This window comes from Bacillus cereus group sp. Bce019 (genome assembly GCF_051781745.1).
In the GTDB taxonomy this organism is placed as follows: Bacteria; Bacillota; Bacilli; order Bacillales; family Bacillaceae_G; genus Bacillus_A; species Bacillus_A cereus.
Map to the genome: position 1 here is coordinate 1 of NZ_JBPWJX010000002.1, position 115343 is coordinate 115343.

A 115343-nucleotide genomic window follows, 5' to 3' on the forward strand; every position below is an offset into this window, starting at 1 on the left:
ATCCATTCGAAATGACACACCCAGGGATTGCAGGAGCAACTCTTTTAAAGAAAAATTAAAAGAAGAGGGGGGACAAGCCCCTCTTTTTTGTTTACAATATAGAAATGCTATATATGAATAGAGGTAGGGATGTTATGAGCAAGTTTACAGTAGCTTCTAATGGTGCATTAGAAACAACATTAAGAGGAGCAGAAGTATTATCAACACCACTTTTAAATAAAGGGGTAGCTTTCACACAAAATGAAAGAGAAGAGTTAGGTTTAAAAGGGTTATTACCGCCAGCGGTTTTAACGTTAGAAGAACAGGCACGCCGAGCATACGAACAATTTAGTTCTCAGCCGGATGATTTATTAAAGAATGTATACTTAACTGCGTTACATGATCGAAATGAAGTATTATTTTATCGTATATTGACAGATCATTTACGTGAAATGTTACCGATTGTATATACACCAACTGTCGGTGTAGCAATTCAAAGATATAGTCATGAATATCGTAAACCACGTGGTGTTTATTTATCAATTAACGATCCATCAGGTATCGAAGAAGCATTTACCAATATCGGTGCAACAGCTGAGAACATTGATTTAGTCGTTGTAACAGATGGAGAAGGCATATTAGGAATTGGTGACTGGGGCGTTGGTGGTATTAACATCGCAATCGGAAAATTAGCTGTTTACACTGCTGCAGTTGGAATCGATCCTAGTCGTGTATTACCGGTAATTTTAGATGTAGGTACAAACCGTGAGGAGCTATTAAACAATCCATTTTATATTGGAAATCGTCACCCTCGTATAACAGGTGAAGCTTACGATGAATTTATTGATACGTTTGTACAAGCGGTAAACAAACAATTCCCGAAAGCACTTTTACATTGGGAAGACTTTAGCTCTCGTAACGCACGAAAAATTTTAGATAAATATCGTCATGATGTTTGTACGTTTAATGATGATATTCAAGGTACAGGTGCAGTTTCACTTGCGGCAGTATTATCGGCAGTGAAAGCTTCTGGTGTACCGCTAAGTGAACACCGCGTTGTAGTATTTGGTGCTGGTACGGCTGGAATCGGTATCGCAGATCAAGTTAGAGATGCGATGGTCCGTGTAGGCGTATCTGAAGAAGAATCATATAAGCGTTTCTGGTGTATTGATCGTAACGGGTTAGTTACAGATAATATGGAAGATCTTCTTGATTTCCAAATTCCGTACGCAAGAAAAGAAGCAGAAGTAAGTGAGTGGAAGCAAAATGATGTGATCGGACTTGCTGAAGTTGTGAAACATGTAAAACCGACAATTTTAATTGGTACATCTACTGTTGCAGGTGCATTTAAAGAAGAGATTATTAAAGAAATGGCTTCTCACGTAGAAAGACCAATCATTTTACCAATGTCGAATCCAACGCCACTTGCTGAAGCAAAACCAGCAGATTTAATCGAGTGGACAGAAGGAAGAGCGTTAGTTGCAACAGGAAGTCCATTTGAACCAGTTACATATAACGGTGTAACGTATGTGATTGGACAATCAAATAATGCACTTATTTTCCCAGGGCTTGGTCTTGGAACAATTGTAGTACGAGCAAGCGTCATGACGGATGGAATGTTCGCAGCGGCTGCTGAAGCAGTTGCGAGTATGGTAGATACAAGTCAGCCAGGAGCACCTATTTTACCAGAGGTCGAAGAATTACGTAATATCTCAGAAATGGTTGCAATTGAAGTAGCGAAAGTTGCAGTTGCAGAAGGTGTTGCAAGAGTGAACTTAAGTGATAACGATATCAAGATGGCAGTGAAAGAAGCAATGTGGAAGCCAGAGTATCGCCAAATAAAAGCGGTAGAAAAGGTTAGAATATAGAAAAAAAGCCCGTTTATAACAATAAGCGGGCTTTCGCTTTTACTACTGAAAAAAAGTATAGGAAGTGTCACCTTTGAATTGGAATCAATTATGGAAGAAAGATATGTCCCTTTTAATTATATTAATGGTCGTTGTTCCGATTGCTGGGGAGCTGAACTTTCATCCCTTTAATGATACGTTTCGAGTTAGCTTCGGTACACCGCTATTCTTCTTTTTATTATTATTTTTAAGAAGAATACCAGCAGGAGTTGCAGGTATTCTTGTTGGTATATCTGTAGTCTTATTCCGAGTGTGTCTTGACTGGATCATGCAAGGTTCATTTCATATGACAGAATCATTTTATTTGCGTTACCCTGTGTTCTTCTATTATTTTATTTATGGCAGTTTTTTTTCGCTTTGCAGAGTAAATAAGTTCCATCAGAAACCAATCATTATTGGATGCCTTGGAATTTCAATTGAAATTGTTGCAAGTATGTCAGAACTTGCGTTTTATCACATGTTAGTACTAGGTACAACAATAACGATTTCTGAAGTAAATAAACTTATTATTATTGCTATTTTTCGTAGTTTCTTTGCACTTGGTTTTTTAAATATGATGAATTTATATGAAACGAAATTAAAAGAATCGCAAGTTCGAAAAGAAAATGAAAATATGTTAATGCATCTTTCTAATTTATATGTGGAATCTGTTCATTTGAAAAAGACGTTACAAAATGCGGAGTTAATTACACAAGAAGCATATCAACTATATCGAAATTTACAAGTAAGCGCTGATTCAAGTAGTAAAACAGCATTGAAAATAGCGGGGGAAGTGCATGAAATAAAAAAGGATAATCAAAGGATATTTGCAGGATTATCTAAACTGTTATTAGATAAAAATGTGGCTGAATATGTAGAAGGACATGAGTTAGCAGAGATGATTGTTAGAATAAACGAGAAGTATGCTGAAATGCTAGAAAAGGATATACGTTTTTCTAAACATATAGAAGGTGAGCATGCTGCATACCACGTGTATACAGTGCTATCAATTTTTAATAACTTAGTTGCAAATGCAGTTGAAGCAATTGAAGATAAAGGTTTCGTTATTATTAAGCTATATAAAAGAAATCAGCATATATTTTTTGAAGTAATTGACGATGGGCCTGGTATTACACAAAAGTATAAGAAATTAGTATTTAAGCCAGGATTTACTTCCAAGTATGATCAAACGGGAACACCGTCAACTGGTATTGGGCTTTCTTACATAAATGAAATGGTAACAGAGCTAGGCGGAGAAGTGAAATTAGAAGACCGAGAAAATAAAAGAGGATGTAAGTTTATCGTTTGTTTACCAGAGGATAGTTTAAAGCAGGAAGGGGAATAGATTTGTTTTATTATATCGTAGACGATGATGAAGTTTTCCGTTCGATGCTTTCGCAAATTATTGAAGATGGAGATCTTGGAGAAGTAATTGGTGAGGCGGATGACGGAGCTTTTATTGAAGCGGATCAACTAAATTTTAAAAAAGTAGATATTTTATTTATTGATTTGTTGATGCCGATGAGGGACGGAATTGAAACAGTTCGTCACATTGCGTCAACTTTCACGGGGAAAATCATTATGATTTCTCAAGTGGAATCGAAGCAGCTTATAGGTGAGGCATATACACTTGGTGTAGAATATTATATTACAAAACCATTAAACAAAATCGAAGTTGTATCTGTTGTACGCAAAGTGATGGAGCGTATTAGATTGGAGCGTTCTATACATGATATTCAAAAATCATTGAATAACGTGTTTCAGTGGGAAAAGCCGCAATTGCGTACTGAACCAGTGCAAGAAGGAAAAAAGATAGGGGATTTAGGACGCTTTTTACTATCAGAACTCGGTATTGCGGGAGAGAATGGAAGTAAAGATTTACTTAGTATGCTGGAATATTTATATGGTCAAGAAAAGGCACAGACATTTGAGTTTGGCTTTCCTGCGTTAAAAGAAATTTTTCATCATATTACGATAAGGAAATTAGGGGATCTAGCTTTAGAGGCGGATATTGATAAAGAGAAAAAAGCGTCTGAACAAAGAGTACGTCGAGCTATTTATCAGTCGTTAAATCATTTGGCTTCTTTAGGATTAACAGACTTTTCAAATCCAAAATTTGAAAGCTATGCTCCAAAATTTTTCGATTTTACCGTAGTTAGAAAACGGATGACAGAAATGACGAAAGATGAACTCGCATCTTCTGGTCATACGCGAATTAATACGAAGAAGTTTATTCAAGTGTTGTATTTTGAGGCGAAGAGGTTGATGGAGATAGAGTGAAGAAGATGCTTATAAATAAGCATCTTCTTTTGTTAAATCAACATTTTATATTTTCTCGTGGAGCATGTAAAATGTTAAGTAAGAGAAAATGGTTTTATATTAAGGAAGTGTCAAAGCGATGAGTTTCACATTGAATAAATCGATTATTAAAGAAGTGTGCGGAGAGACCTCATATAAAAGAGGTGAAGCCTATTATAAATCAAATAAAGTGATAATAGATCATTACGATGAAAATAAAGAAATTTGTGAGGCGACAGTAAAAGGGAACGAGGATTTCCATGTTACAGTAGCAAAAGCCAAAAAGGGTGATGTTGTTGCAAAATGTAGTTGTCCTTCATTAGCGTCTTTTCAAACGTACTGTCAACATGTTGCAGCAGTATTAATACAAATAAACTATAATCAACAAACAGGTGGAATGAGCTCCACTAGTAGCAGAAATGATCAATTGACAAGTGGTATGTTTCAGCTGTTTGCAGACAAACCACTGAGGCCAAAAAGTAAACAACACCGTTTTGATACACGTGAAATATTAGATATTGAGTTTATATGTACACCAGTTGCTACGAGAAGTGGTGGGACTCTTCTTGGAATTCAATTGAAACTTGCCAAAGTGTATTTCATAAATCATATTAGAGAATTTCTTTCTAAGGTGGAGAAAAGAGAGTCTTTTCATTGTTCAAATGAATTTACATATACACCAGATGTACATAGTTTTAAACAAGAAACGGATGCAATTATTCAGCAGCTCATTAAAATGTATCATAACGAAAAAATGTATGAAGATACGCTAGAAGTACATGCGAAACAAGATGAAAGTATGATATTTATACCACCAGCTTCATGGAAAGATATGCTCTTTTCACTTTCTAAAGCTGAATATGTACAGCTGAAACAAAATGAACAACTGTTTCAGGGATTACAAGTTTCAAAAGGGTTGTTGCCGTTACACTTTGAATTTACGAAGGGAAATAATGGCGGATTTACACTTCATATAGAGGGTTTAAATCGTGTACAAGTTATGGATATGTATAACAATGCACTTTACGATGGGAAATTATATCACTTACACATTGAAGATTGTATGCGACTTATTGAATTACAAAAGATGATGAGTCGCTCAAATAGTAATCAGTTTTATATTCCAGAAAGTAAGATGGAACATTTCGTCGCGAAAGTTGTACCAGGATTAATGAAGCTCGGAACTGTACACATTGATGAAGTAATATCGGATCGTGTTGAAACACCTTCGCTAAAAGCGAAATTGTATTTAGACCGCGTGAAAAATCGCTTATTAGCAGGTCTTGAATTTCACTATGGGAACGTCATGATTAATCCGCTAGAAGAGGATGGACAGCCGTCTGTTTTTAATCGTGATGAGAAAAAGGAAAAAGAGATTTTAGACATTATGAGTGAAAGTGCTTTTGCAAAAACAGAAGGCGGTTACTTTATGCATAATGAAGAAGCTGAGTATAACTTTTTATATCACGTCGTGCCAACATTAAAAGGTTTAGTTGATATTTATGCGACGACAGCAATCAAATTGCGAATTAGTAAAGGGGATGCAGTTCCTCTTATTAGAGTGAGAAGAAAAGAAAGAATTGATTGGTTGTCATTTCGTTTTGATATAAAAGGAATACCAGAAGCAGAAATTAAAGGTGTATTAGCGGCCCTTGAAGAGAAACGTAAATATTATCGATTGGCGAATGGTTCGTTTTTATCGCTAGAGAGTAAAGAGTTTAATGAAATTAATCAGTTTATAAAAGAATCAGGTATTCGGAAAGAATTTTTACATGGAGAAGAGGTAAATGTTCCGCTTATTCGAAGTGTAAAATGGATGAACGGACTTCATGAAGGCAATGTTTTAAGTTTGGATGATTCTGTTCAAGAGTTAGTAGAAAACATTCAAAACCCGAAAAAATTAAAGTTTGCTGTGCCAAATACTTTAAATGCAGAAATGAGAAAGTATCAAGTATATGGGTTCGAATGGATGAAAACACTTGCTCATTACCGTTTTGGCGGTATTTTAGCAGATGATATGGGACTTGGAAAAACGTTGCAAAGCATTGCTTTTATAGATTCTGTTTTGCCTGAGATTCGAGAAAAGAAACTGCCAATATTAGTCGTTTCACCATCATCTCTTGTTTATAATTGGTTTAGTGAATTGAAAAAATTCGCCCCGCATATTAGAGCAGTTATTGCAGATGGAATTCAAGCAGAGCGCCGGAAAATTTTGAAAGATATAACGGAATTTGATGTTGTAATTACGTCATATCCATTACTGAGAAGAGATATAAGATTGTATGCAAGACCATTTCATACACTATTCCTTGATGAAGCGCAGGCGTTTAAAAACCCTACAACGCAAACGGCAAGAGCTGTGAAAACAATTCAAGCTGAATACCGTTTTGGGCTAACGGGTACACCTGTAGAAAATTCATTAGAAGAGCTATGGTCTATCTTCCATGTCGTCTTCCCAGAATTATTACCAGGAAGAAAAGAGTTCGGTGATTTAAGGCGTGAAGATATAGCGAAGCGAGTGAAACCATTCGTATTAAGACGATTAAAAGGGGACGTATTAAATGAGTTGCCAGAGAAAATAGAGCACTTACAATCATCGGAGTTATTACCCGATCAAAAGAGTCTTTATGCTGCTTATTTAGCGAAGTTAAGGGAAGAAACGTTAAAGCATTTAGACAAAGATACGTTACGTAAAAATAAAATTAGAATTTTAGCTGGTTTAACGAGATTGCGACAAATTTGTTGCCATCCTGCTTTATTTGTTGATGATTACAAAGGAAGTTCAGCTAAATTTGAACAACTGTTAGAGATTTTAGAGGAATGTAGAAGTACAGGAAAGAGAATATTAATTTTTTCTCAATTTACGAAGATGCTTTCCATTATTGGTCGTGAGTTAAATCGTCAAGCAATTCCATACTTTTATTTAGACGGGAGTACACCAGCGCAGGAACGTGTAAAGCTGTGCGATCGGTTTAACGAAGGAGAAGGGGATCTATTTCTTATTTCTTTAAAAGCTGGTGGTACCGGACTTAATTTAACTGGTGCAGATACAGTAATATTATACGATTTATGGTGGAATCCAGCTGTTGAACAACAAGCGGCCGATAGAGCGTATCGAATGGGGCAAAAAAATACAGTGCAAGTTATAAAGCTAGTAGCCCACGGAACAATCGAGGAGAAAATGCATGAACTGCAAGAAAGTAAGAAAAATTTAATTGCTGAAGTGATTGAGCCAGGAGAAGAAAAATTAGCATCCATTACGGAGGAAGAAATACGAGATATTTTAATGATTTAATATGAAAAAGCTATGCTTTCACATGTGAAAGCATAGCTTTTTGTTGTAATAATTATATTTTGTTTTGTGCAAAGTAAAGAAATCAAATGTTATTTAAATTACTTCTTTGTACCTTTACTTTTGTATGGCTTTGCAGCTTTCTTTTTCTTTGCACTTGATTGCCAACGGTTCCAACCTTTACTTCCTGTACCTTGTCCTACACCTTTTTTTGGTTTCGCTTTCGTTTTACTCATGTGATCACTCCGTTATATAAAAAATCTTATTTAATAATAGCCAATGTTTTAGAAAAATACTCTGGATAAATGACTATGTTTGTTTTAAGTAAAAACAAACTGCTTGAATGCTATAGTATATCATGAAATTGCAAGTAAACTGAAAGGAATTATAAAGAAAATGAAAATAATAAGAAATACTGCGGATTCTATATTCCGAACGATCACATTAATTGTTGTGTATACGTTAGTTTCGGTCAGTGAAACATTTTTTGGATTGACGAGGCAGAAAAAGTAAAGATGTTAAATTAAAAACAATCAATAAAGCCGTAAAATAAAGAATTGAAAAATATTTTAAAACTTTTTGTTGACTTTCTTTATTTTTTGTATAGAATAATCATTAATAAAATGTTTCAGAGATGTGACAACAAAACGACTATGAAAGGACGAGTAGTAGTAGGACGTAGTTTAAGCGAGTCAGGGGTGGTGTGAGCCTGATACGAAGCCTATTATGAAGAACCTCCTGGAGTTGCTAACCGAAATCCTTTATAGGAAAGTAGACTTAGCCGGGAACTTCGCCGTTACAAGAAGAACAGTATCGAGATATTTCATCTCCGTATTGTATAAGTGAGCAACCTCTGTTGCTAATTTGGGTGGTACCGCGGAACCAAAGCCTTTCGTCCCAGTTTTTTGGGAAAGAAGGGCTTTTTTTGTTGGCTTCTTTTCACAACATCCAAACATTTTAGGAGGAAACCACCATGTATCAATCATTAATGACAGTAAGAGAGACTCAAATCGCAATTAAGGAAGTTAAAACATTTTTCGAGGACCAATTAGCAAAACGCCTTGAACTATTCCGCGTATCTGCACCATTATTCGTAACGAAAAAATCAGGATTAAACGATCACCTAAACGGTGTAGAACGTCCAATTGAATTTGATATGTTACATTCAGGAGAAGAATTAGAAATTGTTCATTCACTAGCGAAATGGAAACGATTTGCATTACATGAATACGGATATGAAGCTGGTGAAGGTTTATATACAAACATGAACGCGATTCGTCGTGATGAAGAACTTGATGCAACGCATTCCATTTATGTTGACCAATGGGATTGGGAAAAAATCGTTCAAAAAGAATGGCGTACTGTTGAATACTTACAAAAAACAGTACAAACAATTTATGGAATATTCAAAGATTTAGAAGATCACTTATTTGAAAAATATCCGTTCCTTGGAAAGTATTTACCGGAAGAAATTGTTTTCGTTACTTCTCAGGAATTAGAAGATAAATATCCAGAATTAACACCGAAAGATCGTGAACATGCAATTGCAAAAGAACACGGTGCAGTCTTCATTATCGGAATTGGTGATGCACTTCGTTCAGGTGAAAAGCATGACGGACGCGCAGCTGATTATGACGATTGGAAATTAAACGGTGACATTTTATTCTGGCACCCAGTACTACAATCTTCATTTGAGTTATCATCAATGGGAATTCGTGTTGATAGTAAATCACTTGATGAGCAGTTAACGAAAACTGGTGAAGACTTCAAACGTGAGTATGATTTCCATAAAGGTATACTAGAAGACGTACTACCATTAACAATCGGCGGTGGCATTGGACAATCAAGAATGTGCATGTACTTCTTACGTAAAGCACATATCGGTGAAGTTCAATCTTCTGTATGGCCTGACGATTTACGTGAAGCTTGCAAGAAAGAAAACATTCATCTGTTTTAATAGAAGTAAGGGAATAGCTTAAATATAGAGCTATTCCCTCTTTTTTATAAAACATTACTTATTTATTACCGAGTTCTTCTGCTAAACCGATTAAAATTCCTTCGACTCCACGAATGTAGCAGAGACGATACGAGTTCTCGTACTGAACTACTTCGCCAACGAGCTCTGCACCATGCTTAGTGAGTCTCGATACCATTTCGTCAATATCCTCGACAGTGAACATGACGCGTAGATAACCGAGGGCGTTTACAGGAGCTGTTCGGTGATCTGCTATAGTAGGAGGGGTGAGAAATCGCGAAAGTTCAATTCGGCTGTGGCCATCTGGAGTGACCATCATAGCAATCTCTACGCACTGAGAACCGAGTCCAGTTACGCGACCAGCCCATTCACCTTCGACATTTGCTCGATCTTCGAGATTCAAGCCAATCTCCTCAAAGAAAGAGATTGCGTTATCAAGGGATTCTACAACGATGCTGACATTGTCCATTCGTAGTAATTTGTTTTTTGCCATAGTCTTATCTCCTTATGTATAAAAGTTTATTATTTAATTATCCTCATAATTATACTACTAAGTAGTTACAAATTCCTTTCAGTCAAAAACACCTTGTCACAGTATAGGAAAATGTGACAAGGTGTTTTTTAATATATCATATAGCATCTTGTTAACGAATAGCTTTTTATTTAATAGGAAGGAAGTAGATTAATATGTTTTTTTTATAAGCGTTACTAAACATATCAAATTAGCTCATTTGCACGAAAGGCTCAATTTTCGCCATAAATGATTGATGCAGCGCCTCAACGCCTGTTACTAAATGAAGGCGGTCAATAACGACAGACACTTTAATTTCTGATGTACTTACCATTTTAATATGAATATCTTCTTCTTTTAAAGTAGTGAACATATTTGCAGCGACACCTGGGTTAGATACCATGCCAGATCCTACGATTGATACTTTTGCTAAGTGATTTTCATGTTCTACAGATTCATAGTGAAGAGTTTCTTGATTTTGTTCCAAAACTTCTAAAGTTTCTCTTAAATCATTCGAATGAATGGAGAAGGAGAGATGTACAGTTCCTTCATTTGTAATACTTTGAATGATGATATCTACATTAATGTGTGCTGCTGCTAATGTAGAGAAAACTGTTGAAAGCGAGCCTTGTTCTAGTCCTTTAATTGTGACACGTGTAATATTATCCTCAAATGCAATACCTTTAACGATTGATTGTTGTTCCATGTTACATTCTCCTTTTACAATTGTTCCGTTTTCTTGTTCCATACTTGAGCGAACTTCTAAAACTACGTTATGATTTTTAGCAAACTCAACGGCGCGCGGGTGTAATACACCAGCACCGAGGTTTGCAAGTTCTAACATTTCGTCATAAGAAATTTCATCTAATTTATAAGCATCTTTTACAACTCGTGGATCCGTCGTATATACGCCGGTCACATCTGTGTAAATATCACATTTTTTTGCGTTTAGTGCAGCAGCTAATGCGACAGCAGTTGTATCAGAACCGCCTCGTCCAAGCGTTGTAATTTCAAAATCTTCACTGACTCCTTGGAAACCAGCTACAATAACAATCGTGCCTTTAGTAAGATAAGACTGAATTCGATCTGTATTAATTTCAGTAATCCGTGCACTACTATGTACAGATTCTGTCGTAATACCAGCTTGCCATCCTGTTAATGAAATCGCGTTATACCCTTTTGCTTGTAGTGCCATCGTTAATAATGAAATAGTTACTTGCTCTCCTGTCGATAGAAGCATATCCATTTCGCGTTTACTTGGATTTTCTGTAATTGCGTTAGCGAGTGCGACAAGTTCATCCGTGCTTTTTCCCATTGCTGAAACGACAGAGACAACGCTATGACCTCGTTCATATTCTTCAATAATTAAATTTGCTACATGTTGAATGCGTTCGACGCTTCCGACAGAAGTGCCACCGAATTTTTGAACAATTGTTTCCATTACAAATTCCTTCTTTCGTCTATTTTTAAGAATAGATTAGGAAATATATAAATCCCAATACTCCTGTAGTTACCAGAAAGACAAACAAAAAACACCATCTCAAATAAGTGAGGATGGTGCTGTTACAGGAAAAGGGAAACAGAAAACGGAGCTAATAAAAAAACCGCCAAAAAAGGAATATCATAAAAAATGATATCTCTTTTTTGTAGATAGCTCTTCATACGTACACGTCTGTACATATGACAGTTCTGTTTCTATTCGAAAACAGCCCCAATTGATAAATGCAGAGAAATTTATCAATTTCGGCAATACTTCCTTTCATCTAAGTTCATAGACATCTCTGTGTCTCCATTAGAATACTCATAAGTATCGCAACCTCTATCTCACGTTTTAGGCGAGAGTGTTTGATTTATGAAGTTGTTGGTAACATTTGTTTTATAATAATTTAAATTTTTCGGGGAATCAAGTGTTTTATATATATTTTAAAAATTCTTTCTTTTTTCTGAGGGAGTTTGTGAAAAATGTAGCAAAATAAATTCATTGCATGTACATTAAACTTATAGTGCATAGGAGGTGGGGAGAATGAAAAGGAAACAGCCTATTTATGTTGCGACAAAAATGAACACGACGATGGAAAAATTATGGGAATATACGCAAGAACCAGATATACATACAGAGTGGGATGCTCGCTTTACTGAAATTTCGTATTTAGAGAAAAAAGAAGGAGAACCACAGAAGTTTTTGTATAAAACAAAGATTGGATTTGGGCTTGAAATAGCTGGAGAAGGGGAATCAATAGGTGAAATAAGAAAAGAGACTGGTGAAAGAATTTCCTCTTTAAAATTTTGGACGGATAATACATTATCTCTTATTCAAATAGGACGTGGTTATTGGAAGTATACGCCCAATAAAGAATATATTCATTTTGAGACACAATATGATTATGAGACAAGATTTGGTCGTATAGGAAATGTAATAGATTCCTATATTTTTCGTCCGTTATTAGGTTGGGCGACCGCTTGGAGTTTTGATGCCTTAAAATTATGGTTAGAAAAGGGGCTTCATCCTAGATTACTAATTAGAAGAACAATGACGTATTGGCTCGTATGTTTTTTATTTGCTTTTGTATGGATATATCAAGGGATAGTGCCAAAACTACTGTTTACTCATTTAGAAGAAGTAAAGATGCTTTCTGTATTAATTGGTTCAAATGAAAGTAGTGTATGTATACTTAAAATAATTGGGGTGTTAGAAATAATTTTCGGTGTCGTATGGCTGTTGCCACTAACAAAAAGAAAATTATTTATACTGCATATTATTGTATTACTAGTTTTAACGTTAGCGGCAGGATTTACGAATATCGCAAGCTTTACAGGACCGTTTAATCCGATTACATTAAATGTTCTTCTAATGGGGTTATCAATTGTCGGTTATATAAATAGTTTCGATTTACCAAGCGCGAAAAATTGTAAGAGGGCGAGAAAGGGATAAGTGTATGGCTAATATGTATGAACGATTATTAGGGGATACCTATAAAAATCTTCATCCTGAATTGCAGAAGCGTTATGCGATTACAGAAGAGAATAGTTTTACAGGGGAAGGAAAGATGGATGAAATTTACGGTGGCTCTTTTTTCGTGAAATTTATATTGAAAATTGCATCGAAGTTTCGAATGTTTTTCTCGGAACGAGGAGAGGGAATTCCATTTACGATACAAAACATAGCTGAGCGAGATGAATATGGACAAGAATTAGTAAGGTGGAACCGTACTTTTTATTTCCATAATAAGAAAAGATATTTTAATGCAGTTATGCAGTTTGATGAAAACAAAAATGAAATTGTAGATTATTTTGGCGAACCACATTTACTCGTTTCTACACTGCATTTTCATATCGATGAGTTAGGGGCAATGCATATTTCTTCAAAGAAACAATGGTTTTATATGTTTGGAAGAAAAATGCCGTTACCAAAATTTTTGTATGGTGAAGCAAAAATTGTTGAAAGTTATGATGCAACACTACAGTGTTTTAGAATTCATGTACAAGTACGAAACCCGTTAATTGGCTCGCTTTTTTCATATAAGGGAACATTTGTGGAAAGGAAATAAACGATATGAAAAATATAATATTTGGGCTTGCTTGTTATGTTGTTTTTCTAATATATGAGTGGTCGAATATAAATCCTGTTGAAGCAATTATATTATTATCTGTTTTATTATTTATACCAATGTCACTTTGTATTATTGATAAAAGAAAAAGAGATGGATCGTATTTATTATTTTATAAATTCGTATCGTTTTTATATCCAATCGCAGCAATTTGTGCAATGCTAGCTTTCGTCACAAATTACAATGTATTTGCGCTAGTTTGGTTTGTATATACAGGAATTGTTGCGTTATTTGGTGTACGTAGATTGCTAGAAAGAGGATGGAAGCCGTTAGAAGAAATCGCCATAGATAGTGCGTTTATTTATTTGTTTTTAGGTGGTTTTTGGTTTTTTGCTTCAGTAGCAAAACTTTCAATTATGCATTTTAGCTCTGACATTGTTTTACTCACAGCTGCACATTTTCATTATTCGGCGTTTCTATTGCCATTATCAGCTGGTTTAATAGGGAGAAAAAGAGAAAAGAGAAGTAAAGTGTATGATGCTATTATGTTTATCATCATGATTTCACCTATGACAGTTGCAATAGGAATTACATACTCAAGAATATTTGAATTTTTTGCAGTGTTCCTATATTTATGTGCAATTTATGGGTATGGATTTTACGTTTGGAGAGCAAAATTTAATGTTATCAGTGCAAAGATTCTTCTAATCGTTTCGTCTAGTACACTCATGGTTACAATTATGTTCTCACTTATATATTCATACGGAAATTTGAAGCATGTAATGACGATTACAATTGCTCAAATGGTTTGGATTCATGGTGTTGTCAATGGAATTGGAGTAGCTTTACCGGTATTTATCGGCTGGGTGATTGAAAAGAGTGTTCCGAATTATAAATACTATGGGAAACCAATGAGTAAGTTAAGAGGAAATGTGGTAATTGGTGAGGCTTATTTATATAGCAGCAATTTAGTAGACAGTAAGGAATACAACGGTTTAGTTGATAAAGTAAATGACTTTCATAGTGAGGCATTTGATGTGACGAAGGTTCCTTTAAGTATGATTCATTTTTATGAAAATACAGCAGAGTATGAATTGCAATCGAATATTAAATGGGCTCGTTGGTTCCGTCCGTTCGCACTTTGCTATGAGAAAATGAGTAAGCGTGTGGAACAAATACATTTAGGGATGGGCGGCAATTGGGAAACGATGCATGGCTCTATCATTAGTGTAATAGATGAGAAAGATGGAAGAGAGAATGTAAGGGCTTGGATAAGGAAAAATGAAGCAGGTGAATCTATTTTTGTAGCTCTTTATTCAAAGCATACAAATAAGAATGAGACATATATGAATATCGCCTTACCTTTACCTTATTCGAATATGACTGGTATTTTGAAACTATATAATGATAGTCATGATTTAATCATTACTAGTAAGTTAAGAGAAAATGGTCAGGGAGATGAGGGGATTTATTTACATACTCGGTTCTTAACAATCCGTTTACCATTAGCAGAGACTTTTATTATAAAAGAGCGCACGGATCACATACTAGAAGCTAATCATAGAATGTGGATATTTGGAGTTAAGTTTTTAGAAATTGATTATAAGATTCAGAAAGTAGAGGAGAAGTAAGAAAAGCTTGGAGAGATTCCAAGCTTTTTTACGTATGTGTAATTTTTATAGCAACTTGTTTATCTAGCTCATTATCCCAAACACGTTGAATTTCAAAAGTGCCTGTTTCAAAAAATAATGGGAATCTTTCTTTAAACCAAGTTTGCATAGGTAGCTTTAGTGCTGTATCGATTGGTATCCATAATAATTCACCCTCAGGAGGGTTCAAAAGAAGTTCACCTTCAAATGAGTCTGTCCAATAGTTAAATACCATATATCGAACATTCCCTTTCGGATTTACATATTCATCTAATCCCTTAAAAATTAAATCCGAAACAAGTAATCCGGTTTCTTCTTTTACTTCTCTTATAGCGGCTTGAACGATACTTTCGGGGAAATCTACTTTGCCGCCAGGAGCGATGTAGCCAGGGAAACCTCGATGGTTGGGGCGTTTTATGAGTAAAACTTCATTGTTACGTTGGATCATACACATTGTATAGATCTGATGTTCGATGTTATGTGAATTTGGAGGCATAATGATGTATTCTCCTTTATATTTTTTTGATAATTTTACCATAACATAATTGTTTCTTATATAATTAGAAATATAATATTATAAATTTTCAGTCATATATTATGTATTCTATAGTCATTTGAAAAGAGGGGAGAGACATGCAAGGGGAAATACAAAAGGAGAAAAGTTTAGGTTATATTGGAAAATTATTATTACCAGTTAAAGTATCAACGCACTTTAAGTTTTTATGGATTGGACAATTACTCTCGGCCTTAGGTAGTTCGATAACTATGGTCATACTTCCAGTTGCTGTGTATTCATTAACTGGTTCAACAGTTGTAATGGGGATGACGATGGCAATGTACATGCTACCTAATATTCTTGCTTTACCATTTGCGGGTTTAATTGTAGACCGAATTGATCGGGTTAGGTTAATGTTATTTACGGATATAATCCGCTGTATATTAATGCTATTACTTGCATCGCTTATATTTATGGATTTATTAACAATTACGATTTTATATATTCTCGTTGCCATATACGGACTTATGGAAGGGATATTCCAACCAGCATATTCTGCTGTAAGGGCGAAAGTATTCGTCCCTGAAATTCGTAATGCAGCTAACGCACTCACTCAAATGAGTAATCAAGGTATACGATTAATTGGGCCAGCACTTGGTGGGTTAATCGTATCGGTTGCATCTGCAGGGATAGGTTTCGGACTAGATGCAGCAACGTACTTATTATCATTTTTATGTTTATTATTTTTAAAAGAAATTAAGTTTAAAAAAGTAAAACCCATTGAAAAGAGTAAGCTTAATTACAAACAAGAGTTTATGGAAGGTGTTTTAGTTTTAAAAAGTCATCCGTGGCTGTGGATTACAATTTTAGTTTTTTCTTTTATAAATATTTGTTATGCCGGTATTATCGTCGTATTAATTCCATGGTTATTTAATGTTCATCATCATTTTGAAGCTTACGTGTATGGACTTGGCATGGCCTTTTCTGGTGGTGGGGCTGTAATTGCCGCATTAATATTTGGTGGGAAAGAGCTGTGGCATAAGAGAGGATTACTGGCTTATGGAGGTGTTTTAATGAGTGGCATTGCTTTATTAATTATGCCATTCATTTCTTGGGCACCCGCTTTAATATTCTTAATGGCAATTGAAGGATTTGGCATGATGATATTTGGACTCATTTGGGAAACGAGTTTACAGGAGCTTGTACCAGAAGAAGCATTCGGAAGAGTGGCAAGCCTTGATATGTTGGGTTCTTTTGCTTTATTGCCATTAGGATACGTAGTTGTAGGCTGGTTAGCTACTGTCATAGGTGGCGAGATAACTATTATAACACTAGCTAGTTTAGTAATTTTAACAATTGGAATAGCATTGTCTGTACCGAGTATTCGTCGATTTAATTGATTATATGGGAAAAGAGGGCTAGACCTATATAGAAAATAACTTAGCATATAATCAACTAGTATTAATAAAACATCTTTGTAATGAAAAGCCTTCCATACACATTTGGCACAAAAAAATTAGTATGGAAGCAACAAAAATAGAAATCACAAAAGAAGTGACGGAAGCGATACAAGTAGGTTTCAAAAAAGAAGAATAAGCCCTAAAGAAATTAGGACTTATTCTTCATTAAATACAAATGTTTGTTTCATTTTTTTACCTTCATTTACCGGATGGCCGTTATAAGAGAAATTCTTTTCTTCCCAAGTGATTACAACTTTAAAATTATGACTATTAAAGTCTAATGGGAATACCATGTAGTCAAAGCTTGTATGACTTTTAGAAATGTTTTCATTAGGTGTAGAAGGTTTAAAGGTAGCTTTAGAGGTAGGATTGTTATCAAGTATTTCCACAGATACATTTGATACATCATGACCGATGTTTTTTACGAGTAAACTATACGTATCAAATACACCTTGTTTCGGCTGGATTGCTTGCTTGTTTGAGTTATGAGATTTATCAATTTCGACATACCATTGTTTAGACTTTGACGCAATCGGTAGTGACTGAAATGTGTAAGCACTAGCTTGCATTGGTAGTGCTAAACATATAAGCGTAAAGAGAGTTAATATTTTTCGTTTCATTTTTTAAGAGCTCCCATTCTTTAATGGATTTACTTGTTATTATCTTCTTTTTACGAGTAAATATACCATATAATGTAAAGTGGGTATTGTGAGTAGTGAATTAATATATTATTCACTACTCTTATAGCTGGCATAATTACGTATGTAGTAAGAAAGAATAAATTTGTTTTTTCTATACTTAGATTGCTACCCTTTTTAAAAGGGCTATTTTTATGTTTTAATAAAAAGAATATACTAAGAGTTCCGTATAAATTATTTATTTTAATGTAGTTAAATGTGCTTGTATATGTGAAATTAGAGAGGGAAGCTGTGTAGAGATGTTTCTACACAGCTTTTTAGGATATGAAAAAATTGCCAAAAATATGTTAAAATAACATTGTCATACAACAAGGGGGATTTGTTTTATGGAAAATGGACATCTTGCTAAAGTAGACTTAACGAAAAAAATTGAATCAAAATCTAAGTACAATAAGAAACTCGAAAAATATCAAAGGCGCTTATTAGCATTACAACAAATTTTGAAAGAAGAAAAAATCGCGGTTATACTTGTTATGGAAGGATGGGATGCGGCTGGTAAAGGTGGGGCAATTAAGCGGGTGACGGAACATCTTGACCCACGTGGGTTCCAAGTAGATCCAATTGGAGCGCCTGCACCTCATGAAAAACGTTACCATTATTTGCAACGTTTCTGGCGCAAAATTCCACAGTACGGGCAAATTACTATTTTTGATCGCTCATGGTACGGTCGTGTGTTAGTTGAGCGTGTTGAAGGTTTTGCTACAAAGGAAGAGTGGATGAGAGCATATGATGAGATTAATGATTTTGAAAAACTACTAACAGATGACCATTACATAATGGGGAAGTTCTTCTACCATATAAGTAAAGAGGAACAGTTAAAGAGATTTAAAGATAGAGAGAAAAATCCTTTGAAAAGATGGAAAATTACAGATGAAGATTGGCGTAATCGTGAAAAATGGGATGAATATGTTGAAGCGATGGAAGACATGTTTGAAAAAACAAGTAAGCCAAATGCGAAGTGGCATATTATTGAAAGTAACGATAAATTGTATGCTCGTGTGAAAACGTTAAAAATTATTATTTCATTCATTGAGGATTATTTCTTAGAACATGGTATAGAATTGCCTTCTTATTATTATGAAATGAAAGAGGATATTGAAGTTTGCAAGATGTAGGTGTGAAAGAGTAAAAAAGAAAATGGCCCTGTGAATTGGTGAAACCAAATTATGGGGCTTTTTTATTTAGAAACATTTTACAATTAACAGAATAAGGTATATAATCAATAATCATATTAACATTGTTAATATGATTATTGATTATATAATGTGTGGGGGTTTTACTTTGAAGGGAAGAGATGTTGTTTTAGGTTTATTAATGGAAAAGGAATTGTCTGGGTACGATATTAAAATTGTGTTTGAAGACGTATTTACTCATTTTTTTGATGGAAGTTTTGGAATGATTTATCCAACGTTACGACAATTGGAGAATGAAGGGAAAATAAAAAAAGAGGTTGTCATGCAAGAGGGGAAACCGAATAAGAAAATGTACTTTATTACAGATGAAGGACGTGAAGAGTTTTATCAATACATGCAGACGCCTGTAGAGAAGGATGTTTTACGTTCGGATTTTTTAATGAGAATGTATTTTGGTAACTATAGTGATGATGTAACAATAAAAAAATGGATTAAAGATGAAATTGAAAGAAAAGAAGCGTACATTGCAGATCTTCGATTGAAATATGAAAAGTGGAGAGTAGGTATTACTTTCGTCGAAGAAATTTCACTAGATGTAGGTATTGCATCGTATAGTGCACAAGTGGAGACTTTGAAGAAAAAATTAAAAGAGTTAGAGGCGAAAGAAAACAATAAAACAGAAGAATGAAAAACGCGTTCACAATAAATAAAGGGGTATATAAAGATGGAGCAATCAAAGGGTATTAAGATTGTCTTTTTAATGTGTCTAGGTATCTTTCTTTGTATGATTGATACGACAATTATGAATATAGCTTTACCGGCAATACAATCGAGTGTAAATACTTCGTTAGAAAAGATGTCTTGGGTATTAAATGTTTATACAATGACGATTGCAGTACTTGCCATTCCGTTAGGGCGGATAGCTGATATCTTTGGAAAAGCAAAGATGTATATTCTGGGTCTGGTGATTTTTGGTGGTGGATCGGTACTTTGCGCTTTTGCTAATACAGGTGATTTTCTTATTTTTTCTCGTTTTATACAAAGTATTGGGGCAGCGATTTTATTTCCAACAAGTATGGTAATTGGTGTATCAGCTATGCCATTAGCTAAGAGGCATGTTGCGCTTGCAATTTTAGGAGTAACACAAGGATTGTCAGCTGCTATGGGACCAGTAATAGGTGGAATTATTACGCAAAATTTAGGATGGAGATGGGTGTTCTTCGTTAATGTTCCGGTTTGTATAATAGGAATCGTGTTATGTTGCATCATGCTACAAATAAAAAATGAAGAACGTATTATCTCAAAAATAGATTGGATAGGACTACTATTAAGTAGCACAGCAATTTTTTCATTTACTCTCATATTAGTAAAAGGTAATACATGGGGATGGCAAAGTAATATTGCTTTGTCTTGTTATGCAATTAGCACTATTTCTCTTATTCTATTTATTTTAGTAGAACGAAAGATTCATAACCCAATGGTGAATTTAAAGTTATTTCAAGATCGAATGTTTGTCGGAGCGTCGATCGTTGTTATATTGAGTAATTTATTTTTAATTGGAGTTACTGTATTGCTTCCAACGTTCTTGACGAAACTACAGGGTCGAACGGAAATTGAAGCGGCTTTTTTAGTGACACCTATTTCAGCAATGATATTTTTTGTCTCACCAGTTGCAGCAACTTTAATTGAAAAACTCGGAAAAGTAACTATTATTTTGTCAGGATTTCTTGTTATGGGGCTTTCCTACTATTGGTTGCAAATGATTGATGTTCATTCAACAAATATAGAAATTATTATTCCATGTATGATATTAGGTGTTGGATATGGTTTAGTAGTGGGGCCAATTACAGTTTTAAGTGCGTCTTCGTTTGAAGGAGAATTGTTAACTGCTTCTCAAAGTGTTGTATCAATGTTACGACAAGTTGGAATTGTATTGGCAGTCGCAATATTTGTCTCTAACTTAACTCACAATTTAACTGTAAATAAAGAAAAAGTATATCGTTATGCAGAAGAAAAGGTGCGTACTATTCATGTGAATAGTACTGAGCAAACTGAAATTTTACAAATGACTAAAGAGAAAATAGAGAATCAAAGTTTAGAGTCGAATATAAATAAGAAACAAAATGCAATGACAATGGGATTAAGTAAAGAGAAAAAGGAAGAATTGATTCGCGACAAGACGGATGAAATATTAAGAAAAGTTCCAGTAGAATATAGAGATGTAAAAAGAGAAGAAGTTATGAGGAAAGTGACAAAAGAAGTTGAAAAACAAGGGGAAAGTATAAAGAAAGAGGTACTCACATTTTCAAATGATGTGAATCATTATGCCAAGAATCAGATGGCTATGAGTTTTACAGATTTATATAAAGCAAGTGTGCCAATTATTTTAATTTGTGCTTTCGTAAGTTTGTTGTTTTGGGAAGGGAAAGCTTTGAGTAAAAAGAGAAAGGGAAGGATAGTAGAAGAAGCGTAAAGGAAAACAGGCTGCTATTAGCCTGTTTTCCTTACGTTAGTATGAAAAATCTGGATTTAATTCTTTAAATTTATGACTATAATGCCTTTTATTATTAAAACCAACAAAATCAATTCCGACGCAAGATTCTAAATTTCCGTCTACAATCGTAGAATCCACGAAGCTTAAATGTTTTAATTTTTGTAGTTCTTTAATGAATTGTAGATTTCGTATGTTACCACAACTTGATAAGATGAGAGTTTCTAATTCCGTTAAATAGCGCAAATATTCGTGGTTTTTAAGCTTACTGCAATGGTCGAATTCGATGTGTTTTAAAGTTGAAGCATTGTTTTCAATTTCATCAATATGCTCTAAATTTCTTAAATAATTGAGTTCTAAATGCTTTAATTTAGGTAATGACCTACATCCTTTTAATGAATTAATGTTCCCTTGTGTAATGCTTAGTTTTTCAATTTTTTGTAAAGACATTAATTCTTCAAGGTTCTTTTGTTTCGGTTTGTATTTCCAAATGTATAGTTCTTTTAAGTTAGGACAAGATTCGAAGCCTTTAATGTTTTTATTACACTTTATGTGAAGTTCCTCTAAATTTGTAAAGCTTTCTAACTCTGTTAAGTTTAGTGGAACTTGCGGTTCTTCTAGTGATAAAGATTTTAAGTTTTTTAATTTATATAGGGCTGAATAATCAGTAATATATATACTACTAATGTGTAAGCTTTCAATTTGCGGGCAGTGTTCAAGAAAATTAATATGGTGCAAACTATACCTAAGATCATTAATGTAAACATCAGTAAAGTTGTTTGTATTAATGAAGTCTACGTATTCATCCAGTCTGTTTTCATGGATTTGTACTGTGCCATCCATAACTAAAAAGTTTTGTGGTTTCTTTTTGATAGATATTTGTAAAGGATTCATGTATTGAAATATTTCTGTCTTGTTTTCTAAAATAGTTTCAACACTTCTTTTGACAGTTGGAACATTGTCTCTTTGTTTGTAAGCTATTAAGGTTGACTTTATTTCTGACGGATCTGCTAATAAAATTTTTGGAGCCATTTCATATAGTACATCTTCATTTGCAGGTATACAGCTAACCATTGCATCAAGTGCTATTAAACTTAAAGGGTGTCCTTTTGTTAGCCAAGACTTAATTCGTCTCCAAGTTAGTTGTGATACTGCAGCTAATCGCGCCCAATCGTTATGAAATGATACCGCATGTTCCTCTATCCAATCTAATGTTTCTGAGGATTGAAAAGAATGCAGACAAATGAAGGAAGTGGTCGGAAGCTCACTTTTTAATACTGTTTTTAGCCTTTCTATTACTAAAGGAAAGGCTTCTTCAAATGGTAAACAATAAGCTGCAGCGTGAGAAAGAGGTGCAAGTAATTCTTCATCAAATGCCTTCCACAGTTTTCTTATCCAATCTGAGGCGAATTCTCCTAGTATACATATAACAATCTCAAGTAATCTAGTTTTAATTACACCATTCATTGTGTTTGAAAAGCGGTTTATAACAGCATCTAGTACTTCGTTTTGATCGTACCTATTAAGAGCTTCAATTTCTGTTTCTTGAAGAAACCATCTAGTCATGGTGTAATCAAGTAATTCCTCTAAACTAGAGCGAACTTCTTCTAAAGTGGGCACGGGTGTAAGTTTGTGCTCATTCATCTCTAATTTTGGTTGCTTCGCTTTACCATCTTCTTCATAAAAACTATCATGCAAATAATATTTATAAGGTGAGTGAATCATTACAAGGTGGTACCATTCTTTAGGATGTAAAGATAACGAAATAAGACGCTCATGACATTGGTTACATAATTTATAAGGTTGATTTGCTTGATCGGATTCTTCTATTTTATATACTGGATCATGTTTGCAAGCTTCACATAATTCTACTGTTTTTTTCATTGTTTCCTCCTTGCCTATTGTGAATAGTAGTATTTTTAATATAGCATGGGATAAGTCGAGTATGATTAGAAAGTTTTTTAGAATGAAAGGAAGGAATGGAAAATGCCATTGAATATGTAACGTTATACATAGTACATTAACAAGAGGGATTAATTTTAAAAGGAGGATGGGGAATTGCTAGATAAGGCAGGGGTTTTAATAGATAATCATGTGTACACAGAAGAAGAGCAACAAAAACTATACAAACGAACGTTAATAATCGTCAGCATTTCACAAATGTTTGGCGGTGCAGGACTAGCTGCTGGTATTACAGTGGGAGCACTTCTTGCGCAGCAAATGCTTGGAACAGATGCATTTGCAGGATTACCAACTGCTATGTTTACATTAGGATCGGCATTAGCAGCTTTCATAGTAGGGAAGCTTTCGCAACGATATGGACGCCGGATAGGTCTTGCAACAGGGTTTATAGTAGGCGGATTTGGAGCAATTGGTGTTGTAATGGCAGCTTTAACGAACAGCATTATTCTTTTACTTATTTCTTTACTCATATATGGTGCCGGTACAGCCACGAATCTACAAGCTCGTTATGCAGGTACAGATTTAGCAGATAAGAAGCAGAGAGCAACGGCTGTTAGTATTACGATGGTAATGACGACTTTCGGTGCAGTTGCAGGACCAAATTTAGTAGGGGTAATGGGAAGTTTTGCTCATTCAATTGGAGTTCCTAAACTTGCAGGTCCGTTCATACTATCGGCAGCAGCATTTATACTGGCGGGTCTAGTTCTTTTTGTTATGCTTCGTCCAGATCCTTTGATTATTGCTAACATAATAGAAAGATATAAACAGGAACATACATATAAAGGACAACCAATAACAGAAGAAGCGAAAGAAAATAAACGAGGTATTACAGTTGGAGCAATCGTAATGATACTTACGCAAATAGTGATGGTTGCGATTATGACGATGACGCCAGTTCATATGGGACACCACGGTCACGGTTTAAGTGCAGTAGGACTTGTGATAGGTTTTCATGTAGGTGCAATGTATCTTCCATCTCTCGTTACAGGAATGTTAATTGATAAAATTGGCCGAACTACAATGAGCATAGCTGGTGGAGTGATTTTACTTGCAGCGGGTGTCATAGCGGCGATAGCGCCAAGTGATTCTTTATTATTATTAATCGTTGCTCTGTCTTTACTTGGGCTAGGATGGAACCTCGGATTGATAAGTGGTACAGCACAAATCGTTGATTCCACAACACCGTCTACACGTGCTAAAACACAAGGGAAAATAGATGTTTTTATTGCGCTAGCTGGAGCTTCTGGTGGAGCAATGTCAGGTATGGTAGTAGCGAATTCAAGTTATGCGGCATTGTCATTGGCTGGAGGCGTGTTAGCGTTATTACTTATTCCTGTTGTGATATGGTCTCGAAAAGGGGCAAGAAATTAAATGAAAAAGAGGTTCTAGTTACTGGCTAGAACCTCTTTTTATACACTTAAATTAAATTCCACTCTACAATAAGTCCTAAATGCGTAAGTCCGCCACCAAATCCGTATAGTAAAAGTGTGTCTCCGTTATTTAACCTTCCTTCTTTTATAGCTAAATTTAAAGCGAGTGGAATGGTGACTGAAGAGGTATTCCCCATATATTCCACGCTCGTTAATGTTTTTTGTATTGGAATTTGAGATTTTTCGCAAATAGATTCAATCATTCGTAAGTTAGCGCTGTGGGGTATGAACCAGTCTATATCATCTACTTGCATATTTGCGGTATGTATTAAATCTTTTATGCCTTTTGGCACTGTACGTGTTGCCCATTTATATACTTCTCTTCCATTTTGAACGATTTTTTCATTTGTTTGCAGTGGTGTGCCATTCATAGTAGTAGATAAGTTTGTTCTATATAGATGAATGCCGCCATCACCGTTTGTTCCCATGTGAGCAGCGATAAAGCTTGGGGTGTCTTCATCTCTTTCTAATAAAATAGCTCCAGCACCATCACCGAATAAAATACAGGTCGTTCTATCGCTATAATCAGTAACTTTAGATAATGTCTCTGTCGCTACGACAAGTACTTTTTCATGTGATCCAGAAGTGATTAAGCTATTACCGACGTGTAGTCCATATGTAAAACCAGCACAAGTTGCATTTAAATCAAAAGCTAGTGTATGAGGTATGTTGAAGTATTGTTGTATTTGGCAAGCAACACTAGGGAAAACGTAATCAGCAGTAGTAGTAGCGACAATGATACAGTCGACATCTTCTAAGTTTTTCTTATATGTTGTACATAAATTTTTAATTGCTTTAATGGCTAAGTTTGAGGAGTATTCTTCTTCGCTAGCGATTCTTCTTTCCCTCATTCCTGTTCTTTGTACAATCCATTCATCATTCGTATGGACCATCTTTTCTAAATCGTTATTAGACAATATTTGATCTGGAACATAAGTACCAATTGCAGTAATACGAGATTTAGAATGCATAGAAACATCTCCTAACTTTTATTTTTATAACCTGATACTAATATCAGGTTATAAAAATGTCAATAAAGATTTTTGTTGTATTAAAACGATAATACTTAACTTACTATGAAAGAATTTGGCGAGTGCTGTAAAAATAATATACGAGAAGTTTCTAAAATTGATAATTGCTTTTGTTATTTTTATTGTGAGAAAAATTCGCAAAAAATGACGATTAAAGTAAAAATATAAAGATTTTCTTTCGTGTGATATAGGTTGTTAAACCTTGTGAAAGCGAATTACTTATGCTACACTTTATGTAACTTAAAATGAACGGAGGGGCTTCCTTTGATCTTAATCAGATTACGTCTCAATACTTTGTGCCAATAATTGAATAGCGCTCAAAGGCTCTGTCTGTGTACAGAGTGAACGGGATTGGTCTGCCTATTTTAAAGGAACCCTTTATTAAGCTTATATGTGAAAAAGAGGGAGGGACGAATACGCCCTCTTTTTGTTTTGCCTTTATAAATAGAATGGGATTGTATAAGTGAACACTTACCGTGGATACGTATACAATCTGGGGACTTTTTGACTATAAAATAGGATGAAAGCATAGCTTTCTTCTATTTCTTTGGTGAACCCTTATCCGTTTACGAAAACACAGGCAGCGACCTGTGTTTTTTATTTTACGTAATCGAAATGGAGGAATAAATATATGGAAGAAGTATTACAAAGAGCAGTTTTAGTTGGAGTAAATGTAGGTAATGAAGATGATTTTGCATATTCAATGGAAGAGTTAACAAATCTTGCGGAAGCTTGTGATGTAGAGGTAATTGGGCAAGTAACGCAAAATTTACAACGAGTAAATCCATCGCATTATATCGGAAAAGGAAAGATTGAAGAAGTTGCAGCGTATGTACAAGAAATAGATGCGAATATGGTTATCTTTAATGATGAATTATCTCCTTCACAAATTCGAAATTTAGAAGAGGATTTAGATTGTAAGGTAATTGATCGTACCATTTTAATTTTAGATATTTTTGCGCAACGTGCGAAAACGAAAGAAGCACAGCTACAAGTAGAAGTAGCACACCTTCAGTACATGATGCCTCGTTTAATCGGTCTTCGTGAATCGTTAGGGAGACAGAGCGGCGGCGTTGGTACGAAAAATAAAGGTGTCGGTGAAAAGAAGTTAGAGTTAGACCGTCGTAAAATTGAAGAACAAATTTCAGTTTTGAATAAAGATTTAGAAGCGCTCGTTGCCCAGCGTCAAACGCAGCGAAAGCAGCGTAAGAAAAATGAAATACCTGTTGTAGCATTAGTAGGTTATACGAATGCAGGAAAGTCAACGACGATGAATGCAATGCTTGAAATTTATAATGGTACAGAAGAAAAACAAGTATTTGAAAAAGATATGTTATTCGCGACGTTAGAAACATCTGTACGAAATATTGATTTGCCAGATAATAAATCATTTTTATTAACAGATACAGTTGGATTTGTAAGTAAATTACCACATCATCTTGTGAAGGCGTTCCGTTCAACGTTAGAAGAAGTAGCGGAAGCAGACCTACTTATTCACGTTGTAGATTACGCAAATCCAAATTATGAACAATTAATTGATATTACAAATGAAACGTTAAAGAAAATTGGAGTAGAAAATATTCCAACGATCTATGCTTATAATAAATCAGATATGGTAGATGTTGAAATTCCGAAAGTGCAAGAAGATCGCGTTTATTTATCAGCGAAGAAACATGTTGGAATTGAAGAACTTGTAGAAATGATTCGCTCACACATCTATAAAGAATATACGAAGTGTGAAATGTTAATTCCATATGATCAAGGACAGGTAGTTTCGTATTTCAATAATCATGCACACGTTTTATCTACGAGTTACGAAAACGAAGGTACCAAATTACAAATAGAATGTAAGACGAGTGATTACGAGAAGTATAAGCATTTTACAATTTAATGTAAGAGGCAACCCAGTATGTGATTGGGTTGTCTTTTTTTGTACTGTTTTACCGCTGAAAGTTACAAGGATGCAAGCCAATGACGGGAGTTAAGTTATATTTCTGGAAAAAGAAATGAAAGCAGTATAGAATAGAAATGTTTCAAAAGTCAGAATTTATTACACCTACTGTAATAAATATATATTTTGTACAGAAAGGGGAGATTCACATATGCAGGCAGTTTCACACAAAAAAACTGTAGAAACACCGACAATATATCGAATTTTATTTGCGATTAGCTTTGGGCATTTTTTAAATGATTCGATGCAAGCAGTTGTGCCGGCGTTGTTTCCTATTTTGGAAAAAACGATGAATTTATCCTATATGCAAGTAGGGTGGATTGCGTTTGCATTAAATATGACGTCATCGATTATGCAACCGGTGTTTGGTATGTATTCAGATAAGAAGCCGTCACCATTTTTATTACCACTCGGCATGTTTTCAAGTATGCTTGGAATGATTGGACTCGCGTTTGCACCAAACTTTATTATTGTTATTATTTCTGTTTTATTTATTGGTTTAGGTTCCGCGGTCTTTCATCCAGAAGGCGCTCGTGTTGCGTATATGGCGGCAGGTGCAAAACGAGGGTTAGCGCAAGCAATTTATCAAGTTGGGGGAAACACGGGGAATTCTTTAGCTCCTATTTTTACAGCGCTAATTTTCGTTCCACTCGGTCAAATTGGTTCATTAGGTTTTACAGCATTTGCAGCAGTAGGAATTGTATTATTAATTTTCGTATCGAATTGGTACAAAAATGAATTAGCAACCGGTGCTGTAAGAAGGAAGAAGAGGGCTGCACTTGAGGCGGAAAATGCAATTGTAAGTACACACATTAAATTCGTTATTATACTTCTTGTTTTTCTTACTTTTGTACGCTCTTGGTACGGTGCTGGTATCGGGAATTTCTATCAATTTTACTTAATAGAGCATTACGGTTTATCTATAAAAAATGCCCAGTATTTCGTATTCGCATTTATGATTGCTGGTGTGTTAGGCACTTTCTTCGGAGGACCGTTAGCAGATCGATTTGGTAAGAAAAATATCATCGTATTTTCAATGTTAGGTTCAGCGCCACTTGCACTGTTATTACCACATGTCTCACTTGTGTGGGTCGTACCGTTATTTTTATGTATCGGTTTTATTAGTTCAAGTAGTTTTAGTGTAATTGTTGTATATGCACAAGAGCTTGTGCCTGGAAAAGTGGGAATGGTGTCAGGATTAATCGTAGGTCTTGCATTTGGACTTGGAGCATTAGGTGCTGTAGTTCTTGGGAAATTAGCAGATATATATAGCCTGCAATTTATTATGCTATTATGTAGTTGTCTACCATTAATTGGACTCACTTCATGGTTACTGCCAAGTGATAAGAAAACGATAGAATAGGGGATGCGCTATGAAATTGTGTGAAAACGTTACGGAATTAATAGGAGATACACCTGTCGTCCGATTATCTAAATTTATTCCGGAAGACGCAGCAGATGTGTATGTGAAACTAGAAATGTTTAATCCATCGCGCAGTGTGAAAGACCGTGCTGCTTATAATTTACTTCACGTTGCAGAAGAAAATGGTCTCATCAAACCAGGAGATACAATTATTGAACCGACAAGCGGGAATACAGGGATTGGTTTAGCGATGAATGCAGCAGCTAAAGGGTATAAAGCGATTTTAATTATGCCAGATAATATGTCAAAAGAGCGTATTAATTTATTGAAAGCATACGGAGCAGAAGTAGTTTTAACACCAGCAGAACAAAGAATGCCAGGAGCAATTGCGAAGGCGTTAGAACTGCAAAAACAAATACCGAATAGTTTTATCCCGCAACAATTTGAAAATCCAGCTAATCCGAATATTCACCGTTATACGACTGCACTTGAAATTTACGAACAAATGGATGGAGAGCTTGATGCTTTTGTTGCAACGGCAGGAACAGGCGGAACGATTACAGGGACTGGTGAAATGTTAAAAGAGAAATTGCCAAACTTATATATTGCAGTAGTGGAACCGAAAGGATCTCCCGTTTTATCCGGTGGTGTACCAGGTCCTCATAAACTAGTAGGAACAAGCCCAGGATTTATTCCGAAAAACTTAAATACAGAAGTGTATAACGAAATTATTCAAATTGCAGATGAAGAGGCTTTAACGACAATGAGAAACTTAGCTAGACAAGAAGGATTATTAGTTGGGCCATCTTCTGGAGCATCTGTTTACGCTGCAATCATGATAGCGAAACGCCTAGGCGTTGGTAAAAAAGTTTTATGTATTGCGCCTGATACAGGTGAACGTTATTTAAGCATGGGGTTATTTGAATAAAAAGGATAGAAACACCTTAATAGTGAATAGCTGCTATTAAGGTGTTTGTTTTATGGAATGAAGAGGGGGAGAAGAACAATGAAACTATTAAAACCAATCCATGAATATAGTGAGCATATTACGGCGTATAGACAAGCGTTTTTACACTCAGGGGAACAACCACATGGAAGTAGTTCTTTACAAAACTTTGATTCTCTTGATGAATGGTTTGAAAAAGTGAGTAAACAAGAACTAGGAGAAAATTTACTAGCTAATCGAGTGCCATCTAGTCAGTTTTTAAGTTTTGAAAAAGGGGAACTTATAGGTTTTGTGAATATTAGACATAGATTAAATCCAGAATTATTACGGGAAAGCGGTCATATTGGATATAGTGTCCATCCGAATAAACGTCGCCACGGTTACGCTACGAAACAACTACAACTTGCATTAGCTGAAGCGCAAAAATTAGGATTGCAGAAAGTATTAATAACTTGCGATAAATCCAATATCGGTTCTGCTAAAACGATTCAAAAGGTTGGCGGTGTGTTAGAAAATGAAGTAGTTTCTTCTCGTACTGGTGAAGTTATTCAGCGCTATTGGATAGAAATATGATTAAGTAGGAATTTGAAAAGGTAATGCAAGCTGTAATATCGAAATAGATAAATGAAATATAGGGGATTACTGCAATTTAGGGGGAAATGAAATGGGATTAAAAGAGAAAGCAATAGAGATGTCAGAGATTTATAGGCAAAACCCGAAAGTAGAAGCCATTATTTTAGCGGGTTCGGTAGCTAGAAAGCTTGAAGATGAACATTCAGATATAGAATTACATATTTTATGGTCAACACCGCCGGAAGATGAGGATCGTAGAGCCCCTATTTATCATATTGATGGGAAAATATTATCGTATCATCCGTATGAGGAAGAAGAATGGTCGGAAACGTATTTAACGAAAGAGGGAATTAAATTAGAAATTAGTAACTTTTTAACAGAGACAGTAGAGAAAGTGATTTCGGATGTGGTGGATCAATATGATATAAGTTATGAAAAACAATGTATTGTATCATCTGTTCATGATGGTGTTAGTTTGTATGGAGAAGGGAAAGTAAATGAATTAAAAGAAAAAGTAGCGGCATATCCAGATGAACTAGCAAAACGGATGATTTCAGAAAATCTATGGTTAAGTAATCGTTGGCACAATCGAAAGGCGCTTTTAAAACGGAAAGATTGGCTTATGCTTTATGACGTTATTTGCGAAGTACAAAGGAACATATTCGGTGTTTTATTTGGTTTGAATAAAATGTACGTACATCATCCAGCGTTTAAATGGATGCCTAATAATGTGGAACGAATGACTATTAAACCTGAAAAATTATATGAACGTATGGCGGACACATTAATAGGGAATCCAGAAAAAAGTGTGCAGGAGTTAGAGTTGCTAATAGAAGAAGTGTTGCAACAAGTTCATACATACGCGCCAGGAGTAAATGTGGATGAGCAAGAAAAATCTATTTTTTATTTTGTGAAATAGAAAATAGTAATAAGGGGGAAGTTATGGGGTTTTTTAATAGGTTTTTTAAAAAAGTTGAAAAAGTAAATGAGCAAGAAGCGACTCTTCATGAATTAAGTGAAGAATTGTATGTTGAATCACCGGTAGAGGAAGCGACTAGTTACTGGGTATCGATGGCACAAAATATAATTGTTAATGCTGTAAAGGCAGCTGACAATGATGTGGAACGTGCCTTCGTGTTATTGAATTTGAAGAAAGGTGAGGCTTCATTTGATATTTTTTATCAAATAAATGGGCAATTGTATTTCTGGGATCAGCTAGAAAATGAGACGATAAAAAATAGAATTCAGAACGAGTTGTTACCGCAAGCTTCAGAAGTTTCAAATGCAGTAAATGAGCAATTTCGCGAAGCTGATCATCCTGTAATATCATTCGCGCAATTGCAGTTTGAATGGGAAACGAAAGCCTGGTTCTCACATATAATTTGGGAAGATAACTTTGCTGCTCAATTGCCTAAAACTCAAATTTTAAATGAATGGTTTCGTGTAATTAAAGAAGAAACGAAAAATAGACCACTGGATAGTGATGCGAAATTTTCTTGGTATCCATCAAACTCTTAAAAAATGAATACAGAGAGACAGGTTATGTTTCTGGATGATTTGTATTATTGAATAAGTATCAATAATACGTAATTCTTTTTCTATTGCCTATTAGAATTCGTTATGTACTAAGCTACTTGTTTTCTAAACTAAAACCTATATTTCGAATTTTTAAATAGATTGTAATACATAAAAATTCGAAATATAAGTTGACACTATTTTTAATGTGTGATAAAAATGATAGTAATCAATTCGGAAAATAATATTTGGGCAATGAAAGGGTATAGTAGTGAATATCTCCCTATTTCAGAGAGCTGATGGTTGGTGTGAATCAGTATATAGATTATTCATGAAGTTCGTCCTGGAGCATCTTTCATAAATCTCACATTATGAGGAAATGAAAGACGGTAGTTTATACCGTTATCAAATAAAGTGGTGAAGATTTTTTCACAACTAGGGTGGTACCGCGATATTTATCGTCCCTACGTATTTACGTAGGGACGTTTTTTATTTAGGTCCTAACTTTGGTGTGGCTTCATAACTAGGGTGGTACCGCGATATTTTATCGTCCCTACGTTTTTGCGTAGGGGCGTTTTTATTTAGGAGGTTTCTTAGTGTTCTTCACAACTAGGGTGGTACCGCGATATTTTTGTCGTCCCTACGTATTTACGTAGGGGCGTTTTTTATTATTAGGGAGGAAGTGAACGTATTAGAAAAGAGTATTGATAGAACAATATAAATACCGAATTGTAACAAAGAAAAAGAGACAGAGAGGAGATTAACAAATGAATTCACAGCAATGGACATCGAAATTAGGTTTCGTATTAGCTGCAGCAGGTTCGGCAATTGGTCTTGGGGCGATTTGGAAATTCCCATATATGGCCGGCATTGGAGGAGGCGGAGCGTTCTTCCTAATTTTCATCGGTTTCACATTATTAATTGGTTTACCGCTATTATTAGCTGAATTTGTTATTGGAAGAAGTACACAAAAAGAGGCTGTTGATGCATATAGAGAGATTGCTCCTAAAACGTTATGGCCTTGGTTAGGTAAATTAGGAATTGTAACATGTTTCATATTACTTTCTTTCTACAGTGTTGTAGGAGGCTGGATTTTATTATATTTATGGAATGCAATTACAGGTAGACTATGGGAAGGAAATGGAGCATACGAAGCTACGTTTGGTGAAATCATTTCCAATCCATATTTAGCAGTTGGATCACAGCTATTATTCATTCTTATTACTATTTTTATTGTAAGTAAAGGTGTACAAAATGGTGTTGAAAAAGTAAATAAATATTTCATGCCAGCACTATTCGTTTTATTCTTTGTATTAATCGTTCGTGCACTTACGTTAGATGGTGCTGGAGAAGGTGTTCGTTTCTTCTTACAACCTGATTTCTCACATGTAACATCAGAAGTTATTTTATACGCAATGGGGCAATCGTTCTTCTCATTATCTGTTGGGGTAGCCGTTATGGTAACGTATAGCTCATACTTACCGAAAGAAGAAAGCTTACCACGCTCAGCATTTTCTATCGTAGCCTTAACTCTTGTTATTACATTACTTGCAGGACTTGCAATTTTCCCAGTTGTGTTCGCATTTGGGATGGAACCATCTCAAGGACCGGGACTATTATTTATCGTATTGCCAGCTATTTTCAGTAAAATGGCATTCGGAAAATTATTCTTCATCGTTTTCTTATTACTATTCTTCTTCGCTACGATTACATCAGCAATTTCGATGTTAGAAATTAGTGTTGCATCGTTAACATCAAAAGGTAAAGGGAAACGTGAGAAAATGGCCTTAATCGTAGGGTTATTAATCTTCGTTGTTGGGGTACCATCAGCATTATCATTCGGTATATTAGGTGATCTGAAGATTTTTGGAAAGACAGTCTTTGATTTAGCGGACTATGCAGTAAGTAACATATTAATGCCACTTGGTGTATTATTAGTTTCTATCTTTGTTCCTTTAAAAATGAAGAAAGATGTATTAATGAAAGAGCTAGGTGTAAGTAAAAATAAAGGTTATAAACTATTCGTATTATGGTTATTCTTACTTCGTTATATCGCACCAATTGCGATTATTATCGTATTCTTAAATGTACTTGGCATTATATAAAAAGAAAGGTAGCGTATCATACAAATACGCTACCTTTTTATTTTGCTCTTTTTTGCAATTCATTTACTGTTACGAACTGATAGCCCTTCTTAGATAAAGAATTTAAAATACCTTCAATCGTTTGTAAATTTTCATTAGACTCATCATACATAGAATGCAATAAAATGATAGAACCTGGTTTTACATTTTTATTAACATATTCAATTTTATCAGCCGTAGATTTATAAAAAGTATCGGGCTCAAGATCCCATATAATCGTTTCGATATTATTTTTATTTAAATAATAGGGTAGTCCAATTAATTTTTTCCCGTTAGGAGGCCTAAAATCAATTTCGTCTGTAAATCCTGTTTGGCGGATTAATGAATTCGTTTTTTCTATTTCACCTTTAATAAAAGAAGGTGTTTTGAAAACCATTCTATTATGAGAATATGTATGGTTTCCAAGTTGGTGCCCAGATTGCGCGATAGCTTCTCCTAACGATAAATTTTTCTCTAATTCATTTCCAATTAAAAAGAAAGTAGCTTTAGCGTTGTATGTATCTAGTAGCGGTAATATTTGTTTTACATTGTTAGTAGGGCCATCATCAAAAGTTAAAGCAATCACTTTTTCATTTGTTTCTACGCGTTGTGTTAAATCTCCAAATAATTGAAAGCTTCTTGCATTCATCAATTTGTATGTTCCAAATAATGCCGTGATAATAAAGAATAGTGTAACGATTGTAATGATAATTTTTTTCCTCATAATGTAACCTCACAATGTTTTTTGATTCAATTAAAAAGTATTATATCAAACTAAGTAATTTCGTGCTTTAAGAAGGGTGTGGATGCAAGGAGAAGGAATTTATCATATAATAAAATACAAAAGGTATATTAGGAGGTGTTTATATGGCGATTATAATTCAATTGCCAGACACTGCAACGTCTCATGCAAAGCCAAGTATGGAAATGGCGATACTTTGCGTGAGGTAGACAAGTAATATACAATCGCCTATATGAGCTCGTATCATTTTTTATATTTGGCTTTGCACCTTATTGAAATGAACCATAAAAAATAAGGGGCGAGCAGAAATGAAATACGTAAAAGCTAATGCTGTTTTACCAGAGAGTTTAATTACTGAAATTCAAAAGTATATACAAGGTGAAACAATTTACATTCCGAAACAAGAAACGAAACATTATAAATGGGGTACACGATCTGGCGGAAGAAAACAACTAGATGAAAGAAATAAAGCAATTAAAGAAGCGTTTAAAAGTGGGATTGCTATTCATCAACTTGCAGAAAAATATTTTCTTTCTGGGGAAACGATTAAAAAGATTGTGTATTCTAAATGAGCATAAAAGAGTCTAGTTCAAATATTATTTTGAGCTAGACTCTTTTTGCTTTGTATGTATTGGATATATAGCGTGTGAATGGGCATGATAATAGAAAAAATAAATCGCAATAGTATTGTATAGAAATGTGAATAGGAATAAAAACGTTATATTTCATATTATAGAAAGGTGAACACATATGAATCATCTTGGACAAATAACGATAGAACTTTTTGTTGGTTTTTTTGTTTTATTAATTGCTACTAAAATATTAGGGAAAACACAAATATCACAGCTAACCCCTTTTGATTTTATTTCTGCGATTGTAATCGGAGAACTAGTTGGAAACACTGTATATGATCCTGAGGTGAGAGTATGGTCTATTTTATACGCTGTTTTTGTATGGGTAATATTAATTTACGCAATAGAAGCAATAACACAAAAATTTAGAAGGACAAGAAAGTTCTTTGAAGGATACCCTTCTATTATCATTCGTAATGGGCATATTGATAGAGAACAATTAAAATCAAATCATTTGGATATTAACCAATTACAACAAATGTTAAGACAACAAAAAGATATATTTTCAATCCGAGAAGTTGAATATATGATATTGGAACCTAATGGAAACATAAGCGTTCTGAAAAAAAGTAAATACGAATCTCCTACTATAAATGATTTAAGTTTAAAACATAAGCCTGTATACTTACCAATTTCATTAATTAGTGATGGGAAAGTAGTTAAGGATAATTTGAGGGAAGCAGGATTTGATGAAGGGTGGCTTTATAAACAAATAAAGCAAAAAGGAATTACTAAATTTGAAGACGTATTATATGCGGAATGGAAAGCAGATGATGGCTTCTTTTGTCAGAAAATGCAGCGGTAGAGAATAAGTGATATATGTAATGTTTGTTTCTAAGTTATCTTTTACATATCAAAAAACGTAATCATTGTATACAATAAAACTAGATCAACAATTTGTATGGAGTGATAAAGATGGAAGCGTTTATTAGAAGTGATCAATATAATTTTATAAAATCACAAGCTTATATTTTAGCAAACGGGCATGCAACCGCAAATGATAGAGGTGTAATTCAAGCGTTAAAATCGCTTGCGATTGAAAAGATAATACATGTATTTGAGAATTTAACGGATGAACAGAAAGAGTTAATTGATACGGTATTAACAGTTCAAAATAGAGAAGATGCAGAATCATTTTTAATGAAAATAAATCCGTATGTAATTCCGTTTCAAGAAGTTACAGCACAAACATTAAAAAAATTGTTTCCTAAAGCGAAAAAGTTAAAACTTCCTGATATGGAAGAAATAGATATGAAAGAAATATCTTATTTAAGCTGGATTGATAAGGGATCAGGCAGGAAATTTATTATAGCGAAAAATGATAAAAATAAATTTGTTGGTCTGCAAGGAACGTTCCAAAGTTTAAATAAAAAAAGCATTTGTTCGTTATGTCATGGACATGAAGAAGTAGGAATGTTTTTAGTTGAAATTAAAGGTGATGTACCAGGAACTTTCGTTAAAAAGGGAAACTACATTTGCAAAGATGGTGTAGCTTGCAATCAGAATATGAAGTCACTTGATAAATTACATGATTTTATTGAGCGATTGAAAAAATAACGAGAAAACCTCTAGTATTTAAACTGGAGGTTTTTGTTTTTTTGAAGAAGTAAAATAAGCTTTCTTTGTAAATTTAGATTTATAATGAAATTTGATAAAAATATCTATTATGATACAGTTGCTTATATGCAAGGAGGTAAAACATGGATTACCTTTTATCGAAAGAAAAAGTGAAACGATGGCCTAAAGATACGATAACGGCGGGGCGTTATCATACTGTTGGCCTTAAATCGGATGGCACGGTAGTAGCGGTGGGACGGAATAAAGAAGGGGAATGTAATGTAAGTGATTGGCGCGATATTGAAGCAATCGCAGTGGGCAATGTTCATATGGCGACGAACACGGGTAATGCTCATACAATCGGTCTTACATGTGACTGCGGTAGCAGTGGGTTGGAATAAGCATGAACAATGTGATGTAAACGATTGGCATAATATTGTAGAGGTTGCGGCGGGGTGGCGTCGTACCGTTGGCCTTAAATCGGATGGCACGGTAGTAGCGGTGGGCCGAAATAAAGAAGGAGAATGCAATGTAAGCAGTTGGCAAGGTATTGTGGCAGTCACAGCGGGTGACTGGCATACAGTCGGTCTTAAATTGGACGGCGCATTGACGACTGTGGGGAATAATCGATATGGTCAATGCAATGTAAGTAGCTGGCGAGGTATTGTATCGGTCAAGGCTGGGTATCTTCATACTGTTGGTCTTAAACGAGACGGTACGGTGATGGCAGTAGGGAATGATAAACATAACCAGTGTGATGTAAGTGGCTGGCGAGATATTGTAGCAATAGCGGCTGGTACGAATCATACAATCGGACTTAAATCAAACGGTACCGTGGTGGCAGTGGGTTGGAATGAGTATGGTCAATGTAACGTAAGTGATTGGAGAGATATTGTAGCGATAGCGGCTGGTTGTGCACATACAGTCGGACTAAAATCAGACGGCACGGTGATCGCGGTAGGTAATAATGAATTTGGCCAATGCGATGTAGGTAGCTGGCGCGACATTCGGTTGCCTAGCAAATAGTCAATTTACAATAAATCATTAGTAATATTATTCTATTTTAGGAGTAATTATGGAATAGGATATGTAGAAAATAATTAAACTTAAATCTGCTGAATAAGAATCTCTTTTGAAAAGGGATTCTTATTATTTTTCATAAAATGAGGGTATAAATGGAATTTTTGAACAAATTTTATTTCAAAGTTACAGTAGAAGATATAAATTAAAAAGTATAGAGGAGATAAAGGAATGCTTAAAAGGTTTTTACTTTCTTTACCGGATGTTTTACTTATATGTATCGTTCTCTACATAATGTACACAAATTCTTTTAGTTTTGGACAGATGCTAGTAATTTCCATTGCAATCGGAATTATTGGTGGTCTTGCTATTAAAATTTGTAAGGATGTATTCACGTATATAAGATGGACAATTAAACAAAGAAAAAATTGAATATGTTTAATAGTTATTAGGAGGGAATGAAATGACTAAGAAAAAGAATAGAGTGAAAAACGAGATAATACTTTGGTCACTAACAGCAATTGTTCTGTTAATTGTATGGTACTTTTATCAAAAATAAAAACGCAACGTACTAAAAAAGCACGATGCGTTTTTATTATTTTTTTTGCCAATTTTCTTTTATAAAGTCTTCACGCCCAGATTCCTTTTGCTCAGTAGCATATTTCTCTGGATTCTTTTTATAGAAATGTTGATGGTATTCCTCTGCTTCGTAAAAAGGTGCAGCAGGACGAATTTCAGTCACGATTGGATCTTTAAACATACCGCTTTCTGCAAGAGCTTGTTTTGATTTTTCAGCAAGCCCTTTTTGTGTTTCGTTATGGTAAAAAATAGCGGTACGATAAGATGGACCACGGTCAAAAAATTGTCCGCCATCGTCAGTTGGATCGATTTGTGGCCAATATAAGTCTAGTAATTTCTGATAAGGAAAAATAGAAGGATCGAATGTAATTTGAACAACTTCTAAATGTCCAGATGTTCCAGCTTTTACTTGTTCATATGTTGGATTTTCTACATGACCTCCTGCATAGCCAGAAAGTACTTTATGAATACCAGGAAGTTCATCAAATGGTTTTACCATGCACCAAAAGCAACCGCCTGCGAAGGTTGCGAGTTCGTATGTTTTTTCGGACATTGCTGTAATCCTCCTAAATGTATATGTTTTATATAGTATTATATAAATTGTTTTATTGCGCAATAAAAAAGATTTGAAAATATATGTTTTTTATAAACAAGATCCTCCGCTCACATCAATTAATTGTCCAGTAACCCAGCGGCTGTCTGGAGAAGCAAGAAATGCAGCAGTATCGGCAATGTCCTCTACTTCACCTAAGCGATTGAAAGCAGAAATAGTAGTAGCGTACTGCTTCATCATTGGGTCGCTCAAGAGTTCTGCATTCATATCTGTTTTAATAAATCCTGGAAGTATTGCATTCACCGTTATTCCTCGTGCTCCAAGCTGTTTTGCTAGCGTAAAAGTCATTGTATTAATAGCGCCTTTCGTCATACTATATGCAACAAAATCAGGTAAAGAAATGCGGGTGGCAGCGGACGAAATATTAATAATTCGGCTATTGTCACGTAAACGTGGTAGTGCTAGTTGAATGATAAAGAATGGAGCTTTGGCATTTACTGAAACCATTCTATCAAAAAACTGTTCAGTCGTTTCTTCAATAAAAGCACCAGGACCAATGCCAGCATTGTTTATTAAAATATCAAATTTTGTTTCACCAGTGCGCTTTTGTAATTCAGTATCTAAAGCGTTATAAAGGTTTTCTACACCGTGTAAGGATTCTAGATTTGCGCCGATAGAAAAAGCTTGGCCACCATCTGATCGAATTTCATGAACAGTTTCTTCAGCGTCATCTTTTCGATTACCGTAATGAACAGCAACCAATGCACCGTCATTTGCTAAACGTTTAGCGATCGCTCGTCCAATTCCTCGGCTTGCTCCTGTAACTAACGCTACTTTCCCTTTTAACATAGTTTCCTCATCTCCTCATAAACTTTATAAGTTTTTCTTTATGTAGTAATGCGAACATACTTAAGTAATATATGAGTGTATGTAAGTAATGCATTCCAATTTTGATTTGAGAAAAAATAAATAGAATGAATTTTAATTTTTTTGAAAAAACATGTTGACAACGAAAAGAACAACGTCCTATAATACGTGTAACAAATAAAAGTTAATTAAGAATTTTCTAACTTTATATGTTGTATATGCAAAGAAGAGGAAAGTAGATGATTATGATCGTTTCAGAGAGCTACTCCAAGGCTGTGAGGGTAGTAACAATCGAATCATTGAAGATCACCTCGGAGCATCGCTTGCGAAAGGGAAACTGAGTAGAGGGCGGCGGCATCGTCTCCGGTAAAAGGACGGAGGTCTGATTGGACCTACAAAGCTTATATTTCGTGAGAAGTATAAGGAAGCTGAGTGGTAACGCGAAACTCTCGCCTCAGCAATCAAAGCTACTAAATTGTAGTAGTTGATTGCTGAGGCGAGAGTTTTTATTTTTAAAAATAGAAGAAGAGAATGCGTAGAAGAGGAGAGTAAATGATAAAGATTGTTTCAGAGAGCTGCCCCGAGGCTGTGAGGGTGGTAACAATTCAATCATTGAAAATCACCTTGGAGCACTACTTTTGAAAACTAGTAAAAAGTAGCGGGGTTGTTCCCGATAGAAAAACAAAAGTCTAATTGGACTTGCAGAGCTTATATTTCGTGAGAAGTATAAGGAAGCTGAGTGGTACCACGATTCTCTCGTCTCAGCAATGGATTGCTACAAGTATGTAAGTAATCGATTGTTGAGACGAGTATATTTTTAAGGGTTATATACTGAATATTCTGTTAAAAATACTCATCTCAGCAATCGATGTAGAAATAGATTGCAAAAATAGAGAAAAAAGAGGAGCGATGTGAGATGGGAAACCAGTACATTTACATGAATGGGGAATTTGTAGAAAAAGAAAAGGCAGTTGTTTCAGTGTATGATCATGGTTTTTTATACGGAGACGGTGTATTTGAAGGGATTCGTAGTTACGGAGGAAATGTATTTTGTTTAAAAGAACATGTGAAACGATTATATGAATCAGCGAAATCTATTTTACTAACAATTCCAATGACGGTAGAAGAAATGGAAGAAGCAGTTTTACATACACTCCAAAAAAATGAATACGCTGATGCTTACATTCGCTTAATTGTCTCAAGAGGAAAAGGTGACTTAGGGCTCGATCCGAGAAGTTGTGTGAAGCCGAGCGTAATTATCATTGCAGAACAATTAAAGTTATTCCCACAAGAATTTTATGATAATGGGCTAAGCGTTGTATCTGTTGCATCAAGACGTAATACGCCAGACGCGTTAGATCCACGTATTAAGTCAATGAATTATTTAAATAACGTACTTGTAAAAATTGAAGCAGCACAAGCAGGAGTGTTAGAGGCTCTTATGTTAAATCAACAAGGATATGTTTGTGAAGGTTCTGGCGATAATGTTTTCGTTGTGAAAGATGGAAAAGTGCTAACCCCGCCATCCTATTTAGGAGCATTAGAAGGTATTACGAGAAATAGTGTTATCGAGCTATGTGAACGACTGAATATTCCGTGTGAGGAAAGACCATTCACTCGCCATGATGTATATGTAGCGGATGAAGTATTTTTAACAGGAACAGCAGCGGAGTTAATTCCAGTTGTAAAAGTTGATTCGAGAGAAATTGGAGATGGGAAACCAGGAAGTGTAACGAAACAATTGACCGAAGAATTTAAAAAATTAACGAGAGAAAGAGGAGTACGTGTTCCTGGGCTGACGGAAAGCTTAGCATAAATAAGGAGAGGAGTTAATGGAAATGAAGCAGCAGTATACAGCGTATGAGAAGTTACAGTATGAAGAAATGACAGGCGCTGGGCACGTGATTCAATGTTTGAAGAAATTGGGTGTAACGACCGTTTTCGGCTATCCAGGCGGAGCGATTTTACCAGTATACGATGCGTTATACGAAAGTGGTTTGAAACATGTTTTAACTCGTCATGAGCAAGCTGCCATTCATGCGGCTGAAGGATATGCGAGAGCTTCTGGAAAGGTCGGGGTAGTCTTTGCTACCTCTGGCCCAGGGGCGACAAATGTAGTTACGGGCTTAGCAGACGCTTATATGGATTCGATTCCTTTAGTTGTCATTACCGGCCAAGTTGCAACGCCTTTAATTGGTAAAGATGGATTTCAAGAAGCGGATGTTGTCGGAATTACAGTACCTGTTACGAAGCATAATTACCAAGTTCGTGATGTAAATCATGTATCACAAGTTGTGCAAGAAGCTTTTTACATCGCCAAAAGCGGACGCCCGGGACCAGTATTAATCGATATTCCAAAAGATGTTCAAAATGCAAAAGTCACCAGTTTCTTTAATGAAGAAGTTGATATTCCGGGGTACAAACCAGAACTTGTACCAGACAGCATGAAACTTAGAGAGGTGGCTAAAGCAATTTCAAAATCAAAGCGTCCACTTCTTTATATTGGAGGAGGTGTCATTCATTCAGGTGGATCCGATGAACTCTTCGAATTCGCAAGGGAGAACCGTATTCCAGTCGTTTCAACTTTAATGGGACTTGGTGCATATCCACCGGGAGATCCATTGTTTCTAGGGATGCTTGGTATGCATGGGACATACGCTGCTAATATGGTGGTAACAGAATGTGATTTACTACTTGCATTAGGTGTTCGCTTCGATGATCGTGTAACAGGAAAATTAGAACTTTTTTCTCCGCACTCGAAAAAAGTACATATTGATATTGATCCTTCTGAGTTTCATAAAAATATAACTGTAGAGCATCCGATTGTTGGTGATGTGAAAAAAGCGTTACACATGTTGTTACATATGTCTATTTATACCCAAACAGACGAATGGCTTCAGAAAGTAAAGGCATGGAAAGAAGAATATCCACTTTCTTATAAGCAAAAAGAATCTGAGTTAAAACCACAGCATGTGATCAACTTAGTAAGTGAATTAACGAATGGTGAAGCGATTGTCACAACAGAAGTAGGACAGCATCAAATGTGGGCTGCTCACTTCTATAAAGCAAGAAAACCTCGGACGTTCCTTACTTCTGGAGGATTAGGAACGATGGGGTTTGGTTTTCCAGCAGCAATCGGTGCTCAGCTAGCTAAAAAAGAAGAACTTGTTATTTGTATTGCAGGTGATGCTTCTTTTCAAATGAACATTCAAGAACTACAAACAATTGCTGAAAATAATATCCCTGTAAAAGTATTTATCATAAATAACAAATTTTTAGGGATGGTAAGGCAATGGCAAGAAATGTTTTATGAAAATCGTTTATCAGAGTCAAAAATTGGATCACCAGATTTTGTGAAAGTAGCAGAAGCTTATGGAGTAAAGGGATTAAGAGCAACAAATTCAACCGAGGCGAAACAAGTGATGTTAGAAGCATTTGCTCACGAAGGTCCTGTCGTAGTTGATTTTTGTGTAGAAGAAGGTGAAAACGTATTTCCGATGGTTCCGCCAAACAAAGGAAATAACGAAATGATTATGAAGAGGTGGGAAGAATGAGTCATACTTTTTCACTCGTTATTCATAACGAGCCAAGTGTCTTATTACGTATAAGTGGGATTTTTGCTCGGCGTGGTTATTATATTTCTTCTTTACATTTAAACGAAAGAGATACTAGTGGTGTTTCTGAAATGAAACTCACAGCAGTTTGTACTGAAAATGAAGCGACATTACTTGTTAGTCAGTTGAAAAAATTAATTGATGTTCTGCAAGTAAATAAATTATAAGGAGTGTATGGAATATGAAAACATATTATGAAAAAGATGCAAATGTGGAGTTATTACAAGGAAAAACTGTTGCAGTAGTTGGTTATGGATCACAAGGTCATGCGCAAGCACAAAATTTACGTGATTCTGGTGTAGAAGTAGTAGTTGGTGTTCGTCCTGGTAAGTCGTATGAAGTAGCGAAAGTGGATGGGTTTGAAGTAATGTCTGTTTCAGAAGCGGTTCGAACCGCACAAGTTGTACAAATGTTATTGCCAGATGAACAGCAAGCACATGTATATAAATCAGAAGTAGAAGAGAATCTCCGTGAAGGACAAATGTTACTTTTCTCACATGGATTTAACATTCACTTCGGCCAAATTAATCCGCCAAGTTACGTAGATGTAGCAATGGTTGCGCCAAAAAGTCCAGGTCATCTCGTTCGCCGTGTATATCAAGAAGGAAATGGTGTTCCGGCATTAGTCGCAGTGCATCAAGATGCGACGGGAACAGCGCTACATGTAGCATTAGCGTATGCAAAAGGTGTAGGGTGTACACGTGCGGGGGTAATTGAAACGACATTCCAAGAAGAAACCGAAACGGATTTATTCGGTGAGCAAGCTGTACTTTGCGGCGGGGTAACTGCACTTGTGAAGGCCGGGTTCGAAACGTTAACGGAAGGTGGATATCGTCCTGAAATTGCATACTTTGAATGTTTGCATGAATTAAAGCTAATTGTTGACTTAATGTACGAAGGTGGATTAACGACTATGCGCCATTCTATTTCAGATACGGCAGAGTTTGGAGATTATGTAACAGGATCGAGAATTGTTACAGATGAAACGAAGAAGGAAATGAAGCGTGTTCTGACAGAAATTCAGCAAGGTGAATTTGCGAAGAAATGGATTTTAGAAAATCAAGCAGGGCGTCCGACGTATAACGCAATGAAAAAAGCAGAACAAAATCATCAATTAGAAAAAGTGGGAGCAGAGCTTCGTGAAATGATGAGCTGGATTCATGCACCGAAAGAATTAGTAAAGAAATAGAGTAAGAGAGTATAAATGAAAAATATGTAAGAGGGGATTTGACAAGATGAGAAGTGACATGATTAAAAAAGGTTTTGATAAAGCACCGCACCGTAGTTTATTAAAAGCAACTGGTTTGAAAGATGAAGATTTTGATAAACCTTTCATAGCGATTTGTAATTCTTTTATTGAAATTATTCCAGGACATAAACACTTGAACGAGTTTGGGAAACTTGTAAAAGAGGCAGTTCGTGCGGCAGGTATGGTACCATTCGAATTCAATACAATTGGAGTTGACGATGGTATTGCGATGGGACATATCGGTATGCGTTATTCTCTTCCGAGTCGTGAAATAATTGCAGATTCAGTAGAAACGGTTGTAAATGCACACTGGTTTGACGGCATGATTTGTATCCCAAACTGTGACAAAATTACACCAGGTATGATGATGGCTGCACTACGTATTAACATTCCGACTGTGTTTGTTTCAGGCGGCCCGATGGCAGCAGGAAAAACATCTAAAGGAGAAGTTGTTGATCTGAGTTCTGTTTTTGAAGGAGTAGGAGCTTATCAATCTGGGAAAATTTCAGAAGAAGAATTAAAAGATATTGAAGATCATGGCTGTCCATCTTGTGGCTCTTGTTCGGGTATGTTTACCGCGAACTCTATGAATTGTTTATGTGAAGTATTAGGTTTAGCTCTTCCTGGTAACGGGAGTATTTTAGCAATTGATCCAAGACGTGAAGAGTTAATTAAACAAGCAGCAGAGAAATTGAAAATTTTAATTGAAAGAGATATTAAGCCGCGTGATATTGTAACAGAAGAAGCAATTGACGATGCTTTTGCACTTGATATGGCGATGGGTGGATCAACGAATACAGTATTACATACGCTAGCACTCGCACAAGAGGCAGGACTAGATTATGATATGAACCGTATTGATGCAGTTTCAAGACGTGTACCTCATTTATGTAAAGTAAGTCCAGCCTCAAATTGGCATATGGAAGATATTGATCGTGCGGGCGGGATTAGTGCAATTTTGAAAGAGATGAGCCGGAAAGAAGGAGTACTTCATCTTGATCGAATAACTGCTACTGGGCAAACATTAAGAGAAAATATCGCTGAGGCAGAGATTAAAGATAAGGAGGTTATTCACTCTCTCGAAAACCCTCATAGTGAAGAGGGGGGCTTACGTATATTAAAAGGAAATCTTGCTAAAGATGGAGCGGTTATTAAAAGCGGTGCAACAGAGGTAAAGCGTTTTGAAGGGCCTTGCGTTATTTTTAATTCACAAGATGAGGCACTTGCGGGCATTATGCTTGGGAAAGTGAAAAAAGGAGATGTAGTTGTCATTCGTTATGAAGGACCAAGAGGTGGGCCTGGTATGCCAGAAATGTTAGCCCCAACATCAGCAATTGCTGGAATGGGATTAGGTGCTGAGGTTGCATTATTAACAGATGGACGTTTTTCTGGAGCTTCACGTGGAATTTCAGTAGGACATATTTCACCAGAAGCAGCAGCGGGCGGGATGATTGCACTTCTTGAACAAGGGGATATTGTATGTATTGATGTTGAAGAACGCTTACTAGAAGTAAGAGTGAGTGATGAAGAATTAGATAAGCGTAAAAAAGAATGGAAACGACCAGAACCAAAAGTGAAAACTGGCTGGCTTGGACGTTATGCACAAATGGTAACATCGGCGAATACAGGGGCTGTTCTGAAAATCCCACATTTTGATTGAGCCAATTTAAAAGAGATAAGGATGATATATAATGGTGCAAAAGGTAAAGGAGAGAGTGAAAATTGAAGATATCTTAATGGCCCATAATTGCATGAAAGATATCGTTATTAAAACACCGTTACAACGTGATACAGTTTTATCTGAGAAATATGATTGTGACGTTTATGTAAAACGAGAAGACTTACAATTAATTCGCTCTTTCAAAATTCGTGGTGCATACAATTTGATTCAAAGTTTACCGAAAGAAAAGTTACAAAACGGTGTTGTTTGTGCAAGTGCTGGTAATCATGCGCAAGGAGTTGCTTATACGTGTAATTTATTGAAGATTCCGTCAAAAATATTTATGCCCACAACAACACCGAAACAAAAAGTATCACAAGTACAATTTTTCGGTGGTGATTTCGCAGAGATTGTATTAGTTGGTGATACATTCGATAGCTCTTTCCAAGAAGCACAGTGTTATTGTGAAGAAAATAGAATGACATTTGTTCATCCGTTTGATGATCCGTATGTAGTTGCTGGTCAAGGGACAGTGGCAGTTGAAATTATGCATGATATGGAGAAACCGGTTGATTATATCTTTACAGCAATCGGTGGTGGTGGATTAGCATCAGGAGTTGGTACATATGTAAAAGGTGTTAGTCCTACTACAAAGGTTATTGGTGTAGAGCCAATGGGAGCTGCATCTATGAAAGAGGCTTTTCTTCAAAATGAAAATGTAGCATTGGAGAAAATAGATAGCTTTGTTGATGGGGCAGCTGTTAAAAAAGTAGGAAAGTTAACATTTGAAACTTGTAAAGATGTAATTGACGATATTATTTTAGTACCAGAGGGGAAAGTTTGTACGACGATTTTAGAACTGTATAAGAAAAATGCGATTGTAGCTGAACCGGCTGGTGCACTCTCTATTGCAGCGCTTGATTTATATAGAGATGAAATAAAAGGTAAAACAGTTGTATGTACGCTAAGTGGTGGAAATAATGATATTGATAGAATGCAAGAAATGAAAGAGCGTTCGCTCATTTATGAAGGACTGAAACATTACTTTATCATTGAATTTCCGCAGCGTTCAGGTGCGCTAAGAGAATTTCTTGATAAAGGATTAGGACCAGAAGATGACATTACGCGCTTTGAGTATATTAAGAAACATAATAAAGAAAATGGTCCAGCATTAGTCGGCGTAGAATTAAAACATAAAGAAGATTATGAGCAATTAATTACTCGCTTTAAAGAAAATAATATTCAATTTATGGAACTTAATAAAAACCCTGTTTTGTTTGATTTGCTTATTTAATAGAAGGAAAGAGTTAGAATGTAAATAAAAAAGATAGATACAAGCGAGGGAATATAGTGCTTGTTCTATCTTTTTTATAGTTAAACTAGGTACTCATTAAATTCAAGAAGAATAAAGCTAGCTAACCAAAAGAGTATCGCAATACGAATGATTACATACATTGTAAATTCAAAAGGAGTAAGATTTCTCTCTCGCTTTATTTTTTTAAATAGTCTCACAGAATAAAAGGAACATAAAAGCAGGATTGCTATAGACATTTTATAGATGTTTTCTAAGAGGTTTATATTTTCTAATAACTCTTTCAGCATGTTTATCACCTATTCTGTAAAGTATATTACAGAGAAATAGATCTTGAGCTGTCTAGTTTCGTTTGTTTTTTATTTTCCCTGTATCATCAATTTCTACATCAGTTGAAATTGTTTGTAAATATTGAAGAGCTTTTTTCTTTTCTCCTTCATTTACAGGGGAAACTTGGTTGTTGCGAATGATATAAGGATTGAATGACATTTGGACATCCTTTCCTTTAAAAGTTAAAGTTAATACGCCAGTTTCAGCGCTTTTCCCATTCACATAACTCGGGAATAAAAAGTTACCTAATGAGTAAGCGATAGGAACTTTATTATAATACTCAAACCCTTGTAACCAATGTGGATGGCTCCCGACAATTGCGTTAGCTCCTGCTTCAACCATTTTAGGTACATATTGCTTTTGGTATTCTACCGGACGATTTGATTTTTCAACGCCCCAATGCATATAGACGATTAAATAGTCTGCATCTTTCTTTTGTTCTTTAATTGTTTTTGTTACAAGATTTAAATCATAGCCATTCGCAACGCCAGGTTTATTCTCACCAGCTACCCAATTAGAATCAGGCATAAATCGAACGAAGGAAAGAAATTTAAACTTTTTCCCTTTTACGGTCATTTCTCGTGCTGTATATGCATCTTTCGCATTTTTTCCGGCTCCAATGTAAGGGAACTTTAATTTTTCTACGTGAGAAATCGTATCTAATAATCCATCTTGCCCATAATCAAGTGTGTGGTTATTCCCAATATTTACGATGTCATATCCAGTGTTTTTAATAGCTTGTAGTGTAGATGGATCACTTTTAATCCAAAACAGTTGCCCAGGTGCTTTCTTTTCTTTCGTTGTAAATGCCGACTCTAAATTCACAAAAGAAATATCAGCTTTTTTTATTTCTTCTTTTACATGTTGGAATGGGTAATCAGCCCCATTCTTTTCGATTATAGGACGTAATTGCCAATCAAACATTGTATCACCAGAGAAGGTGAGTGTGATTTCTTGGTCTTCTATTTTCTTTTCGCTTTTTGAAGCGGTTTTACTAGATTTGTTTTGCAAATCGGGTTTGTCTTTTGCTTTTGAAATAAAAGAGTAATTGATTAATAAAACAATCGGTGTAATGAAAAAGGCTATTAACAAAAATCGTTTTAGTAAAGTTTTCATATATACCTTCCCTTTTAATATTATCCCGCAATTAAATTAACACTGAATCTATTAAAGGTAATTAAAGTTACAAAAAATAGCGGGTTATGTAGTGGAAAACATTTGTTAATATTCTCAATATTAAGTTAACATATAGATAACCTGTAAATCAATGTATAAACCAAAATATAGAAATAAAGAATTCGAAGGGTGAAGAATGAGAAATGGTTATATTAGGAGCAGTTGTAAATGGAATTTGTATTATATTTGGTACTTTACTTGGTAAATTATTTAGTAGGATTCCAGAAAGTATGAAAGGGACGATAATGCACGCAATCGGTTTAGCGGTTACTGTGCTTGGGCTTCAAATGGCATTAAAAAGTGAAAACTTTCTTGTTGTCATACTGAGTTTAGTGATTGGTACGGTAATTGGAGAATGGTTACAATTAGAAGAAAAGTTAAAACATTTAGGGGATTGGCTAGAAAATAAAGTTGGATCGAAAGGGAAAGGTAGCATATCAGAAGGTTTTGTAACAGCTACTTTAATTTTTGCAATTGGCGCGATGGGGATACTTGGTGCACTTGACAGTGGGATTCGCGGAAATCATGATATTTTATTTACAAAGGCGATTATCGATGGATTTATTTCTATTATATTAACGACAACTCTAGGAATTGGCGTAGTATTTTCGGCAATTCCAGTTGTTTTATATGAAGGTGGTATTGCAGTTTTTGCAACACAAATTAATAGTTTTGTCCCGAAAGAATTAATGAACCAATTTATAGTGGAGATGACGGCTACGGGCGGCATTATGATATCTGCTATTGGATTGAACTTGCTTAGTATTATTAAAATCAAGGTGGCAAATTTACTTCCAGGTATATTGGTAGTGGGTGTAATTGTTTCAATTATTTATGGTTATGGTTTGTTAGTAAATTAGTAGAGGATGGAAACACATATGGAGGAATTTCAATTTACAAAACGTGTGCATAAAATATTGGAGATTGCAGCAAAAGAGAGTGAGTATAACATAATTCACCCAGTCCATCTGTTTATAGGTATGTGTAAAGAAGGTACAGGAGTTTGCGCTGAGTTATTTATGTATTTGTTTCACAAAGTCGGTCCAGATTTTTTAGAAAAACTTTCGTTACGAAAACAATTCGATTTACATAATCAAGAGTATAAAAAAATAGGGCAATATAAACTATCTTATAAGGCGACAGAAATTTTACAAATAGCGAAGAAACGTATGGAACGCTTTCAGCAAGTAGTAGTAAATGAAGGACATGTTATGTATGCATTATTTCATGTAGATACAAATATTGGTGGATTTATACATACACAAATGCAAGAAGATATATTACGTATTACAGCTGCACCGAGAGACTTAGCGGTTGATTTAAATAGTTTTAAATCTATTTATAATACATTATTTTGTCATGTAAGAAGAGTTAGTCCTTCTGATTTTGATAAGTTATCACGATTTGTAGTGGATGAATTTGGTGAACGGTGGTTACAGTCGGTTGATTATGGATTTCGGACATATAACGAAAAGTTACCTATCTATATTGCACAGCAGGAGGAAGTAATAGTTGGTTTCGCCTGTTACGATGTAGTGAGAGGAAAGAAAGGCTTGTTTGGTCCAATGGGCATAGCGAAACAAAATCGTGTGAAAGGTGTAGGAAAAGAATTATTGCATCATTGTTTATATAATATGAAGCAAGATGGATATGAATATGCGATTATTGGACAAGCAGGTCCCATTGAGTTTTACGAGAGAAATTGTAATGCTCGTTTAATACCGATAGATAATAAGTAACCAACTTCATATAGAGGAGTTGGTTTTATTATGAAAATGATGTAGAGATGTAGTGATTTTTACTGGAAAATAGCGGGTTTTGTAGTAAATCTTGCATATAAAGCAAATTACTAAACTTTTTACAAGAAAGGGTGTAGAATGGGTATCTAAAGAAAGAAGGTGTGAAAATGGCCAGCTGGAAACGGAATTTAATGATTTGTTGGCTAGGTTGTTTTACCACTGCAGCCGGTATGAGTTTAGTAATTCCTTTCTTATCTTTTTATATTGAGGAATTAGGAGTAACTGGCACTTCAAGCATTGCACAGTGGTCGGGACTTGCATTTGGTGTAACATTTTTAATGGGTGCGATCGTATCGCCAATATGGGGAAAGCTTGGTGATATACATGGACGGAAATTGATGCTTATTCGTGCTAGCCTCGGTATGGCGATTATTATGACGCTTATGGGGTTTGTAACGGATGTGTATCAACTAGTCGCACTAAGATTTTTAATGGGAGCAGTATCTGGTTTCCTTTCAACAGCGATGACATTTATTGCAGCAGAAACTCCGAAAGAACATTCAGGTTGGGCGATTTCCACAATTTCAACTGGTGGTGTGAGCGGTTCGTTACTTGGCCCGTTACTTGGAGGTTATTTGTCTGAGTTAATTGGAATGCGTCATGTCTTTCTTGTTACGGGAGCTTTTTTATTCCTTTCCTTTCTCATCGTTTTTTTCTTCCTGCATGAAGAAAATCACTCTGCTCAAGCAAAAAAAACACAGCCGAAAAAAGTATGGACGATGGTCCCAGCGAAGCATTTAATTATTAGTTTATTTGTAACAACATTTATTATTCAACTTGCTAATATGTCAGTTCAACCAATTGTTACATTGTACGTGAAAAATTTAGTAGGTCCTCATACTGCACATATTGAAACAATTGCGGGTGCAGTTATGTCAGCGACAGGATTAGCAGTTATTTTGGCAGCACCAAGACTAGGAAGATTATCAGATCATATCGGTCCTCAAAAAACGTTAGTTGTAGCGTTATTTGCTGCAGGAATTATTTTTATCCCGCAAGCATTTGTAACGTCAGCTTGGCAACTATTAATTCTTCGATTTTTATTAGGTATCGCACAAGCAGGATTATTACCTTCCGTACAAACTCTACTAAAACAACATACACCAACCCATGTTACGGGACGAATATTTGGATATAATCAATCATTTCAGTTTTTAGGAAATATGATTGGTCCAGTGCTCGGGGGACAAATTGCAGCGCATGCAGGTTTCCAATATGTTTTCCTCTCTACATCATCACTATTATTTATTGCGTGTATTTGGGTTTATTTTCATAATAAGAACGAAGAAGTATCAGAGAAACAACGTTTGGAAGTTAGTTAACTAAGTGAATAAAAAAGGATGAAGCAATGAATGCTTCATCCTTTTCTTTAAAATTTAAGACATAGATAGCTTAATGTACCAAGCTCGTAACTACGGTGAATGACTTCACCGCTATTTTCACCACTTCCCATAGCGATAAATAAAGGAACAAAATGTTCTGCTCTTGGTACTGCTAATTGTGCATGAGGAGCATTTTTCTCCCAATTAAACAATGCATCTTTATCGTTATTCTGCATATGTTTAATAATCCAATCATCAAATTCAATTGCCCATTTTTCAGGTGTAGTTTGATTCCATTTCAGTGCTCGTAAATTATGAACGGTAACGCCACTCCCGATTACTAAAATATCTTCTTGTCCGAGTCCTTTAAGTGCTTCTCCAATTTCAAATTGTTCTTTTGCAGAAAGGAATGGATTGACTGATATTTGCACGACAGGAATATTTGCTTCTGGATACATGCGGTGCAGGAGTGTCCATGAACCATGATCTAAACCTCTCGTCATATTATGATGGACTGAAATACCTTTGTTCTTAAATTTTGTTTCTAAAATAGATGCAATATGAGAAGAGCCTTTCGCACGATATTTGATTTCGTATAACTCAGGGGGAAAACCTCCAAAATCATAAATTGTTTCATACTCGTTATCTGATGAGGAAATCGTTAATACTTCACTTTCCCAATGAGCAGTGAAAATAACAATTGCTTTCGGTTTATATGTTTCTCCAAGTGTTTTTAAAAATCGTGTATAGTCTGTATCTTGAATAGCGAGCATAGGCGAACCATGTGCTAAAAATAATGATGGCATCATAATAGTAGAAACCTCCTAAAAATTATATAATTACTTTATGTAAGTAACTATATAATTTTATTTTGAATTCGTCAAGAAATTAGTTTAAAAGCAAGTCTGAAAAATACATCATTTGTCATAATGAAAGCAATTACATATAATATAAAATAAGAAAAGTGAATGGATATTCATTTTCTTAAAGCTATACATAATAGAGTTGGGGGCTGACGAAATGAATGTACAGGAAAGTTTCGTTACGGCATTGGATGGATCGGAAATTTATTTGCGTAAGTGGTTACCAGAAGGAGATCCGAGAGGAATTATTCAAATTGCACATGGCATGACAGAGCATGCAGGGGTGTATACAGAATTTGTAGATGCTTTATTGGAAGCAGGGTATGGTGTTTATGCGCATGATCATAAAGGACATGGGAAAACAGTAAAAAAAGAAGAAGATTATGGTCATTTTGAACCAAATATAGGGTGGAATCAAGTTGTATCGGATGTTATCTTTGTTTCAGAAAGGATAAAAGAAGAGCAGTCAAGTCCTTTGTTTTTACTTGGACATAGTATGGGTTCTTTTTTATCAAGACGTGCTGTACAACTTAGAGGCGAATTATATGATGGATTTCTGATTTCAGGAACAGGTGGAAATCCAGGGCTTTTAGGAGCTATTGGTCATAAAGTAGCGACAATTGAGATGAAATTGCGCGGGGCAAAAACGAAAAGTCCAATGTTAAACTTTTTATCTTTCGGAAACTTCAATTCGAACTTTAAGCCAAATCGTACAAAATTTGATTGGTTATCTTCAGATAATAATCAAGTTGATAAATATATTGCGGATCCGTTATGTGGTTTCATTTGTACGACGAGTTTTTACCGAGAATTATTTTCTGGAGTATTAGAAGTAAATAAACTAGAAGAATACAAGAAGACGCCAAAGAATCTTCCAATACATATATTCTCTGGTGATCGTGATCCTGTTGGCGATATGGGGAAAGGTGTAAAAGAAGTATATGAAAACTATAAAAAATGTGGTGTGAAAGACGTGACACTACGTTTATATGAAAATGGTAGACATGAAATGTTTCATGAAGTAAATAAGGATGAAGTATTTAAAGATTTAATTTCGTGGTTAGATGCGCATAATAAATGAGAAAGATAATCCCAAACTGTTTGTAGTTTGGGATTATTTATTATACAGAAATAGGGGCAATAAATTCTTAAATTCACTTTACTTAATAAAAAATAAAGAAATATTGTATGAGAGGAAACCTCACTTTTCTGAAGTGAGGTTTTTTGTAGTAACAAAGTAATAGTGAATAAAACTAATTTTAAAACTAATTTTAAAAGTAATTTAAAATCAAACTTTTTATAAAGCAACAGATGCTCGTTCATAATAGTAGTATAATAGTGAATGAGGTGTTAATAGAATGGAAGATAGAACATTAGGTTTATTACTAGATGTTGTTGGTGAATTATTTTCAGATGAAATTTCAATTGCTGTTTCGAATACGAAAGAATATATTTACTATCGGCCAAGTAAACGAATTGATTTAAAGATTAGTGTCGGGGATCCTATAAAGGAAGGGACGATTGCTCATAAAGCGATGGTGATGAATCAAAAAACCTCTGAGTTTATGAATCGGGATGTTTTTGGTATTCCTTATCATGGAATGGCTGTACCATTTTCAAACAATGGAAAGCTTGAAGGGTGCGTAACGGCAATTTATCCAGCTTTAACGGATGGAAAGTCAGTTGTTACTTTAAAAACAACAGACGGCTGGATTCCGGTTCCTTTTTCAAAGGTTATGTATTTAGAGGCTAAAGATAAAAAGACGTATGTGAATTCAGAAGAGTTATCAGGAACACATAAATACTCTCTGCAAGAATTCGAATACTTGCTTCCGAAAGATTCATTTATTAGATGTCACCGTTCGTTTATTGTAAATGTTAATCATATTAAAGCGATTTATCCTGATACCCATTCTACTTTTGTACTTTCGATGGATAATGGTGAGAGAGTACCAGTTAGTCAATCATACGCTAGTTATTTCCGTAAACTTCTAGGATTCTAAATTTTTCTGCTTTAGAACCTAGATTTGCTGTTCTGTCTGAATTTTCGGCATTGTATACTAAAATCCCTATTTTGATAGTGTTAATGTGTAAAATAATTATGAATATTCAATGAGAGAGGGATTACATATGGAGAACAATTTAGATAGAATCAGAGATCAACGTCTAAAAGATCGGGTAGTTACACCTGAAGAAGCAGCTTCCTGGATTCAAAGTGGAATGACTTTAGGCTTAAGTGGGTTTACACGTGCAGGTGATGTAAAAGCAGTCCCATTTGCGCTTGTAAACCGAGTTAAGAATGATGAATCTTTTAAAGTAAATGTTTATACTGGGGCTTCTTTAGGATCGGATGTAGACAAATTATTTGCTGAGGCAGGAATTTTAGGGAAAAGATTACCTTTCCAAGCTGACGCGACTATGCGAAAAGGAATTAATAACGGAGACTTTTTATTTGTGGATCAACACTTGTCTCATACAGCAGAGTTACTCCGTGCTGACGTTCTGGATATAGATTTCGCTATTTTGGAAGCGGTTGCGATTACAGAGGACGGAATGATTATTCCAACCACTTCAATTGGAAATTCCTTAGCGTTTTCCTTAAATGCTAAGTCTATTATTATTGAAATGAATATGGCTCAATCCGCGCAATTAGAGGGGCTACATGATCTATATGAACCAGGTAAACAAGGGGAGAGGCTTCCAATTCCGCTTGTGAAAACAGATGACCGAATTGGAACAATCGGTATTCCAATTGATCCTGAAAAAGTAAAGGGAATTGTGTTTACGAATCAATTGGATTCGCCATCGACAATTGTTCCTCCGGATGAAGAAACTGTTATTATGGCACAGCATTTAATAGAATTCCTTCGAGAAGAAGTCAAAGTAGGCCGATTAACAAATCGTTTAGCGCCGTTACAATCAGGAATTGGTTCAGTGGCTAACGCCGTATTGCATGGAATGTTAGATTCAGAATTTGAAGATTTAGAAGTATATTCCGAGGTTTTACAAGATGCAGTTTTTGATCTTATGGATGCTGGAAAAGTCAATTTTGCTTCTTGTTGTTCTATCACGCTTTCTGAAGAGAAAATGCAACAAGTATTTTCTAAATTTGAAAAATATCGTGACAAATTAATGATGCGTCCGCAAGAGATTTCCAATCATCCTGAAATCATTCGTCGCCTTGGATTAATCTCAATTAATACTGCATTAGAATTAGATATATACGGAAATGTTAACTCTACTCACGTTTTAGGTACAAAAATGATGAATGGTATTGGTGGGTCTGGTGATTTTGCAAGAAATGCACGCTTAGCTATCTTTGTTACTAAATCGATTGCGAAAGGTGGTAACATTTCAAGTATTGTTCCTTTCGTTTCTCATGTAGACCATACTGAACATGATGTAGATGTTATCGTCACTGAACAGGGGTATGCCGACTTAAGGGGACTTGCGCCAAGAGAAAGAGTGGAACTTATTATTGAGAATTGCGCACATCCAATGTATCGTGAACAGCTACGAGCTTATTACGAAGAAGCAAAAACAAGAGGTGGACAAACTCCTCATATTTTAGAAAAAGCTTTTTCTTGGCATACGAACTATGCTAAAAATGGAACAATGCTTGAAGCGGTAGTAGAAACTGTATAGGTTTGTATCGTACAAAATAGTAAAATGAATGAGTGGGTTTGAAGATTAAATTTTAGAAAAAGAGAACGCCAACTTTTAGGGATGGCGTTCTTTTTCTTTAAAAAAATTGTTGAAAATTGTACTGGTTATAATAAAGATTTATAAAAATAATCTCTAATTTATGAAAATAAAAGGTTTTTTGAAGTGCTTTCCGAATCAATTTAGTAGTTTACATATCGAAGGTGAGGAAAAAGAATCATGAAGATAAGAGAAGCGTTATTAAGTGAAGCAAATGAATTAAGTGAACTCGCACTACAATCAAAAGCAACGTGGGATTATAGTGAAGAATTCATACTTGCTTGTAAGGAAGATTTAACAATTACAGAAGAATACATAAAAAATAATTTTTTATATGTTTTAGAAAACGATAATGCGAAGATTGGTTTTTTCTCATTTTTACGTAATGATAAAGCTCTCGATTTCTTGTACATTCATCCTGATTACAAAGGAAAAGGTTACGGGAAAATACTTTGGGAGTATGTAATAGAAAAAGCCAATGAACTAGGATTAAAAAGTTTTACAATTGATAGTGATCCGAATGCAAAAGGATATTACTTGAAAATGGGAGCACAGTTAATAGGAGAGACACCATCAACTGTCTTTAAGGGGCGTGTACTGCCTCTTTTGAAATATGATGTGTAAAACTATTAATAGTAGGGGAAGATTAGAATGGATGATGTAAAGGAAAAAAGAATATATGAAGCACTAATAAAATCGTGGTCGATTGAAACGAGTTCAAAGTGGACAATTGAAAACCCAGCAAAGGGACAATGTGGTGTTACAGCTCTTGTCGTTCAAGACATATACGGAGGAGAAATTAAAAAGACAAAAGTAAGAGAGGTATGGCACTTTTATAACTTTATAGATGGGCAGAGATTTGATTTTACAGAGACTCAATTCAATGGGAAATTGAATTATATGGATGAAAAGTCAAATCGGGAAGAAGCATTTGCAGATACAAATGAAAAGCAATATAACATTTTGAAGGGAAAAATAACGAAAGAATTAAAATTATCTTTTGACTCTTAATCTTTAATAAGTTACTATAATGGTGGTAACTTATTAAAGGGAACTTCATAGAGTTGAAAGGGGAAATACTTTTGAAAACAACTTATGTAAACGCTACAATTGTAACGATGAATGAACAAAACGAAGTGATAGAAAATGGATATATCATTGTAGAAAATGATCAAATTATAGATGTAAAGAGCGGAGAATTCGCTAATGAATTTGAAGTAGATGAAGTAATTGACATGAAAGGAAAGTGGGTTTTACCAGGGCTTGTAAATACACATACACACGTTGTAATGAGTCTCCTAAGAGGTATTGGAGATGATATGTTATTACAGCCATGGCTTGAGACGAGAATTTGGCCACTGGAAAGTCAATTTACTCCCCAAATTGCGGTCGCTAGTACGGAATTAGGATTACTTGAGATGGTGAAAAGTGGTACAACATCATTCTCTGACATGTTTAATCCAATTGGAGTAGATCAAGACGCAATTATGGAAACGGTATCAAGGAGCGGGATGCGAGCTGCTGTTTCAAGGACTTTATTTAGCTTCGGAACGAAAAACGATGAAAAGAAAGCGATTGAAGAAGCTGAGAAATATGTGAAGCGTTATTATAAAGAAAGTGGCATGTTAACTACGATGGTTGCACCACATAGTCCATATACATGTAGTACAGAATTGTTAGAAGAGTGTGCTCGTATTGCAGTAGAGAATCAAACAATGGTTCATATCCACCTTTCTGAAACAGAGCGTGAAGTACGTGATATTGAAGCACAGTACGGAAAACGTCCAGTAGAATATGCAGCGAGCTGCGGATTGTTTAAACGCCCAACAGTTATTGCACACGGTGTAGTATTAAATGATGATGAGCGTGCATTTTTAGCAGAACATGATGTTCGAGTAGCACATAACCCAAATAGTAATTTAAAACTAGGTTCTGGTATAGCGAATGTAAAAGCGATGCTAGAAGCAGGTATAAAAGTAGGAATTGCAACAGATAGTGTTGCATCTAACAATAATTTAGACATGTTTGAAGAAATGCGCATAGCGACTTTATTACAAAAAGGTATTCACCAAGATGCAACAGCTTTACCAGTTGAAACAGCTCTTACACTTGCGACAAAAGGAGCTGCTGAAGTAATCGGCATGAAACAAACCGGGTTACTAGAAGCTGGTAAGTGTGCTGATTTTATTACGATTGACCCGTCTAATAAGCCGCATTTACAACCAGCAGATGAAGTGTTATCACACCTTGTATATGCTGCTAGTGGAAAAGATATAAGCGATGTAATTATTAACGGAAAACGTGTCGTTTGGAATGGCGAATGTAAAACGTTAGATGAAGAGCGTATTATATTTGAAGCACGTCGTTATAAACGAGATCTGCAAAGATAGATAATTATGTGGCAGTTGAAAAAGCTATCCTTTTAAAAGGATAGTTTTTTTTCTTGAACGAATAAATATTCAAAAGAATGTCGCATCTTTCTGTTAGTATTTCTGCTATAATATATTACGCTTTATAATATTTTATATTTAAGGAGAACAACTCATGAAGCAAAAAAAGAGCCGTTTAATGGTAATGGCACTTGTTACATCTTTATTATTAACAGCTTGTAATAATAAAGCGGATAAAAGTGACATAGAGGTTAAAAAACAAGTGTTAAATGTAACAGTATCAGAAGAAATTCCTTCTCTGGACACTGCGAAAACAACGGATGGTACATCAGCACACATTATGCAGAATATATTTGAAGGGTTATATGTATTAAACGATCAAGATCAGCCTACTCCAGCCATAGCAAAATCGTTTAAAAGAAGTGAAGATGGTAAGAAATATACATTTGACTTGCGTAAAGATGCAAAATGGTCAAATGGGGATAATGTAACAGCAAATGATTTTATATTTGCTTGGAAACGTGCAATTAACCCTGAAACAGCCTCTCAATATGCGTCCATGCTCTTTTATGTAAAAAATGCGAAAGAGATCAATAAGGGAACAATGCCTCTTGATGCACTTGGGGTTAAAGCGATAAATAATTATACGTTAGAAGTTGAACTCGAACAGCCAGTTCCGTATTTTTTACAGTTGTTAGCACTACCTATATACTTACCACAGCATGAATCATTTTTGAACGAACAAGGAAACAATTATGCATTGGAACCTAGTAATCTCATATATAACGGTCCATTTGTATTAGAAAAATGGAAGCATGAACAAGAGTTTCAATTAAAGAAAAATACTACATATTGGGATCGAAAGAAAGTGAAATTAGATGAAATAAACTTTCATATCCTAAAGGATACAATGACAGCTGTAAATTTATATGAAGCTGGAGATTTAGATCGAGTACCTATTAATTCGCAAGTTGTAGACAAATATAAAGGGAATAAGGAATTACATATGTCGAGTGATCCTGGAATTGCTATGCTTCGTTTTAATGAAAAAAATAACGCGTTAGCAAATAAAAAGGTGCGTCAATCTATTTCATTAGCGTTAAATAAAGATGATTTCGTTGCTCACTTTATTAATAACGGAGCAAAACCTGCAAGTGGGCTTGTACCAGTTGGTCATGTAAATGAAGTGACTGGTAAAGATTTTAGAAAAGAAAACGGAGATCTTTCTTCATATGATTTACAAACTGCGAAAAAAGTTTGGGAAGAAGCGAAAAAAGAACTTGGAGTAGAGCAAGTAAACCTAGAGTTCTTAACGTTCGAACAAGATAATGCAATACGTATGGCAGAATATATAAAAGGTGATTTAGAGAAGAATTTGCAAGGGTTAACGATACAAATTAAACAACAGCCATTTAAGCAAAAATTACAGTTAGAACAAATAGGTGATTACGATATAACTATGGCAAATTGGGGACCTGACTATAAAGACCCAATTAGTTATTTAGAGTTATTTACGACAGGGAATCCGAATAATAAAATGAATTATTCTAATGTTCGTTACGATGAATTAATAAAGAAAGCGAAAACGGATTTTGTACTAGATACGGAAAATCGATGGAAAGCGTTGCGAGAAGCCGAGCAGGTATTATTAGAAGATGCAGCTGTGGCACCGCTTTATCATATTGGCTCAGCGTATGTACAAAAGGATTATGTAAAAGGGATTGAAAAACATCAATTTGGTGGTATTTATACTTATAAGAATGCTTATATTGCTAATGAATAAATACAAAAAACCTTACTTTTTAAAAGTAAGGTTTTTTTTACAGAGGACCGGGAAATCCTTTGGTGGTGTTCCTAGCATATAAAGAAGAGAAGTGCAAAATTGTAGTTACACATTCATAAGAAGTTGCAACAAATAATATTGAGCAGTTTGTTTAAGTAAAGAGAAGAATAGAAATATAGCATACAAGGAATAAGGGAATGTAGTACAGATCAGCATACAAGCATTTTCTTTCTGTAACTATGTTTGTTTTTAATTATATAAAAAAATATTAGGTTATATATTTTGTCCTTGGTATACTTAAAAGGTAATTTGGGGTATTAAGATGATTTGATAGAGGTGTTTGTGTGGAATTATTTGAGTATTATAAAAAAAGGGGAATTTCTATGAAATCATTACGTTTATTTATGATTCTCACTCTTGTTGTATTGTTAAGCGCGTGCAATACAGCGACACAAGTTACAAAGGTTCAAAAAAATGGCGAAACGACTTTAAAAATTGGTTCTCTGCAAGGGTATTACGATGTACAAACACTTAAAGCTGAAAAAGGAAATGTGGAAATCCCTTATGAAGCAGCTGTTGAAGAAGGTACGATTTTATTACAAGTTACAAAAGATGATAAGGTTATTTATGAAGAAGAAATCACTTCTCAAAAAGAAGGTTTGCTTTCTTTTGAAGCTTCAAAATCCGGATCATATGATTTAATTGTACGCGTGAAGGGTGAAAAAGAGAAAGCAAAAGAAATTCAAATACATACTAAGCTATGAAAAAACGGTAAGTGGAGTGCACCCGCTTGCCGTTTCCATTTTCAGTTGATTCTGTCACAACATATGTTTATCAATTTAAGAGGTGATCTTCCGAAATTCCTAATGAAGTTAAAATAAGAGATCAACAAAAAATATGTTACAACCTTGGCGTGGTAGTAACGGAATTTATAACTCTCTTTTACACGATAAAAAGACTGGGTTTGATACATTTTTATTCGAAAGAGATGTAGATGGTAAAAAGCAAGTAGTAGTATTTAGGAGAAGGGACATAAGGTGATGCTCTTTTTGGAGAAGGTGTACTAGATCTTACTACCGATATTGATTATATATGGGGGGAAATAAGTTGAAAAGCATTGAAGTTCTAAATACATATATTGAAGGGAGTTCTGTTTCAATCCCTACGTGGTTAAAGCATCTAATTGAGGCAGAGGAGATACATCAAAACTATGAGAATGTACAAGTACTTGGTGCATTAAAAACAGATGCGGTGTTGTACTATGTACACCGTACGCTGCAAGTGTTGGATGGACTGTCTTTAGATGAAGAAGCATATCGTATTATTGAAAAGGTACTAACGTATAGTGAGCTTGCAAAGGTAGGATCTTTAAAACAGCGGGAGCAATGGAAGAAAAAAGGGATTAATCTATTGGTACATAACGAGGGTTCTGCTGATATCTTTAGTGATATTCAGTTTATTGAACGTGTAGAGACAAACTTAAACTCTACTGAGTATTTGTTTATTCAAGATTTAATTAGAACACATGGATTAATCGGGCAGTATATACGCGGGGAGGCTCGTTTGGACTCTCATGTTGATTTAATTAACACATATAAAGAAGAATACGGAGACGTTAGGTTAAAGGAGATTCTATACTATCTTAACCAATGCATTATTGAGGGCGTATCAAAAGCTTTGTGGAGTGAAGTGAAGAACGATGTGAAGATTACAATTGATGGTCTGTTTGATGGTTATATGGAGCCATTTACTTCTCGTATACATAGACTCACGCCAAAACATAAGGAGTCAGCATTTGAAAAAGATATAATTATGGGGAGCGAGAAGAGTGACGTTCAAACATTCCTATCTAATAAGGATTTGTGGTATGTAGAACCTTCTATGCATGCTCTTAGCTTTGAGGATATTTGGACAGTTTTTGTTATGTTAAAGAATGAGATAGGCACTAGAAAAGTTCAGCATATACATTTCGAGAAATTGATGCAGCAGCTACATTATGATTTCAAAGGCGAAAAAAAGGACAACGTGTATCGTAAGCGAGTTATTGAGAAGTATCTACGGGAGTACCGTGAGAACGAGAAACCGAATACAACGCATGTTTCTTTTCAGGTTAAAGTCGATGAAGATATGAAGACTGCGTATGTGTCGTTTCGGTTTTCTGCTGTAGGTGAGGCGTTAATTACCTTCTGTGTAGAGGCAGAAAAGATAGATATGATGCATGCTCGGGCAAATGTGCTGCTGTTTGATTTCTTCGGGTTACGAAAGGATGCATATGATAGATTCCATAACGAAGAAGTGTATCTGGAGCATATGAATAGCTCGGCTGATGATAAACGAATTATTCTTGATTATATAAAGGGAGATACGATTGTAGATGTCGGAGCCGGTGGTGGTGTCATGCTAGACATGATTGAAGAAGAGACCGAGGATAAACGAATCTACGGTATCGATATTTCCGAAAACGTGATTGATACGTTGAAAAAGAAGAAGCAGAACGAGGGGCGTTCTTGGAACGTCATTAAAGGGGATGCAATCAATTTAAGCAGCTCATTTGAAAAAGAATCGGTTGATACGATTGTATATTCTTCTATCCTTCATGAGCTGTTCTCTTATATCGAGTATGAAGGTAGGAAATTTAATCATGAAGTAATTAAAAAGGGGCTGCAGAGTGCTTATGAGGTGTTAAAGCCAGGAGGCCGTATTATCATTCGTGATGGCATCATGACCGAAGATAAAAGGTTAATGCGGGTGATTCGTTTTAAAGATGCAGGCGGAATGAAGTTCTTAGAGCAGTATGTCCAAGAATTTAAGGGGCGTATAATCCAGTATGAGGTACTTGCAGACAATACAGTCAAAATGCCTGTTAATGATGCAATGGAGTTCTTATATACGTATACTTGGGGTGAGGATTCCTTTGTTCATGAAGTGCAGGAGCAGTTTGGAATTTTTACGCCAAACGACTATAAGGACTTCGTAAAGGGTATCTTTGGAGATAAAGTAAATATCGTTCAAGCTATGAACTATTTGCAGGATGGATATACAAACCATCTTAGCGAGAAAATCGAGTTTACAGATGAGTCTGGGAATGCTGTTACGCTACCAGATAGTACGTTCTTTATGGTTTTAGAAAAGAGGTAATGATGTTGAAAGACTTTAAAAATATAATTTTAAGAAACTTAATTTAATAGTCTTCAGTTAAATAGCGTATTTTTAGAGTAATGAAAAATTCCTAATTTCTTAACTTTATACCGAGAAACATATCCAAGTGGGGTATTGACGATTAAAACCGGGAATATTAGAACAAATTCGCTAGCTGAAATCTATCGAAACTCCCCTGTTTTTCAAAATCTTCGTAATCCTGACAAGTATAAGGGAAAGTGTGGTGTTTGTGAGGGATCTCGTTCTAGAGCATATGCAATGACGGGGGATTATATGGAAAGTGAGCCTTTCTGCGTATACGTACCAAAAGCATTGCGAAAACAGAAAAAGAACATAAAAAAGGGCTATGAGTAAAAGCTTACTCACAGCCCTTTTTTAATGTTTTATAATGTATAGTACTTCGCATCCGTCATTAAAAATTCGCTACCTATAACTGTTGTACTGAAACAAGTTTTTTACACATGTATTCTACTAAACCGATTTTAATAAAGAATAAAAATTCGTATCATAGGGAATGTCATCTTGATACATATAATTTTTTAGAACGCCTTCTTTTTCAAAGCCTAATTTTAATAGTACTTTATTGGAAGCTTCATTTTCAAGAAATACAATTGCTCCGATCCGCTTTAAATGAATCGTATGGAAACCGTATGATATAACCTCAGAAACAGCTTCAGTCGCATATCCTTGTCCCCAGTGTTCAGGCAAAAAGGCATAACTTATATTGGCTCGTTTATGCTCAGAAGACCAATCGTGAAAACCAATGGTACCGATGAGTTCTTTCTTGTCTTTTAATTCGATTCCCCATTTTATACCGCTTCTTGCATTGTAGCTCAACTTAAAGTTATGAATGATTTGTTTCACTTGATCAACATCTTGTAACGGTTTTTGGCCATAATAGCGCAGTACATTAGTATTAGAAAAGCATTGTAGTATACGTGGTGCATCTTTTTCGGTAAGTTCTCTTAAAATGAGTCTTTCAGTTTTTAATAAAGGAAACATATTTTCGCTCCTTTTCACATGAAAATAGAATGTATTTGTTATTATATAATTTAATCTGAAAATAAAGATTATTCAAGGTGTAAGGGTAGATTTGATTTATGATAAACTTAGATGTGGAATATATTTCAAAAAAGAGGTTTGGAAATGGAAAAAAATTCGATATTAATTGTAGATGACGATAAAGATATTATTCAATTTATTAATGTGAATTTAAAACAAGAAGGTTTTAAAGTTTTTAGTGCTCATAACGGAGAAGAGGCTTTAGAAATAATAAATAATAACAGTATTCAACTTGCTATTTTGGATATTATGATGCCTCAAATGGATGGTATAGAACTTTGTAGAAGGATTAGAGAGAAACATAGTTTACCAATTATGTTTTTAAGCGCGAAATCATCGGATGTAGATAAGGTAATTGGATTTAGTACTGGGGCAGATGATTATATTGTGAAGCCGTTCAGTACAATTGAATTTATAGCAAGAGTGAAAGCTCAATTAAGAAGGTATACATATTTCAATCAAAATGCTCCCCAAGTAATGGAAAAGAAAATAAATATTAGAGGTTTAGAAATAGATGAAGTGTCGAGAACAGTAATGTTATATGGAGAAAGAATCAATCTTACGAAAACTGAATATGATATTTTACACTTAATGGCAGCTGCAAGGAATCGTGTGTTCACAATTGAAGAAATATATGAGAGCGTTTGGAACGAAAGAGCCTATGAAAGTAATAATACAGTAATGGTTCATATCGCAAGATTAAGAAATAAAATTGAAGAGAATCCAAAAGAACCGAAGTTTATACAAAATGTTTGGGGAGTCGGATATAAAATTGAAGATTAAATCATTACAAGGCATTAGAGCTAAGTTTTTTATCGCATTCATATGTAGCATCTTGTTAGCGACTGTAAGTATAATAGTGTTTCAAATTTTAGTTGGAAATATATATAGTCAGGTTAATGTTTTAGAGGAAAAATATTCATTTTTATATTTTATAGTTTTTTTGATTTTTACTACAACATACTTTGCATGTATGACAAAAACACTGATGAAAAGGTTGTCTCAAATTAACAAGAACCTGAAGGAAATAAGTGACGGTAATTTTGAAATACATATACCTATTTTGAAAAATGACGAGATTGGTGAACTAGCGGCAAATGTTAATAGAATGGCGAAAAGCTTAAAAGAGTCTATCGAGAATGAAAAAAAATCACAGGAAATGAAAAATGAAATGATTAGTAATATTTCTCATGATTTACGAACGCCAGTAACATCTTTAATCGGTTATGCGGACCTGTTAGGAAATAAACTTCATTCGAATGGAGAGGAATGTGAACAGTATGTAAGTATATTAAAGCGAAAAAGTTATGAATTAAAACATCAAATAGATGATTTATTAGAATACTGTCAAATAAATTATAGAGAGATTGAATTACATAAAGATGAAGTAGATATGAAAGCATTAATTGAACAAATCATGATTGACTTTGTACCACAATTAGATGATGCTAATATGAGCTTTTATATTAAAGGTGATGAAGTGCTACATGTAGAAGTTGATGTAGCACTTATAGTGAGACTATTTGAAAATGTAATAGGTAATAGTATTATGTATGGAAAAGATGGAAAGGAAATTGCAATTGAAATTTCCAATAAAACAATGAATGTTGAAGTAGAAATTAAAAATTTTGGACAATGCATTCCGAAAGAGGATCTTCCTTACGTTTTTGAGAAATTTTATCGTAGTGGAAAATCACGTAGTTCTCATACGGGCGGGAAAGGAATAGGACTTGCAATTTCAAAAAGTATAGCCGATCTCCATCAAGGGGATATCACTGTACGTAGTAACGATAAAGAAACAGTTTTTACTGTGAAATTACCGCAGTATAAAAAAGTAAGAAAGTCGTAAGTATTTCTTTTATATGTCGTAATTTTTACTTTGTATCATTGAGAAAAAGGATATGAGAGTAGGGACGCGACATGTGGAAGGCATTTTTATTAGTAATTATAGTTTCTTTTTTAATTATAAGTTGGATCTTAGTTTATGTAGCTAATGGTGTTACATCAGTTTTTGTTTGGTGGAGTATACAGGCTTTTAGTTTTATTTCAGTTTTCCTCTTGGTAGGATCAGTAATAATATTTTTTTGGAAAGGCATTTTTAGAAAGCGGATAGATAGAACGCTATTTTTAATCATTCTGTTTTCTATCATTGGAGCTTGGCCTGTCGGTTGGTTTGCTAATATAGGTAGAATTGCTTATCCAGCAGATATACAATCGATGAGTCCTAAAGCAGTAGTTCGTTTTCCTTTGAATGAGCGAGCATTAATAGGTTGGGGTGGTGATCGGTTAGAAATGAACTATCACGTTATAAAACCAAATGAAAGGTGGGCATATGATATTCTCATTCCACCTGCTGAAGTGAAAAGTAGTAAGTTAGAGGATTACGGAATATATGGAGCGAAAGTAATGGCACCAGCTTCTGGGACGGTTGTATCAATTAATAATAATGAACAAGATTTAGTTCCGGGATCGGATAATTTTCAGTCAATGGCTGGGAATCATATTTATTTACGACTAGATGAAACGGGCACATTTTTAATTCTTGCCCATTTAAAGAAAGGATCAATTAATGTGAGAGAAGGACAACATGTAAATGAAGGAGAATTTCTTGCTCAAGTCGGTAACTCAGGAAGTTCAAGTGAGCCGCATTTACATATTCATCATCAAAGGCAAGATCCGTCCAAGGTAAGTATGTTTTTTGCGGAAGGATTGCCACTTTACTTTCGAACTGAAAATGGTGTCATGATGCCGGAAAGAGGGATATACACAAGTGGTAACTAGAAGAAAATCATTTCATCCAAAAAGGGTACTCCAAATTAAAATTGGAATACCCTTTTTTCATTACCCTACAAATGTTTGATACAGTAAGAAGATATTTAAAACGATAACGAGTGCTGCAATTATCCAAGCGATAAATGTTGTTATACGGTGGTTAACGAGTGCACCCATAATCTTTTTGTTACTTGTAAACATAATAAGTGGCACTAGTGCAAATGCAATACCGAATGATAAGACGACTTGGCTCATGACTAGAGCGTAAGTTGGATTTACACCTAAAGCGATAATAACTAATGGTGGAATCATTGTAATAAATCGGCGTAAGTATAACGGAATATGCATGCGAATGAAACCTTGCATAATAATATCACCCGACATTGTACCGACAGAAGAGCTAGATAGTCCTGCTGATAAGAGCCCAATTCCAAACAAAGCAGCTGATATAGGACCTACTAAGTTGGTAAATTGAGTGTAAGCAACATCTAAATCTTCAACGTGCAAGCCGTTTTTAAAGAATAGTGCAGCAGCAACAATTAACATACTTGCATTAATTGCTCCAGCAATAACCATTGCAATAATAATATCGATAAATTCGAAACGAAAAATCTTTTTCTTTTGTTCATCATTTGTTCCGACCACGCGGCGTTGTGTTAATGCAGAATGCAAGTATATTGCATGCGGCATAACTGTCGCACCTAAAATCCCTGCTGCAAGTAATATACTGTCTACACCTTGGAATTTTGGAATAAATAGTCCTGAAAGAAGGGGACTTAATTCTGGTTTTGCATAAAAAACTTGAATCCCAAAAGCAATTACTACAATGAAAATCATTCCTGTAATAATAGCTTCTAGTGGACGAAATCCTCTACGTTGAAACTCAAGAATAATAAATGATCCGGCTGCTGTAATTAAAGCGGCAGGTAGCATCGGGATTCCAAATAGTAAGTAAAGTCCTAATGCAGCTCCAATAAATTCCGCTAAATCTGTAGCCATAATAACTAGTTCACCTTGTATCCATAAACCGATAGACACAGGCTTTGGAAAGTTTTCACGAGCTATTTCGGGTAAATTGTTTCCTGTAGCAATTCCTAATTTAGCTGATAAAGTTTGGATTAATACAGCCATTAAGTTAGAAGCGAGTATAACCCATAATAGTAAATATCCATATTGTGAACCAGCTGCGATATTTGTAGCAAAGTTGCCAGGATCAATATAAGCAACGGACGCTATAAAAGCGGGTCCTAAAAATGGTAACAGTCTTTTCCAGCCTTTTGTTTCTCCACTTAAAGCTAAGTGAGCTGATTGTACGGTTGTACTTTCAGAAGGGAGATGTTCATCTTTTGTTATATCTTTATTCATAGTAGTTTTCCCCTTTAAAATGTTAACTTGATGAAATTATTTTATTTATTCTTACTCATTATTTCAATACATTTAGATATGTTATGTGATAATTTCATTTGAACACGAAAGTTTCCTTAATGCAAATTATATGCCTTTATGCAATGGATGGTGTGATAACGTAAAATAAATTGGGAGTTTATGGTGTGATGACGTGGAGAAACATAATAAATTAAAGGGTCAATTTTGAAATTTATGTGAACATAAAGCCGATAATCCAGCATATTAATTGATGGAATTGCATTTGTATGATATATAATATATTGGGATTACAACATAACCATAGTGTTTTGATGTGTAATCTTGTTTTTTATTTTTGTTAACTGATAGAAAATAGTATAAAGAAAAGAAAATGGGATTCATTTTCTTATTATATATGTTTTGATATGAACGTTAACTTATACATGATTTTAAAAATTAGATAGGTGGTAGAAATACATTGGCAACTACAAAACCATACAGAGTATTACTATATTACATGTACACAACAATTGAAAACCCAGAAGAATTCGCGGCAGAGCATTTAGAATTTTGTAATTCACTTGAATTAAAAGGAAGAATTCTTGTGGCGAAAGAAGGTATTAACGGAACTTGTTCTGGAACTGTAGAACAAACAGAGAAATACATGGAAGCAATGAACAATGATCCACGTTTTGACGGTATCGTATTTAAAATAGATGAAGCTGATGGTCATGCATTCAAGAAAATGCACGTGCGTCCTCGTCCAGAGTTAGTTACACTTCGTCTAGAAGATGACATTAACCCACACGAAATAACTGGGAAGTATTTAGAGCCAAAAGATTTTTATGAAGCAATGAAACAAGAAGATACAGTTATCATTGATGCACGAAATGATTATGAGTTTGATTTAGGTCACTTCAAAGGTGCGATTAAACCTGATATCGAATCATTCCGTGAATTACCAGATTGGATTCGTGAAAATAAAGAAGTACTTGAAGGTAAAAAGATTTTAACTTATTGTACAGGCGGAATTCGTTGTGAGAAGTTTTCTGGTTGGTTAGTTCGTGAAGGCTATGAAGATGTAAGTCAGCTTCACGGCGGAATTGTAACGTACGGAAAAGACCCAGAGGTACAAGGTGAGCTTTGGGATGGACAATGTTACGTGTTCGATGAGCGTATTGCTGTACCAGTAAACCAAAAAGAACATGTTATCGTTGGTAAAGACCACTTTACAGGTGAACCTTGTGAGCGCTATGTAAACTGTTCAAATCCAGAATGTAATAAGAAAATTTTATGTTCTGAAGAAAACGAAGCGAAATATTTACGTGCATGTTCTCATGAATGTCGTGTAAGTCCACGTAACCGCTACGTAATACAGCATGAATTAACGGAAGAGCAAGTAGCTGCTGCATTAGAGCAAATCGAAGCAGGGAAGTAAACTGAATTCGTATAATAAAAGGGGTACTCCAAGTTTAATTTTGGAGCACCCTTTTTTTATTATCCGGTCCTGTTATTTGTCGGTTTTTGTCGGTAAGTCGATATATTAAAAAAATTGCTGATATATTTCGAGTTGCGCCGATATAATGGGAAAATCGCTGATAAAAATCCACTTACTGCAGCGGGCTAAGAATTTGAAAATAATCTTTTTTAATTTTTATCTTCTTTCTCTTTAACGGCAGAAAGTACCGTTTGTTTTACCCAAACTTTTCTTCGTTTATGTTGTAGACCCCATTGGTATAAACTTTGGGCTCCTAAAATAAGTGAAATGACAATGCCGCTAATCGCAATTAATAGAGCGAAAAATTCAAGAGGTGACGATATTTTGTTTGAATCGGTGTTTCTTAAAAGGTCAATCATAGTAAACCCTAACATTTGGCCCACTACAGAGTAGAGCGTTAAAATTAATAATAAAAGGCTATCTTTTTTAGAGGCGACATTTTCTTGATATTTAAACAAACTATCAAGATTTTGTTTCGCGTTCGAGTATAGAACCTCAATATTAAAAAGTTTTCTTAAGCGGAAGAAAATATCTTCACTCTGTGATTGGGATACTAATTCTAAAGAAAAATAATTAGCAGTGAACGAATTGATCGAATAAATTAATTTCTCTATTTCATTAGTATCTTGTTCAATATTTAGCTCAGCATAGGCGTTCGCCATTTTTAATAAAACAATTTTATGGAATAGGTTTAATAATAAAGCGTAATAAAATTCCCCGTACATTTGACTAGCAAGTTTAGCGATTTCGCGTTCTCCTTCATTTGTTACACATGTAAAAATATGTTCTTCCATTATGAAATAACGATTTGGAGCCCATCTCTGGTAAGCGTGTTTTTTTAAATAGTCATGAATGTAAGGAAGGTTATTTGCGCTCACATATGGCTTACCATCACTTGTTAATCCGGAAAGACTAGAAGTACGATAAACATCCACTTTATTAAGCTCCATACCTTCTTTTAGTGACAATAAAGTTTGGACGTACATTCTTTGGTCTTCGAAGAAAGGGAAGGTTTGAAAGTATGAACTTCTTAATCTCTTCTTTTCAAAGAAATCAGTTACACCATGAAATACATAACCAAAAATGAATTTTTCAACTTGGGAATACTTTTTTCCGTTACATTCAATACAAATAGTCTCATTTGTATCATTTTTAGTTTCAAGTACACGGAAGCGAGCAGCGAATTCGGTTGCTTCAGATAAAGTCATGTTTGGAGCAGTGTTTACTTCTGTTCGAATTGTTAAGAAGCCAAGTTCATAAGGACAAAGTGTGACATCAATAGAGTGTATCTTGAATGGAATTGAAATAAGGTTTGTTGTTAAATGTCCAGTTAAGTTAAGGTCCTTTGAATAACGTTGCAAGCCCTTTTGATGCTCTGAGTGAGGAAAGAGAATTTTATTTGTAAATGAAAGATAGTATGCTTCCATATTTTGATGTGAAACTTTAAACTCCCCATAATATGTATTTTCATCATCGAGATGATCGAGCCGAAAAGGACGAAAATCGTTTTTTTGTAAGAAAGGGAACATCTCTTGTTCATATCCAGCTTTAAACGAAAACGGGAATATAAATTGAAATATAGCTGTTGCTACACCTTTTTCCTCAATTGATTGTATTGCCTCCATCTACATTGTGTCCTTTCCATATATGCTATAGAAACAACATGCCCAAATTTATTTGAAAATAACCACTCTTTTATACTCAATTGAGAGTGAAAATTCAGCTTATTTAGCAGGGAACATGTATAATGTTATGTATACTAAAAGTTATAAAATTGTATTTTGAAAAGGGGGATGCTGTATGCGGATTTTAGTATTAGGCGCTGGTGGAGTCGGAGGATTTTTTGGTGGCAGATTAGTCGAGAAGGGAGAAGATGTCACGTTTCTTGTTCGTAGTAAACGGAAAAAACAATTAGAGGAAAGAGGACTTGTAATCCGAAGTGTTAACGGGGATTTTTCCTTCCGACCGAAATTAATAACGAAAGAAGAGCGAACTTCTCCATTTGATGTTATTTTATTTTCAACAAAAGCGTATCACTTAAACGAGGCAATTCAAGATTTGAAGCCGTTTGTTGGCGAAAATACTGTAATCATTCCATTGTTAAATGGTATCGCTCATTTATCGCTATTACAAAAAGAATTCGGCGAAGAAAAAGTAATTGGCGGTTTATGCTTTATCGAGACGACGTTAAACGATCAAGGAGAAATTGTACAAACCAGCGCTGCCAACAGACTTGTGTTTGGAGAAATTAAGTCTCAAAATTCAGAGAGAGTAAAGCATATTTCTAAAGCATTTTCAGGTACGAAATCTAGTTTTGTTTTAAGTGAAAATATTACGCAAGATATGTGGCATAAATATTTATTTATTACTGTAATGTCAGGTGTGACAACGTTAATGCGTGCACCAATTGGACCAATCCGTGAAAGTGAAGGCGGCCGTGATTTTATCCGTAATGTGTTTGAGGAATCTGTACAAATCATGAGAGTATTAGGAGCTCCAGTAAAGGCTAATATTGCCCAGGAACATATGAAAACGATTGATAAAATTTCGTATGATATGAAGTCATCAATGCAACGTGATATGGAAAAGGGTTCGTTTATTGAAGGGAAGCACTTGCAAGGATATTTACTGGATGTAGCAGAGAAATTTTCTATAGCGGCACCATTATTAGAATCTATATATCAAAATTTAAAGGTGTATGAAGAGATGACCTTTAACAAATCCGTAATAGAATTAGATGTATGAAAAAATAAAAAAGATAGCAATATATAAGTGTATTGCTATCTTTTTTATTTTTTTGTATGACAAATTATTTATTTCTTTTCGTTCTATCTGTCAAATTTATTTCCTGTTCACGTTTACCATATAACTGATTAATTTCATTTGCTACTGCATCTAAATATGAATCGGAAAAAATAGGCTTCTTTTCTTTAGACATATGGGTCTCCTTTGCGGATTTTTAATATTCATTATGTATATTTCTCAGCGGATTATGCGCAATCATTTTAATTTTTTTCTTATTAAAAATTTTTGTTTACTTTTTGAAAATAAAGGAGTATTATAATCCACAGTTTCAATTTTCTAAATCGCTGAAACCGCATGGTACGGGGGACCCGTTTTTACGGATTAGTACATAATCCGATGGGGTGAATCCTTGAAAAAGGTAGGGCTACTCATAGGCCCGAATCCGACAGCTAACCTCGTAAGCGTTATATTGAGAAGGAAGGTGGAGCTTGTGCGACAAAAAAAATAATGTCTACAAGTCTATTTCGCTATGGCTTGTAGACATTTTTTGTTTTCTGAAGAAATCGTTTACTGGCTGTAACAAGCAGAAAAGTTCGTACAAAATTATTGGAGAGTGGACAGCATTGGTTTCATCTATTAAAAGATTTTTAATTGGAAGACCGTTAAAATCAACAGAGCTTGGAGAACAAAAGCTTAATAAAACGAAAGCTTTAGCTATTTTATCTTCTGACGCATTGTCATCAGTTGCTTACGGTCCAGAACAAATTTTAATTGCTTTAGCAGGTGTGGGAGCGATCGCTTATTGGTATTCCATTCCGATCGCTGTTGGGGTATTAGTATTATTGACAGCCCTTATTTTATCTTATCGTCAAATTATTTTTGCTTATCCGCATGGCGGGGGAGCGTATGTTGTATCAAAAGAAAATTTAGGGATGAATCCAGGCTTAATTGCTGGAGGATCTTTATTAGTCGACTATATTTTAACTGTTGCGGTAAGTGTATCTGCAGGTACAGATGCGCTAACATCTGCTTTTCCTAGTTTACATGCACATAATGTAATCATTGCGATTATATTTGTTATATTTATTACGATCTTAAATTTAAGAGGAGTAACGGAATCAGCTTCTGTTTTAGCATATCCTGTTTATTTATTTGTTTTAGCCCTATTTATATTAATTGGTGTAGGCATATATAATATTTTGACTGGTCACGTTTCACCAACTTTACACACGCCGATCGGAACGCCGGTTGCGGGTATTAGTTTGTTTTTACTGTTAAGAGCATTTGCATCAGGTAGTTCTGCTTTAACAGGTGTTGAAGCAATTTCAAACGCAATTCCGAACTTTAAAGATCCTGCGCCAAACAATGCTGCAAAAACATTGCTTGCAATGGGTGCATTACTTGCTGTGTTATTTTCAGGAATTGTATTTTTAGCTTATTATTACGGAGTGACGCCGAGTAAAGAAGTAACAGTTGTTTCTCAAATTGCTGAACAAACATTTGGACGTAATTTCATGTACTATTTCATACAAGGTACAACAGCTTTAATATTAATTCTTGCTGCTAATACAGGTTATTCTGCATTTCCTTTATTAGCGGTTAACCTTGCAAAAGATAAATTCATACCGAGAATGTTTACGATTAGAGGAGACCGTCTAGGTTACTCAAACGGTATTATTATACTTGGAGTTGCTTCGATTATTTTAATTGTAGCTTTCCAAGGACAAACAGAACATTTAATTCCGTTATATGCAGTAGGTGTATTTATTCCATTTACACTTTCTCAAACAGGAATGGTATTAAAATGGCTTCGCGAAAAGCCTGAAGGGTGGGCTTTAAGATTAACGGTTAATTTAATTGGTGCAGTTATTAGTTTTATCGTAATGAGCATGTTCTTTTTAACTAAATTTGCACAAGTTTGGTCGATTCTTATTTTCTTACCAGTTATTATCTTCTTATTCCATCGAATTAAGAAGCATTATGATGCAGTGGGTGATCAATTAAGTTTAAAAACTTGCGAGCCTCTTATTCCAATTGAGGGGAATGTAATTGTCGTTCCTGTAGCAGGTATGACGCATGTAGTAGAAAATTCATTGAACTATGCGAAGTCTCTTTCGGCAGATCAAGTTATCGCTGTATATGTTGCTTTTGACAGAGAAGAAGAAAAGAAATTTGAAGAGAAATGGAAGAAGTGGCAACCTGAAGTAAGGCTTGTTACATTACATTCTCATTATAGAAGTATTATTCAGCCGCTAACGAAGTTCATTGATACAGTGCAATATAAGGCAAGTGAATCGAATTACCGCGTTACGGTCGTTATACCACAGTTTATTCCGAAAAAAGGTTGGCATAACATTCTTCATAATCAATCCAGTTTACTCATACGTGCGTATTTACTTTATAAAAGAAATGTTGTTATTACGACAGTTCCATATCATTTGAAAAAATAAGAAGATTTTTTAAGGATAGTTTCATGAAAATGAAGCTATCCTTTTTGTGTATATGCTATGCATAATTGCATACGGGGTTAAAAATTATATCAATATAATTTTGCCGGTTGTTTGCAAGTAGTGTTTTCTGTTGTGATATGTAGATATTTCAATCGATAAAGTGAATCGGATTATATTTTGAAATAAGGACATGAAAGCTTGAAAATAAAGGGAATGAAAATACTTCTTTACGTTATATAAACAGCTGTGTTTAAATGACCTTACAGTACAAAACTTATATGAAAACAAAACGAAATTTCATATTTACGTATGTTGTTTAGTTTAAAATGAATAATATTTTTATGTAATATATTCACTGTGTGAATGTGGGAATTTCGATGAAATAGAAAATTTATACAATATTATTCATACTAAACACATACGAAAAGTTTTACAACAATAAGTAAGTACTGTAGCAATAACAGTTGGGAGAGATGGTTCATACATAGATCACGGTGAGAACGTTCTCTATTTTAACCATCTCAAATTATGGGCAAGAAAATAGAATAATAAAATGCGATAGTAATAGTTGCTAATACATAGGAGGAGTTAAAGTGAAAAAGACTTTAATTACAGGGTTATTGGTTACAGCAGTATCTACGAGTTGCTTCATTCCTGTAAGCGCTTACGCTAAGGAGGGGCAAACGGAAGTGAAAACAGTATATGCGCAAAATGTAATTGCTCCAAATACATTATCCAATTCAATTAGAATGTTAGGATCACAATCACCGCTTATTCAAGCATACGGATTAATTATTTTGCAACAGCCAGACATTAAGGTAAATGCGATGAGTAGCTTAACGAATCATCAAAAGTTTGCAAAGGCGAATGTACGAGAGTGGATTGATGAATATAATCCGAAGCTAATTGACTTAAATCAAGAGATGATGAGATACAGCACTAGATTTAATAGCTATTATAGTAAGCTCTATGAACTAGCAGGAAACGTAAATGAAGATCAGCAAGCAAAAGCAGATTTTATGAGTGCATATGGAAAATTACAATTGCAAGTACAGAGCATCCAAGAGAGTATGGAGCAAGATTTATTAGAGTTAAATCGATTTAAAACAGTATTAGACAAAGATAGTAACAACTTATCAATTAAAGCCGAGGAAGCAATAAAAACACTACAAGGATCAAGTGGAGATATTGTGAAATTAAGAGAAGATATTAAAAGAATTCAAGGAGAAATTCAAGCTGAACTAACTACTATTTTGAATAGACCTCAAGAAATCATTAAAGGTTCTATTAATATCGGTAAACAAGTATTTACAATCACAAATCAAACTGCACAAACGAAAACAATTGATTTTGTTTCTATCGGTACTTTAAGTAATGAAATTGTAAATGCTGCAGATAGTCAAACGAGAGAAGCAGCTCTTCGCATTCAACAAAAGCAAAAAGAGTTATTACCACTTATTCAAAAGTTATCACAAACTGAAGCAGAGGCGACTCAAATTACATTCGTTGAAGATCAAGTAAATAGCTTTACAGAATTAATTGATCGTCAAATTACAACTTTAGAAACGTTATTAACGGATTGGAAAGTTTTAAATAATAATATGATCCAAATTCAAACGAATGTTGAAGAAGGCACGTATACAGACAGTAGTTTACTTCAAAAACATTTCAATCAAATTAAAAAAGTAAGTGATGAAATGAATAAGCAAACAAATCAATTTGAAGATTACGTTACAAACGTTGAAGTACATTAAACAGAAAAATAATTAGCGATATAGGGAGAGAAGAAAAATGACAAAAAAACCTTATAAAGTAATGGCTCTATCAGCACTGATGGCAGTATTTGCAGCAGGAAATATTATGCCGGCTCATACGTATGCAGCTGAAAGTACAGTGAAACAAGCTCCAGTTCATGCGGTAGCAAAAGCTTATAATGACTATGAAGAATATTCATTAGGACCAGAAGGCTTGAAAGATGCAATGGAAAGAACAGGTTCAAATGCTTTAGTAATGGATCTGTATGCTTTAACAATTATTAAACAAGGTAATGTTAACTTTGGAAATGTATCGACTGTTGATGCAGCTTTAAAAGGAAAGGTGATTCAGCATCAAGATACAGCTAGAGGAAATGCGAAGCAATGGTTAGATGTATTAAAGCCACAGCTTATTTCAACGAATCAAAACATCATTAACTACAATACGAAATTCCAAAACTATTATGATACTTTAGTTGCTGCAGTTGATGCAAAGGATAAAGCGACTCTTACGAAAGGCTTAACTAGATTATCAAGTAGTATTAATGAAAATAAAGCACAAGTGGATCAGTTAGTAGAAGACTTGAAGAAATTCCGAAATAAAATGACTTCGGATACGCAAAACTTCAAGGGTGATGCAAATCAAATTACATCTATATTAGCTAGTCAAGATGCAGGGATTCCGCTTCTGCAAAATCAAATTACAACGTACAATGAAGCAATTAGTAAATATAATGCAATTATTATCGGTTCATCTGTTGCGACAGCTCTAGGACCAATTGCAATTATCGGTGGTGCAGTAGTTATTGCTACGGGCGCAGGAACACCGCTAGGAGTAGCATTAATTGCAGGTGGTGCAGCAGCTGTAGGCGGTGGTACAGCTGGAATCGTATTAGCGAAGAAAGAGCTTGATAATGCACAAGCAGAAATTCAAAAGATAACAGGACAAGTTACAACTGCGCAATTAGAAGTAGCAGGATTAACGAACATTAAAACACAAACAGAGTATTTAACAAATACAATTGATACTGCAATTACAGCGTTACAAAATATTTCAAACCAATGGTACACAATGGGATCAAAATACAATTCTTTACTTCAAAATGTAGATTCTATTAGTCCAAACGACCTAGTTTTCATTAAAGAAGATTTAAACATTGCGAAAGATAGCTGGAAAAACATTAAAGACTATGCAGAAAAGATTTATGCTGAAGATATTAAAGTAGTAGATACGAAAAAAGCATAATCGAATACGAATCGTTAGAGCGTTAAGTGTTGATGAATGATTTGAAGCTCCTGTTCAGTTGTGAGCAGGAGCTTTTGATATCCTTATAAAGAGAATAGGTGAAAAATATGCAGAAACGATTTTATAAAAAATGTCTTTTAGCGGTAATGATTGCTGGGGTGGCAACGAGTAACGCATTTCCTTTACATCCTTTTGCAGCAGAACAAAATGTAAAGGTGCTACAAGAAAATGTGAAAAACTATTCTCTTGGACCAGCTGGATTCCAAGAAGTAATGGCACAAACAACATCAAGTATATTTGCAATGGATTCATATGCAAAATTAATTCAAAATCAACAAGAGACGGATTTAAGTAAAATAAGTTCGATTAATAGTGAATTTAAAGGGAATATGATTCAGCATCAAAGAGATGCCAAAGTTAATGCAGCATATTGGTTAAATAATATGAAGCCTCAAATTATGAAAACGGATCAAAATATTATTAATTACAATAATACTTTTCAATCGTATTATAATGACATGTTAATAGCGATTGATCAAAAGGATAGCGGAAAATTAAAAGCGGATTTAGAAAAGTTGTATGCGGATATTGTAAAGAATCAAAATGAGGTAGATGGATTATTAGGGAATTTGAAAGCTTTTCGCGATAGAATGGCGAAAGATACAAATAGTTTCAAAGAGGATACAAATCAGTTAACAGCGATATTGGCAAGTACGAATGCTGGTATTCCAGCTTTAGAGCAACAAATAAATACATATAACGATTCAATTAAAAAGAGTAATGATATGGTCATTGCTGGTGGCGTACTTTGCGTAGCGCTAATAACATGTCTTGCTGGCGGGCCAATGATCGCGGTTGCGAAAAAAGATATCGCAAATGCAGAAAGAGAAATCGCTAATTTAAAAGATAGAATTTCAGGAGCGCAAGCAGAAGTCTTAATTTTGACTGATGTAAAAAATAAAACAACAAACATGACAGAAACAATTGATGCAGCAATTACAGCACTACAAAACATATCAAATCAATGGTATACAGTAGGTGCAAAATATAATAATTTACTACAAAACGTAAAAGGAATTAGTCCGGAAGAGTTTACGTTTATAAAAGAAGATTTACATACAGCGAAAGATAGCTGGAAAGATGTAAAGGATTATACAGAAAAATTACATGAAGGCGTGGCGAAGTAAACAGTGGACTAGTTCTGCTGTTTATTTTTTTATCCTGTTTTTTGTGAGAGTTGAACTTGCAATTATATATAAGTTTGTCATGTGTTTTATCCATGTGTGTATAAAAATCTTCTCGTTATCGCTCCCTTTGATAGAATCTATTTTTATATGGTTTTTTACCGAATTTTTTTAAAATTAAATTTTATAGCTTGATAATTCATTTAAAATGATTTAATCTTATGTCAAATGATATGTTTATCTATCAAAAATGCTTTTGTAAAGATAAAGGAGTGATTGAGAATGTTAAACGCCCCATTGATGGTAAGTCTTTAGGTACAGCAGCATTGAAAAGATTGGGAAGAACTGAGTGAGTTTTCACAATAAAGAACTCTATAACTTTATGTAGTGTTTGATACCCTTCGATTAGATTTTTTGAAAAACAAATCAATATTAATTGAATCAAAGTTTAGAAATTAAATATATGAGTAGTAGAAAAAATCCATTAGTTGTTATCATGTCCTGATAAAAAAATGTAAAAAATAGAAAATGGAAATTCTGAGAAAACCTGTTCAGAAAGTATGGTATGAAAGTAAGTTAGTGAGGGGAATTCAAAACCAATTTAATAAAAGCGAGGTAAATAATATGACTTTTGAAGAAAAATTACAAGCATATGCAGAACTTACGGTGAAAATCGGTGTCAATATTCAACCAGGGCAATACTTATTAGTCAATACATCAGTGGATGCATTGGATTTCGCCCGTATAGTTGTGAAAGAGGCTTATAAGGCTGGGGCAGGGCGTGTTCATGTTAATTTTTCGGATGAAGAAATGGAACGTGCTTACTTTGATTATGCCTCAGATGAAGAATTTAATCGCTTCCCAGAGTGGATAGTCAAAATGAATGATGAGCTGATCGAATGTAAAGGAGCACTATTAATGATAGATGCTACAGATCCTGATAAATTTACAGGTATTTCATCTGATCGTCTAGCTACCTATCAAAAGGTAGCAGGAGCTGCTCTGAGAAACAATCGCAACGCCGTAATGAAGGATTCAATAGCTTGGTCGATGGTAGCAGTTCCTTCACCAAAGTGGGCATCGAAGGTGTTCCCAGGTTTAGCAACTGAGGATCAAGTACCAGCATTATGGGAGGCTATTTTTAAAGCTGTTCGTATTGGTGACGGCAGTGCTATTGAAAAATGGCGTGAACATGTAACAAATTTAGAATCTCGTGCGATCCTACTGAACGATAAAAAATATATGAAGCTTCACTATACAGCGCCAGGTACTGATTTAACAATTGCATTAGCACCACAGCATAAATGGGTTACTGGAGGTGGTAAAACTCCTGATGATACTATCTTTATGGCTAATATGCCGACAGAAGAGGTTTATACGTTACCGATGAAACAAGGTGTAAATGGCTATGTAAGCAATACAAAACCATTAGTTTATCAAGGGAATATTATCGATGGCTTTAAACTGACATTTGAAGAAGGAAAAATTGTTAAAGCTGAAGCACAGGTAGGACATGATTTATTACAAGAGCTTATTAATGTGGATGAAGGCTCTTGCTATTTAGGTGAAGTAGCACTTGTACCACATGAATCACCAATTTCAGCATCGGGAATTTTATATTTTAATACATTGTTTGATGAAAATGCATCGAACCATTTAGCGATTGGTAAAGCTTATCCAACTTGCTTAGAGGGTGGAAGAGATTTAGAAAACGATCAGCTTGAAACGTTAGGGGCAAATATTTCAGTAACACATGAGGACTTTATGATTGGCAGCAGTGAGATGGACATTGACGGTATTCTACCAGATGGAACTGTAGAACCAATTTTTCGTAAAGGTAGCTGGGCATTTTAAGTTTTTAATTTGAATAAAGGAGTAGAGTGGATGAAACGGTTACTAAGCATAATTGGTGCAACTATATAGGTGTTTCATCTGCTTTTGCTTAGGCTGAAAACTACCTCTTTAATTAGAAGTAAAATGCATGCAAAGGAGATAGGCCAATGAATTTCTGGGAAGTTGTTTTGATAGTAGTGAATTTTAGTCTATTGAGTTGGATACTGTTAATAGGCAGAGAAACGAAAAAGTGGTCTAAATTAGCTACTTTGATTGCCGTTGTAATGGTTACAGTTCAGTTATTGGCAGAAGGTTTTAGGTGGCAGATGATTCCGGCATATGTATCCCCAGTTATCTTAATTTTATGCTATTTATTAGCTGGGCGGAAAAAGGGCTTTAGAAGTTCGGGTATATTCATAGTTAAGACTTCGTTACTATGTATCTATTTGTCTGTAGCAGTTGCGCTACCCTTACTTATGCCAGTATTTTCATTTGAAGAACCAACTGGTCCACATAGGGTCGGTACGAAGCTATATCATTGGGTTGATCATCAGAGAAATGAACCATATTCAAAAAACCCAAACGATCGGCGCGAACTGATGGTGCAAATTTGGTATCCTGCAGCTGAAAAAAGCAAGGGGGATCCAGAACCTTATATTCGTAACATAAATGAGCTCTCCAAGGGATTGGAAAAAACATTGTCTATTCCTGCATTTGCATTCAGCCACATGGAATTGGTAAAGTCTCATTCGTTTATGGATTTACAACTCTCAGACTCAGAGAATCACTATCCCATATTACTCTTCTCTCATGGTTTTAATGGTTTTCGTAATCAAAACACGTTTCAAGTTGAGGAGTTGGCTAGTCAAGGATATATTGTTCTAAGTATCGATCATACCTTTGATGCTGCAGCTACCGTCTTTCCAGGTGGTCGAACTGCTTACGTACAGCCCATCAATTTAACTGATGAAGGAGATAGTCACATAAAATTATGGGAGGAAGATGTCAGCTTTGTCCTTAATCAGATAGAGAAACTTAACGAAAACGATGAGACCGGTTTCTTTACAGGAAGACTGGATACCTCGCGAATTGGAATGTTTGGCCACTCTTACGGTGGAGCTACCGCAGCACAAATACTTGCAAAAGATTCTCGTGTCAAAGCAGCTATCAATATGGATGGTACATTGTATGGTGAAATCTTGCCTGAAAGTGGCATTGGAAAACCATTTCTGCTCATGAATGCAGAAGAGCCTGATGAAGCAGATCCCTTTGAAGTGAGGGAGCGATACGGACGCGGGTTAGCTGGCGGTGGTATGTCAATAGTCATTCCTCATACGGATCATACAAGCTTTACCGATTTACATTTGTTCTCACCTCTGTTGCAGAGCCCAGGTGAAAATCCAAAGGAAGTTCATCGTATTATTAACGAATTCAGCCTGGCATTTTTTGACCAGTATGTAAAACAGAAGGATGACGGCTCAACCCTTAAAAGGCTGATAACCAAATACCCAGAAGTGAATTTTAAAATAAACCGATAACTTTATGCAGAAAGTAACTCGTACCATTTCCTTTGGCTCTTGTATTTATTACATTAAAGAATTTAATTTCTTCATCGTTATCTAAATAATGAAATGCTAAAAATGAAACATTCAAAGTACTATCAGTTTCAGGAATATAATTCTTTTTGAAAAGCTACATTCAGCAGCTGGACACTTTATTTGAGATTGTTTATTATAATATCAAATGATATATTTATCTATCAAAAATGACGACTTTATACAGAAAAAGGGAGAGATTGACGATGAAGAAAGACTTGTCAGCGTTGAAGGAAGCGAGATTTAATGCAATTCTTGATTCAGCTACTATATTGCTTGTTGAAAATCCTACTGCTTCGATGAATGAAATTGCGGAATATGCGGGAATTGGAATTGCTACACTCCATCGCTACGTCGAAAGCAGGGAGAAATTGATGCTGTTCTTGGGCCATCGGGCTATACAACTGGTAAGTGATACTGTAAACCAGATTCCACTGGATGAGGAAAGAAGCGAAAACTATATCCCGGAACTCATTGAAGCGTTAATCCCTTTAGGTGACAAAATCTATTTTCTAGGTCATGATGCATCTGTATTTAACAACAAAGAATTAGGTGAAGCAGAAGAGAAGCTGAGGGAACCCTTAAGACGCGTTATTGAATTGCTACAACAAAGAGGTTACTTTCAGCAAACAGTTAGCAGTGAATGGATTTTGAATACGCTTTATGCTCTGCTTTTCCATACCTGGGAACAGGTACATGAAGGAAATGTGGCTAAAAAATCTGCTGCAGAGCTTGTTTTAAATACATTTTATTATGGTTTCAAAGCTAAGGATGAATTGAGAGGGAAGTGAACTGATTCAAATCCATGATAATTAATATTAATAATATAGAAAGTGAAAAGGAGCAATAGGATAATGAATAAAATCTCTATTGTAAAGGCTGTTCATCAATCCATGGTCGGCGCCCAGCTAAATGTAATGGCATTGGAATACATGGCGTTTCCACTTGCAGGATCTGAGGAGAAGAACACAGTCGATTGGACATTTTGTAAGCTATGGCGGCAGGAGAACAACCGTTTTAGTCATCAATACGCCTATGAAGCTCAAATGGACGGGAAAACTTTAGGGATGATTACTTGCTATCCCATACCCGTTTTAAATCGTCTTGCCTGGCCCACTTTTAAACAGCTGCTTTCGTTCCGGAAGCTGGGTTTTGTTGTTTATAACATTCTGAATATCAAAATGCTTTATTCCATGTTTACCTTGAAGGAGGGAGAAGATGACGAGTTTCACATCGGAACAATTGCCTTACTGCCCGAAAGTCGAGGACTAGGGATAGGTACCAGATTAATTGAGTTTGCTGAGGAACAAGCTTCGCTGCAAGGCTTTGCCAAATGCTCTCTGACGGTAAAGAAAGAGAACCAACTTGCCATTAAATTGTATCAGAGGATAGGCTACCAGATTACAGGTGAAATCAATAAACCAAAGTTATCGTTGTACAGAATGGTCAAAAACGTAGAACCTTACAACCATTTATAAAAAATTTGTACAGTATTAGAGGGTACCAGCACATGCCCATAAGCTTAAGGATTCAAAATTACCCCAAAGTAAAAAATGTACATTTTTTACAAGTTAACACAAAATTTTAGCTTGATAGTGATGGGATGAGGCTTCTATATAAAAAAACACAGTTTACACTCAAACTGTGTTTTTTCGACGTATAATGCTTTATCAACATCTCTTTTTATTCTTTAAAATCTGCAACAGAACCAGGCCCCTCCTCAAAGTATAAATTCCAAGGGAGGAACCGTTTTTTTATTTACTTATATACGTACAGCTGTACCACTGACAGCAACCATTAACATTCCATCACGTACAACTTCGTAATCTACGTCAATACCAACGATAGCGTTCGCACCTTTTTGTTTTGCAAGTTCTTTCATTTCGTCCATTGCAATATCACGAGCGTCTTTTAGCTTACTTTCATAAGCACCAGCACGGCCACCGACAACATCACGAACTGAAGCGAATAAATCGCGGACAATGTTTGCACCCATAATAGCTTCACCATTTACAATATCAATATACTCAATAATTTCTTTACCTTGAATTCCAGACGTTGTTGTTACAATCATAACCGATACTCTCCTAATAAGTTGTAGTTTTGATAAGATTTCTTATGCTTTAGAAAAAGTGGTTCTGGTACCAAAAATACTCGATAGAAACATAGAGTATTTTTGCATCAAAACCTTCAATTACATATGTCTTGTTATGACATATGCAATTAAATAAAAGGAATAAAATTGTTTAACATATGTATCGCTATAACATATGCAAGGGATCTATTAGAAATAAGATAAGCCGCAGTAAGCATCACCGTACCAGGTAAATATATAGCAAGATCCGAAAGTTGATTTGAATGAAGACCTGCAAAAATTATAATCGAAACGATGGATGCAATAGCAGTACCAACATATTCCGAAAAACGATTCACTAATATATGACGAAATATGATTTCTTCAATTATTGGCCCTATAATCCCAAATAGAAGTAATGTGAATATAATAGGCACCTCTGCGCCCCTTGTAAGGACCTGTTCTTGGTTCTCTGGCTGACCTATGTTTAGAAAATGCATAATAGAATTTTCCACAATTACCATAAGTAAAACCACCATAGGAATGCTTACTATTTTCAAAATTGTTTTCTCTTTAAAATAAGTAAAACTTTCAATAATTTCTTTCCTAAAGAAAATTATTCCTACAATAGCAGGTACAGTCAAACCGATGGCACTAAGAGCAAATTCTGATTCAACTAAATTACTGTTAGTTAAAAGTGATAGGCCAAATAATATGAACAAGCCAATTTGGAGTAGTGCAAACATTGTATAAACTATTAGCATAATAATTTCTTTTTTATTCATTTTTATAAAGTTCACTTTATTACCTCCATAATTAAGTTACTTAGAATCTTTGATTTTTCTTGCTGCATTAGGTTCTCCTTCTAAAATATATTTATTTAATACCGAACCGGACCGTTCGGTTCGGAAACTAATGATACTATAAGTTTCTAGTTTTTTAAACCCCTTTTATAAATTATTAATAAAATAAAAATGGTAAATAACAAATATATTTATATCTCAGTTGCTTATTTACAAGCAAATTTCAGTACTCATTAATTTTTGACAATTAGCTTTTTATAGAATGAAGTGATAAGGCTTTTAACTGCAAGGACTGCGGGAGATATCCTAATATACGAAGTGAAAGTGGGAGTAGTTCAAACACTTTAGCTAAACATATTAATAAAAATTATATATAATAATCATAGTCTATACGTTAAAATTAACTATATATTTTTACACCTTCTACAATTGTAGGTGAAATTAGTTGTATAACAGGACTGAATTAAATAATTGGACATGTTAATTTTGACAGAAAATTTATTTGAATGATATAGATAATACAATTTGATTACCTCTTTTCAAACTGTATTGTTTGAGGTTCACATAATATAGGGATGGATAATATATTTTTGTTCCAAACTTATTTATACTTACAAAAAAATTCAAGAAAATAGATGGTAAATATCACCTGGAATATTAAGCTCGTTTTTATTAGGAGGATTACAAAGTATGACTAAAGTTGATAAGATTAAAGAAAAAATTATTGAAACATCTTTATATTTATTTAATACTAATGGGATAACTCGCACATCCATACAGGATATAATGACAGCTACTGAACTACCTAAAGGATCTATTTATCGTAGATTCAAAAGTAAAGAAGAAATTGTCCTTGCTGCCTATGACAAAAGTGGTGAGATTATGTGGAGTCATTTTCATAAAGCAATGGAAAATAAAAAGACAGCAATCGATAAAATCCTTGCAATTTTCCTTGTATATCAAGATGCAGCTAATAATCCTCCTATTGCTGGAGGCTGTCCATTACTTAATAGCGCAATTGAAAGTACTGGAGTATTTCCAGAATTACAAAAAGCAGCAGCAAAAGGTTATGATGATACAGTAATGTTAATGGCTTCTCTCATAAAAGAAGGAATAGAGAAACAAGAACTTAAAGAAGATATAGATATTATATCGCTCGCTTCTTTTCTTGCATCTTCAATGGAGGGAGCTATTATGGCAAGTCGCGTATCTAACGATAATATACACCATCATTATTTTATTGAACAAATAAAACATCATCTTTTCTCTTATTCTAAATAAGTGAGAACTTGCAGTGTTTCCATCCGATTTTTATAAACTTAAATTGAATACATACCCCTTATGAACAGTATCTTTTGTTTATGAGGGGTATTTGAATAGCTTTTAGACGATGTTTCATGTTTCTTATTGAACGGCTTTGTTATCGTTACTACAGGAAAAGCAATAAAGAATTACATATAAACCGATTTATATGTTTTAAGTGTTTCTATATTGGGTTTGTAAATCTACACAATAAGGTTTCATTGTATATAATAAGTGGAATAGAAGTTCAGTTAGATAAAATTCGGTAGTCGAATTTTTTTGCATAAAGCTGTATAATGCTTGTAACGAAAGGGAAATACAGGAAGGGATTTGTAATGAGTTACTATGGAAAAAGATAAACAACAATTAAGCGTTGAAGTTGCAAGATTATATTATCAATCAGATTATAGTCAGCAAGAAATTGCTAATAAATTAAATATTTCAAGACCGACGATTTCTAGATTGTTAAAGTACGCGAAAGAAAAAGGGTTTGTTCAAATTAGCATCGCTGATCCATTTGCTGATTTAGATAACGTCGGGAATTTACTGAAAGAAAAGTACAACTTGTTAGAGGCACATGTGGTATTTTCTCCAGTGCCGGAATATGCAACGATTACAGAGTATATAAGTAAATATGCTGCTGAGTATATGGAAAAGACGGTTAAAAACGGTGATATTGTTGGTGTAAGCTGGGGCATGACTATGTATGAAATCGCTAGAAAAATCGTACCGCAACATGTAAAAGGGGTAGAGGTTGTCCAGCTAAAAGGTGGTATTAGTCATTCAAGTGTAAATACATATGCGAATGAGACGATAGCTTTATTTGCAGATGCTTTTCAAACGACGCCAAGAAATCTACCTCTTCCGGTTATATTTGATAATGCAGTGACAAAAGAATTAGTGGAGCAGGATCGACATATTCATCACATTATCGAAATGGGAAAACAAGCGAATATTGCAATTTTCACTGTAGGAACAGTGCGAGACGAAGCGCTATTATTCCGATTAGGTTATTTCGATAAGGATGAAACAAATTTACTCAAAAAACAATCGGTCGGTGACATTTGTTCACGTTTCTTTGATGGTGACGGAAATATTAGTAGTGAAGAAATCAATAAGCGTACCATTGGAATTGAGTTAGAGGAACTGAAATTAAAGAAACGCTCTATTTTAGTTGCAGGTGGTAATAGAAAAATAAAAGCAATTGATGGTGCGTTACGTGGCGGGTATGCAAATGTATTAATTATCGATCAGCATACAGCAAAAGAACTGTTACATTATCAAAAAGGTTAGAAATAAAAGGAGTTCTCAAAATTAACATATTGAGAACTCCTTTTATTTTGTTATGTATGAATGATAGGAGTCTTTTTTGAACACAATTTGCCTTTTTAAAAATAATTATGGATATGGAGATACATACTACCATTGTTAACATAGAAAATTTGATTATATATGAACTGTTCTTTGTTAGAATGCGCTTTATTTACTACAAGAAAATGCTTTTTAAAAAAGAATGAACAAAATTTCAAAAGCGTATTTACATTTGTTCAACTAAGAGTTAGAATGAAGTTGTTAAAAGATATGAGGAGTGAAGATAATGAACATTGCAAAGTTAATTGACCATACAATTTTAAAAGCTAATACTACTAAAGAAGATGTTATGAAAGTAATCGAAGAAGCAAAGAAATATAAATTCGCTTCTGTTTGTATTAACCCAACATGGGTAAAATTAGCGGCTGATGAACTAGCTGGACATGATGTAGACGTTTGTACTGTAATCGGTTTCCCATTAGGAGCAAGCACTACTGAAACAAAAGCATTTGAAACAAAAGATGCTATCGCAAAAGGTGCAACTGAAGTTGATATGGTAATCAACGTAGGCGCTTTGAAAGATGGCGACAACGAACTTGTTGAAAAAGACATTTATGAAGTAGTACAAGCAGCAAAAGGAAAAGCTCTTGTAAAAGTAATCATTGAAACTTGCCTATTAACAGATGAAGAGAAAGTACGTGCTTGTGAATTATCAGTAAAAGCTGGTGCTGATTTCGTAAAAACTTCAACTGGATTCTCAACTGGCGGAGCAACTGCTGAAGATATCGCATTAATGCGTAAAACAGTAGGACCAAACGTTGGTGTAAAAGCATCTGGCGGTGTTCGTACACGTGAAGATGCAGACAAAATGGTAGCTGCTGGAGCTTCTCGCGTTGGAGCAAGTGCTAGTGTTGCAATCGTATTAAATGATGCAAAAGGTGCTACAGATAACTACTAATCGATAAAAGCTTAAAGCAATAGATATACGTTTAAAGTATATCTATTGCTTTAATAATTGAAAAAATGTAAGCGGATACGAATGGGAGGAAACGGCTTATGAAATACTTAATCGGTGTTTTTGGCCTCGTATTGATTTTAGGTATCGCTTGGCTTGCTAGTAATGATAGAAAGAAAGTCAAATATCGTCCAATCATAACGATGGTTATATTACAATTCATTTTGGGGTTTCTATTATTAAATACAAGTGTAGGGAATATATTAATTAGCGGAATAGCAGATGGTTTTGGAGAGCTATTAAAATATGCCGCTGACGGTGTGAATTTCGTATTTGGTGGATTAGTAAATCAAAAAGAATTTTCGTTCTTTTTAAGTGTATTAATGCCAATCGTATTTATATCAGCCTTAATAGGTATTTTGCAACATATTAAAGTATTACCTATTATTGTGAAATCTATCGGTCTAGCATTAAGTAAAGTAAATGGAATGGGGAAACTAGAATCATATAACGCTGTTGCATCTGCGATTTTAGGACAATCTGAAGTATTTATTTCAGTTAAGAAACAACTAGGGTTATTGCCAGAGAAAAGAATGTATACATTATGTGCATCAGCAATGTCTACAGTTTCTATGTCTATCGTTGGATCATATATGGTGTTATTAAAACCACAATATGTTGTAACCGCTTTAGTGCTTAACTTATTCGGTGGTTTCATCATTGCTTCTATCATTAACCCATATGAAGTTACTGAGGAAGAAGATATGTTAGAAGTACAAGAAGAAGAGAAGAAGACCTTCTTTGAAGTATTAGGGGAATACATTATTGATGGATTTAAAGTTGCGATTACAGTAGCAGCTATGTTAGTCGGTTTCGTTGCTCTTATCGCATTCATTAATGCAGTATTTAAAGGTGTAATCGGTATTTCATTCCAAGAAATTCTTGGTTATGCATTTGCACCATTTGCATTTATTATGGGTGTACCTTGGCATGAAGCAGTTAATGCCGGAAATATTATGGCAACAAAATTAGTATCAAATGAATTTGTCGCTATGACAGATTTAGCACAAGGAAACTTTAATTTCTCAGATAGAACGACAGCGATTATCTCTGTATTCTTAGTTTCATTTGCAAACTTCTCTTCAATTGGGATTATTGCAGGGGCAGTTAAGAGCTTAAATGAAAAGCAAGGGAATGTAGTCGCAAGATTTGGTTTGAAATTACTATTCGGTGCAACATTAGTAAGTTTCTTATCAGCAACAATCGTTGGCTTATTATTTTAATAGATTTATATAATATAAAAAGGAATGGTGATTGTAATGAGAATGGTAGATATTATTGCAAAAAAACGTGACGGCAAAGAATTAACGACTGAAGAAATCAAATTCTTTATTAATGGATATACAGACGGAAGTATTCCTGATTATCAAGTGAGTGCGCTTGCAATGGCAATCTTCTTTAAAGATATGACAGATCGCGAACGTGCAGATTTAACGATGGCGATGGTTGAGTCTGGAGAAACGATCGACTTATCAGCAATTGAAGGAATTAAAGTAGACAAACATTCAACTGGCGGTGTTGGTGATACAACAACATTAGTATTAGGACCGTTAGTAGCTGCTTTAGATGTACCAGTAGCAAAAATGTCTGGTCGTGGTTTAGGACATACAGGCGGAACAATTGATAAATTAGAAGCGGTAGAAGGATTCCACGTTGAAATTACGAAAGAACAATTCATTGATATTGTAAACCGTGACAAAGTAGCTGTTATTGGACAAACAGGAAACTTAACACCTGCAGATAAAAAGATTTATGCATTACGCGACGTAACAGGAACTGTTAACTCAATTCCTTTAATCGCAAGTTCAATTATGAGTAAAAAAATTGCAGCTGGTGCTGACGCAATCGTACTTGATGTAAAAACAGGTGCTGGTGCATTTATGAAAACAGAAGAAGATGCAAAAGAATTAGCACATGCAATGGTACGTATCGGAAATAACGTAGGACGTCAAACAATGGCAGTTATTTCAGATATGTCACAACCTCTTGGATTTGCGATTGGTAATGCTCTAGAAGTGAAAGAAGCGATTGATACGTTAAAAGGTGAAGGTCCAGAAGATTTAACAGAATTAGTACTCGTATTAGGAAGTCAAATGGTCGTACTTGCGAAAAAAGCAAATACGTTAGAAGAAGCTCGTGAAATGCTAATTGAAGTGATGAAGAACGGAAAAGCAACTGAGAAGTTTAAAGAGTTCTTAAGCAATCAAGGCGGAGATAGCTCAATTGTAGACAATCCAGAAAAAATGCCACAAGCGAAGTATGTAATTGATGTACCTGCAAAAACTTCAGGTGTTATTTCTAACATTGTTGCAGATGAGATTGGCATTGCAGCTATGTTACTTGGTGCAGGTCGTGCAACGAAGGAAGATGAAATCGATTTAGCAGTAGGATTAATGTTACGTAAAAAAGTTGGCGATGCAGTAAAAGAAGGCGAGCCTTTCGTAACAATCTACGCAAACCGTGAAAATGTAGAAGATGTAAAAGCAAAAATTTATGAGAACATCTCTATCGCTGAAACAGCAGTGGCTCCTAAATTAGTTCATACAGTTATTACTGACTAATCATCATTTCATTTACTTTGAGGGGGAAATAATATGGATAAGAAAAAATATATTGAAGAAGCAAACAAGATGTTATCGAAAGCGTATATTCCGTATTCTAAATTTCCTGTTGGCGCAGCGTTAGTTACGAAAGAAGGGAAAATCTATACTGGTTGTAATATAGAAAATGCTTCTTATGGTTTATGTAACTGTGCAGAAAGAACAGCAATATTTAAAGCGGTATCAGAAGGGGAGCGCGATTTTAGTTATTTAGTTATTACAGGAGAAACTGATGGACCTATTTCACCATGTGGTGCGTGTAGACAAGTAATTGCTGAATTCTGTGATCCGAAAATGCCTGTATTACTAACGAATGTAAAAGGTGATGAAAAAGAAGTGACTGTTGAGCAATTACTTCCAGGTGCTTTCACAATTGACGATTTAAAATAAGTTAAAAAGCCATTTTGCAATTATTAATTGCAGAATGGCTTTTTTGTTCATATTCCGTTCATAAACTTTGCGTAAAATGATTGCAGCGAATATGGAAAGTTTACAGCAGGAGGAATATAATGAAGAAATTCTATAATGTGGCATGTAGTTACTTATTGGTTTATGATTTTGTTAAAAAAGTCATTTAAATAGATAGGAGTGGAAAGTATGATAGCACTTTTATCAAGTGTCGTAGCAGTTTGTATGGCTGTTGGGGTAATGTTTCTACGTTTTAAAGCAGCGAAAAAGCCGGTAACGAAAAAGAAAATTATATTGCCGCCAATTTTTATGAGTACAGGCGCAATGATGTACTTTTTACCAGAGTTTCGATTAACATCGTTAGAAATAGTCGAGGCAATTAGTATAGGGCTTATTTTCTCTATTTTTCTTATTAAAACAACTAAGTTCGAAATAAAAGGCGAACATATATTTATGAAACCGTCAAAAGCATTCATATTTATTTTAGTAGGCTTATTAGCTGTACGCGTGGCATTAAAGTCATATTTAAGCCAATCGATTGATTTGGCAGAGTTAAGCGGAATGTTTTTCTTACTTGCATTTGCGATGATTGTGTCGTGGAGAATTGCGATGTATCGCTCGTTTACTAAATTAGAAAAGACAATAAACAGAGCTGGAATTTCTATATAGGAAATCCAGCTCTGTTTATGTTTTATTAAAATTCTTTAGCGTGGAACTCATTTGCTTAATTTTAAACGTATTTGAGCATCTTGTAATGCGGCTGGTGTAACGTTAAGACCATTTTGATCAACAATTTTTGTGTTTAATAAAATGGAATCTAAGCTTCCACGAAATGTTTGTGTATAGTTTTGACGCAACATTTGTTGTTCTTGTTTTTCATCAACTGTTAATCCAGATGTTCTTTCTTTTTTTGATAATTCATTAATACGGAATAAAATGTTTTGCATTTTGTTCACCTCTTGTTTTAAATTAAATTAGTAACTTACTAATTTATAGTTATTGTAACTTATTTAGTTGTTTGTGTCAATAATATCTAAAATTTAGTTAAAAATTGACGAAAAATTATAACAATAATAGAATGAATTGTATTGATGATTAGTTTCACAAGCATACATAGAACACTAGGGGGATTATTATGAAATCAACATTTTTTTCTCAAAATAGAGAACGATTAGCAAACACATTACCAGAGGGATCTATTACGGTTTTATTTGCGGGACAAGCACCGCATATGTCAGCTGATGCACATTATAAATTTGTACCGAATCGTAATTTTTACTACTTAACGGGAATCGATGAACCAAATGTTATTTTTATGCTGAAAAAGTTTGGGAATAGTGTAGAAGAGACACTTTTCATTGAAAAATCAGATCCAGTAATGGAAAAATGGGTTGGGAAGACAGTTTCTAGCGAAGAAGCAGAGGGAATTTCAGGTATAAAGAAAGTTGTATATTTAGATAGCTTTGAAAAGACAATGTCAAATATACTTTTTACAGAAAATGCGAAGCATCTATATTTAGATATAGAACGTCGTGATTGGAATGGTACGGAGACAAAAACATTAGCATTTGCTAAACATGTAAGAGAAAAATACCCACACGTAACAATTGGTAATGTATATCCGAACATTTGTGAATTACGAGTGTTTAAAACAGAGGAAGAAATTGAAATTATTAAAGAAGCGATTGCTGTAACGAAAGATGGTATTTACAATGTGTTAAAAAATGCAAAAGCAGGCATGATGGAGTATGAATTAGAAGCTCAATTTGATTTTACACTGAAATCATCTGGCATTAAGCACCATGCGTTCAATACAATTTTGGCGAGTGGGAAAAATGCTACAGTTCTTCATTATGAAGATAATGATGCACAAATTCAAAATGGTGACTTAGTATTACTAGATTTAGGTGCTCAAAAAGACTACTATAACGCTGATATTAGTTATACATTCCCGGCAAATGGAACATTCTCTAGTCGTCAAAAACAAATTTATAATATTGTATTAAAAGCATTAAAAGAAACAACAGCGCTTATTAAGCCAGGATTAAAGTTCGCTGCATTAAATGAGCATACAAAAAAGGTACTGGCAGAAGAGTGTAAAGCAATTGGTTTAATTCAAGAAGATGAAGAGTTATCAAAATACTATTATCATGGTGTCAGCCATTTCCTTGGTTTAGATACACATGATGTAGGAACATATAAAGATAGAATGTTAGAAGAAGGTATGGTTATAACAATTGAACCTGGTCTTTATATTGAAGGAGAATCAATTGGAATTCGTATTGAAGATGACATTCTTGTAACGAAAGACGGGTATGAAAACTTGTCAAAAGATATCATTAGAGAAGTTGAAGAAATTGAAGAATTTATGAGTGTAAATAATGAACATGTAAAAGGAAACCAAGCTGTAGTTAAATAATAAAAGAGTCATCACTAATTTATTTGAACTTTATCTCGAATCGTGGACAATTAAAAAATCCATGATTCGGGATAGGGTTCTTTTCTTCGAAATACTAATCTTTAATTATTAATCCTAATAAAGTAGCAAACTGAACAGCTTGATATGTTGATACTTTACATCCTCTTAAATCGTTCACTGAAACTGTAAGTGTATCAAAGGTAGAAGAACTAATATCTATCCCCTTCAGTGATGTCTGATCAAAATTAGCTTCATCAAGACTACATAATTGGAATTCAACTTTTTTAAGTTTACAGTCAAAAAAATCTGCATTATTTAATGAAGTTTCATTAAATATAATTTTTTCTAGTTTAGAATTTCCAAATGCTGCTAAATTCAAAATTGAATTCTCAAATTTAACATTTCCTAAGCTAGATTCTGTGAAATTTACTCCGATTAATTTACTATTTTTAAATTCGACTCTGTGAACAGAAGAATTGCTTAAATTAACATTTGATAAATCACAGTTTTCAAAACAAACATCTGTAATATCAATATTGCTAAAGTCTGTATTAGTGAATTTACAATTCTTTATCACTGCATCATACAATCGCACTCTATCTACACATTCATTTTCGAAAGTGGAGTCTATAATTTCACACACTTCCAATGTTGGATCTTCTTCATAAAAAATATCTTGAAAATTCTTTGAAGATAACTCTGGTGAAATTTTTGGTCTATCAATTTTCATCGTATATCAATCCTCTTCTATTTGATATATTTGTGTAATTTGAGTCTATTGTCTTCTTGTAAGGAACATTAGTTCTTATTATACAAAAATGTAAGTTCTTTTGTGAAGAGCATTTTAGCTACATTTTTCTTATTTAATAATAGCAGTGTTATTGTTTCTTAAGAAATAACGTCAAAACAAATACGAGAACGGCTAATATAGTCGCTACAAGGAAAATATTTTGTATTTCTAAAATATTCGCCTCTTGTAATGTCTCCGCTTTTAGTAATCTTCCAATTAGCTTACGTAAGATCTAATTACATCTCCTTATTTTCTTGAAAATCAACTTCTATAATGATTTTGAAAAAGAAAAAGGGGGGATTTTCCATGAAGCGATTTGTATTAGCAGTCATTACAGTCTCTGCAATATTTTTAATTGCTGCCTGTTCTGTGACGACAAATACAACAAATAATCATAAAAATATGAATGATAAAAAAACACTACAGACTGAAACAGCTATAACACCATTGAAGGTTGAAAAAGGACCAGAAGTTACTTTAATAGCGAAAGAAGAAAAGCAAAAATTAAGTAACGGTGTTGTTGTTCCAGTCTGGACATTTAATGGCTCATCTCCTGGTCCAGAAATTCGGGTGAAAAAAGGTGAAAAGGTGAAAGTGACATTAAAAAATGAATTATCTGCACCAGTATCTATTCATTGGCATGGATATCCTGTCCCAAATAACATGGATGGAATTCCAGGTGTGACACAAGATGCAGTTGAACCAGGAAAAAGTTTTACTTACGAATTTGAAGCGAACGTACCAGGAACGTACTGGTATCACTCGCATCAAGATTCTGTAAATCAATTAGATAGAGGTTTGTATGGAGCGCTCATTGTAGAAGATACAAAGGAAAAATATGATAAAGATTACACATTAATGTTGGATGAATGGGTTACAGATAAAGAAGAAATGAATAAGCAGTTAAAAGAAATGACAAAAGGGCAAATAGGTAATAAATCTAAAGGTAATGAAAATGAGGAAAAGAATGATGATAAGAACGGCATGGCTCATTCTGGTATGGACATGGGCAGTGATCAAAAAGACTCTGGCAATATGGCAGGAATGGACCATGGAAATATGAAGATGGAAGGTCATGATATGAGTATGTATGATTTATTCACAATCAATGGAAAAAGCGGTGATTTAGTAGTGCCATTGAAACTGAATAAGGGAGATAAAGTTCGTCTTCGACTCGTTAATGCTGGTTATCTATCACATGATATACATGTTCACGGTCATGATATAAAAGTAATTGCGACAGATGGTCAACCAATAAACGATCCAAAAGTTATAGGGGATAAAGTAATTTCAATTGCACCGGGTGAACGTTATGATGTTGAATTTACTGCTAACAATTCGGGGAAATGGTATGTTGAAGACCATTCAGAAAATAAAGGTGCAAAAGGAATGAAAGCTGTTATTGAATATGATGGCAGCAAAGAGATGAAAGATAAAGCAGATGAAAAAGAAAAATTACCGAAATTAGATATGACGAAATATGGTGCTAAAAAATTAGGTAGTTTCACGTTAAATCAGCAGTATACTGCCACATATAATATGGACTTAAATACGCAAATGAATGGAAATGAAATGGTATATACAATTAACGGAAAGGTATTTCCAGATATTGACCCAATTCAAGTAAAAAAGGGTGATTTAGTAAAAGTAAAATTAGTAAATGGTTCTAAAATGGACGATCATCCAATGCATTTACATGGTCACTTCTTCCAGTTATTGAGTAAAGATGGAAAACCGATAGAAGGTTCTCCAATTGTGAAAGATACATTGAACTTAAAACCGGGAGAAGAATATGAAGTAGCCTTTGTAGCAGATAATCCGGGCGATTGGATGTTCCACTGTCATGATTTACACCATGCTTCAGCTGGGATGGTAACAGAAGTAAAATATACAGATTACAAATCGGATTATGTTCCAAACCGAAACATTCCTAATAAGCCAGAGTAATATTAAGCAGTTATCCTATGGATAGCTGCTTATTCATTTTTGTTGCAAGTACTAATGTATGTGTTGATCATGCCCGGATGTAGGTGAGGGAGTATGATCTGGGAATGTCGCGAATACGGCAACGATAATTACTACACTAATTGAAAGTAATGACAAAAAACGCTGTTGGATAAAAGTAGAAAAGTTCTCCGATAATAATTGAATCACACAGGACATAGTAATCGTTATAGTAAGTAAAAGGCTAATGAACAATATACTATGAGCTTGTTGAGCGTTTAACATTTCTGTAATCATTGCTCCCATCATACTTGCCATTAATCCAGAGAACATTCCTTCTAAAGCGGTATATAGGTGAAAACGTAGACCGATTAAAAAGCCGATAAAACCACTAATTGAAATAGCAAGCAAAGTAGAATATAGTAATTCCTCCTTAAAGAGAATGCCTAAGTAAAAAACAATACTTAAACCGATACTCATACTAAAAGACATAATAAATACCATATACTCCATTAGGGTACCCTTACGTTTAGAAATATAGGATGTAATAAGAATCGAAGTACAGCAAAGTGTTAAGGTAGTTAACGTATAAGCAAACATTATGATACCTCCTTGTCCTATCGTTCATTTCATCATATGTTTATATGGAGGGTACTTATGCTTATTAATATTTGCATATTATCTGCACAATTTCATAGATGTAAGCAAAGGAACGCTTGATTTTTTAGGGCGTCTTTTTTAATTATAAGCATGTGAAAGAAATTGTTATATTATGAGTTTCTATTGTGAAGCCATAAAGAATAAGCGTATAATATTATAGGTCTCCCATTTGCGAGACAAACCGCGAATGATAAATAAGATTGTTGTTTTATCATCGCTTCTAAACATATAGACAATGAAAGTAACACTGGAATACAGATAGGGAGTTATAAAATGAAATTAATTATTGCCGAGAAACCAGATCAAGGGTTGGCTCTTGTTTCACAGTTTAAATATCGCCGGAAAGATGGATATTTAGAGGTAGAAGCGAATGAGTTATTTCCAAATGGAGCGTACTGTACATGGGCAATTGGTCATTTGACGCAGTTATGTAATCCAGAGCATTATCACGCAGAGTGGAAAAAATGGTCACTTAATACGTTACCGATGATTCCAGAGCGTTTTCAATTTGAAGTAACAAAGTCGAAGTATAAACAGTTTAACGTTGTGAAACAGCTGTTACATAATCCACAGGTAACAGAAATTATTCACGCAGGCGATGCTGGGCGTGAAGGGGAACTGATCGTACGAAATATTATTAATCTTTGTAACGTGCAAAAGCCGATGAAGCGTCTATGGATTTCGTCTTTAACGAAGCAAGCTATTTACCAAGGGTTTAAAAATCTACTTGATGAATCAGATACAATTAATACGTATTACGAAGCATACACAAGATCTTGTGCTGACTGGGTTGTTGGTATGAATGCATCACGTGTCTTTAGTATTTTGCTAAAGAAAAAAGGAATGAATGATGTATTTTCTGCTGGTCGTGTCCAGACACCAACGTTAGCATTGATTGTAAAGCGAGAGAAAGAAATTGAAAACTTTAAGTCAGAGCCTTTCTGGGAAGTGTTTGCAACCTTTAATATAGAAGGAAAGAAATATGACGGAAAATGGGAAAAGGATAATGAATCCCGCTTAAAAGACCCTGATATGGCGAATAAAATTGCGGCATTTTGCCAAGGAAAACCGGCTGTTGTGAAGGAAATGAAAACGGAGCGTAAAGAGTTTCAGCCGCCACTTTTATTTAACTTATCATCACTGCAAGCAACGGCAAATAAAGCCTTTAAGTTTTCACCGAAAAAGACGCTTGATATAACGCAAGCACTCTATCAAAAAGGGATTGTTTCTTATCCACGTTCAGATTCTAACTATGTTACACAAGGAGAAGCAGCGACGTTCCCTGATATTTTACAGAAGTTAAGTCAGTTTGATGAATATAAAGGCTTATTACCGGCTCCGGTTGAATCCATTATGAATAACAAGCGTTATGTAAATGAAAAGAAAGTAACAGATCACTACGCAATTATTCCGACAGAGCAAGTTACAAACCCAAGCAGACTATCAGGTGATGAAAAGAAAATATACGATATGATCGTAAGAAGGCTTATTGCAGCTCATTATGAAGTTGCAATCTTTGACTATACAACGATTGTAACGCTTGTAGATGAACGTGCTGAATTCATTTCAAAAGGAAAACAGCAAATTCAAGAAGGTTGGCGTAAAGTTATTTTCCAAGACGATAAAGATGACGAAACCATTCTTCCAATTGTAGCTGAAGGCGAAGAAGGAAAAGTTGTAAAGGTGAAAGTGAAAGAAGGAAAAACACAGCCACCGAAGCGCTATACAGAAGGACAACTTATTACGTTAATGAAAACAGCTGGTAAGTATTTAGAGAATGAAGAGCTGGAGAAAGTATTAAAGAAAACAGAAGGTTTAGGTACGGAAGCGACTCGCGCAGGTATTATTACGATGCTGAAAGACCGTAAGTATATAGATGTAAAGAAAAACCAAGTGTATGCGACTGATAAAGGAAAAGTATTAATTACCGCAATTGGTGATAAAATACTAGCTTCACCAGAAATGACTGCGAAATGGGAACAACGTCTTGCGGAAATTGGTGAAGGTACAGCTTCACCAGCTACATTTATGGAACAGACGAAAAAGCTATCAGCTAAAATTATTGAAGATGCAGTGGAAATGTCTGAGAAGTGGGATTTCACTGGACTACATGTTGAATCGATTGAACGAAAAGGATCGAAATTTACAACGGGTAAAAAGGTTGGTAGCTGTAAAAAATGTGATGGCGATGTAATTGATAAGTCAACGTTTTACGGTTGTTCTAACTATAATACAACGCAATGTGATTTCACCATTTCAAAGAAGATATTAAGTAAAACAATTTCGCAAAAGAATATGACAAAGCTCTTAAAAGGTGAAAAGACTGATTTAATTAAAGGCTTTAAAAAGGGCGAGAAAACGTTTGATGCGAAATTAGAGTGGAAAGATAATAAGATTAATTTTGTATTTGAGAATTAATTTGTTAAAAGAGCATGACATAAAACTGTCATGCTCTTTTGTTTTTCTTTTATATAAAATTTAACGATAAAAAAAATCCTTTAAATAATAATTTTTTATTGTAAAACGATAAAATTTGTATTAAAATCAAAATCATAATAAATGAGTGAGGTGCTTTTGTTAAAAGGTAACAACCTTATTTTTAAAATTAGAGGAGGTATAACTATGAACATTAACAATTTGATTGTTAAAAATATGGATAACCCCCATGAGTTGGAGAAGATGTATAGAAAAGATCCGAAAGCTTTTAAAAAAGCATTCTCACAAGCATGGGACCAAAACCCTGATTCTCAAGTTCTAGGTGCTTGGTATGAAAGGTTGCATTTCAAGGAGAAAGTAAATAAAGAAAAAACATCTTTGTTTCAAAAAGGTTTCTTATTCATGGGCCTTTTAGCTATTCTGGCCGGCATAAGCACCAGGATCATTTTCCACTTTGTTGAGCAGGAAGCAATTGCTCCAATTAACTTGGCTTTTGGTGTAATTCCCTTTATTGCTGCTTATTTTGTTTACAATAATACTCCGAAAAAAAGTATTATTTATTCCCTTGCAGCGTTGTTCCTAATTTCCGGGTATTATCTTAATACGCTGCCAGTAAATTATAAAGACAGTACCATACTTGCGTATTTACATCTTCCTATATTTTTATGGGTCTTAGTAGGGCTTGCATTTACAGGAAATGAATATTCAAAAGGCAGTACAAGATTAGCCTATATTAAATTTAATTTAGAATATTGTCTTCTCTACGGGAGCATGGCAGTGAGCGGAATGATACTTGCGGTATTCACCATGCGTTTATTTAGCTTTGTTGACTTAGATATAGGAGAATTCTATTTTAGTAATGTTGTTTTATTTGGAGCAGCGGCTCTCGCTATTGTGACTGCATACTTAGTATCAATGAATCTTAAGCTTGCTAAAAATATTACACCATACATATCTAAAATTTTTAGTCCTCTCGTCCTGATCACGTTGCTTATCTATCTTATAACGGTAATTTGGATCGGGAAAAATCCATTCTTGGATCGCAATTTCCTAATGGCCTTCAACGGAATACTGCTTGGCGTATTGGCTGTTACTATATTTTCTATCGTTGAGAGTGACTCGGATGAGAAAAAGAACATTTCAGATTATATAAATTTTTCCTTAATTGTTCTGGCGCTTATTATTGACACTGTCGCATTGTCAGCCATAGTATTCAGACTTTCTTCTTACGGGATTACACCTAATAGACTTGCTGTTTTAGGTGTAAACATACTGGTCTGGGCAAATTTAATTTGGATTATGTTTTCCTATATGCGTTTCTTGCAAAATAAATCAGGACCAAAAGCTATCCAAGATGCCGTTACGAAGTATTTGCCAATATACGGACTTTGGGCAGCTTTCGTTATATTTACGTTTCCTATCATTTTTAATTAGAAAGGATCTGTTAATGTAACGAAAAGTTAATTCTCTATAACATATAAAATTTTTAGAGCCGATCAATTTATAATTGGTATTATTACGTTTGTAGTTTCGGTAATTTCATTTGTATTGATAAATAAGAAGTAAGTGTTGTATGTAATCTTTCCATAATAAAAAACGTCCCAAAATGGGACGTTTTTTATTATGCATATTGCCGTTTTTTCTTAATAAGCAACAAAACTTGTGACACACAAGCTAGTACCGGTAACTCAATCAATGGTCCAATAACGAGTGCAAGTGCGATAAGAGGCTCGTCTGGAAAAGCTGTTACAGCGATAGCGAGTGCAACAGGTGAGTTTCTTGCTAACGTTGTTAAGCTTAGACTTACTGTATCTTTGTAAGATAAATGCATGATGCGCCCGATAAATTGTCCTAGTAAGAAATTAATGATGAAGAACAATAGAACAGGAACGAGTAATAATAAAACGACATTCATATTTTGCAGTAAATATTTACCTTGTGATGCAAACATCGCTACTATTGCTAAACTTAAAAATACAATTTGAGCAGAGCTGAAAAACGGAATGAGTTTATTCTCGAGAGTTTCAGCTTTTTTCATTTTATTCATAATGAACTTTGTAGCGTGTGCAAGTATAAATGGTAAGGCGATTACGATAACAATACTTTCTACTAAAACAGAAATCGCTACAGTTTTCATGACACCAGCAAATAAAAATAAATAAATGGGAAGGAGCAGTACTTGCAAAATTAAATTTACAGGTAAAATTGCAGTAGAAAGTGCTACATTACCTTTCGCTATTTCAGTAAAGATTAAGTACCAATCTGTACATGGAGTAACCATTAACATTATAAATCCAACCCAAAGTGCTGGATGATCGGAAAGAAATAGTGCTCCTAACCCCCAAGCGAGTAAAGGTGTCCATAAGAAGTTAATAGTAAGACTTGTTCCAGCAAATTTTAAATTGTGAAATCCGTTTTTTATTTCTTTTAATGGGATGCTGAGGAATAATCCATATAGCATGAAAAATAAGAAGGGAACAATAAATTTGTCTGAATACATATGTATGAAATTAAATTGTCCGAGTACGATGCCGCATGTAACAGCAAAAAGAATAATAAAAGTTTGAATCTTTTCTATAGTGCTCATGAATAAATCCTTTCTAAATATGAATTTTCCTCTCTAATTTTATTATACAAGTAATAAAGTCGTATTTGGTGTTCAATTGTATTTTAGTAAATGTTTTTAATTTGAGATTTATTTTTTTATTAAAAGTTACTTGACTAAAGTAAGTGACTATATTACAATCACTTACATAAGGTAATTAAATAACAAAAAGTTTTTTGTATCTTTACTTAAGGTATCTATTGGAACTTTTTATTAGAATAAGAATTTTTGTGATGATGAATAATGAATATGATAAGAAAGTTTAGGTGAAAAAAATGGGATTATTTAGCTCGTTATTTGGTAAAAAAGAAGAAAATACAAAAGTAGAGGAGAATAAAACAATGTCAAAAGTATTATTTGTAAAAGCAAACGATCGTCCAGCGGAGCAAGCAGTTAGTTCAAAAATGTATGAAACATTTGTAAGTACTTATAAAGAAGCAAATCCAAATACAGAAATTACGGAATTAGATTTATTTGCATTAGATCTTCCTTATTACGGAAATATCGCGATTTCAGGTGGATATAAACGTAGCCAAGGCATGGAGTTAACTGCTGAAGAAGAGAAGGCAGTTGCTACAGTAGATCAATATTTAAATCAGTTTTTAGAAGCTGATAAGGTTGTATTTGCATTCCCATTATGGAACTTTACAGTACCAGCGCCATTAATCACATATATTTCATACTTATCTCAAGCTGGAAAAACGTTTAAATATACAGCAAATGGCCCAGAAGGTTTAGTTGGTGGTAAAAAAGTAGTTGTGTTAGGTGCTCGTGGTTCAGATTACTCTTCAGAGCAAATGGCTCCTATGGAAATGGCAGTTAATTACGTAACAACGGTACTTGGATTCTGGGGAATTACAAATCCAGAGACAGTTGTAATTGAAGGACACAATCAATATCCAGATCGTTCACAACAAATTGTTGAAGAAGGTCTAGAAAACGTTAAAAAAGTAGCAGCAAAATTTTAATTCATGATAGTAAATGGAAAAACCAACATGGATGACCATGTTGGTTTTTTAGTCTATTTTTCATGTTAAAAAATGTATATTTATAAAATAAAAGAAAAGTTCGAAAATAGTATTGCAAAATATTATATAGCAAATTATAATGAGTTCAAGAATAGTTGATAATTAAATTAAATATTCAGAAAATTCAATTAGTTAAAATTGGAAAATGAGATAAGGAAACTTGAATGGGGGTTATATTATGGCGAATAAAGTACCGTTTTCGTTCATAGTAGTTATTGGATTAATGTTATTTGCACTATTTTTTGGAGCGGGAAATTTAATTTTCCCAGCGATGCTTGGTCAATCAGCAGGAGAGAATGTATGGATTGCTAACGCTGGATTTTTAGTAACTGGTGTTGGATTACCATTACTAGGTGTGCTAGCATTTGGTTTTTCAGGTAAAGATGATTTGCAGTCGTTAGCTAGTCGTGCTCACCCAGTGTTTGGGATTGTGTTTACAACAGTTTTATACTTAGCGATTGGTCCGTTATTTGCAATACCGAGAACAGGAAATGTTTCTTATGAAATTGGTCTTAAACCGTTTATGCCAGAAGGAGTAGGTTCTACACCTTTAATTCTTTTCACAATTATATTCTTTAGTATCACTTGTTTTTTTTCGCTAAATCCCGCGAAAATTGTCGATATTGTTGGAAAAATCTTAACACCAATTAAGTTGACTTTCATCGGTATTTTAGTAATCGTTGCTTTTATACATCCGATTGGAGATATGCAAGCACCAGTGGAAGCTTATACATCACATGCATTCTTTAAAGGATTCCAAGAAGGATACTTAACGATGGATACGCTTGCATCATTCGTATTCGGGATTATCATTATCAATGCTATTAAAGAAAAAGGTGCGAAAACGAAAACACAAATTATGGTCGTTTGTGCAAAAGCGACAATTATTGCAGCATCTATTTTAGCAATTATCTATACAGCACTTTCTTATATGGGTGCTTCAAGTGTTGCAAAGCTTGGACATTTAGAGAACGGCGGAGAAGTATTAGCGAAAGTTTCTAACTACTATTTCGGATCATATGGCGGAGTATTATTAGGATTAATGATTACAGTAGCTTGTTTAACAACTAGTGTGGGACTTGTATCAGCATGTTCTTCATTCTTCCATAAGTTATTCCCAAATGTTCCTTACAAAGCAATTGCAATCACGCTATGTGTATTTAGTGCAATTGTTGCAAATGTAGGATTAACACAGTTAATCGCAGTTTCTGTTCCAGTATTAACAGCAATTTATCCACTAGCAATCGTATTGATTTTCTTAACATTCTTCCATTCATTATTCAAAGGAAGAGCTGAAGTTTATCAAGTGAGCTTAATCGTAACATTTATCATCAGCTTATTCGATGGATTAAGTGCAGCTGGAGTTAACATTGAAGTAGTAAGCCAAGTGTTCACTAAATTCCTTCCGATGCAGGAAGTAGGATTAGGCTGGATCTTCCCAGCGATTATCGGTGGATTTATCGGATATGGACTTAGCATTTTAAAAGTGAAAAACCAAGTTCAACCAGCAACTAGAGCGGATAAGAAAATAGGTTAAATAAAAAAGTTATAGAACTTGTTTCTATAGCTTTTTTTGTTACTATTAATAATGAGAAAAAATAAAGTAGTAGGGGAAATAAAATGAAAAAAACAATTGATCATATCGGAATCGCAGTTCGTGATATAGATAGTACGATACGTTTTTATGAACAGGTTCTATCAGGAGAATTAATAGATCGTTACGTAAGTGAGGCAACAGGTGTAGAAAGTGAAGTAGCCATTCTTGAAGTGGATGGAGATAGAATTGAATTACTTGCACCGACAAATAACACCACTTCACCAATTGCCCGATTTATAAAACAAAAAGGTAAAGGTGTACATCACGTTGCGTATCGTGTCGATGATTTAGAGGTGGCTCTAGAAGAGTTAAAAGAACAAGGTATTCGGACATTAGAGCATACACTACGCATTAATAAGCACGGTAGAAGGTTAATTTATCTTAACCCAGCGGATACTGAAGGAACGATTATCGAGTATTGTGATTATCCGGAAGAGAAATAGAAGAGGGATTTTTTTTTAAAGGTGTTACGTAATAACGTAATACCTTTTTATTTATGTATTTCACATTTTCTTCACAAATGATTCACGATAACTTTTCTTCTTTGATAACTTACATAAATATATTTTATGATATAATAACAATCGGCTTTAAAAATGTAAGTTGTATCTATGATAATAGTTACTATTATATTGGAAGTTTAGAGGTGGAAGAGAAATAAAGAGTTATACTTTCTAGAAGTTTATATTTAATCAGGTTAATATTTTGCCCAAGAATCAAACTCGGGAAGTAAAAATAATGAAAATATAGCGATGAGGAATAAAGAAGTGAAATGAGTGTGAAAGTAATGAAAAGGTTAGGGACATTGTTATTACTTGCATGTGTGCTTATCATATTGATACCGAAAAGTGCATCTGCTCATGCATACGTTGTGAAATCAAACCCTATTGAAAATGAAACATTGAAGAAAGCACCGTCTGTTGTGAAAATCGAGTTCGATGAGGACATACAAATCTCAAGTTTTAATACATTGTACGTGAGAGATACATCAGGTAAAAGGGTCGATTTAAAAGATGCTCATATTGATAAAAAAAATAAAAAGCTATTAGAAGCTGGATTGAAAGAGAATCTTAAAAATGGTCTCTACTCTATTCAGTGGAAAGCTATTTCAGCTGATGGACATCCCATTCAAGGAGTTATTCCATTCCGTATTGGATTAGCGGAAGCTGGAGCAGATGATATACAAGTAGAAGAGATGGGATATGTTCCGCAAATTGATATGATCATGGAACGTGGAATTTTATATACAAGTTTCTCACTATTTATAGGAGTGCTATTCTTTAATCTTATTATGTATAAAGGGAATGCAACCTCGGTTCGATCAAGGAGTAAGAACATAATATGGATTTCCTTATTAGGGATATTTACTAGCTTGTTATTCAATCTACCACTGCAAGCGAAAATAAATGCTGATGTTTCATGGCTAGAAGCATTCAATCCTTTACTATTAAAAGAAACGTTACAGCTTTCTGTTTTTAGTTATGTTTGGATTACTCAAATGGTTCTCATTAGTTCGCTTATAATCGTTACGTATTTTGCGATGAGGCGTGAGAAGCTATCGTCTTTTAAAGTATGGAGTATTCCAATAGTGCTGTTTATTGGAATACTTGTTATGAAAGCATTTAATAGTCACGCATATGGTTTAAAGTTTAAAGATATTGCTGTTGTTATGGATTTTTTACATTTATTCGCAGCTTCATTATGGATTGGTGGTTTATCGTCTATTATTCTTCTGTTACGTAAAGAGGATAACAAATGGAATATGTATTGGGATATGATTAAGCGTTTTTCACCGTGGGCAACATGCGCTGTCATTGTGATTTTAATAACAGGTCTTTTTAACAGTACATTTTTTATTCCAACAATCCACTCGTTATTTGATACGAAGTATGGATTAGCTTTACTAGCAAAGATACTTTTATTCGTTTTCATGGGGATATTGGGAATTATTCATTATGTGAAAGGGAAAATGAGAGCGGAGCAAGGATTAGGTGCTACGGTGAAAGTAGAGTTTATCATTGGAATTATCATTTTCGTCATCGTAGCTTTTATGACAAACGTACAAACACCACCGATGCCTCCTACTGGACCTTTTACAGAGAGTAAACAATTAGATAATGGATATGAAATGACGCTAAATGTAAGTCCTAATAGAGTAGGACAAAATATATTCCATATTACTTTAAAGGATGAGAACGGACAACCCGTTACTGATATGGAACAAATTATATTAACGACTCAATCGTTAGATATGAATATGGGAAAAGGATCATTTAAAGTTTCGGCAGTTTCACCGGGAGAATATGAAGCAGAAGGTATGTATATTAACATGACAGGAAACTGGAATATACAAGTACATGGATTAACGAAATCGCTTGATAGCTTCGATACGGATTATAAATTTATTGTAGGTGGCAGATAAAGTGAAACTTTAAGCAGCCCTCATCAATTGGGCTACCCGGCGAATAGCGGGATAAAGAGTAGGTATAGATAAAAAGGAGCTATTTGAAAATGGAACGTATAAAAAAATTAGGAACAACAATGATCGCAACAGCAATTACAATGGGAATGTTTTCGTTACCTGTTAGTGCGCACGTTACTGTGAAGCCAGCAACTTCTGACATCGGTTCTTGGGAGACTTACACGATAAAAGTACCAGTTGAAAAGAATATAGCAACAACAAAAGTTACACTGAAAATACCGTCTGGTGTGGAATTCCAACAGTATGAACCAGTGCCAGGGTGGAAAATGGAAGAGCAGAAAGATAATGCCGGAAAAGTGAAAACTGTAGTATGGGAAGCAATAGGAGAAGGGATTTTACCCGGTCAGTTCCAGCGATTTACTTTCGTCGCTAAAAATCCGGATAAAGAACAAAAAATAGCTTGGGATGCATATCAACAATATAAAGACGGAGAAATTGTTGAATGGACAGGCGATGAGAAAGCTGAAAAACCGCATTCACTTACTACAATTGCAAAAGGTACGTCATTAACAGGAGAACATGGTGAAGTATCTAATGTAGAAAAGAATGAAGGTACTAGTAATATGCAATTGATAGCAATTGTTTTATCTATTTTGGCAATTGTATCTTCGGTAGGTGCGTGTGTTTTTGTAGTGCGTCGTAAAAAATAAGATATGAGAAAGAGCCTACAAATAGTAGGCTCTTTCTCATATTTATTTCACTTCAACCTGCTGCCTTACAGCAAGTGTTTTCGGCTTTATATTTACAAAACAAATGCTCACAACAATAAATAATAGGCCAATAAATAAGCTCATTGTAATGGCTTCATGTAAGAAGATTGAACTTACAATAATAGCGATAAGGGGAATAAGGAATGTATAAGCCCCTACTTTACTCGCTTCACCAGCTCCAACGAGTGTGAAGTATGCAAGCCACCCCATTGCAATAACAAAGAATGAAATAAAGAGTAGTACACTAACAAATGGCATACTCCAAGCAATACTAGACCAACTTTCAAATTCTGAGCCAAATCCGATTAAACAAAGACCACCGATAAGAAGCTGAATTGTTACCATCCAAATGGCATTCACACGGTGACCAGTCTTCTTAATGAATACTGTGCCAAGTGCCCAGCCAATAGCGCATCCTAACGCGAGAAGGATTCCAATAACAGAAATATGTCCTGTTAAACTGCTTGAGCTAATAACACCTACACCAATAAATCCGAGAACAAGCCCGAAAATTTTCAAGCCGTACATTGATTCTTCAAGCCATATCCACGAGAAAATACCGAGTAAAACTGGTTGTAGAAATACAATGGCGGAAAATAACCCAGCAGGCATATATTGAAGACCAACAGTTTGTAACCCGTAAAATATAATGATGTTAAGTAAAGAAGAAATAACGTATAAATGCCACGTTTCTTTTAAATGTAATTCTTTATATTTGGGTAGAGCGAAAAGGAGTAAAATGAATCCTCCAATTAAAGTTCGAACGCCTGCAAATAAAACGGGTGGTGTATAATGCAGGGCAAACTTAGATAAAGGCCAATTGATTCCCCACATGAAAACGAGAAAGGTAAGGATTATGGCCGTCTTAGTTCGAGAAAGCTGTGTCACGGTAAGACCTCCTTGTTGTTATTCATTTCACTATGATATGATATCGAATGTAATAAATAAAATGAATCTTTTTTATAAGGAGTATAAGTGATTAGTTATGACTATTACACAACTGCAAGTATTAATAAAAACTATTGAGTTAGGTAGTTTTACGAAGGCTGCCAGGGTGTTAAATATGACGCAGCCAGCTGTAAGTCATGCAATTTCAAGTATTGAGTCAGAGTTAGGAGTTACGATTCTTATACGTGATAAACGACAAGGATTACTCGTTACGGATGTAGGAAACAGAATTCTTGTACATATTAGAGAGATTTTGAACGGTGTAGAGAAGATTGAACAAGAAGTTGCGATGGAGAAAGGACACGAAGTGGGGACGATTCGAATTGGGAGTTTTCCGAGTGCTTCTGCACATTTCTTACCGAAAATGATAAACCATTTTAAGGAGAAGTATCCGAGCTTAGAGGTCGTTCTTTGTGAAGGAACAATTAAAGAAGTTGAAGATTGGTTAATATCGAGGGTTGTTGATATAGGAATTGTTATTTTGCCTAATAAAGAGATGGAGATTGTCCCGTTAACGAAGGGAAAAATGGTTGCTATCTTAAGAGAGGATCATCCTCTTTGTAAGAAGGACTCTATTACAATTCGTGATTTGGAGAATGAACCGATCATATTATGTAAGGGCGGATACGAACCACCCATCATTGATATGTTTAAACAAGCCAACGTACCACTTCGGGCTGAGTATGTAATTTCTACCGTTACTACAGCTTTAAATATGATTCAAGAAGGATTAGGCATTGCAATATTAGCTGAATTATCTTTAACGAATTTACCACAGAATGTGCAAACGAGAGAATTGGAGCCGCAAGTATGGAGAGAAATTGCTTTAGCTGTTCCTTCATTAAAGGATTCTTCAATCGCTGTACAGCTATTTATTGAAGAATTTCAAGCGCTATTTGCAGAATAAAAAGGGGTGTCTCATATATCATAATGGGGCACTTTTTAATTTGCTTATAAAAAATCTATGAAAAGGATTGACTTATTTTTTAGTTGTAACTATAATGATTACATCGAGGTGGTGATTACGATGAAAATTAGTAGCCGCTTTTCCATAGCTGTTCATATTTTATCTATTTTGAAAAACAATCCATCTTCACTTTGTACTTCAGACTATATGGCTGAGAGTGTCAATACAAATCCAGTAGTCATTCGTAAAATCATGTCGTACTTGAAACAAGCTGGCTTTGTTTACGTAAATCGTGGACCGGGTGGCGCGGGATTACTAAAGGATTTACATGAAATCACATTGTTAGATGTGTATCATGCAGTGAACGTAGTCGAAGAAGACAAGCTATTTCATATTCACGAGCAACCGAATCCAGATTGTCCAATTGGGGCGAATATTCAAGCGGTGTTAGAAATTATTTTAATTCAAGCACAATCCGCGATGGAAGAAGTTTTGAGAAATATTACGATGGGGCAGTTGTTTGAAACTTTGCAAGAAAAAATGAATGCTTAAATAATATTTATATTTTTTTATCATTAATGTAACTGATTTGATTACAACGATAAGGTAAGGTGTAAAAGTTATGACTGTAAAAATGAAAGTATACTCAGATTTTATATGTCCGTTTTGTTTTTTAGCAAAAGGTCCATTAGATGAGGTAGCGAAAGAGAAAGATGTAGAGATTGAATGGATGCCATTTGAATTACGTCCAAGTCCATATTCAAAAATAGATCCATGGAATGAACCAGAAAAATTAGGTTCATGGGATGCTTTCATTCTTCCGACAGCGAAGAAGTTTGGAATTGATATGCGCTTGCCACGTGTTTCACCACATCCATATACACATTTAGCTTTTGAAGGATGTCAATTTGCGAAAGAACGTGGACTAGGTAATGAGTATCATCACCGCGTATTCACAGCATTTTTCCAAGAAGAGCAAAACATTGAAGATATTGATGTGTTAACAAAATTAGCAGTAGAAGTAGGACTTCCTGAGGCGGAATTTAAAGATGCTTTAGTAACTCGTAAATATAAAGAAAAGCATCAAGAAGCAATTCAACACGCATATGATGAAGCGAATATTATGGCTGTTCCAACTGTCATGATTGGAGATGAAGTCATTCAAGGGCTTGCTAGTAAAGAAACACTAGAAAGGGTCATTGATAAAGAAATTGAAAAGGATAAAACAAATTCATTTGAAGGTATGCAATGTAATACCGATGGATATTGCTAATTCGCTTGTTATGAAATAACAAAATAAATTATAAAACAAACATTTGGAGGAATTAAAATGTCAGCAACTACAACAAACTTAAAAGAAGCAATCGTGAACCGCCGTTCAATTCGTAAAGTAACAAAAAACGATGCAATTACGAAAGAAAGAATTGAAGAAGTGTTAAAAACAGCTTTACACGCACCAACATCTTTCAATATGCAAAGTGGTCGTATGGTTGTATTAATGGATGGAGAGCATGAAAAGTTTTGGGATATCGTTAAAGAAACACTAAGAGCACGCGTACCAGCAGAAAACTTTGAAGCGACTGTAGAAAGACTAAAAGGCTTCCATGCAGGTGTAGGAACAGTTCTATTCTTTGAAGATCAAGCAACTGTAGAAAAAATGCAAGAAAATGCCCCATTATACAAAGATCAGTTCCCATTCTGGTCTCATCAAGGAAATGCGATGTTACAACATACTGTGTGGATGCTATTATCTGCTGAAGGAATTGGGGCGTCATTACAACATTACAACCCAATCGTAGATGCTGAAGTGAAAGAAACTTGGAACATTCCGGCAGAGTGGAGCTTAGTAGGTCAAATGCCATTTGGTGAATCAAACGAACAACCAGCAGAAAGAACGTTCTTGCCTACTGAAGATGTAGTGAAGTTTTATTAAGAAATACAATATGTAACGAGAAGGAAGCTGTGCTTAAAAACAGCTTCCTTTTTTGTAGTGGTGTTAATTTATGCGCATTTAGGGAAGAAATATAAGAAATAATACGGTGAGAAGGGAATTAGAAAAATGAATGATGAGAAAAAATATACAGTGGTAGGTACTGATGTTGAGGAAGTAAAGCGTTTAAATAAAAATTCAGGGTTAACGTATAATCAAGTGAAAGAAATGTTAGCAAAGCAAATGCAAAAAAAGAAGTAATTAGATTGAAATCTTTCATTTTTTCATTTAGCATTTTGATTGGAGAGAGTTAAGTAAAAGGTAACTCTCTTTTTTGTATAGCTAAGCATCTTATAGAGTGGAGGAAGCAACATGAACAAATGGGTAAAGGTAACGCTGTCTATCACTGGAGGCATTGTCTTATTAGCGTCTGCCGGCGGATATTACGTGTATAAAAATTATTTTCCAAAGGAACCTGAGCGTATTGTATATGATAAAGAAAGAGTGCTACAACCGATACATAATCAGCTTAAAGGAATCAATATAGAAAATGTAAAGATAAAAGAAAGAGAAGTCGTAAATGCGACTGTAGATGAGCTTCAAAAAATGATTGATGATGGAAAGTTGTCATATGAAGAATTAACGAGTATTTATCTCTTTAGAATACAAGAACATGATCAAAATGGAATAACATTAAATTCTGTTACAGAGATAAATCCTAATGCGATGGAAGAAGCAAGAAAGTTAGATCAAGAGCGGGGTAGAAACAAAAATTCGAATTTATATGGTATTCCTGTCGTTGTAAAAGATAATGTACAGACGGAAAAAGTGATGCCGACTAGTGCAGGAACTTATGTATTAAAAGATTGGATTGCAGATCAAGACGCAACAATTGTGAAGCAGTTGAAAGAAGAAGGAGCATTTGTTTTAGGAAAAGCGAATATGTCTGAGTGGGCGAACTATTTATCTTTTACAATGCCAAGCGGGTATAGCGGGAAGAAAGGACAAAATTTAAACCCGTACGGTCCGATTACATTCGATACTTCAGGATCAAGTTCAGGATCTGCTACAGTAGTTGCAGCAGATTTTGCGCCGCTTGCAATTGGAACAGAAACGACGGGATCGATTGTTGCACCAGCGGCGCAGCAATCAGTAGTTGGGTTACGTCCATCTTTAGGTATGGTAAGTAGAACAGGAATTATTCCATTAGCTGAAACTCTTGATACAGCAGGACCTATGGCAAGAACAGTA

At 34.7% G+C, this 115343-nt stretch carries 101 protein-coding genes, 2 pseudogenes, 2 riboswitches and 3 other annotated features (1 of these 108 running past the window's edge); of the genes and pseudogenes, 79 read left to right on the top strand and 24 right to left on the bottom strand.

Annotation, left to right across the window (positions count from 1 at the left end):
- The first annotated feature begins 134 nt into the window (after positions 1–134).
- The 4 genes from malS (at position 135) to ACS2QP_RS03485 (ending at position 7458) form a co-directional block, all read left to right on the top strand.
- Positions 135–1847: an oxaloacetate-decarboxylating malate dehydrogenase gene (malS, locus tag ACS2QP_RS03470; protein WP_016117558.1), complete on the top strand. Its 1713-nt coding sequence runs from the start codon at positions 135–137 to the stop codon at positions 1845–1847.
- 64 nt (positions 1848–1911) lie between these two features.
- On the top strand, positions 1912–3210 hold the full coding sequence (locus ACS2QP_RS03475) for a sensor histidine kinase (RefSeq protein WP_410990886.1): 1299 nt from the start codon (positions 1912–1914) through the stop codon (positions 3208–3210).
- A 2-nt stretch (positions 3211–3212) separates the two neighbouring features.
- Entirely contained in the window at positions 3213–4145 is a 933-nt protein-coding gene (locus tag ACS2QP_RS03480) for a response regulator (protein WP_000500302.1), read from the top strand.
- Between the two features lie 118 nt (positions 4146–4263).
- Entirely contained in the window at positions 4264–7458 is a 3195-nt protein-coding gene (locus ACS2QP_RS03485; RefSeq protein WP_438882133.1) for an SNF2 helicase associated domain-containing protein, read from the top strand.
- Positions 7459–7556: 98 nt separating this feature from the next.
- On the opposite strand, the gene ACS2QP_RS03490 is transcribed toward ACS2QP_RS03485, so the two are convergent.
- Entirely contained in the window at positions 7557–7691 is a 135-nt protein-coding gene (locus ACS2QP_RS03490) for a DUF3934 domain-containing protein (RefSeq protein WP_000047591.1), read from the bottom strand.
- Positions 7692–8099: 408 nt separating this feature from the next.
- Positions 8100–8358: a binding site (T-box leader), on the top strand.
- Positions 8359–8428: 70 nt separating this feature from the next.
- Between ACS2QP_RS03490 and asnA the strand changes: the two genes are divergently transcribed.
- Entirely contained in the window at positions 8429–9412 is a 984-nt protein-coding gene (gene asnA, locus ACS2QP_RS03495; RefSeq protein WP_000284917.1) for an aspartate--ammonia ligase, read from the top strand.
- Positions 9413–9470: 58 nt separating this feature from the next.
- Here asnA and ACS2QP_RS03500 read toward each other — a convergent pair whose 3' ends face one another.
- Complete coding sequence (locus ACS2QP_RS03500; protein ID WP_017673966.1) at positions 9471–9923, bottom strand: VOC family protein; 453 nt, start codon at positions 9921–9923, stop codon at positions 9471–9473.
- A gap of 229 nt (positions 9924–10152) precedes the next feature.
- Positions 10153–11382 carry an aspartate kinase gene (locus tag ACS2QP_RS03505; protein WP_017673965.1) on the bottom strand — a complete coding sequence of 410 codons (1230 nt, stop codon included), beginning with the start codon at positions 11380–11382 and terminating at the stop codon, positions 10153–10155.
- Between the two features lie 202 nt (positions 11383–11584).
- A riboswitch (Lysine riboswitch) is annotated at positions 11585–11771 on the bottom strand.
- 193 nt (positions 11772–11964) lie between these two features.
- Between ACS2QP_RS03505 and ACS2QP_RS03510 the strand changes: the two genes are divergently transcribed.
- Genes ACS2QP_RS03510 through ACS2QP_RS03520 form a run of 3 tightly spaced genes read left to right on the top strand, consistent with a single transcriptional unit; the run spans position 11965 to position 15120 of the window.
- Positions 11965–12873, top strand: a complete 909-nt coding sequence (locus tag ACS2QP_RS03510; RefSeq protein WP_000823944.1) for a DoxX-like family protein — start codon at positions 11965–11967, stop codon at positions 12871–12873.
- Between the two features lie 4 nt (positions 12874–12877).
- On the top strand, positions 12878–13489 hold the full coding sequence (locus ACS2QP_RS03515; RefSeq protein ID WP_000002651.1) for a DUF4166 domain-containing protein: 612 nt from the start codon (positions 12878–12880) through the stop codon (positions 13487–13489).
- Positions 13490–13494: 5 nt separating this feature from the next.
- Positions 13495–15120 carry a YndJ family protein gene (locus ACS2QP_RS03520; protein ID WP_438882134.1) on the top strand — a complete coding sequence of 542 codons (1626 nt, stop codon included), beginning with the start codon at positions 13495–13497 and terminating at the stop codon, positions 15118–15120.
- A gap of 28 nt (positions 15121–15148) precedes the next feature.
- Here the strand turns inward: ACS2QP_RS03520 and ACS2QP_RS03525 are convergent, their stop codons facing one another.
- Positions 15149–15634, bottom strand: a complete 486-nt coding sequence (locus ACS2QP_RS03525; RefSeq protein ID WP_017673963.1) for an 8-oxo-dGTP diphosphatase — start codon at positions 15632–15634, stop codon at positions 15149–15151.
- Positions 15635–15771: 137 nt separating this feature from the next.
- On the opposite strand from ACS2QP_RS03525, the gene ACS2QP_RS03530 reads away from it, so the two are divergent.
- Positions 15772–17034, top strand: coding sequence for an MFS transporter (locus ACS2QP_RS03530; RefSeq protein WP_017673962.1), 1263 nt, complete (start codon positions 15772–15774; stop codon positions 17032–17034).
- Positions 17035–17249: 215 nt separating this feature from the next.
- On the opposite strand, the gene ACS2QP_RS03535 is transcribed toward ACS2QP_RS03530, so the two are convergent.
- Positions 17250–17714, bottom strand: coding sequence for a hypothetical protein (locus ACS2QP_RS03535; RefSeq protein WP_000823333.1), 465 nt, complete (start codon positions 17712–17714; stop codon positions 17250–17252).
- A gap of 404 nt (positions 17715–18118) precedes the next feature.
- Between ACS2QP_RS03535 and ACS2QP_RS03540 the strand changes: the two genes are divergently transcribed.
- The 3 genes from ACS2QP_RS03540 to ACS2QP_RS03550 all read left to right on the top strand — a co-directional run bounded on the left by ACS2QP_RS03540 (position 18119) and on the right by ACS2QP_RS03550 (position 21398).
- Positions 18119–18907 (top strand): polyphosphate kinase 2 family protein, encoded by a 789-nt coding sequence (locus ACS2QP_RS03540; RefSeq protein ID WP_438882135.1) that lies wholly within the window; start codon positions 18119–18121, stop codon positions 18905–18907.
- Positions 18908–19073: 166 nt separating this feature from the next.
- On the top strand, positions 19074–19613 hold the full coding sequence (locus ACS2QP_RS03545; RefSeq protein ID WP_000678334.1) for a PadR family transcriptional regulator: 540 nt from the start codon (positions 19074–19076) through the stop codon (positions 19611–19613).
- A gap of 36 nt (positions 19614–19649) precedes the next feature.
- Positions 19650–21398 (top strand): MFS transporter, encoded by a 1749-nt coding sequence (locus ACS2QP_RS03550; RefSeq protein ID WP_438882136.1) that lies wholly within the window; start codon positions 19650–19652, stop codon positions 21396–21398.
- 36 nt (positions 21399–21434) lie between these two features.
- Here ACS2QP_RS03550 and ACS2QP_RS03555 read toward each other — a convergent pair whose 3' ends face one another.
- Complete coding sequence (locus ACS2QP_RS03555) at positions 21435–23300, bottom strand: hypothetical protein (RefSeq protein WP_063536081.1); 1866 nt, start codon at positions 23298–23300, stop codon at positions 21435–21437.
- Positions 23301–23474: 174 nt separating this feature from the next.
- On the opposite strand from ACS2QP_RS03555, the gene ACS2QP_RS03560 reads away from it, so the two are divergent.
- Entirely contained in the window at positions 23475–24749 is a 1275-nt protein-coding gene (locus ACS2QP_RS03560) for an MFS transporter (RefSeq protein WP_000884526.1), read from the top strand.
- Between the two features lie 46 nt (positions 24750–24795).
- On the opposite strand, the gene ACS2QP_RS03565 is transcribed toward ACS2QP_RS03560, so the two are convergent.
- A complete protein-coding gene (locus ACS2QP_RS03565) occupies positions 24796–25779 on the bottom strand; it encodes a ketoacyl-ACP synthase III (RefSeq protein WP_061457023.1) in 984 nt (327 codons plus the stop codon).
- 691 nt (positions 25780–26470) lie between these two features.
- On the opposite strand from ACS2QP_RS03565, the gene hflX reads away from it, so the two are divergent.
- The 7 genes from hflX (at position 26471) to ACS2QP_RS03600 (ending at position 34292) form a co-directional block, all read left to right on the top strand.
- Positions 26471–27730, top strand: coding sequence for a GTPase HflX (gene hflX, locus ACS2QP_RS03570; RefSeq protein ID WP_000393284.1), 1260 nt, complete (start codon positions 26471–26473; stop codon positions 27728–27730).
- Positions 27731–27941: 211 nt separating this feature from the next.
- On the top strand, positions 27942–29153 hold the full coding sequence (locus ACS2QP_RS03575; RefSeq protein WP_001149399.1) for an MFS transporter: 1212 nt from the start codon (positions 27942–27944) through the stop codon (positions 29151–29153).
- Positions 29154–29163: 10 nt separating this feature from the next.
- Positions 29164–30081: a cysteine synthase A gene (gene cysK / locus ACS2QP_RS03580; RefSeq protein WP_017673957.1), complete on the top strand. Its 918-nt coding sequence runs from the start codon at positions 29164–29166 to the stop codon at positions 30079–30081.
- A gap of 78 nt (positions 30082–30159) precedes the next feature.
- Positions 30160–30672, top strand: coding sequence for a GNAT family N-acetyltransferase (locus tag ACS2QP_RS03585; protein ID WP_000771270.1), 513 nt, complete (start codon positions 30160–30162; stop codon positions 30670–30672).
- 91 nt (positions 30673–30763) lie between these two features.
- On the top strand, positions 30764–31591 hold the full coding sequence (locus ACS2QP_RS03590; protein ID WP_153580810.1) for a DUF4037 domain-containing protein: 828 nt from the start codon (positions 30764–30766) through the stop codon (positions 31589–31591).
- A gap of 23 nt (positions 31592–31614) precedes the next feature.
- Positions 31615–32190: a hypothetical protein gene (locus ACS2QP_RS03595; RefSeq protein WP_153580809.1), complete on the top strand. Its 576-nt coding sequence runs from the start codon at positions 31615–31617 to the stop codon at positions 32188–32190.
- Between the two features lie 243 nt (positions 32191–32433).
- Positions 32434–32656, top strand: a binding site (T-box leader).
- A gap of 298 nt (positions 32657–32954) precedes the next feature.
- Positions 32955–34292 carry a sodium-dependent transporter gene (locus tag ACS2QP_RS03600; protein ID WP_153580808.1) on the top strand — a complete coding sequence of 446 codons (1338 nt, stop codon included), beginning with the start codon at positions 32955–32957 and terminating at the stop codon, positions 34290–34292.
- Between the two features lie 37 nt (positions 34293–34329).
- Here ACS2QP_RS03600 and ACS2QP_RS03605 read toward each other — a convergent pair whose 3' ends face one another.
- Complete coding sequence (locus tag ACS2QP_RS03605; protein ID WP_153580807.1) at positions 34330–35034, bottom strand: polysaccharide deacetylase family protein; 705 nt, start codon at positions 35032–35034, stop codon at positions 34330–34332.
- Between the two features lie 326 nt (positions 35035–35360).
- Here ACS2QP_RS03605 and ACS2QP_RS03610 point away from each other — a divergent pair, with 326 nt between their 5' ends.
- From ACS2QP_RS03610 to ACS2QP_RS03630, 5 genes and pseudogenes are all read left to right on the top strand, one after another.
- Positions 35361–35624: a CD3324 family protein gene (locus ACS2QP_RS03610; RefSeq protein ID WP_000878326.1), complete on the top strand. Its 264-nt coding sequence runs from the start codon at positions 35361–35363 to the stop codon at positions 35622–35624.
- 178 nt (positions 35625–35802) lie between these two features.
- A complete protein-coding gene (locus tag ACS2QP_RS03615; protein WP_001015964.1) occupies positions 35803–36489 on the top strand; it encodes a DUF421 domain-containing protein in 687 nt (228 codons plus the stop codon).
- 110 nt (positions 36490–36599) lie between these two features.
- Entirely contained in the window at positions 36600–37241 is a 642-nt protein-coding gene (locus tag ACS2QP_RS03620) for a FusB/FusC family EF-G-binding protein (RefSeq protein WP_438882137.1), read from the top strand.
- Positions 37242–37384: 143 nt separating this feature from the next.
- Positions 37385–38267 (top strand): annotated as a pseudogene (locus ACS2QP_RS03625) (RCC1 domain-containing protein).
- Between the two features lie 225 nt (positions 38268–38492).
- Complete coding sequence (locus tag ACS2QP_RS03630) at positions 38493–38693, top strand: hypothetical protein (protein WP_153580804.1); 201 nt, start codon at positions 38493–38495, stop codon at positions 38691–38693.
- A gap of 163 nt (positions 38694–38856) precedes the next feature.
- Here the strand turns inward: ACS2QP_RS03630 and msrA are convergent, their stop codons facing one another.
- Both msrA and ACS2QP_RS03640 read right to left on the bottom strand, forming a co-directional pair.
- The gene (gene msrA / locus ACS2QP_RS03635) at positions 38857–39393 is read right to left on the bottom strand and encodes a peptide-methionine (S)-S-oxide reductase MsrA (protein ID WP_001291883.1); all 537 of its coding nucleotides are present in this window, start codon (positions 39391–39393) and stop codon (positions 38857–38859) included.
- 90 nt (positions 39394–39483) lie between these two features.
- Positions 39484–40242, bottom strand: coding sequence for an SDR family oxidoreductase (locus ACS2QP_RS03640; protein ID WP_438882138.1), 759 nt, complete (start codon positions 40240–40242; stop codon positions 39484–39486).
- 545 nt (positions 40243–40787) lie between these two features.
- Positions 40788–41027, top strand: a binding site (T-box leader).
- 149 nt (positions 41028–41176) lie between these two features.
- On the opposite strand from ACS2QP_RS03640, the gene ilvE reads away from it, so the two are divergent.
- Genes ilvE through ilvA form a run of 6 tightly spaced genes read left to right on the top strand, consistent with a single transcriptional unit; the run spans position 41177 to position 48077 of the window.
- The gene (gene ilvE / locus ACS2QP_RS03645; RefSeq protein ID WP_000528154.1) at positions 41177–42076 is read left to right on the top strand and encodes a branched-chain-amino-acid transaminase; all 900 of its coding nucleotides are present in this window, start codon (positions 41177–41179) and stop codon (positions 42074–42076) included.
- Between the two features lie 22 nt (positions 42077–42098).
- Positions 42099–43814, top strand: a complete 1716-nt coding sequence (gene ilvB / locus ACS2QP_RS03650; RefSeq protein ID WP_332283818.1) for an acetolactate synthase large subunit — start codon at positions 42099–42101, stop codon at positions 43812–43814.
- Complete coding sequence (locus tag ACS2QP_RS03655; RefSeq protein ID WP_000019916.1) at positions 43811–44041, top strand: ACT domain-containing protein; 231 nt, start codon at positions 43811–43813, stop codon at positions 44039–44041. Before ilvB ends, ACS2QP_RS03655 begins: the two co-directional genes overlap by 4 nt.
- 14 nt (positions 44042–44055) lie before the next feature.
- Positions 44056–45063 (top strand): ketol-acid reductoisomerase, encoded by a 1008-nt coding sequence (ilvC, locus tag ACS2QP_RS03660; RefSeq protein WP_153580801.1) that lies wholly within the window; start codon positions 44056–44058, stop codon positions 45061–45063.
- A 46-nt stretch (positions 45064–45109) separates the two neighbouring features.
- On the top strand, positions 45110–46783 hold the full coding sequence (gene ilvD / locus ACS2QP_RS03665) for a dihydroxy-acid dehydratase (RefSeq protein ID WP_001255813.1): 1674 nt from the start codon (positions 45110–45112) through the stop codon (positions 46781–46783).
- A 31-nt stretch (positions 46784–46814) separates the two neighbouring features.
- On the top strand, positions 46815–48077 hold the full coding sequence (gene ilvA / locus ACS2QP_RS03670) for a threonine ammonia-lyase IlvA (protein ID WP_000250327.1): 1263 nt from the start codon (positions 46815–46817) through the stop codon (positions 48075–48077).
- An 80-nt stretch (positions 48078–48157) separates the two neighbouring features.
- Here the strand turns inward: ilvA and ACS2QP_RS03675 are convergent, their stop codons facing one another.
- Both ACS2QP_RS03675 and ACS2QP_RS03680 read right to left on the bottom strand, forming a co-directional pair.
- Entirely contained in the window at positions 48158–48385 is a 228-nt protein-coding gene (locus ACS2QP_RS03675; RefSeq protein WP_000910604.1) for a hypothetical protein, read from the bottom strand.
- Positions 48386–48437: 52 nt separating this feature from the next.
- On the bottom strand, positions 48438–49541 hold the full coding sequence (locus tag ACS2QP_RS03680) for a CapA family protein (RefSeq protein ID WP_000854536.1): 1104 nt from the start codon (positions 49539–49541) through the stop codon (positions 48438–48440).
- Positions 49542–49744: 203 nt separating this feature from the next.
- On the opposite strand from ACS2QP_RS03680, the gene ACS2QP_RS03685 reads away from it, so the two are divergent.
- The 3 genes from ACS2QP_RS03685 to ACS2QP_RS03695 all read left to right on the top strand — a co-directional run bounded on the left by ACS2QP_RS03685 (position 49745) and on the right by ACS2QP_RS03695 (position 52722).
- Entirely contained in the window at positions 49745–50461 is a 717-nt protein-coding gene (locus ACS2QP_RS03685) for a DUF554 domain-containing protein (protein ID WP_000236030.1), read from the top strand.
- An 18-nt stretch (positions 50462–50479) separates the two neighbouring features.
- Entirely contained in the window at positions 50480–51340 is an 861-nt protein-coding gene (locus ACS2QP_RS03690; RefSeq protein WP_017673948.1) for a GNAT family N-acetyltransferase, read from the top strand.
- Between the two features lie 167 nt (positions 51341–51507).
- On the top strand, positions 51508–52722 hold the full coding sequence (locus tag ACS2QP_RS03695; protein WP_000179302.1) for a multidrug efflux MFS transporter: 1215 nt from the start codon (positions 51508–51510) through the stop codon (positions 52720–52722).
- Positions 52723–52769: 47 nt separating this feature from the next.
- On the opposite strand, the gene ACS2QP_RS03700 is transcribed toward ACS2QP_RS03695, so the two are convergent.
- Positions 52770–53531 carry a DODA-type extradiol aromatic ring-opening family dioxygenase gene (locus ACS2QP_RS03700; protein ID WP_153580796.1) on the bottom strand — a complete coding sequence of 254 codons (762 nt, stop codon included), beginning with the start codon at positions 53529–53531 and terminating at the stop codon, positions 52770–52772.
- A gap of 211 nt (positions 53532–53742) precedes the next feature.
- On the opposite strand from ACS2QP_RS03700, the gene ACS2QP_RS03705 reads away from it, so the two are divergent.
- The 10 genes and pseudogenes from ACS2QP_RS03705 to ACS2QP_RS03750 all read left to right on the top strand — a co-directional run.
- Positions 53743–54666, top strand: a complete 924-nt coding sequence (locus ACS2QP_RS03705; RefSeq protein WP_001102583.1) for an alpha/beta hydrolase — start codon at positions 53743–53745, stop codon at positions 54664–54666.
- A gap of 277 nt (positions 54667–54943) precedes the next feature.
- Positions 54944–55588, top strand: coding sequence for a LytTR family DNA-binding domain-containing protein (locus tag ACS2QP_RS03710; protein ID WP_000390211.1), 645 nt, complete (start codon positions 54944–54946; stop codon positions 55586–55588).
- A 127-nt stretch (positions 55589–55715) separates the two neighbouring features.
- Positions 55716–57230: an acetyl-CoA hydrolase/transferase family protein gene (locus ACS2QP_RS03715; protein WP_078421297.1), complete on the top strand. Its 1515-nt coding sequence runs from the start codon at positions 55716–55718 to the stop codon at positions 57228–57230.
- Positions 57231–57467: 237 nt separating this feature from the next.
- On the top strand, positions 57468–57911 hold the full coding sequence (locus ACS2QP_RS03720) for a GNAT family N-acetyltransferase (protein ID WP_000701907.1): 444 nt from the start codon (positions 57468–57470) through the stop codon (positions 57909–57911).
- Between the two features lie 27 nt (positions 57912–57938).
- A complete protein-coding gene (locus ACS2QP_RS03725) occupies positions 57939–58298 on the top strand; it encodes a YunG family protein (protein ID WP_000342907.1) in 360 nt (119 codons plus the stop codon).
- A gap of 53 nt (positions 58299–58351) precedes the next feature.
- Positions 58352–59677, top strand: coding sequence for a bifunctional S-methyl-5'-thioadenosine deaminase/S-adenosylhomocysteine deaminase (locus ACS2QP_RS03730; RefSeq protein ID WP_438882139.1), 1326 nt, complete (start codon positions 58352–58354; stop codon positions 59675–59677).
- Positions 59678–59831: 154 nt separating this feature from the next.
- Entirely contained in the window at positions 59832–61460 is a 1629-nt protein-coding gene (locus ACS2QP_RS03735; RefSeq protein WP_438882140.1) for a peptide ABC transporter substrate-binding protein, read from the top strand.
- Between the two features lie 383 nt (positions 61461–61843).
- Entirely contained in the window at positions 61844–62224 is a 381-nt protein-coding gene (locus ACS2QP_RS03740; RefSeq protein WP_000838922.1) for a BA_1872 family lipoprotein, read from the top strand.
- A 328-nt stretch (positions 62225–62552) separates the two neighbouring features.
- On the top strand, positions 62553–64598 hold the full coding sequence (locus tag ACS2QP_RS03745) for a class I SAM-dependent methyltransferase (RefSeq protein ID WP_002025623.1): 2046 nt from the start codon (positions 62553–62555) through the stop codon (positions 64596–64598).
- A gap of 117 nt (positions 64599–64715) precedes the next feature.
- Positions 64716–64973: pseudogene (locus tag ACS2QP_RS03750) on the top strand (SPASM domain-containing protein); the annotation flags it as partial.
- 117 nt (positions 64974–65090) lie between these two features.
- Here the strand turns inward: ACS2QP_RS03750 and ACS2QP_RS03755 are convergent.
- Entirely contained in the window at positions 65091–65621 is a 531-nt protein-coding gene (locus tag ACS2QP_RS03755) for a GNAT family N-acetyltransferase (protein WP_017673941.1), read from the bottom strand.
- Between the two features lie 144 nt (positions 65622–65765).
- Between ACS2QP_RS03755 and ACS2QP_RS03760 the strand changes: the two genes are divergently transcribed.
- From ACS2QP_RS03760 to ACS2QP_RS03770, 3 genes are all read left to right on the top strand, one after another.
- Complete coding sequence (locus ACS2QP_RS03760) at positions 65766–66464, top strand: response regulator transcription factor (RefSeq protein WP_000414517.1); 699 nt, start codon at positions 65766–65768, stop codon at positions 66462–66464.
- Complete coding sequence (locus ACS2QP_RS03765) at positions 66430–67530, top strand: HAMP domain-containing sensor histidine kinase (RefSeq protein ID WP_224201336.1); 1101 nt, start codon at positions 66430–66432, stop codon at positions 67528–67530. Before ACS2QP_RS03760 ends, ACS2QP_RS03765 begins: the two co-directional genes overlap by 35 nt.
- Before the next feature lie 71 nt (positions 67531–67601).
- The gene (locus tag ACS2QP_RS03770) at positions 67602–68462 is read left to right on the top strand and encodes a M23 family metallopeptidase (RefSeq protein ID WP_000265296.1); all 861 of its coding nucleotides are present in this window, start codon (positions 67602–67604) and stop codon (positions 68460–68462) included.
- 60 nt (positions 68463–68522) lie between these two features.
- On the opposite strand, the gene ACS2QP_RS03775 is transcribed toward ACS2QP_RS03770, so the two are convergent.
- Positions 68523–69818, bottom strand: coding sequence for an Nramp family divalent metal transporter (locus tag ACS2QP_RS03775; RefSeq protein WP_048656561.1), 1296 nt, complete (start codon positions 69816–69818; stop codon positions 68523–68525).
- 478 nt (positions 69819–70296) lie between these two features.
- Here ACS2QP_RS03775 and trhO point away from each other — a divergent pair, with 478 nt between their 5' ends.
- The gene (trhO, locus tag ACS2QP_RS03780; RefSeq protein WP_000246231.1) at positions 70297–71256 is read left to right on the top strand and encodes an oxygen-dependent tRNA uridine(34) hydroxylase TrhO; all 960 of its coding nucleotides are present in this window, start codon (positions 70297–70299) and stop codon (positions 71254–71256) included.
- A 209-nt stretch (positions 71257–71465) separates the two neighbouring features.
- Here trhO and ACS2QP_RS03785 read toward each other — a convergent pair whose 3' ends face one another.
- A complete protein-coding gene (locus ACS2QP_RS03785) occupies positions 71466–72941 on the bottom strand; it encodes a hypothetical protein (RefSeq protein ID WP_438882141.1) in 1476 nt (491 codons plus the stop codon).
- A gap of 175 nt (positions 72942–73116) precedes the next feature.
- On the opposite strand from ACS2QP_RS03785, the gene panE reads away from it, so the two are divergent.
- Positions 73117–74061, top strand: a complete 945-nt coding sequence (panE, locus tag ACS2QP_RS03790) for a 2-dehydropantoate 2-reductase (RefSeq protein ID WP_001221912.1) — start codon at positions 73117–73119, stop codon at positions 74059–74061.
- A 64-nt stretch (positions 74062–74125) separates the two neighbouring features.
- Here the strand turns inward: panE and ACS2QP_RS03795 are convergent, their stop codons facing one another.
- Complete coding sequence (locus ACS2QP_RS03795) at positions 74126–74254, bottom strand: hypothetical protein (RefSeq protein WP_000031873.1); 129 nt, start codon at positions 74252–74254, stop codon at positions 74126–74128.
- Between the two features lie 139 nt (positions 74255–74393).
- Positions 74394–74540, top strand: a riboswitch (cyclic di-AMP (ydaO/yuaA leader).
- A gap of 144 nt (positions 74541–74684) precedes the next feature.
- On the opposite strand from ACS2QP_RS03795, the gene ACS2QP_RS03800 reads away from it, so the two are divergent.
- From ACS2QP_RS03800 to ACS2QP_RS03835, 8 genes are all read left to right on the top strand, one after another.
- On the top strand, positions 74685–76511 hold the full coding sequence (locus ACS2QP_RS03800) for an APC family permease (RefSeq protein ID WP_016122295.1): 1827 nt from the start codon (positions 74685–74687) through the stop codon (positions 76509–76511).
- A 593-nt stretch (positions 76512–77104) separates the two neighbouring features.
- Entirely contained in the window at positions 77105–78265 is a 1161-nt protein-coding gene (gene nheA, locus ACS2QP_RS03805; protein WP_438882142.1) for a non-hemolytic enterotoxin NHE subunit A, read from the top strand.
- Positions 78266–78302: 37 nt separating this feature from the next.
- Positions 78303–79511 carry a non-hemolytic enterotoxin NHE subunit B gene (nheB, locus tag ACS2QP_RS03810; RefSeq protein WP_000162976.1) on the top strand — a complete coding sequence of 403 codons (1209 nt, stop codon included), beginning with the start codon at positions 78303–78305 and terminating at the stop codon, positions 79509–79511.
- Between the two features lie 107 nt (positions 79512–79618).
- The gene (gene nheC, locus ACS2QP_RS03815; protein WP_078421602.1) at positions 79619–80698 is read left to right on the top strand and encodes a non-hemolytic enterotoxin NHE subunit C; all 1080 of its coding nucleotides are present in this window, start codon (positions 79619–79621) and stop codon (positions 80696–80698) included.
- Between the two features lie 621 nt (positions 80699–81319).
- A complete protein-coding gene (locus ACS2QP_RS03820; RefSeq protein ID WP_017673936.1) occupies positions 81320–82549 on the top strand; it encodes an aminopeptidase in 1230 nt (409 codons plus the stop codon).
- Between the two features lie 146 nt (positions 82550–82695).
- Entirely contained in the window at positions 82696–84066 is a 1371-nt protein-coding gene (locus ACS2QP_RS03825) for an alpha/beta hydrolase family protein (RefSeq protein WP_017657309.1), read from the top strand.
- Positions 84067–84329: 263 nt separating this feature from the next.
- Positions 84330–84914 carry a TetR/AcrR family transcriptional regulator gene (locus ACS2QP_RS03830; protein ID WP_000710981.1) on the top strand — a complete coding sequence of 195 codons (585 nt, stop codon included), beginning with the start codon at positions 84330–84332 and terminating at the stop codon, positions 84912–84914.
- 63 nt (positions 84915–84977) lie between these two features.
- The gene (locus ACS2QP_RS03835; protein WP_001033856.1) at positions 84978–85601 is read left to right on the top strand and encodes a GNAT family N-acetyltransferase; all 624 of its coding nucleotides are present in this window, start codon (positions 84978–84980) and stop codon (positions 85599–85601) included.
- Positions 85602–85885: 284 nt separating this feature from the next.
- On the opposite strand, the gene ACS2QP_RS03840 is transcribed toward ACS2QP_RS03835, so the two are convergent.
- Both ACS2QP_RS03840 and ACS2QP_RS03845 read right to left on the bottom strand, forming a co-directional pair.
- Positions 85886–86197, bottom strand: a complete 312-nt coding sequence (locus tag ACS2QP_RS03840; protein ID WP_000637505.1) for a heavy metal-binding domain-containing protein — start codon at positions 86195–86197, stop codon at positions 85886–85888.
- Positions 86198–86346: 149 nt separating this feature from the next.
- On the bottom strand, positions 86347–86997 hold the full coding sequence (locus ACS2QP_RS03845) for a CPBP family glutamic-type intramembrane protease (protein ID WP_001009308.1): 651 nt from the start codon (positions 86995–86997) through the stop codon (positions 86347–86349).
- Positions 86998–87690: 693 nt separating this feature from the next.
- Between ACS2QP_RS03845 and ACS2QP_RS03850 the strand changes: the two genes are divergently transcribed.
- From ACS2QP_RS03850 to ACS2QP_RS03880, 7 genes are all read left to right on the top strand, one after another.
- Entirely contained in the window at positions 87691–88281 is a 591-nt protein-coding gene (locus ACS2QP_RS03850; RefSeq protein ID WP_000169640.1) for a TetR/AcrR family transcriptional regulator, read from the top strand.
- Between the two features lie 366 nt (positions 88282–88647).
- On the top strand, positions 88648–89595 hold the full coding sequence (locus tag ACS2QP_RS03855) for a sugar-binding transcriptional regulator (RefSeq protein ID WP_000409781.1): 948 nt from the start codon (positions 88648–88650) through the stop codon (positions 89593–89595).
- 304 nt (positions 89596–89899) lie between these two features.
- Positions 89900–90571, top strand: coding sequence for a deoxyribose-phosphate aldolase (gene deoC, locus ACS2QP_RS03860; RefSeq protein WP_017673935.1), 672 nt, complete (start codon positions 89900–89902; stop codon positions 90569–90571).
- 98 nt (positions 90572–90669) lie between these two features.
- A complete protein-coding gene (locus tag ACS2QP_RS03865) occupies positions 90670–91851 on the top strand; it encodes a NupC/NupG family nucleoside CNT transporter (RefSeq protein ID WP_000876188.1) in 1182 nt (393 codons plus the stop codon).
- 36 nt (positions 91852–91887) lie between these two features.
- Positions 91888–93189 (top strand): pyrimidine-nucleoside phosphorylase, encoded by a 1302-nt coding sequence (locus tag ACS2QP_RS03870; protein WP_001983022.1) that lies wholly within the window; start codon positions 91888–91890, stop codon positions 93187–93189.
- A 33-nt stretch (positions 93190–93222) separates the two neighbouring features.
- A complete protein-coding gene (locus ACS2QP_RS03875) occupies positions 93223–93618 on the top strand; it encodes a cytidine deaminase (RefSeq protein ID WP_000358533.1) in 396 nt (131 codons plus the stop codon).
- A 207-nt stretch (positions 93619–93825) separates the two neighbouring features.
- A complete protein-coding gene (locus tag ACS2QP_RS03880) occupies positions 93826–94305 on the top strand; it encodes a CcdC family protein (RefSeq protein WP_000561074.1) in 480 nt (159 codons plus the stop codon).
- A 47-nt stretch (positions 94306–94352) separates the two neighbouring features.
- On the opposite strand, the gene ACS2QP_RS03885 is transcribed toward ACS2QP_RS03880, so the two are convergent.
- Positions 94353–94583 carry a DUF896 domain-containing protein gene (locus ACS2QP_RS03885; protein WP_001179621.1) on the bottom strand — a complete coding sequence of 77 codons (231 nt, stop codon included), beginning with the start codon at positions 94581–94583 and terminating at the stop codon, positions 94353–94355.
- A 188-nt stretch (positions 94584–94771) separates the two neighbouring features.
- Between ACS2QP_RS03885 and ACS2QP_RS03890 the strand changes: the two genes are divergently transcribed.
- Positions 94772–96055 carry an aminopeptidase P family protein gene (locus tag ACS2QP_RS03890; protein WP_326235402.1) on the top strand — a complete coding sequence of 428 codons (1284 nt, stop codon included), beginning with the start codon at positions 94772–94774 and terminating at the stop codon, positions 96053–96055.
- A gap of 94 nt (positions 96056–96149) precedes the next feature.
- Here the strand turns inward: ACS2QP_RS03890 and ACS2QP_RS03895 are convergent, their stop codons facing one another.
- A complete protein-coding gene (locus ACS2QP_RS03895) occupies positions 96150–96785 on the bottom strand; it encodes a pentapeptide repeat-containing protein (protein ID WP_000687265.1) in 636 nt (211 codons plus the stop codon).
- 366 nt (positions 96786–97151) lie between these two features.
- Here ACS2QP_RS03895 and ACS2QP_RS03900 point away from each other — a divergent pair, with 366 nt between their 5' ends.
- The gene (locus ACS2QP_RS03900; protein WP_326235401.1) at positions 97152–98792 is read left to right on the top strand and encodes a multicopper oxidase family protein; all 1641 of its coding nucleotides are present in this window, start codon (positions 97152–97154) and stop codon (positions 98790–98792) included.
- Positions 98793–98843: 51 nt separating this feature from the next.
- Here the strand turns inward: ACS2QP_RS03900 and ACS2QP_RS03905 are convergent, their stop codons facing one another.
- On the bottom strand, positions 98844–99389 hold the full coding sequence (locus tag ACS2QP_RS03905) for a hypothetical protein (protein WP_017673929.1): 546 nt from the start codon (positions 99387–99389) through the stop codon (positions 98844–98846).
- Positions 99390–99722: 333 nt separating this feature from the next.
- Here ACS2QP_RS03905 and topB point away from each other — a divergent pair, with 333 nt between their 5' ends.
- Both topB and ACS2QP_RS03915 read left to right on the top strand, forming a co-directional pair.
- The gene (gene topB / locus ACS2QP_RS03910; protein ID WP_000766771.1) at positions 99723–101867 is read left to right on the top strand and encodes a DNA topoisomerase III; all 2145 of its coding nucleotides are present in this window, start codon (positions 99723–99725) and stop codon (positions 101865–101867) included.
- Between the two features lie 204 nt (positions 101868–102071).
- Positions 102072–103319, top strand: a complete 1248-nt coding sequence (locus ACS2QP_RS03915) for a DUF4153 domain-containing protein (RefSeq protein ID WP_078421605.1) — start codon at positions 102072–102074, stop codon at positions 103317–103319.
- Between the two features lie 187 nt (positions 103320–103506).
- Here the strand turns inward: ACS2QP_RS03915 and ACS2QP_RS03920 are convergent, their stop codons facing one another.
- Entirely contained in the window at positions 103507–104472 is a 966-nt protein-coding gene (locus tag ACS2QP_RS03920; protein WP_078421606.1) for an arsenic resistance protein, read from the bottom strand.
- 293 nt (positions 104473–104765) lie between these two features.
- On the opposite strand from ACS2QP_RS03920, the gene ACS2QP_RS03925 reads away from it, so the two are divergent.
- The 5 genes from ACS2QP_RS03925 (at position 104766) to ACS2QP_RS03945 (ending at position 110247) form a co-directional block, all read left to right on the top strand.
- Entirely contained in the window at positions 104766–105458 is a 693-nt protein-coding gene (locus tag ACS2QP_RS03925) for an FMN-dependent NADH-azoreductase (protein WP_000522517.1), read from the top strand.
- Positions 105459–105696: 238 nt separating this feature from the next.
- The gene (gene brnQ, locus ACS2QP_RS03930; RefSeq protein WP_001284786.1) at positions 105697–107055 is read left to right on the top strand and encodes a branched-chain amino acid transport system II carrier protein; all 1359 of its coding nucleotides are present in this window, start codon (positions 105697–105699) and stop codon (positions 107053–107055) included.
- An 83-nt stretch (positions 107056–107138) separates the two neighbouring features.
- Positions 107139–107558, top strand: coding sequence for a VOC family protein (locus tag ACS2QP_RS03935; RefSeq protein ID WP_000750857.1), 420 nt, complete (start codon positions 107139–107141; stop codon positions 107556–107558).
- Positions 107559–107887: 329 nt separating this feature from the next.
- Positions 107888–109537: a copper resistance CopC/CopD family protein gene (locus ACS2QP_RS03940; RefSeq protein WP_326235400.1), complete on the top strand. Its 1650-nt coding sequence runs from the start codon at positions 107888–107890 to the stop codon at positions 109535–109537.
- A gap of 89 nt (positions 109538–109626) precedes the next feature.
- The gene (locus ACS2QP_RS03945) at positions 109627–110247 is read left to right on the top strand and encodes a YcnI family copper-binding membrane protein (RefSeq protein ID WP_000439685.1); all 621 of its coding nucleotides are present in this window, start codon (positions 109627–109629) and stop codon (positions 110245–110247) included.
- Positions 110248–110289: 42 nt separating this feature from the next.
- On the opposite strand, the gene ACS2QP_RS03950 is transcribed toward ACS2QP_RS03945, so the two are convergent.
- Complete coding sequence (locus ACS2QP_RS03950; protein ID WP_000192812.1) at positions 110290–111195, bottom strand: DMT family transporter; 906 nt, start codon at positions 111193–111195, stop codon at positions 110290–110292.
- A 97-nt stretch (positions 111196–111292) separates the two neighbouring features.
- On the opposite strand from ACS2QP_RS03950, the gene ACS2QP_RS03955 reads away from it, so the two are divergent.
- From ACS2QP_RS03955 to ACS2QP_RS03980, 6 genes are all read left to right on the top strand, one after another.
- Positions 111293–112162 carry a LysR family transcriptional regulator gene (locus tag ACS2QP_RS03955; RefSeq protein WP_000156743.1) on the top strand — a complete coding sequence of 290 codons (870 nt, stop codon included), beginning with the start codon at positions 111293–111295 and terminating at the stop codon, positions 112160–112162.
- A 120-nt stretch (positions 112163–112282) separates the two neighbouring features.
- Positions 112283–112714 (top strand): Rrf2 family transcriptional regulator, encoded by a 432-nt coding sequence (locus tag ACS2QP_RS03960; RefSeq protein ID WP_000704073.1) that lies wholly within the window; start codon positions 112283–112285, stop codon positions 112712–112714.
- A 70-nt stretch (positions 112715–112784) separates the two neighbouring features.
- On the top strand, positions 112785–113435 hold the full coding sequence (locus ACS2QP_RS03965) for a DsbA family oxidoreductase (RefSeq protein WP_000216660.1): 651 nt from the start codon (positions 112785–112787) through the stop codon (positions 113433–113435).
- Between the two features lie 57 nt (positions 113436–113492).
- Positions 113493–114095, top strand: a complete 603-nt coding sequence (locus tag ACS2QP_RS03970; protein WP_001277023.1) for a nitroreductase family protein — start codon at positions 113493–113495, stop codon at positions 114093–114095.
- A gap of 126 nt (positions 114096–114221) precedes the next feature.
- The gene (locus ACS2QP_RS03975; RefSeq protein ID WP_000997344.1) at positions 114222–114353 is read left to right on the top strand and encodes a hypothetical protein; all 132 of its coding nucleotides are present in this window, start codon (positions 114222–114224) and stop codon (positions 114351–114353) included.
- Between the two features lie 111 nt (positions 114354–114464).
- Positions 114465–115343: the 5' portion of an amidase family protein gene (locus ACS2QP_RS03980; protein WP_438882143.1), read on the top strand. It continues 732 nt past the right edge of the window; only the first 879 of its 1611 coding nucleotides appear in the window; its start codon is at positions 114465–114467; its stop codon lies beyond the right edge, outside the window.

Excerpts from the sequence above, each read along its gene's own strand:
- ACS2QP_RS03715 (WP_078421297.1), top strand. The coding sequence starts at position 55,716 with ATGGAGAACAATTTAGATAGAATCAGAGATCAACGTCTAAAAGATCGG.
- ACS2QP_RS03870 (WP_001983022.1), top strand. The coding sequence starts at position 91,888 with ATGAGAATGGTAGATATTATTGCAAAAAAACGTGACGGCAAAGAATTA.
- ilvA (WP_000250327.1), top strand. The coding sequence starts at position 46,815 with ATGGTGCAAAAGGTAAAGGAGAGAGTGAAAATTGAAGATATCTTAATG.
- ACS2QP_RS03760 (WP_000414517.1), top strand. The coding sequence starts at position 65,766 with ATGGAAAAAAATTCGATATTAATTGTAGATGACGATAAAGATATTATT.
- ACS2QP_RS03600 (WP_153580808.1), top strand. The coding sequence starts at position 32,955 with ATGAATTCACAGCAATGGACATCGAAATTAGGTTTCGTATTAGCTGCA.
- ACS2QP_RS03565 (WP_061457023.1), bottom strand. The coding sequence starts at position 25,779 with ATGCATTCTAAATCTCGTATTACTGCAATTGGTACTTATGTTCCAGAT.
- ACS2QP_RS03830 (WP_000710981.1), top strand. The coding sequence starts at position 84,330 with ATGAAGAAAGACTTGTCAGCGTTGAAGGAAGCGAGATTTAATGCAATT.
- ACS2QP_RS03695 (WP_000179302.1), top strand. The coding sequence starts at position 51,508 with ATGGCCAGCTGGAAACGGAATTTAATGATTTGTTGGCTAGGTTGTTTT.
- ACS2QP_RS03535 (WP_000823333.1), bottom strand. The coding sequence starts at position 17,714 with ATGAAACGAAAAATATTAACTCTCTTTACGCTTATATGTTTAGCACTA.
- ACS2QP_RS03795 (WP_000031873.1), bottom strand. The coding sequence starts at position 74,254 with ATGTCTAAAGAAAAGAAGCCTATTTTTTCCGATTCATATTTAGATGCA.
- ACS2QP_RS03920 (WP_078421606.1), bottom strand. The coding sequence starts at position 104,472 with ATGAGCACTATAGAAAAGATTCAAACTTTTATTATTCTTTTTGCTGTT.
- ACS2QP_RS03710 (WP_000390211.1), top strand. The coding sequence starts at position 54,944 with ATGGAAGATAGAACATTAGGTTTATTACTAGATGTTGTTGGTGAATTA.
- ACS2QP_RS03770 (WP_000265296.1), top strand. The coding sequence starts at position 67,602 with ATGTGGAAGGCATTTTTATTAGTAATTATAGTTTCTTTTTTAATTATA.
- ACS2QP_RS03510 (WP_000823944.1), top strand. The coding sequence starts at position 11,965 with ATGAAAAGGAAACAGCCTATTTATGTTGCGACAAAAATGAACACGACG.
- ACS2QP_RS03630 (WP_153580804.1), top strand. The coding sequence starts at position 38,493 with ATGCTTAAAAGGTTTTTACTTTCTTTACCGGATGTTTTACTTATATGT.
- ACS2QP_RS03940 (WP_326235400.1), top strand. The coding sequence starts at position 107,888 with ATGAGTGTGAAAGTAATGAAAAGGTTAGGGACATTGTTATTACTTGCA.
- ACS2QP_RS03530 (WP_017673962.1), top strand. The coding sequence starts at position 15,772 with ATGCAAGGGGAAATACAAAAGGAGAAAAGTTTAGGTTATATTGGAAAA.
- ACS2QP_RS03490 (WP_000047591.1), bottom strand. The coding sequence starts at position 7,691 with ATGAGTAAAACGAAAGCGAAACCAAAAAAAGGTGTAGGACAAGGTACA.
- ACS2QP_RS03835 (WP_001033856.1), top strand. The coding sequence starts at position 84,978 with ATGAATAAAATCTCTATTGTAAAGGCTGTTCATCAATCCATGGTCGGC.
- ACS2QP_RS03640 (WP_438882138.1), bottom strand. The coding sequence starts at position 40,242 with ATGTTAAAAGGGAAAGTAGCGTTAGTTACAGGAGCAAGCCGAGGAATT.
- ACS2QP_RS03965 (WP_000216660.1), top strand. The coding sequence starts at position 112,785 with ATGACTGTAAAAATGAAAGTATACTCAGATTTTATATGTCCGTTTTGT.
- ACS2QP_RS03705 (WP_001102583.1), top strand. The coding sequence starts at position 53,743 with ATGAATGTACAGGAAAGTTTCGTTACGGCATTGGATGGATCGGAAATT.
- ACS2QP_RS03550 (WP_438882136.1), top strand. The coding sequence starts at position 19,650 with ATGGAGCAATCAAAGGGTATTAAGATTGTCTTTTTAATGTGTCTAGGT.
- ACS2QP_RS03825 (WP_017657309.1), top strand. The coding sequence starts at position 82,696 with ATGAATTTCTGGGAAGTTGTTTTGATAGTAGTGAATTTTAGTCTATTG.
- ACS2QP_RS03765 (WP_224201336.1), top strand. The coding sequence starts at position 66,430 with ATGTTTGGGGAGTCGGATATAAAATTGAAGATTAAATCATTACAAGGC.
- ACS2QP_RS03955 (WP_000156743.1), top strand. The coding sequence starts at position 111,293 with ATGACTATTACACAACTGCAAGTATTAATAAAAACTATTGAGTTAGGT.
- ACS2QP_RS03675 (WP_000910604.1), bottom strand. The coding sequence starts at position 48,385 with ATGCTGAAAGAGTTATTAGAAAATATAAACCTCTTAGAAAACATCTAT.
- ilvE (WP_000528154.1), top strand. The coding sequence starts at position 41,177 with ATGGGAAACCAGTACATTTACATGAATGGGGAATTTGTAGAAAAAGAA.
- nheB (WP_000162976.1), top strand. The coding sequence starts at position 78,303 with ATGACAAAAAAACCTTATAAAGTAATGGCTCTATCAGCACTGATGGCA.
- ACS2QP_RS03575 (WP_001149399.1), top strand. The coding sequence starts at position 27,942 with ATGCAGGCAGTTTCACACAAAAAAACTGTAGAAACACCGACAATATAT.
- ACS2QP_RS03885 (WP_001179621.1), bottom strand. The coding sequence starts at position 94,583 with ATGCAAAACATTTTATTCCGTATTAATGAATTATCAAAAAAAGAAAGA.
- ilvB (WP_332283818.1), top strand. The coding sequence starts at position 42,099 with ATGAAGCAGCAGTATACAGCGTATGAGAAGTTACAGTATGAAGAAATG.
- ACS2QP_RS03745 (WP_002025623.1), top strand. The coding sequence starts at position 62,553 with ATGGGGGGAAATAAGTTGAAAAGCATTGAAGTTCTAAATACATATATT.
- msrA (WP_001291883.1), bottom strand. The coding sequence starts at position 39,393 with ATGTCCGAAAAAACATACGAACTCGCAACCTTCGCAGGCGGTTGCTTT.
- ACS2QP_RS03525 (WP_017673963.1), bottom strand. The coding sequence starts at position 15,634 with ATGCCTCCAAATTCACATAACATCGAACATCAGATCTATACAATGTGT.
- ACS2QP_RS03520 (WP_438882134.1), top strand. The coding sequence starts at position 13,495 with ATGAAAAATATAATATTTGGGCTTGCTTGTTATGTTGTTTTTCTAATA.
- ACS2QP_RS03905 (WP_017673929.1), bottom strand. The coding sequence starts at position 99,389 with ATGTTTGCTTATACGTTAACTACCTTAACACTTTGCTGTACTTCGATT.
- ACS2QP_RS03970 (WP_001277023.1), top strand. The coding sequence starts at position 113,493 with ATGTCAGCAACTACAACAAACTTAAAAGAAGCAATCGTGAACCGCCGT.
- ilvC (WP_153580801.1), top strand. The coding sequence starts at position 44,056 with ATGAAAACATATTATGAAAAAGATGCAAATGTGGAGTTATTACAAGGA.
- deoC (WP_017673935.1), top strand. The coding sequence starts at position 89,900 with ATGAACATTGCAAAGTTAATTGACCATACAATTTTAAAAGCTAATACT.
- ACS2QP_RS03900 (WP_326235401.1), top strand. The coding sequence starts at position 97,152 with ATGAAGCGATTTGTATTAGCAGTCATTACAGTCTCTGCAATATTTTTA.
- ACS2QP_RS03735 (WP_438882140.1), top strand. The coding sequence starts at position 59,832 with ATGAAGCAAAAAAAGAGCCGTTTAATGGTAATGGCACTTGTTACATCT.
- ACS2QP_RS03740 (WP_000838922.1), top strand. The coding sequence starts at position 61,844 with ATGAAATCATTACGTTTATTTATGATTCTCACTCTTGTTGTATTGTTA.
- ACS2QP_RS03855 (WP_000409781.1), top strand. The coding sequence starts at position 88,648 with ATGGAAAAAGATAAACAACAATTAAGCGTTGAAGTTGCAAGATTATAT.
- ACS2QP_RS03540 (WP_438882135.1), top strand. The coding sequence starts at position 18,119 with ATGGAAAATGGACATCTTGCTAAAGTAGACTTAACGAAAAAAATTGAA.
- ACS2QP_RS03850 (WP_000169640.1), top strand. The coding sequence starts at position 87,691 with ATGACTAAAGTTGATAAGATTAAAGAAAAAATTATTGAAACATCTTTA.
- ACS2QP_RS03865 (WP_000876188.1), top strand. The coding sequence starts at position 90,670 with ATGAAATACTTAATCGGTGTTTTTGGCCTCGTATTGATTTTAGGTATC.
- topB (WP_000766771.1), top strand. The coding sequence starts at position 99,723 with ATGAAATTAATTATTGCCGAGAAACCAGATCAAGGGTTGGCTCTTGTT.
- panE (WP_001221912.1), top strand. The coding sequence starts at position 73,117 with ATGCGGATTTTAGTATTAGGCGCTGGTGGAGTCGGAGGATTTTTTGGT.
- ACS2QP_RS03555 (WP_063536081.1), bottom strand. The coding sequence starts at position 23,300 with ATGAAAAAAACAGTAGAATTATGTGAAGCTTGCAAACATGATCCAGTA.
- ACS2QP_RS03925 (WP_000522517.1), top strand. The coding sequence starts at position 104,766 with ATGGGATTATTTAGCTCGTTATTTGGTAAAAAAGAAGAAAATACAAAA.
- ACS2QP_RS03915 (WP_078421605.1), top strand. The coding sequence starts at position 102,072 with ATGAACATTAACAATTTGATTGTTAAAAATATGGATAACCCCCATGAG.
- ACS2QP_RS03655 (WP_000019916.1), top strand. The coding sequence starts at position 43,811 with ATGAGTCATACTTTTTCACTCGTTATTCATAACGAGCCAAGTGTCTTA.
- ACS2QP_RS03615 (WP_001015964.1), top strand. The coding sequence starts at position 35,803 with ATGAATCATCTTGGACAAATAACGATAGAACTTTTTGTTGGTTTTTTT.
- ACS2QP_RS03485 (WP_438882133.1), top strand. The coding sequence starts at position 4,264 with ATGAGTTTCACATTGAATAAATCGATTATTAAAGAAGTGTGCGGAGAG.
- ACS2QP_RS03960 (WP_000704073.1), top strand. The coding sequence starts at position 112,283 with ATGAAAATTAGTAGCCGCTTTTCCATAGCTGTTCATATTTTATCTATT.
- ACS2QP_RS03755 (WP_017673941.1), bottom strand. The coding sequence starts at position 65,621 with ATGTTTCCTTTATTAAAAACTGAAAGACTCATTTTAAGAGAACTTACC.
- ACS2QP_RS03935 (WP_000750857.1), top strand. The coding sequence starts at position 107,139 with ATGAAAAAAACAATTGATCATATCGGAATCGCAGTTCGTGATATAGAT.
- ACS2QP_RS03945 (WP_000439685.1), top strand. The coding sequence starts at position 109,627 with ATGGAACGTATAAAAAAATTAGGAACAACAATGATCGCAACAGCAATT.
- ACS2QP_RS03890 (WP_326235402.1), top strand. The coding sequence starts at position 94,772 with ATGAAATCAACATTTTTTTCTCAAAATAGAGAACGATTAGCAAACACA.
- ACS2QP_RS03505 (WP_017673965.1), bottom strand. The coding sequence starts at position 11,382 with ATGGAAACAATTGTTCAAAAATTCGGTGGCACTTCTGTCGGAAGCGTC.
- ACS2QP_RS03840 (WP_000637505.1), bottom strand. The coding sequence starts at position 86,197 with ATGATTGTAACAACAACGTCTGGAATTCAAGGTAAAGAAATTATTGAG.
- ACS2QP_RS03875 (WP_000358533.1), top strand. The coding sequence starts at position 93,223 with ATGGATAAGAAAAAATATATTGAAGAAGCAAACAAGATGTTATCGAAA.
- hflX (WP_000393284.1), top strand. The coding sequence starts at position 26,471 with ATGGAAGAAGTATTACAAAGAGCAGTTTTAGTTGGAGTAAATGTAGGT.
- ACS2QP_RS03605 (WP_153580807.1), bottom strand. The coding sequence starts at position 35,034 with ATGAGGAAAAAAATTATCATTACAATCGTTACACTATTCTTTATTATC.
- ilvD (WP_001255813.1), top strand. The coding sequence starts at position 45,110 with ATGAGAAGTGACATGATTAAAAAAGGTTTTGATAAAGCACCGCACCGT.
- ACS2QP_RS03880 (WP_000561074.1), top strand. The coding sequence starts at position 93,826 with ATGATAGCACTTTTATCAAGTGTCGTAGCAGTTTGTATGGCTGTTGGG.
- ACS2QP_RS03610 (WP_000878326.1), top strand. The coding sequence starts at position 35,361 with ATGAAATACGTAAAAGCTAATGCTGTTTTACCAGAGAGTTTAATTACT.
- ACS2QP_RS03585 (WP_000771270.1), top strand. The coding sequence starts at position 30,160 with ATGAAACTATTAAAACCAATCCATGAATATAGTGAGCATATTACGGCG.
- nheC (WP_078421602.1), top strand. The coding sequence starts at position 79,619 with ATGCAGAAACGATTTTATAAAAAATGTCTTTTAGCGGTAATGATTGCT.
- cysK (WP_017673957.1), top strand. The coding sequence starts at position 29,164 with ATGAAATTGTGTGAAAACGTTACGGAATTAATAGGAGATACACCTGTC.
- ACS2QP_RS03620 (WP_438882137.1), top strand. The coding sequence starts at position 36,600 with ATGGAAGCGTTTATTAGAAGTGATCAATATAATTTTATAAAATCACAA.
- ACS2QP_RS03685 (WP_000236030.1), top strand. The coding sequence starts at position 49,745 with ATGGTTATATTAGGAGCAGTTGTAAATGGAATTTGTATTATATTTGGT.
- ACS2QP_RS03785 (WP_438882141.1), bottom strand. The coding sequence starts at position 72,941 with ATGGAGGCAATACAATCAATTGAGGAAAAAGGTGTAGCAACAGCTATA.
- ACS2QP_RS03590 (WP_153580810.1), top strand. The coding sequence starts at position 30,764 with ATGGGATTAAAAGAGAAAGCAATAGAGATGTCAGAGATTTATAGGCAA.
- ACS2QP_RS03775 (WP_048656561.1), bottom strand. The coding sequence starts at position 69,818 with ATGAATAAAGATATAACAAAAGATGAACATCTCCCTTCTGAAAGTACA.
- malS (WP_016117558.1), top strand. The coding sequence starts at position 135 with ATGAGCAAGTTTACAGTAGCTTCTAATGGTGCATTAGAAACAACATTA.
- ACS2QP_RS03720 (WP_000701907.1), top strand. The coding sequence starts at position 57,468 with ATGAAGATAAGAGAAGCGTTATTAAGTGAAGCAAATGAATTAAGTGAA.
- ACS2QP_RS03690 (WP_017673948.1), top strand. The coding sequence starts at position 50,480 with ATGGAGGAATTTCAATTTACAAAACGTGTGCATAAAATATTGGAGATT.
- ACS2QP_RS03725 (WP_000342907.1), top strand. The coding sequence starts at position 57,939 with ATGGATGATGTAAAGGAAAAAAGAATATATGAAGCACTAATAAAATCG.
- ACS2QP_RS03975 (WP_000997344.1), top strand. The coding sequence starts at position 114,222 with ATGAATGATGAGAAAAAATATACAGTGGTAGGTACTGATGTTGAGGAA.
- ACS2QP_RS03895 (WP_000687265.1), bottom strand. The coding sequence starts at position 96,785 with ATGAAAATTGATAGACCAAAAATTTCACCAGAGTTATCTTCAAAGAAT.
- asnA (WP_000284917.1), top strand. The coding sequence starts at position 8,429 with ATGTATCAATCATTAATGACAGTAAGAGAGACTCAAATCGCAATTAAG.
- ACS2QP_RS03680 (WP_000854536.1), bottom strand. The coding sequence starts at position 49,541 with ATGAAAACTTTACTAAAACGATTTTTGTTAATAGCCTTTTTCATTACA.
- brnQ (WP_001284786.1), top strand. The coding sequence starts at position 105,697 with ATGGCGAATAAAGTACCGTTTTCGTTCATAGTAGTTATTGGATTAATG.
- ACS2QP_RS03500 (WP_017673966.1), bottom strand. The coding sequence starts at position 9,923 with ATGGCAAAAAACAAATTACTACGAATGGACAATGTCAGCATCGTTGTA.
- ACS2QP_RS03700 (WP_153580796.1), bottom strand. The coding sequence starts at position 53,531 with ATGATGCCATCATTATTTTTAGCACATGGTTCGCCTATGCTCGCTATT.
- ACS2QP_RS03820 (WP_017673936.1), top strand. The coding sequence starts at position 81,320 with ATGACTTTTGAAGAAAAATTACAAGCATATGCAGAACTTACGGTGAAA.
- ACS2QP_RS03595 (WP_153580809.1), top strand. The coding sequence starts at position 31,615 with ATGGGGTTTTTTAATAGGTTTTTTAAAAAAGTTGAAAAAGTAAATGAG.
- ACS2QP_RS03515 (WP_000002651.1), top strand. The coding sequence starts at position 12,878 with ATGGCTAATATGTATGAACGATTATTAGGGGATACCTATAAAAATCTT.